Source organism: Pseudomonas sp. ANT_H4, assembly GCF_008369295.1.
In the GTDB taxonomy this organism is placed as follows: domain Bacteria; phylum Pseudomonadota; class Gammaproteobacteria; order Pseudomonadales; family Pseudomonadaceae; genus Aquipseudomonas.
Map to the genome: position 1 here is coordinate 1 of NZ_VOBG01000010.1, position 114,927 is coordinate 114,927.

General features: G+C 57.9%; 99 protein-coding genes and 10 pseudogenes (1 of these 109 only partly in view). 57 read left to right on the forward strand and 52 right to left on the reverse strand.

The window, feature by feature from the left end:
• The first annotated feature begins 113 nt into the window (after positions 1–113).
• Genes FQ182_RS14625 through FQ182_RS14640 form a run of 4 tightly spaced genes read left to right on the forward strand, consistent with a single transcriptional unit; the run spans position 114 to position 5,141 of the window.
• Positions 114–1,271 carry a site-specific integrase gene (locus tag FQ182_RS14625; protein ID WP_149414028.1) on the forward strand — a complete coding sequence of 386 codons (1,158 nt, stop codon included), beginning with the start codon at positions 114–116 and terminating at the stop codon, positions 1,269–1,271.
• Between the two features lie 10 nt (positions 1,272–1,281).
• A complete protein-coding gene (locus tag FQ182_RS14630) occupies positions 1,282–2,898 on the forward strand; it encodes a hypothetical protein (protein WP_047299985.1) in 1,617 nt (538 codons plus the stop codon).
• Entirely contained in the window at positions 2,888–4,732 is a 1,845-nt protein-coding gene (locus FQ182_RS30310; protein WP_230679663.1) for a site-specific integrase, read from the forward strand. Before FQ182_RS14630 ends, FQ182_RS30310 begins: the two co-directional genes overlap by 11 nt.
• Positions 4,725–5,141 (forward strand): TetR family transcriptional regulator, encoded by a 417-nt coding sequence (locus tag FQ182_RS14640; protein ID WP_170934336.1) that lies wholly within the window; start codon positions 4,725–4,727, stop codon positions 5,139–5,141. Before FQ182_RS30310 ends, FQ182_RS14640 begins: the two co-directional genes overlap by 8 nt.
• A gap of 10 nt (positions 5,142–5,151) precedes the next feature.
• Here the strand turns inward: FQ182_RS14640 and FQ182_RS30935 are convergent.
• Both FQ182_RS30935 and FQ182_RS14650 read right to left on the reverse strand, forming a co-directional pair.
• Positions 5,152–5,232: pseudogene (locus FQ182_RS30935) on the reverse strand (DUF4113 domain-containing protein); the annotation flags it as partial.
• Positions 5,233–5,308: 76 nt separating this feature from the next.
• Positions 5,309–5,869, reverse strand: a complete 561-nt coding sequence (locus tag FQ182_RS14650) for a hypothetical protein (protein ID WP_045633889.1) — start codon at positions 5,867–5,869, stop codon at positions 5,309–5,311.
• 154 nt (positions 5,870–6,023) lie between these two features.
• Between FQ182_RS14650 and FQ182_RS14655 the strand changes: the two genes are divergently transcribed.
• Together FQ182_RS14655 and FQ182_RS14665 are read left to right on the forward strand one after the other, a co-directional pair.
• Entirely contained in the window at positions 6,024–6,914 is an 891-nt protein-coding gene (locus FQ182_RS14655; protein WP_052906047.1) for a cation transporter, read from the forward strand.
• A 464-nt stretch (positions 6,915–7,378) separates the two neighbouring features.
• Positions 7,379–8,542: pseudogene (locus FQ182_RS14665) on the forward strand (DUF4113 domain-containing protein); the annotation flags it as partial.
• Between the two features lie 39 nt (positions 8,543–8,581).
• Here FQ182_RS14665 and FQ182_RS14670 read toward each other — a convergent pair.
• Positions 8,582–8,791: pseudogene (locus tag FQ182_RS14670) on the reverse strand (hypothetical protein).
• A gap of 499 nt (positions 8,792–9,290) precedes the next feature.
• Here FQ182_RS14670 and FQ182_RS14675 point away from each other — a divergent pair.
• The 3 genes from FQ182_RS14675 (at position 9,291) to FQ182_RS14690 (ending at position 13,129) form a co-directional block, all read left to right on the forward strand.
• Positions 9,291–10,421, forward strand: coding sequence for an alkene reductase (locus FQ182_RS14675; protein WP_149414069.1), 1,131 nt, complete (start codon positions 9,291–9,293; stop codon positions 10,419–10,421).
• A gap of 178 nt (positions 10,422–10,599) precedes the next feature.
• Complete coding sequence (locus FQ182_RS14680; protein WP_149414029.1) at positions 10,600–11,550, forward strand: LysR family transcriptional regulator; 951 nt, start codon at positions 10,600–10,602, stop codon at positions 11,548–11,550.
• A 907-nt stretch (positions 11,551–12,457) separates the two neighbouring features.
• The gene (locus FQ182_RS14690) at positions 12,458–13,129 is read left to right on the forward strand and encodes a DUF3313 domain-containing protein (protein WP_149414031.1); all 672 of its coding nucleotides are present in this window, start codon (positions 12,458–12,460) and stop codon (positions 13,127–13,129) included.
• Between the two features lie 271 nt (positions 13,130–13,400).
• Here the strand turns inward: FQ182_RS14690 and FQ182_RS14695 are convergent, their stop codons facing one another.
• The 4 genes and pseudogenes from FQ182_RS14695 to FQ182_RS14705 all read right to left on the reverse strand — a co-directional run bounded on the left by FQ182_RS14695 (position 13,401) and on the right by FQ182_RS14705 (position 16,030).
• Entirely contained in the window at positions 13,401–14,801 is a 1,401-nt protein-coding gene (locus tag FQ182_RS14695) for a DUF1254 domain-containing protein (protein ID WP_149414032.1), read from the reverse strand.
• Between the two features lie 64 nt (positions 14,802–14,865).
• Entirely contained in the window at positions 14,866–15,057 is a 192-nt protein-coding gene (locus FQ182_RS29805; protein ID WP_178114458.1) for a hypothetical protein, read from the reverse strand.
• 9 nt (positions 15,058–15,066) lie between these two features.
• Positions 15,067–15,434 (reverse strand): annotated as a pseudogene (locus FQ182_RS14700) (hypothetical protein).
• Positions 15,435–15,670: 236 nt separating this feature from the next.
• On the reverse strand, positions 15,671–16,030 hold the full coding sequence (locus FQ182_RS14705) for a response regulator (protein ID WP_149414033.1): 360 nt from the start codon (positions 16,028–16,030) through the stop codon (positions 15,671–15,673).
• A 242-nt stretch (positions 16,031–16,272) separates the two neighbouring features.
• On the opposite strand from FQ182_RS14705, the pseudogene FQ182_RS14710 reads away from it, so the two are divergent.
• Positions 16,273–17,388: pseudogene (locus FQ182_RS14710) on the forward strand (transposase).
• Positions 17,389–17,431: 43 nt separating this feature from the next.
• Here FQ182_RS14710 and FQ182_RS14715 read toward each other — a convergent pair.
• A complete protein-coding gene (locus FQ182_RS14715; protein WP_149414034.1) occupies positions 17,432–18,082 on the reverse strand; it encodes a two component system response regulator in 651 nt (216 codons plus the stop codon).
• Between the two features lie 957 nt (positions 18,083–19,039).
• Between FQ182_RS14715 and FQ182_RS14720 the strand changes: the two genes are divergently transcribed.
• Positions 19,040–19,411 (forward strand): TcdA/TcdB catalytic glycosyltransferase domain-containing protein, encoded by a 372-nt coding sequence (locus tag FQ182_RS14720; RefSeq protein WP_149414035.1) that lies wholly within the window; start codon positions 19,040–19,042, stop codon positions 19,409–19,411.
• Here FQ182_RS14720 and FQ182_RS14725 read toward each other — a convergent pair.
• Positions 19,395–20,123, reverse strand: a complete 729-nt coding sequence (locus FQ182_RS14725; protein ID WP_149414036.1) for an AraC family transcriptional regulator — start codon at positions 20,121–20,123, stop codon at positions 19,395–19,397. The genes FQ182_RS14720 and FQ182_RS14725 overlap by 17 nt on opposite strands.
• Positions 20,124–20,302: 179 nt before the next feature.
• Positions 20,303–20,437, reverse strand: a pseudogene (locus tag FQ182_RS30315) (IS3 family transposase); the annotation flags it as partial.
• 268 nt (positions 20,438–20,705) lie between these two features.
• On the opposite strand from FQ182_RS30315, the gene FQ182_RS14735 reads away from it, so the two are divergent.
• The 5 genes from FQ182_RS14735 to FQ182_RS14755 all read left to right on the forward strand — a co-directional run bounded on the left by FQ182_RS14735 (position 20,706) and on the right by FQ182_RS14755 (position 27,261).
• Positions 20,706–24,200 (forward strand): response regulator, encoded by a 3,495-nt coding sequence (locus tag FQ182_RS14735; protein WP_149414037.1) that lies wholly within the window; start codon positions 20,706–20,708, stop codon positions 24,198–24,200.
• Positions 24,201–25,016 (forward strand): protein-glutamate O-methyltransferase CheR, encoded by an 816-nt coding sequence (locus FQ182_RS14740; RefSeq protein ID WP_149414038.1) that lies wholly within the window; start codon positions 24,201–24,203, stop codon positions 25,014–25,016.
• The gene (locus FQ182_RS14745; RefSeq protein WP_149414039.1) at positions 25,013–25,618 is read left to right on the forward strand and encodes a chemotaxis protein CheB; all 606 of its coding nucleotides are present in this window, start codon (positions 25,013–25,015) and stop codon (positions 25,616–25,618) included. Before FQ182_RS14740 ends, FQ182_RS14745 begins: the two co-directional genes overlap by 4 nt.
• Entirely contained in the window at positions 25,612–26,805 is a 1,194-nt protein-coding gene (locus FQ182_RS14750; protein ID WP_149414040.1) for a hybrid sensor histidine kinase/response regulator, read from the forward strand. The genes FQ182_RS14745 and FQ182_RS14750 overlap by 7 nt, the downstream gene beginning before the upstream one ends.
• Positions 26,806–26,883: 78 nt before the next feature.
• Positions 26,884–27,261 carry a response regulator gene (locus FQ182_RS14755; RefSeq protein ID WP_149414041.1) on the forward strand — a complete coding sequence of 126 codons (378 nt, stop codon included), beginning with the start codon at positions 26,884–26,886 and terminating at the stop codon, positions 27,259–27,261.
• Between the two features lie 68 nt (positions 27,262–27,329).
• Here the strand turns inward: FQ182_RS14755 and FQ182_RS14760 are convergent, their stop codons facing one another.
• The 3 genes from FQ182_RS14760 to FQ182_RS14770 all read right to left on the reverse strand — a co-directional run bounded on the left by FQ182_RS14760 (position 27,330) and on the right by FQ182_RS14770 (position 31,222).
• Positions 27,330–29,000 (reverse strand): response regulator, encoded by a 1,671-nt coding sequence (locus tag FQ182_RS14760; RefSeq protein WP_149414042.1) that lies wholly within the window; start codon positions 28,998–29,000, stop codon positions 27,330–27,332.
• Positions 29,001–29,194: 194 nt separating this feature from the next.
• Positions 29,195–30,253 carry a HEAT repeat domain-containing protein gene (locus FQ182_RS14765; RefSeq protein ID WP_149414043.1) on the reverse strand — a complete coding sequence of 353 codons (1,059 nt, stop codon included), beginning with the start codon at positions 30,251–30,253 and terminating at the stop codon, positions 29,195–29,197.
• Between the two features lie 75 nt (positions 30,254–30,328).
• A complete protein-coding gene (locus tag FQ182_RS14770) occupies positions 30,329–31,222 on the reverse strand; it encodes a bestrophin family protein (protein WP_149414044.1) in 894 nt (297 codons plus the stop codon).
• 237 nt (positions 31,223–31,459) lie between these two features.
• Between FQ182_RS14770 and FQ182_RS14775 the strand changes: the two genes are divergently transcribed.
• From FQ182_RS14775 to FQ182_RS14795, 5 genes are read left to right on the forward strand one after another with little or no spacing between them, the layout of a single operon-like run.
• Positions 31,460–33,124, forward strand: a complete 1,665-nt coding sequence (locus FQ182_RS14775; protein WP_149414045.1) for an AMP-binding protein — start codon at positions 31,460–31,462, stop codon at positions 33,122–33,124.
• Between the two features lie 22 nt (positions 33,125–33,146).
• On the forward strand, positions 33,147–33,914 hold the full coding sequence (locus tag FQ182_RS14780; RefSeq protein ID WP_149414046.1) for an SDR family NAD(P)-dependent oxidoreductase: 768 nt from the start codon (positions 33,147–33,149) through the stop codon (positions 33,912–33,914).
• A gap of 12 nt (positions 33,915–33,926) precedes the next feature.
• Positions 33,927–35,120: an acetyl-CoA C-acyltransferase gene (locus FQ182_RS14785; RefSeq protein ID WP_149414047.1), complete on the forward strand. Its 1,194-nt coding sequence runs from the start codon at positions 33,927–33,929 to the stop codon at positions 35,118–35,120.
• A gap of 23 nt (positions 35,121–35,143) precedes the next feature.
• Complete coding sequence (locus tag FQ182_RS14790) at positions 35,144–36,271, forward strand: acyl-CoA dehydrogenase (protein ID WP_149414048.1); 1,128 nt, start codon at positions 35,144–35,146, stop codon at positions 36,269–36,271.
• 14 nt (positions 36,272–36,285) lie between these two features.
• Positions 36,286–37,059, forward strand: coding sequence for an enoyl-CoA hydratase (locus tag FQ182_RS14795; RefSeq protein ID WP_149414049.1), 774 nt, complete (start codon positions 36,286–36,288; stop codon positions 37,057–37,059).
• Between the two features lie 63 nt (positions 37,060–37,122).
• Here the strand turns inward: FQ182_RS14795 and FQ182_RS14800 are convergent, their stop codons facing one another.
• On the reverse strand, positions 37,123–38,118 hold the full coding sequence (locus FQ182_RS14800; protein ID WP_149414050.1) for an aldo/keto reductase: 996 nt from the start codon (positions 38,116–38,118) through the stop codon (positions 37,123–37,125).
• 120 nt (positions 38,119–38,238) lie between these two features.
• Between FQ182_RS14800 and FQ182_RS14805 the strand changes: the two genes are divergently transcribed.
• Positions 38,239–39,156: a LysR family transcriptional regulator gene (locus FQ182_RS14805; protein ID WP_149414051.1), complete on the forward strand. Its 918-nt coding sequence runs from the start codon at positions 38,239–38,241 to the stop codon at positions 39,154–39,156.
• A 209-nt stretch (positions 39,157–39,365) separates the two neighbouring features.
• Positions 39,366–39,560, forward strand: coding sequence for a hypothetical protein (locus FQ182_RS14810; protein ID WP_149414052.1), 195 nt, complete (start codon positions 39,366–39,368; stop codon positions 39,558–39,560).
• Position 39,561: 1 nt separating this feature from the next.
• On the opposite strand, the gene FQ182_RS14815 is transcribed toward FQ182_RS14810, so the two are convergent.
• The gene (locus tag FQ182_RS14815; protein ID WP_149414053.1) at positions 39,562–39,945 is read right to left on the reverse strand and encodes a fe2+ zn2+ uptake regulation protein; all 384 of its coding nucleotides are present in this window, start codon (positions 39,943–39,945) and stop codon (positions 39,562–39,564) included.
• Between the two features lie 251 nt (positions 39,946–40,196).
• On the opposite strand from FQ182_RS14815, the gene FQ182_RS14820 reads away from it, so the two are divergent.
• Positions 40,197–42,509 carry an acylase gene (locus FQ182_RS14820; RefSeq protein WP_149414054.1) on the forward strand — a complete coding sequence of 771 codons (2,313 nt, stop codon included), beginning with the start codon at positions 40,197–40,199 and terminating at the stop codon, positions 42,507–42,509.
• A gap of 37 nt (positions 42,510–42,546) precedes the next feature.
• Here FQ182_RS14820 and FQ182_RS14825 read toward each other — a convergent pair whose 3' ends face one another.
• The 3 genes from FQ182_RS14825 to FQ182_RS14835 form a co-directional block, all read right to left on the reverse strand.
• Entirely contained in the window at positions 42,547–43,071 is a 525-nt protein-coding gene (locus FQ182_RS14825) for an AAA family ATPase (RefSeq protein ID WP_149414055.1), read from the reverse strand.
• Positions 43,068–43,631 carry a nicotinamide riboside transporter PnuC gene (gene pnuC, locus FQ182_RS14830; protein ID WP_149414056.1) on the reverse strand — a complete coding sequence of 188 codons (564 nt, stop codon included), beginning with the start codon at positions 43,629–43,631 and terminating at the stop codon, positions 43,068–43,070. The genes FQ182_RS14825 and pnuC overlap by 4 nt, the downstream gene beginning before the upstream one ends.
• A 286-nt stretch (positions 43,632–43,917) precedes the next feature.
• On the reverse strand, positions 43,918–45,552 hold the full coding sequence (locus FQ182_RS14835) for a methyl-accepting chemotaxis protein (RefSeq protein ID WP_149414070.1): 1,635 nt from the start codon (positions 45,550–45,552) through the stop codon (positions 43,918–43,920).
• Between the two features lie 252 nt (positions 45,553–45,804).
• On the opposite strand from FQ182_RS14835, the gene FQ182_RS14840 reads away from it, so the two are divergent.
• Both FQ182_RS14840 and FQ182_RS14845 read left to right on the forward strand, forming a co-directional pair.
• Complete coding sequence (locus FQ182_RS14840; protein ID WP_149414057.1) at positions 45,805–46,635, forward strand: undecaprenyl-diphosphate phosphatase; 831 nt, start codon at positions 45,805–45,807, stop codon at positions 46,633–46,635.
• Entirely contained in the window at positions 46,632–47,033 is a 402-nt protein-coding gene (locus FQ182_RS14845; protein ID WP_256666326.1) for a DUF1294 domain-containing protein, read from the forward strand. The genes FQ182_RS14840 and FQ182_RS14845 overlap by 4 nt, the downstream gene beginning before the upstream one ends.
• Here the strand turns inward: FQ182_RS14845 and FQ182_RS14850 are convergent.
• Positions 47,022–47,372 carry an MmcQ/YjbR family DNA-binding protein gene (locus FQ182_RS14850; protein ID WP_149414071.1) on the reverse strand — a complete coding sequence of 117 codons (351 nt, stop codon included), beginning with the start codon at positions 47,370–47,372 and terminating at the stop codon, positions 47,022–47,024. The genes FQ182_RS14845 and FQ182_RS14850 overlap by 12 nt on opposite strands.
• Before the next feature lie 11 nt (positions 47,373–47,383).
• Positions 47,384–48,292, reverse strand: coding sequence for a LysR substrate-binding domain-containing protein (locus FQ182_RS14855; RefSeq protein WP_149414059.1), 909 nt, complete (start codon positions 48,290–48,292; stop codon positions 47,384–47,386).
• Between the two features lie 125 nt (positions 48,293–48,417).
• On the opposite strand from FQ182_RS14855, the gene FQ182_RS14860 reads away from it, so the two are divergent.
• Positions 48,418–49,029 carry an FMN-dependent NADH-azoreductase gene (locus FQ182_RS14860; protein WP_149414060.1) on the forward strand — a complete coding sequence of 204 codons (612 nt, stop codon included), beginning with the start codon at positions 48,418–48,420 and terminating at the stop codon, positions 49,027–49,029.
• Positions 49,030–49,254: 225 nt separating this feature from the next.
• Positions 49,255–50,292, forward strand: a complete 1,038-nt coding sequence (locus tag FQ182_RS14865; RefSeq protein WP_149414061.1) for a dienelactone hydrolase — start codon at positions 49,255–49,257, stop codon at positions 50,290–50,292.
• Here FQ182_RS14865 and FQ182_RS14870 read toward each other — a convergent pair.
• From FQ182_RS14870 to FQ182_RS14880, 3 genes are all read right to left on the reverse strand, one after another.
• Positions 50,286–51,458, reverse strand: a complete 1,173-nt coding sequence (locus FQ182_RS14870) for an MFS transporter (protein ID WP_149414062.1) — start codon at positions 51,456–51,458, stop codon at positions 50,286–50,288. The two genes, FQ182_RS14865 and FQ182_RS14870, sit on opposite strands and share 7 nt — an antisense overlap.
• 177 nt (positions 51,459–51,635) lie before the next feature.
• Positions 51,636–53,225, reverse strand: coding sequence for an ABC-F family ATPase (locus FQ182_RS14875; RefSeq protein ID WP_149414063.1), 1,590 nt, complete (start codon positions 53,223–53,225; stop codon positions 51,636–51,638).
• A gap of 800 nt (positions 53,226–54,025) precedes the next feature.
• Positions 54,026–54,433 carry a TIGR03067 domain-containing protein gene (locus FQ182_RS14880; protein ID WP_149414064.1) on the reverse strand — a complete coding sequence of 136 codons (408 nt, stop codon included), beginning with the start codon at positions 54,431–54,433 and terminating at the stop codon, positions 54,026–54,028.
• Positions 54,434–54,817: 384 nt separating this feature from the next.
• Here FQ182_RS14880 and FQ182_RS14885 point away from each other — a divergent pair, with 384 nt between their 5' ends.
• The 4 genes from FQ182_RS14885 (at position 54,818) to FQ182_RS14900 (ending at position 58,996) form a co-directional block, all read left to right on the forward strand.
• Positions 54,818–56,161, forward strand: coding sequence for an LPS O-antigen chain length determinant protein WzzB (locus FQ182_RS14885; protein ID WP_149414065.1), 1,344 nt, complete (start codon positions 54,818–54,820; stop codon positions 56,159–56,161).
• A 307-nt stretch (positions 56,162–56,468) separates the two neighbouring features.
• Complete coding sequence (gene lpxO, locus FQ182_RS14890) at positions 56,469–57,368, forward strand: lipid A hydroxylase LpxO (RefSeq protein WP_149414072.1); 900 nt, start codon at positions 56,469–56,471, stop codon at positions 57,366–57,368.
• A gap of 119 nt (positions 57,369–57,487) precedes the next feature.
• Complete coding sequence (locus tag FQ182_RS14895) at positions 57,488–57,805, forward strand: hypothetical protein (protein ID WP_149414066.1); 318 nt, start codon at positions 57,488–57,490, stop codon at positions 57,803–57,805.
• A gap of 30 nt (positions 57,806–57,835) precedes the next feature.
• Positions 57,836–58,996, forward strand: coding sequence for a PQQ-dependent sugar dehydrogenase (locus FQ182_RS14900; RefSeq protein WP_149414067.1), 1,161 nt, complete (start codon positions 57,836–57,838; stop codon positions 58,994–58,996).
• 57 nt (positions 58,997–59,053) lie between these two features.
• Here the strand turns inward: FQ182_RS14900 and FQ182_RS14905 are convergent.
• A pseudogene (locus FQ182_RS14905) lies at positions 59,054–59,149 on the reverse strand (TetR family transcriptional regulator); the annotation flags it as partial.
• 68 nt (positions 59,150–59,217) lie between these two features.
• Here FQ182_RS14905 and pssA point away from each other — a divergent pair.
• Positions 59,218–60,561 (forward strand): CDP-diacylglycerol--serine O-phosphatidyltransferase, encoded by a 1,344-nt coding sequence (gene pssA, locus FQ182_RS14910; protein WP_149414073.1) that lies wholly within the window; start codon positions 59,218–59,220, stop codon positions 60,559–60,561.
• A gap of 3 nt (positions 60,562–60,564) precedes the next feature.
• On the opposite strand, the pseudogene FQ182_RS14915 reads toward pssA, so the two are convergent.
• The 11 genes and pseudogenes from FQ182_RS14915 to efeU all read right to left on the reverse strand — a co-directional run.
• Positions 60,565–60,777 (reverse strand): annotated as a pseudogene (locus FQ182_RS14915) (MFS transporter); the annotation flags it as partial.
• A 154-nt stretch (positions 60,778–60,931) separates the two neighbouring features.
• A complete protein-coding gene (locus FQ182_RS14925; protein ID WP_149494027.1) occupies positions 60,932–61,870 on the reverse strand; it encodes a hypothetical protein in 939 nt (312 codons plus the stop codon).
• Positions 61,867–62,802, reverse strand: a complete 936-nt coding sequence (locus FQ182_RS14930; RefSeq protein ID WP_149494028.1) for a hypothetical protein — start codon at positions 62,800–62,802, stop codon at positions 61,867–61,869. Before FQ182_RS14930 ends, FQ182_RS14925 begins: the two co-directional genes overlap by 4 nt.
• On the reverse strand, positions 62,799–63,722 hold the full coding sequence (locus tag FQ182_RS14935) for a hypothetical protein (RefSeq protein WP_149494029.1): 924 nt from the start codon (positions 63,720–63,722) through the stop codon (positions 62,799–62,801). The genes FQ182_RS14930 and FQ182_RS14935 overlap by 4 nt, the downstream gene beginning before the upstream one ends.
• Positions 63,719–66,991, reverse strand: coding sequence for a toxin VasX (locus FQ182_RS14940; protein WP_149413393.1), 3,273 nt, complete (start codon positions 66,989–66,991; stop codon positions 63,719–63,721). Before FQ182_RS14940 ends, FQ182_RS14935 begins: the two co-directional genes overlap by 4 nt.
• Positions 66,988–67,839, reverse strand: a complete 852-nt coding sequence (locus tag FQ182_RS14945; RefSeq protein ID WP_149494030.1) for a DUF4123 domain-containing protein — start codon at positions 67,837–67,839, stop codon at positions 66,988–66,990. Before FQ182_RS14945 ends, FQ182_RS14940 begins: the two co-directional genes overlap by 4 nt.
• Entirely contained in the window at positions 67,836–69,905 is a 2,070-nt protein-coding gene (gene tssI / locus FQ182_RS14950; protein ID WP_149413391.1) for a type VI secretion system tip protein TssI/VgrG, read from the reverse strand. The genes FQ182_RS14945 and tssI overlap by 4 nt, the downstream gene beginning before the upstream one ends.
• Before the next feature lie 453 nt (positions 69,906–70,358).
• Positions 70,359–71,177 carry an iron uptake system protein EfeO gene (gene efeO, locus FQ182_RS14955; protein ID WP_149413390.1) on the reverse strand — a complete coding sequence of 273 codons (819 nt, stop codon included), beginning with the start codon at positions 71,175–71,177 and terminating at the stop codon, positions 70,359–70,361.
• A 28-nt stretch (positions 71,178–71,205) separates the two neighbouring features.
• Positions 71,206–72,510: an iron uptake transporter deferrochelatase/peroxidase subunit gene (gene efeB / locus FQ182_RS14960; RefSeq protein ID WP_149413389.1), complete on the reverse strand. Its 1,305-nt coding sequence runs from the start codon at positions 72,508–72,510 to the stop codon at positions 71,206–71,208.
• A 13-nt stretch (positions 72,511–72,523) separates the two neighbouring features.
• Positions 72,524–73,726 carry an iron uptake system protein EfeO gene (efeO, locus tag FQ182_RS14965; protein ID WP_149413388.1) on the reverse strand — a complete coding sequence of 401 codons (1,203 nt, stop codon included), beginning with the start codon at positions 73,724–73,726 and terminating at the stop codon, positions 72,524–72,526.
• A gap of 10 nt (positions 73,727–73,736) precedes the next feature.
• The gene (gene efeU, locus FQ182_RS14970) at positions 73,737–74,585 is read right to left on the reverse strand and encodes an iron uptake transporter permease EfeU (protein ID WP_149413387.1); all 849 of its coding nucleotides are present in this window, start codon (positions 74,583–74,585) and stop codon (positions 73,737–73,739) included.
• Between the two features lie 167 nt (positions 74,586–74,752).
• Between efeU and FQ182_RS14975 the strand changes: the two genes are divergently transcribed.
• Together FQ182_RS14975 and FQ182_RS14980 are read left to right on the forward strand one after the other, a co-directional pair.
• A complete protein-coding gene (locus FQ182_RS14975) occupies positions 74,753–75,769 on the forward strand; it encodes an AraC family transcriptional regulator (protein ID WP_149413386.1) in 1,017 nt (338 codons plus the stop codon).
• Between the two features lie 117 nt (positions 75,770–75,886).
• A complete protein-coding gene (locus FQ182_RS14980; protein WP_149413385.1) occupies positions 75,887–76,270 on the forward strand; it encodes a hypothetical protein in 384 nt (127 codons plus the stop codon).
• Positions 76,271–76,421: 151 nt separating this feature from the next.
• On the opposite strand, the gene FQ182_RS14985 is transcribed toward FQ182_RS14980, so the two are convergent.
• From FQ182_RS14985 to mexE, 3 genes are read right to left on the reverse strand one after another with little or no spacing between them, the layout of a single operon-like run.
• Positions 76,422–77,837 carry an efflux transporter outer membrane subunit gene (locus FQ182_RS14985; protein WP_149413384.1) on the reverse strand — a complete coding sequence of 472 codons (1,416 nt, stop codon included), beginning with the start codon at positions 77,835–77,837 and terminating at the stop codon, positions 76,422–76,424.
• Complete coding sequence (locus FQ182_RS14990; RefSeq protein ID WP_149413383.1) at positions 77,834–81,013, reverse strand: efflux RND transporter permease subunit; 3,180 nt, start codon at positions 81,011–81,013, stop codon at positions 77,834–77,836. Before FQ182_RS14990 ends, FQ182_RS14985 begins: the two co-directional genes overlap by 4 nt.
• 15 nt (positions 81,014–81,028) lie before the next feature.
• A complete protein-coding gene (mexE, locus tag FQ182_RS14995; protein ID WP_149413382.1) occupies positions 81,029–82,273 on the reverse strand; it encodes a multidrug efflux RND transporter periplasmic adaptor subunit MexE in 1,245 nt (414 codons plus the stop codon).
• Positions 82,274–82,640: 367 nt separating this feature from the next.
• Here mexE and FQ182_RS15000 point away from each other — a divergent pair, with 367 nt between their 5' ends.
• From FQ182_RS15000 to FQ182_RS15045, 10 genes are all read left to right on the forward strand, one after another.
• Positions 82,641–82,934, forward strand: a complete 294-nt coding sequence (locus tag FQ182_RS15000; RefSeq protein WP_133102602.1) for a metal-sensing transcriptional repressor — start codon at positions 82,641–82,643, stop codon at positions 82,932–82,934.
• A gap of 7 nt (positions 82,935–82,941) precedes the next feature.
• The gene (locus FQ182_RS15005; protein ID WP_149413381.1) at positions 82,942–83,811 is read left to right on the forward strand and encodes a nickel/cobalt efflux protein RcnA; all 870 of its coding nucleotides are present in this window, start codon (positions 82,942–82,944) and stop codon (positions 83,809–83,811) included.
• A gap of 377 nt (positions 83,812–84,188) precedes the next feature.
• A complete protein-coding gene (gene catA, locus FQ182_RS15010) occupies positions 84,189–85,094 on the forward strand; it encodes a catechol 1,2-dioxygenase (RefSeq protein WP_149413380.1) in 906 nt (301 codons plus the stop codon).
• 67 nt (positions 85,095–85,161) lie between these two features.
• Positions 85,162–86,109, forward strand: a complete 948-nt coding sequence (locus FQ182_RS15015) for an AraC family transcriptional regulator (RefSeq protein ID WP_149413379.1) — start codon at positions 85,162–85,164, stop codon at positions 86,107–86,109.
• A gap of 107 nt (positions 86,110–86,216) precedes the next feature.
• Positions 86,217–87,593 (forward strand): Rieske 2Fe-2S domain-containing protein, encoded by a 1,377-nt coding sequence (locus FQ182_RS15020; RefSeq protein ID WP_149413378.1) that lies wholly within the window; start codon positions 86,217–86,219, stop codon positions 87,591–87,593.
• Positions 87,590–88,078, forward strand: coding sequence for a benzoate 1,2-dioxygenase small subunit (benB, locus tag FQ182_RS15025; protein ID WP_149413377.1), 489 nt, complete (start codon positions 87,590–87,592; stop codon positions 88,076–88,078). Before FQ182_RS15020 ends, benB begins: the two co-directional genes overlap by 4 nt.
• Before the next feature lie 10 nt (positions 88,079–88,088).
• Entirely contained in the window at positions 88,089–89,111 is a 1,023-nt protein-coding gene (benC, locus tag FQ182_RS15030; protein WP_149413376.1) for a benzoate 1,2-dioxygenase electron transfer component BenC, read from the forward strand.
• A 10-nt stretch (positions 89,112–89,121) separates the two neighbouring features.
• Complete coding sequence (locus tag FQ182_RS15035) at positions 89,122–89,883, forward strand: 1,6-dihydroxycyclohexa-2,4-diene-1-carboxylate dehydrogenase (protein ID WP_149413375.1); 762 nt, start codon at positions 89,122–89,124, stop codon at positions 89,881–89,883.
• A 55-nt stretch (positions 89,884–89,938) separates the two neighbouring features.
• The gene (locus FQ182_RS15040; protein WP_149413374.1) at positions 89,939–91,273 is read left to right on the forward strand and encodes an MFS transporter; all 1,335 of its coding nucleotides are present in this window, start codon (positions 89,939–89,941) and stop codon (positions 91,271–91,273) included.
• A gap of 39 nt (positions 91,274–91,312) precedes the next feature.
• Positions 91,313–92,560, forward strand: a complete 1,248-nt coding sequence (locus FQ182_RS15045; protein ID WP_149413373.1) for an OprD family porin — start codon at positions 91,313–91,315, stop codon at positions 92,558–92,560.
• On the opposite strand, the gene FQ182_RS15050 is transcribed toward FQ182_RS15045, so the two are convergent.
• Entirely contained in the window at positions 92,557–92,781 is a 225-nt protein-coding gene (locus FQ182_RS15050; RefSeq protein WP_149413372.1) for a DUF2790 domain-containing protein, read from the reverse strand. The two genes, FQ182_RS15045 and FQ182_RS15050, sit on opposite strands and share 4 nt — an antisense overlap.
• Positions 92,782–92,891: 110 nt before the next feature.
• Here FQ182_RS15050 and FQ182_RS15055 point away from each other — a divergent pair, with 110 nt between their 5' ends.
• On the forward strand, positions 92,892–93,827 hold the full coding sequence (locus tag FQ182_RS15055) for a LysR family transcriptional regulator (protein ID WP_149413371.1): 936 nt from the start codon (positions 92,892–92,894) through the stop codon (positions 93,825–93,827).
• A gap of 98 nt (positions 93,828–93,925) precedes the next feature.
• Here FQ182_RS15055 and FQ182_RS15060 read toward each other — a convergent pair whose 3' ends face one another.
• Genes FQ182_RS15060 through FQ182_RS15085 form a run of 6 tightly spaced genes read right to left on the reverse strand, consistent with a single transcriptional unit; the run spans position 93,926 to position 98,435 of the window.
• Positions 93,926–94,465 carry an XRE family transcriptional regulator gene (locus FQ182_RS15060; RefSeq protein WP_256666219.1) on the reverse strand — a complete coding sequence of 180 codons (540 nt, stop codon included), beginning with the start codon at positions 94,463–94,465 and terminating at the stop codon, positions 93,926–93,928.
• A complete protein-coding gene (locus FQ182_RS15065) occupies positions 94,449–94,754 on the reverse strand; it encodes a helix-turn-helix transcriptional regulator (RefSeq protein WP_256666218.1) in 306 nt (101 codons plus the stop codon). The genes FQ182_RS15060 and FQ182_RS15065 overlap by 17 nt, the downstream gene beginning before the upstream one ends.
• Before the next feature lie 26 nt (positions 94,755–94,780).
• Positions 94,781–95,764 carry an LLM class flavin-dependent oxidoreductase gene (locus tag FQ182_RS15070; protein WP_149413369.1) on the reverse strand — a complete coding sequence of 328 codons (984 nt, stop codon included), beginning with the start codon at positions 95,762–95,764 and terminating at the stop codon, positions 94,781–94,783.
• A gap of 35 nt (positions 95,765–95,799) precedes the next feature.
• Positions 95,800–96,606 (reverse strand): sugar phosphate isomerase/epimerase, encoded by an 807-nt coding sequence (locus FQ182_RS15075; protein ID WP_149413368.1) that lies wholly within the window; start codon positions 96,604–96,606, stop codon positions 95,800–95,802.
• Positions 96,607–96,621: 15 nt separating this feature from the next.
• Positions 96,622–97,422 (reverse strand): sugar phosphate isomerase/epimerase, encoded by an 801-nt coding sequence (locus tag FQ182_RS15080; RefSeq protein ID WP_149413367.1) that lies wholly within the window; start codon positions 97,420–97,422, stop codon positions 96,622–96,624.
• A complete protein-coding gene (locus FQ182_RS15085) occupies positions 97,419–98,435 on the reverse strand; it encodes an LLM class oxidoreductase (protein WP_149413366.1) in 1,017 nt (338 codons plus the stop codon). Before FQ182_RS15085 ends, FQ182_RS15080 begins: the two co-directional genes overlap by 4 nt.
• 158 nt (positions 98,436–98,593) lie before the next feature.
• Here FQ182_RS15085 and FQ182_RS15090 point away from each other — a divergent pair, with 158 nt between their 5' ends.
• Entirely contained in the window at positions 98,594–99,475 is an 882-nt protein-coding gene (locus FQ182_RS15090) for a LysR family transcriptional regulator (RefSeq protein ID WP_149413365.1), read from the forward strand.
• Positions 99,476–99,635: 160 nt separating this feature from the next.
• A pseudogene (locus FQ182_RS15095) lies at positions 99,636–99,869 on the forward strand (SDR family oxidoreductase); the annotation flags it as partial.
• A gap of 7 nt (positions 99,870–99,876) precedes the next feature.
• Here FQ182_RS15095 and FQ182_RS15100 read toward each other — a convergent pair.
• From FQ182_RS15100 to FQ182_RS15115, 4 genes are all read right to left on the reverse strand, one after another.
• Positions 99,877–101,001: an MFS transporter gene (locus FQ182_RS15100; protein ID WP_306108726.1), complete on the reverse strand. Its 1,125-nt coding sequence runs from the start codon at positions 100,999–101,001 to the stop codon at positions 99,877–99,879.
• Between the two features lie 326 nt (positions 101,002–101,327).
• Positions 101,328–101,942: a nitroreductase family protein gene (locus FQ182_RS15105; RefSeq protein ID WP_149413364.1), complete on the reverse strand. Its 615-nt coding sequence runs from the start codon at positions 101,940–101,942 to the stop codon at positions 101,328–101,330.
• A 70-nt stretch (positions 101,943–102,012) separates the two neighbouring features.
• Positions 102,013–102,366, reverse strand: coding sequence for a putative quinol monooxygenase (locus FQ182_RS15110; protein ID WP_149413398.1), 354 nt, complete (start codon positions 102,364–102,366; stop codon positions 102,013–102,015).
• Positions 102,367–102,453: 87 nt separating this feature from the next.
• Positions 102,454–102,651 (reverse strand): 4-oxalocrotonate tautomerase family protein, encoded by a 198-nt coding sequence (locus FQ182_RS15115; RefSeq protein WP_003445639.1) that lies wholly within the window; start codon positions 102,649–102,651, stop codon positions 102,454–102,456.
• Positions 102,652–102,801: 150 nt separating this feature from the next.
• On the opposite strand from FQ182_RS15115, the gene FQ182_RS15120 reads away from it, so the two are divergent.
• Positions 102,802–103,704, forward strand: coding sequence for a LysR family transcriptional regulator (locus tag FQ182_RS15120; protein WP_149413363.1), 903 nt, complete (start codon positions 102,802–102,804; stop codon positions 103,702–103,704).
• A 15-nt stretch (positions 103,705–103,719) separates the two neighbouring features.
• Here FQ182_RS15120 and FQ182_RS15125 read toward each other — a convergent pair whose 3' ends face one another.
• Positions 103,720–104,619, reverse strand: a complete 900-nt coding sequence (locus FQ182_RS15125) for a LysR family transcriptional regulator (protein ID WP_149413397.1) — start codon at positions 104,617–104,619, stop codon at positions 103,720–103,722.
• A 142-nt stretch (positions 104,620–104,761) separates the two neighbouring features.
• Between FQ182_RS15125 and salA the strand changes: the two genes are divergently transcribed.
• The 6 genes and pseudogenes from salA to FQ182_RS15155 form a co-directional block, all read left to right on the forward strand.
• Entirely contained in the window at positions 104,762–106,045 is a 1,284-nt protein-coding gene (gene salA, locus FQ182_RS15130) for a salicylate 1-monooxygenase (RefSeq protein ID WP_149413362.1), read from the forward strand.
• Positions 106,046–106,114: 69 nt separating this feature from the next.
• On the forward strand, positions 106,115–107,053 hold the full coding sequence (gene catA / locus FQ182_RS15135; protein WP_149413361.1) for a catechol 1,2-dioxygenase: 939 nt from the start codon (positions 106,115–106,117) through the stop codon (positions 107,051–107,053).
• A gap of 41 nt (positions 107,054–107,094) precedes the next feature.
• Positions 107,095–108,243 (forward strand): NAD(P)-dependent alcohol dehydrogenase, encoded by a 1,149-nt coding sequence (locus tag FQ182_RS15140; RefSeq protein WP_149413360.1) that lies wholly within the window; start codon positions 107,095–107,097, stop codon positions 108,241–108,243.
• A gap of 29 nt (positions 108,244–108,272) precedes the next feature.
• Positions 108,273–109,724 (forward strand): aldehyde dehydrogenase, encoded by a 1,452-nt coding sequence (locus tag FQ182_RS15145; RefSeq protein WP_149413359.1) that lies wholly within the window; start codon positions 108,273–108,275, stop codon positions 109,722–109,724.
• A 121-nt stretch (positions 109,725–109,845) separates the two neighbouring features.
• Positions 109,846–110,769: a transporter gene (locus tag FQ182_RS15150; RefSeq protein ID WP_149413358.1), complete on the forward strand. Its 924-nt coding sequence runs from the start codon at positions 109,846–109,848 to the stop codon at positions 110,767–110,769.
• Positions 110,770–110,787: 18 nt separating this feature from the next.
• A pseudogene (locus FQ182_RS15155) lies at positions 110,788–111,117 on the forward strand (cytochrome b); the annotation flags it as partial.
• A gap of 24 nt (positions 111,118–111,141) precedes the next feature.
• Here FQ182_RS15155 and FQ182_RS29810 read toward each other — a convergent pair.
• Both FQ182_RS29810 and FQ182_RS15160 read right to left on the reverse strand, forming a co-directional pair.
• On the reverse strand, positions 111,142–111,315 hold the full coding sequence (locus FQ182_RS29810) for a hypothetical protein (protein WP_178114457.1): 174 nt from the start codon (positions 111,313–111,315) through the stop codon (positions 111,142–111,144).
• A gap of 115 nt (positions 111,316–111,430) precedes the next feature.
• Positions 111,431–112,345, reverse strand: a complete 915-nt coding sequence (locus tag FQ182_RS15160; RefSeq protein ID WP_149413356.1) for a LysR family transcriptional regulator — start codon at positions 112,343–112,345, stop codon at positions 111,431–111,433.
• Positions 112,346–112,593: 248 nt separating this feature from the next.
• On the opposite strand from FQ182_RS15160, the gene FQ182_RS15165 reads away from it, so the two are divergent.
• Both FQ182_RS15165 and pgm read left to right on the forward strand, forming a co-directional pair.
• Entirely contained in the window at positions 112,594–113,616 is a 1,023-nt protein-coding gene (locus FQ182_RS15165) for a zinc-dependent alcohol dehydrogenase family protein (protein ID WP_149413355.1), read from the forward strand.
• A gap of 311 nt (positions 113,617–113,927) precedes the next feature.
• Positions 113,928–114,927 carry the 5' portion of a phosphoglucomutase (alpha-D-glucose-1,6-bisphosphate-dependent) gene (pgm, locus tag FQ182_RS15170; RefSeq protein WP_149413354.1) on the forward strand. It continues 647 nt past the right edge of the window, so only the first 1,000 of its 1,647 coding nucleotides appear in the window; it begins with the start codon at positions 113,928–113,930; the stop codon falls past the right edge of the window.

A 114,927-nucleotide genomic window follows, 5' to 3' on the forward strand; every position in this document is an offset into this window, starting at 1 on the left:
AACGATCTGAAGGGTGCCAACTGTTAGCTAATCCATTACAGTCCGCCCCCCCTGATCGAGGTTTGTCCCGGCTCTTGATGGGAGATCACTAATAGGGGCTTGAAGGCTGTGGAATGAGGTTAGTGCTCGCGACAAAAGACCTGACGGTAGCCGGTCGATCCTTCAAAGGTTTCCCGCTCTTGGTTGGTTCAGATGGCTGGCCTGTGGAACCGGCTCAATCATTCCTATGGCACATCCTAGTCGAGTCAGGTGAGGCACTCAGTGTTCTGACGTGGGAGGCCTATGGTCGCCGTCTGTTCGACTACTTCGCCTTCCTGGAGGCTAATGGCCTGGCCTGGAATGAGGAGAGTCAGGCAGATGGCCTGAGCGTCCTGTCGCGATATAGAGACTGGTCGAGCGGTGAGCTGGAGCTAGATCCCAGCACACTGAATAAGCGACTGAACCTAATTGTGAGGTTCTACCAATGGGCCAAGCAGCGTGATCTGATCGCAGTTCTACCCTTTGGCGAGCGAAGGGTCAGAGCGACTCCGCACTCTGGCTTTCTCAGTCACGTAGCGCGTCCTAACGCCGCGAGTACCAAACCCTCAGTGATGGTGCGAGAGCGTAAGCGATTGACCAAATTCCTGACCAGAGATCAGGCAAAGGTTTGCCTCGCCCTTGATGCAGATCCGAGTCACCGGATCTTGTTCCATCTAATGGTTCGTACTGGCCTTCGCTCCTGCGAGGCTCGCACTTTCCCTCTCAAGTACATCTTTAATCCTCGGCTGAAGAAGGGCCTACGTCCTGGGCAAATGATCAGCGTGGCTCTTGAACCATCGGACATGCATCTCAAGTACAACCGTCCGAGGACAATTGACGTGCCTTGGTCGCTGATGGAGGAAATGTGGTCGTACACGCTTCATAAGCGCGAAGTACGGAAAGCGACCGGCAACGGACGCACCACGGCCTTGGTGCTGACCAAGGAGGGGCGGCAATACGCGAAAGACTCTATCGTCGACGTGATGAAAGCGTATGAGCGCAAGTGCGGCTTTTATGTTAGGGCCCATATGCTTCGCCATACCTATGGAACTTATACCCTTCTTGCATTGCGAAAAAGCCGAGATTTTAAAGGCGAGCCGTTACTCTATGTCCGAGACAGAATGGGGCACTCCGACATTAAAACAACAATGGTGTATCTGCATCTAATTAATCAGCTAGAGGCTCAGTCTGTTCTTGCCCATGAGGATGAGATAGACATGATGTTTATGGCCGGCTCTACTCCAAGCGCCTGAGGTACTACTGTTGGCCCGAAAGAAAAGCTATAAGGCCGAGATGCATTCGGTCACTAAAGGATTCGAGACCGTAGAGAATGAGCTTGTAATCGATCTCCCGAAAAATCCTCGGAATGTAACTAAAATTGATCACACTCAGTACATTGGGCTTGGCTTTGACGCATGGGCCATTCAGAGCACTCATGTAATCAGGGCGCTGGTCAATGGAGGGAACTTCTCTCTGGCTACTCTTGTAGGGTACTCCAGCTATGGCCTTCGATATTTCATGGCCTTCTTGAAAAGCGGAGCGATTGATTCACCACCGTCATCCCCCAACAGTCTAACTAGACGGCATCTTGATCGATATGTTTCTTGGTTGAAGCTAAAATATCCAAACGGGTCGACTGCAAAGAACTATTACACTTCACTGAGGTCATTGATCATCAGTCTAATTGAATACGGATTCATTGAGACAGACAAAGATAATTTTCTTCCAGTTGTTCCTTTCCCGAATAACGCGAAATCCACCAATGACGCGAAGCCGCTCAGCCTCTCGGAAATGCAGGGTCTTATAACTGCACTAAAATCAGACTTAATAGCTATTCATAAGGGGTTATTCCCTGGGAATGACGCTGAAGCAATGACGGTCTTGTTACTGATTACAGCCGCCAGATCTGGCATTAACACTACGCCGCTCCTAGAAATGTCTAGAGATGCGCTCCAGCCACACCCATTCATCCCTAATCTTCGACTTTTGAACACCGTAAAAAGACGCGGAAAGGGTGCTCAGAGCAAAACCATTCGACAGACGGGACTGCATGACGAATACAACTCAATTCCTTTAGATGGGGTTGCTGTTGTAAATAAGGCTTTGTCAATTTCTGAACCACTGGTTGGGTTTGCACCTGAGAATATTAAGTCGCATGTTTGGCTATATAGATCCGGACAGAATGGGCATGGTCATAAGATAGTCGCGCTTGCTTCCAGCACGTTATTTCAATCAACGAAGAGTATTTGTGCGCGACACTCTTTGAAGGATGATCAGGGCAAGCCGCTGATCGTTAATCTCAGTCGTCTTCGAAAGACTATGGAAAGTAGGCTTTGGAAGCTCAGCGGCGGCGACCTACTGGAAGTGTCCGCCGTGATGGGCCAGTCCCCTAGCGTCGCTGATAACCATTATTTGAAGATAAATGACGAGATCAGGGTTGAGGGAGCGATCTTCGTCGGATCGGCTTTCACCGATCAGCTGCGTGGCATCAATGTCACACCGACACCCCCAGGAGGCTGTAAAGATAGCCTCTATGGAAGCCTGGCGCCCAAAGATGGTGTCACCCATTGTTCCGAGTTCATTCATTGCTTGACATGTCCTAGTTACGCAATTGTCGGTACTCTTGATGACTTGTATCGACTGTTCAGCTATCAGCAGTTTCTGCGCGCGGAGATGGAGTATTTTTTAACGGATGAGTGGGCGGGATGGCGCAAACGCCAAGGCGATTTCATCAGGCTCATTGACGAGTTTACGTCGAGAAAATTTAATATTGAACTGATCGAGGCGGCTAAAGCCAAAGCGAAAATGTCCCCTCATCCGTTCTGGGGATGCAAGATTGAGTTTATGCGGAAAATTCGAGGGGGCGATCTTGTCGGCTAATAGGAACTCCAAGGCAGCTCTCAAGGCCTATGATGTACTGTTCGCGCAACCTGTAACAGCCTCGGGCCTAAGCAAGGCTGAGCGAGATGCGATAGTTGTTAGTGCGATTGTTAATGATCATGGCGAAACTTTTGTATTAAGCAGATTTGGTGATGCTCGGTGGGATCTTCGGCCATTCTTTGATCAATCTAACGTAAGCGAGGGGCACAAGTATGTCAGTTGGGACTTTAATCTCCCACCTGAGATGATTGATGACTGCAAGGCAGTCGCGTATGCATGGTTCAAGAGAGGGCTCCCAGGGTCAAAGCCACCTGTCGCCAGGGGGATCACAACTCTCGTCAGCGCCAGCGTAATTCCGTTCATTCGTTGGCTTAGTGGCTTGGGAATTGAACGGTTTTCCGATGTTCGGCCTATACATATCAGCAATTACATACATCATTGCAAGTCAGAATCATTGAGGCCGATGCCTCTTTATTCCAGGCTGCGGATAATTGATTTTTTATGGATTTTCTCTGTCGAAACCATTTCCCCTCTTCAGTATTTTCCATGGGGAGAGTCGTCCCTGTGGCGAGTTAGCGGAATTGGAGAAACAAGGGGCAGTTCAGCTGCTAATAAGAACACCGGTAGGACGGATATAATTCCACCAGACGATCAGGCGAAGATATTTAATTACTGCGAGCAGGTCGTCCATGAGGCGAAAGAAGATTTGATGGTCACCGGCATTGGCACCTTTACTCGCCGCAGCTCCAAAATGATTAATTGTCGTGATGCTGTCTTATACATCGCGTCAATTACCAGCGGCATGCGTAACGAAGAAGTCATCGGAATTGAAGTCGGTGCATGGCGAAAAGAGGTGGTGGATGGTGTTACTTACTGCTGGGTAATCACGACCGAGCATAAAACAGGAAAGGGGCGAGTCGAATATCTTGTCCCTGAGCTTACGCTGGATGCGTTAAATCTCTTTGCCATGTGCTCAACCCCAATGAGAAGAGAGCTTGAGGCGGAGTTGAGCGACCTTGAACTGTCGCCCAACTCAACTGACTCCGCTGATCTTTTGCTTCGATTGGAGAAGGCCAGAAAAGACTCGAAGAGACTGTTCCTCTGCTTGAATGGAAGCGGCAACAAAACCGAGCGTGTTGGACACATCGAAGTGCTCAGCGCCGCAGGTTCCAATGAGGCCTTCAAGCGGCTCGCAAAAGCCGCTGGAAGTGATTGGCCATTGCGGACTCACCAGTGCCGTCGCACCTATGCCCGGTGCTTTGTAGAGTCTCGTATGGGGCGTGCTTCGCTTGTATTCCTCAAGTGGCAGTTCAAACACAGCAGTATGAGCATGACTCAGCTCTATGCCTCCAACCCCCTTCAGGATCTCACGTTGTTCGATGAGATCCTCCAGCAGATGACCGAATTCAAAATCGACCTGATTGAATCTTGGCTCGACGATCAGCCATTGGCCGGAGGCGCAGGAGAGAGGATCGTTGAGTTGCGGGCTATTCCGGTCAAGAACAGGGCCGCTCTACTGGCCCAAACTGCGCCTCATGCGAATATTCGGGCGACTGGCCATGGCTGGTGCATTGCCACAGAGCGCGGATGCGGAGGTGCGGGCTTATACGAGGCGACACGGTGCCCTGGGTGCAAGCATTCGGTAATTGATGAGACATTCGCCGGCACTTGGCATGCTATCTACTCGCAACAGCGGGAGCTGATGAAAATTGAGGATGCAGGCCCAGCAGTAAGACAGCGTGCCGAGCGTGATTTGAAAGTCGCGCTCGATGTTATCAACAGCCTAGGCATATCCCCCCATGACGACGAGCAAGAAGGGGCTGTGAATGACTAAGCAAGCGACGGAGCCTCGCTCCACTGGACGATCTCGGCCAAAGACAACCGATGCACTCGACAAGGTCATCGATGGCATGGTCGAGGGCAACCAAAAGCTCAGCATCTCCTCAGTTGCCAGGGCCGCAGGAGTAACGCCGGGCCTTATCCATAACACCTACCCTGCGGTGGCGGAACGTATTCGCAACCTTATGGGCAAGTCGGTGCGCGCCCAGCGTGACTCCAAGCATCAAGCACTGATGAAGGAGAAAGAACTGAACAAGGCGCTCCGGGCGGAGAACAGCCTGCTTCTTGAGGAGTTAGCCAGGCTCGCGTCGGTGAACCAGCGCCTCATGATTGAGCTGGCCCAGTTGGATGGCGTTGCCCAAGGTAAGGTAGTTACGCTAGCACCGAAGCCTGGGGCTAAGTAGCCCCAGGGGCTTATTTCACCATCCGTAGCTGATCGATCCTGGTTGTATAGCTGGGGCTCAGCACCTCGTGCTTCATGTTCCACTCCGGGGTAACTGCTGCCGCATCGGTGGGGGCCTGCCTAACTCATGGTGGAATAGGATGCCCCCCGTGGCGTCGACGTGAGGGCTTAGCGAGGCGGTGTGCCCATGTGTTGCTGATGCTGCATCATCTGATCCATCATCATTTGCTGCATGCCCATGTACCTATCCATCATGTATTGATGCTGCTTCATCTGCTCAGGCGTCATCTGGGAGTAGTGGCTGCCCATTTGATCCCAGCCCATCATGTGACCACCTCCCATCATCTGACCGTCACCCATCATGTGGCCACCTCCCATCATCTGACCGTTACCCATCATATGGCCACCCATCATGCCCCCTCCGCAGCACCCCATCATTCCGCCGCCACGCATTCCGTTCATCATGTGCATTCCTTGCTGCATCATGGTTTGGTGCTCTTGCATCAGTTTCTGACGCTGTGCAGGGTCGCTAGCTTTCTGGATTTGGCTCATTTGCTCCTGCATTTTCTTGAGATTTTCTTGTGCCTTCGCCATCTCTTGGTCGAATTGCTCAACGCTTATCGGTTGCTGTTGGGCCGATTTAGCAGCGGTTGAGTCCTGCTGCGCGGAGGCTAATGCGGGGAAAAGCGCTGCCGCCAAAGCGACGGCGGCGAGTTGGGATGCTTTCATCTTCTACTCCTTGCAGCGGGTGATTGATCGAGGGTGAATCACTACTTTCCAATATAGACCTCAATTTTTGGCATAGCCTGACTGGGATCAATGGTTGACCCTGTACCTGCTACAGGGTGTATTTAGGCTGCCTACTTGTTAGGAGGTGAACGGGATGAGTGGTGACAAAGCTTGTGGTTGTGCGAATAGCGTTGCACCGTCGAATGAGGTGTCCACCCGAAGCAATGGGGCTGCGTGGGTCAGTGAGTTTTCTGTACCCAAGATGGACTGTCCCTCTGAAGAACGCATGATTCGCTTGGCTTTGGAGGGACTGGAAGGTATCGAGTCGTTATCCTTCGATCTCAGTCAACGGCGCGTTCACGTCTATCACTCGGGGGCGATAGATCTGCACGCTAACAAGCTCGATTCCTTGGGCCTTGGCTCGACCCTGATAGGTACGCGGGCTTGCGCACCAAGCGAGGTCGCGGAGAGAGGGAAAGCTGACGCCCAGGAGGCTCTAGACGAGTCCAGAGTGCTTAAAGCTTTGTTGGGTATCAACGCTCTTATGTTTGTAGCCGAGTTGGTTCTTGGGGTTATTGCTGAGTCCACAGGGTTGATTGCGGATTCACTGGATATGTTCGCCGATGCCGCTGTTTATGGCCTTGCCTTCTATGCCGCTGGACGGAGCAAGGGTCTACAGCTTAAGGCCGCACATCTGTCGGGCTTTCTACAAATAGCGCTCGCGTTAGGCGTTTTATTGGAAGTTGTGCGCAGATTTATTTTCGGCAGCGAACCTGAGTCATTGTTGATGATGGGGGTTGGCCTGGTCGCCCTTGTGGCCAATGTTGGCTGTTTGCTCTTGATATCAAAACACCGGAATGGTGGCGCTCACATGCGAGCAAGCTGGATATTCTCAGCAAACGATGTATTGGCCAACCTAGGGGTTATTGTTGCTGGCTTACTGGTTATGCTTACGGGTTCGCCTTATCCCGACCTTGCCATTGGTTTTGCTGTCGGGCTGCTTGTCCTCAACGGTGGTCGGCGAATTCTTGCCATGAAGGCTTGATGATCGTGCTCAAACCTCCGCCCATTAAGCAACGTGGAGGTTTAACCGGGAGGAAATTAATCTTTCTTTTTTCGATCTACCTAAAGGACGTGCTCACGCGCTTGCCAACCCTGAAAGCCAGCGCCTTGATCGAGCTGTTGCTGCACAGCTGGGCTCCCCGGCAGGGCGTGATGCCCCGTTCGCCTAGCTAGATGTATGCGTCCGGTTGATTTCTGTACGTCGGCACGATGGTGCCCACTTACCGTGAGCAAACGCTCTTTTCTGCCACCTCAATCAGATCGGCCTTGCCAGCTTGCGGGCGACTGTACGCATGACCTGCTGGGATGACGATGGTTGCGTTGGCGTTCGAACAGTGGTCGTGAAGGGTTTCAAGAGGCCTCGAAAAATTGAAAAATTGTTAGTCTTGTAAAATGCTTATAAAACAGTATGTTACAATCTACTAACTGTTAGAGTCATTCAGATACAACGACGGCTGCGTCATTGCCCGGAGCTACGATGCCAAGCCCTTTGTCAAAATGGGCGAGCCGTATTTCCAGATCAAGCACAAGCTAAAGCAGCACGGCATCGTAGCCTTTTCCTCGAACTATGCGCTGTACGGTGACTTGAGCGAGCGGGTTATGACGGTGATCGAAAGCATGGTTCCCGCAGTCGAGATCTACAGCATTGACGAGGCATTTGCTGACCTATCCGGTATCGATGGTCTGGACGCCCTGGGTCGGCAGATCCGCGCCAGGGTACTGCGCGACACCGGAATCCCCGTGGGCGTAGGGATCGCCACCACAAAGACCCTGGCCAAGCTGGCTAACCACACGGCAAAACGACTGCAGGCCCAGACCGGCGATGTGGTGAACATCACCGACACGGCCAAGCGCGATTGGGTGCTGCGCAATACCGACGTAGCCGAGGTGTGGGGTATCGGCCGGAAAATGAAACTCCATCTCGACGAGCTGGGCATCAAGTCCGCTATGGACCTGGCCAAGGCGGACCCGTGGACGCTGCGCAAGAAGTTCAGCATCGTGATTGAGAAGACCGCCCGGGAGTTAGCCGGCACGTCTTGCCTGGAGTTGGACGAGCCCGATCCGCCGAAGCAGGAGATCTGCTGCAGTCGGATGTTCGGTAAGCGACAGACCGAGTTGCCGCCGATCAAAGAGGCGGTGGCCACCTACATGATGCGAGCCTCAGAAAAGCTTCGGGCCCAGGGATCTCTGTGCAAGAAGGTCCGTGTCTGCATCCGTACAGGTATGTTCAATCCGCAAGAGGCCAAGTATGCAAACGGGGTGGTGGTCGACCTCCCGTACCCCACCGATGACGTGCGCCTGCTGACAAAGGCGGCCGTTGATGCAGTCGACCACATCTTCCGGCCAGGCTTCAAATACAGCAAGGCCGAGGTGATGCTGCTCAACCTGTGCCAGCCAGGCGAATACACCGACGATCTATTCGCGGTGTCGCAGCAAGTGGAAGCCTCCAGGGTGATGGCGGTGCTGGATCAGATCAATGGACGATGGGGGCGGGGAACGCTTCGCTCGGCCAGCGTGCCGACGAACCCTGACTGGGGGATGCGCCGGGAGATGATGAGCCAGAGCTACACGACAAGGCTTGATCAGCTTTGGTCAGTGGCTTGTAAGTAGTGTCAGAGATCGCTCGGTCGCGCGCGGAGATTCCGACGATCACTCGGGTGTCATGAGGACAGCTAGGGTCAGCTTGATGAACTCTTCGTTCTGGTCGATGGTTTCCAGGGCGCCGCGCACGTTCTCGGCCACCTCGGCGCCGCCGTGTTGCTCCACCCAATTGGTCAGTTCCATGATGGCGGCTTAGAGTGCGAGTTGGTTTTCGTTGAGCTTTGAAAGCAGGGAAGGGAGTAGATCTGAGTTCGGCATCGGCGTTCCTCGGTGGAGTGAACAGCGTAGCAGTTTAATTGCGTGAGCCAAGCCAGCGCTTGAATGTCCGCTTTCGACCCATAGCTGCCCTTCGCTGAGGGCAGATTAGGGGTGGTTTCAGCCGGTCGTGGTTATGGAGTAAGTGACCAAGCCTCGCTAGATATTTGGCAGATCGCCTGAACCGCTAACTCGACTGCAGGGTGCTCGCGATCCTGTAACCACGTCAGAACCAATTGCTCCCTGGCCAGGCGCACAGAACATTCGGGCCCCATATGAGCGGAAGTAGTATCTAGGTCTGATGAGTAACCAACCACGCATGCGTTGCTAAAAAAGCAAAAGTCATTTGCGATTTGAGCGGATTGTTGCTCATCGAGTCCTAAGTTAGCATCGATCCATCGCTGCAACTCATCAGACTTTTGGCGTGAGTTCAAGACAGTCTTCATCGTTTACCTGTCGCTCAGCTGATCGTCGTCCCACTCGATCAAAGATGGAAACTCCAATGTCGAAACTCTTCGAAGAATTCCGCATGGGCGACACCACGCTCAAAAATCGTATCATCATGGCGCCTTTAACCCGCTCTCGCGCACCCAATGATGCCGCCGATGAGCGAGTGGCGTTGTACTACGCGCAACGCGCCACCGCAGGCTTGATTGTCAGCGAGGGCACGCCGATATCTCGTGAAGGTCAAGGCTACCTCTTCAATCCCGGCATCTTTACCCCTGAGCAAATCGCTGGATGGCGCCTCACCACCAACTCGGTGCATGCCGTGGGTGGCAAGATGTTTGCGCAAATCTGGCATGTGGGTCGTGTTTCGCATCCATCGATTCAGGATGGCGGGAAACTGCCGGTGAGCGCCACGTCGAAGCAAGCGGTTGGCGCGACAGCTTTCGGCTACGACGCTGACGGCAAGCCGGCGTTGGTAGAGCCACCGGCGCCGCGCCAGCTCACAACGGCCGAGGTTTCGCGGATCGTCGGTGAGTTCGCGCAGGCGGCCGAAAATGCGATCAAGGCAGGTTTTGATGGCGTAGAAATTCATGGTGCCAATGGCTATCTGTTCGAGCAGTTCATGAATCCGCTGGTCAATGATCGAACCGATCAGTACTCCGCCGATCAGTTGGAAAATCGTCTGCGCTTCACCCTGGAAGTCATTGACGCCGTGGTTGGGCGGATTGGCGCGGGCCGTGTGGGTATCCGTATTTCGCCGTATGGTCAACTGTTCGATATGCCGTTATATGAGCAAATCGATGAAACCTACACCGCGCTTGCCACAGAGATTGGCGCTCGGCAACTGGCCTATGTTCATGTCATGGATCAGTCCGGATTTCCTGCCCCGGGTACCGAGGGTGGCGGTGGCGGCCCGAAAGCGACCTTTCTCAATTTGCTGTCGACCATGAAATCAAAGTTGCCTGACACGGCGCTCATTTTGGCTGGCGGTATGTCGCGCGAACGTGCGCAAGACCTGATCAATGACGGCATCATCGACCTTGCCGCATTTGGCACCGCTTACATCAGCAACCCTGATCTGGTGGCGCGCCTGGAGAACAACTGGCCTCTGACCGAAGCCAAGCGCGAAACCTTCTACGGCGGCGGGGCCGAAGGATATGTCGATTACGCGCCTCATCGAGGGTAAGCAGTCGCGACCTGGCAAGGTTCCACTTCCTGAGATATTGGCAGCCGTCACCGGTATTTGGTGCGGCTGCTTTTTCATGTCTGATGCAAACAGGTCTGAGAGGCGGGTCCGAGAGGACAATCAGGAGCCATTCTGTTTTAGTACAGATCCACTGCGCCTTCTGTTGGAGATTTCCCCTATGCACCTCAAAGCGCACCGGTACTTTGTCATGGTTGCCGTGACCGGCAGCTTCTCGGCGACGGCGCGACACTTTCGCGTTCCTGCGTCCTCCGTTTCACGCTTCATCGCGGCGCTGGAACGGGAGGTGGGCCAGCAGCTACTGTATCGGAATACTCGCGCAGTCAAGCTGACGGAAGCGGGCGAGCGCTATTACGTGCAGATCCGCGAAGTGTTGGAGTTGTTGGATGCCGCCGATGAGGAAGTCACCGGCAAGGGGGGCGAGATTCGTGGCCTTGTTCGGATCAACGCGCCGGTTGCGTTCGGCAGCCTGCATATCGTGAAGCTGTTGAATGGTCTGTATGACAAGTATCCGCAATTGACTGTTGAACTGACGGTCACCGATGCCTTTATTGACCCGGTTCAGGAGGGCGCAGACATCATATTTCGGGTGGGGCACTTGGAAGATTCCGGATTGATTGGCCGGAAAATTTGCGACCAACAATACGTTCTATGCGCTAGCGCAGAGTACATAGAGAAGTACGGCAAACCCGCTTCGCCAGAGGATCTGCAGAACCATGCGTGTCTGGTCTACAAGGGAACCGATGGGGCGCAGCGCTGGTATTTTAGAAAGCCGGCCAGCGACAAGGTGAAAATCATCGAGGTACATGGCCCGCTCAGAAGCAACAATGGGCAGGTACTGGTAGAGGCGGCGCTCGCGGGACGGGGAATTGTGTTCTTTCCTTCCTGGCTCTTCTGTAGAGAGAGTTTTATAAACAAGCAGCTCATTCAGCTTTTGCCCGATTGGGAGGGGGCGGTTGAGCAGACGCCAAGTCAGATACATTTAATTTCCCCCGAGAATCGACTCCGCTCTCAGAAGGTTCGCGTGGTGTGGGACTACTTCATCAGTGCGATTGGCGTTCCTCCCTATTGGGAGGATCTCAGTGGGTCACGAACTGACTGTGAAGTATGAAAATGCGAAGGTCCGCTGTTGGCCGAAATCAGCCAGTAATCGTCAGGCTGCTTGCTGATTGTTTGTGTTCGGTCGGCAGGACGCCGGGGGAGGACTGGGCCAATTTCTGGGCCAGTGATGAATTTCAAAAGCGGGTAGATGCGGAGCGTGATGGGGGATCGATGAGTAAAACCAGGGACTTGGCAAGGATGCCAGCCCCACTTTAATAGGCCAACCCCTCGGCGCCGTACGGAACAGACTCAGAAAAACTGCATTAGTGCGGAGCAGATTTTTCTCATGAAACAAGCTATTCGGCGTTATCTGATATGGTTTTTTAGTTTTTACCTGAATCTGTAACCTGCTGAGCTGCAAGTGCATAGTCGCCTCCCCCAACCCACACCTCGCTTAGATAGCACCGCTGCTCGTGGATCAGGGCCAAAACCGATGCGACCCAGGCGCAGCCTCGCTAAAGCTTGACCGTGAACTTCGTATCTACGAGGGTTCTGCTTTTAAATTCCGCGAGCCCGCACTTTTTTGATGTTCACTTCAGGGCAGGATTGGCGGGGTTGAGTTTTTCCAGCTTTGCATCACCGCCTGGGCCTTGGGCTCCTGACCGTTTTCCAGGTAGTACTGGATCAACGACAACCGGGCATTGCGGTTTATTGCTGCAACGGTGCTATGCCGAAGGTGCAGGCCACCTTGAAGTCGGCCAGCACCGTCTCGGACGTGGCCTCCTGCATCGCCAATTGATGGCGCGAGCCTTGTCAGTCCTTGACCTGGGCGGTATGCAGCCCTGACGCAGGCCATCGGTCTGTCAAATCTGCGCTGTGGAATATCCCGTAGCCGTGAATGGAAAACGGGTTATTTCGCCAGAGTTGGCTATACCTACAGCTCAGTGTTCAGACGATGACTGTCAAGGAGTTGTGCCATGAAGCTAGGGCTAATGATCAGCACACTATGCATCGCCTTGATCGGGGTGGTGGGTTGTGCCAGTAAGGTTACGCAACCGGACGAGTACTCCGGATTTCTCCAGGACTACGGCAAGCTGCAAGAAGCCAAGTCACCATCGGGCGTGGAGGTGATGCGCTGGGTCGATCCCAAGTTGAATCTGCGCCGCTACACCGCCGTGTATATCGAACCCACCCAGTTTTACCCGCAACCCCAGGCCACCACCAAGATCCCCCAGGCAACCCTGAACGGCATCAATGCTTACTATAACGAGGCCCTCAAGCGTGAACTGAGTAAATCATTGCCGCTGGCCAACGGCCCCGGCCCTGCAATCATTATAGTGCGCGCGGCGATCACCGCCGTCAGCAGCAAGGCCGAAGGCCTCAAGCCCTACGAACTGATCCCTATCGCGTTGGTGGCAGCGGCGGTGAACACGGCATCAGGCGGGCGCGACGAGGAAACCACCCTGGGCACCGAAGCGGTGTTCCTTGATGGCGATACCAACCAGGTGGTGGCGCAAGTGGTGCGCAAAGGCACCGGTAAGGAATTGGAAAATGATGCCCAAGTGATGAAGCCCGAAGATGTGAAGAATGTGATTGATGGCTGGGCGTCGGATATGCACCAGTCGTATCTCAAACTCAAGGGCAAGTGATCGCTATCTACACATCTCTTGAGGTTGCTGATAACTGAGGGGGCAGGTTCGGTTCTGAGTACATATCCGTTGTTGCGGTAAGGGTGTAACACTATGCAGCCCTGACCAAAATAGCGGATATGTACCCAGCCCAGCCTATGCCTGCAGCCCCAGAGGGGGCAAGCCCGCTCGCCACAGTAGGCCAGGCAGAAGTTGGTCAATCGCCGGTAAACCAGCGGTAATACCATGGCTCTACTTCTTGTTTCGGCCTGACGTCAGGGATGTGCGGGTGTTACTTCATCGGGGTCAGCAGTGGCAGCTTCCACTGGCGGCTACCCACCTCAGGCTTGGGCAGGTAAATGCGCAGCACGGTGTAAAATGGACCGGGTGGTGCGGGCAACCAGTTGCTTTGTTCGGCTTTCGGCGGCTCGTGATGTTGCACCATCAGCGTCAGGCCGCCGTCGGCATCAAGCTTGAGGCCGGGCAACATCCGCGAATTGATCAGGTAGCGCTTCTTGTGGTTGGGCACCAGCAGTTTGCTCTTGCCGTCGTACATCGTCAGCGACCAGAAGGCATCGGTCGGCGGCAATTGGTCCTTGGCAAAGTGCAGGGTGTAGCTGCGCTTGGCACCGTTGGCGGGTTTGCCTTCGCTGTCGACGAAGTAGCCCATGTACGCCGCTTCATTGGTGGAGTTACCGAAAATCCCCATGTCGGCACCGGCGTAGCGGTACAGGTAATTGTTTTTCAGGTGGTCGCGGCTGCCGAACAGATCACCGCTGAACACTTGGTGGCTGTCTACCTTGTCTTTCTTGAAGGTGGCGAACTCAGCCTTGCCGTCGGCGATCCCGTCTTCCAGGGCCTTGCGCTGTTCGGCGCTCAGTTGGGCGACCTTGAACGGTGCCCCAGGGGCGATGCCGATTTTGGCGAAGCGCACCAGGGTGTCTTTTTCACTGTCCTGGGGCGCGGCGAAGGCCAGCATGAAGTTGAGGTAGCGAAACAGCTGCGGACTGTCGCTCATGTTGGGGGTGGGTTTGGGCCATTGGATTTTCGCCGTCTTGGCCGGGGCCGGTTGTTTCACGTAGCTGCTCAGGGACTGGACCTTGTAACCGGCCTGGATCTGCTTGACCTTGCCCAGGTCCTTGTCGTCGAACAGTTGAGTGCGGTACAGCGCGTAGGCGATGTTGCTTTCGCTATACACCACCCGGTCGATGTCCACCGGCTGCTGACCTTTCCAGCTCGGGCCGGCAATCATGTAGTGCCCGCCGTTGTTGCCGGTACTGCGGGTGCCCAGATAGGCGAAGTTCTGCGTGTAGAGATCGATCAACTGCACCGAGTAATAGCGGTTTTCGTCGATTTTCGGCAGGGTCAGCACCACGGGCTCACGGCGTAAATCCAGCCAGACGAAGGAGTAGGGCGTGTCCGAATTGGGGGTGACGAACGCGGTGTCCTTGGGCGTGAAAACCTGGGCGGTGTTGCCGATGTGGTTGAACGGCGCCTTGAAGTTGGCACCACTCTTGTCCACCGCTTGGGTGTAGAGGGTTTTGTACATTTCTACCACCGGGAAGCCGTACAGATACGCTTCCTTGGCGATGGCCCGGGCTTCGCTGGGTGTGGCCGTGAAATCGGCCCAGGCGCTGGCGCTCATGAGTATCGAGAGGCTCGCCAACAGCAGGCGGGTCGGTTTTCCAATCATGTTGTTGCGTCCTTACTGGGCTCTTTATTAAAGAGCCGGGGTGATGTCGTCGGGTTTCCAGCTGTTATCGAGGTAGGCCTGGGTGGGCGCAGACAGTCGTAAATAGCTGAACCAGGTTGCCCGGCAGAGTTTGCACCCAGTTATTCTGGAAGTCTTTTGCGATGCGGGTGTCGAGCCCCTGGGCCTGTACACCCACACCACAACTGGCCGACAGGGCCAACAGGCTGAATCCGGCATTGCGAATCAAGGCATGCATATCACGTCCTTATTTTCCGAAGGTCACGTTGATCCCGGCAAACAGGGTGAACTGTGGCAAGCCATTACCTTTGCGGGCAACGGTCCACTGGGGTTTGACGAAAGTGTTGAAAGTATTGCCGCCGGCTTTCCAGGCCTTGTCGGCACCGAAACCTATGGGGATGTAATGGGCAGCGTACCGCGCATCAGCAGATCGTTGGTGTGGGCGTTGCTGTCGTACAGCTTCGGGGTGTAATAGTCCTGCAGGTTGGCGTCCTGCGCGAGGTTGAGTGGGTTGTTGCTCTTGTTGGCGGTGTCGGCGTTATCGGCTTGGGCAGAAAGCGCAGGCAGCAGTAAGGCAACTAACATCACTGTTAGGGCACGTGGTGACCTGATCATGGGAATTCCCCCAATTCCTTGGCGTAAACCCGATGGCAGAGCTATGAGCGATGCCAGGATGTCCTTGTTTGGTTAAAGCTTGTAGGACATGTCGATTGAAATTAGCAGCAATATTCAGACACGCTAGCCAATCGAAAGAATTAGTTGGTTTGTGCGGCGCGAATCACGGATTTTGCGATGAGCGCGAGGGTTTCGAAGTGCCGCCCGTGCGGGGCGACATTTGAGGGAAGAGGCATTCAAGCCAGGATGGACTTCACCTTGTCCCGCAACTGGTCGATGGAAAATGGCTTGCCAATCACCTGCATGCCTGCCGGCACATCAATGCTTTCGGCATAGCCGCTGGCAAACAATATGGGCAGGGTGGGACGCAATTCACGGGCCTTGCCGGCCAGTTCCTGGCCATTCATATCCGGCAAGCCGACGTCGGTCATCATCAGGTCGATCACCTGTTCGGACTTTTTGATAATCATCAGGGCAGTTGCGGCATCTGCGGCTTCAAGCACCAGGTACCCCAGCTCTTCGAGGACATCGACGATCAACATGCGCACGATGGCGTCGTCTTCGACTACAAGGATGGTAGAGGCAGCGGCGGACATAGTGAAGGTTCCCGAGAAGTGGAGGTACAGGTCTTGATGGGTTGAAAAGACCATTCTCTAGTGAGTAGCGTCAATCCCGGCAAGCTCCCGAGGTAGCGTAGGCATTGTGACGATATTGGGTAGGAATGTCCCGCTTGGTTGGTCAGGAGCAGCCGATAGGGATCAAGGTTCATATGTCAGGATAGTTGTCGCCTCTCCGGTTTTTCCTAAAAAAGCATATCGGGGGCGGAAAGAGACTGGTCGTGCCGTACTATTCACCTGAACGCAGAGCCGCATTACTCAAGATGCTGCTTCCCCCACTGAACCTGTCGATGGCCGAGGTTTCCCGGCGCGAAGGGGTCAGCGAAATGTCTTTGTCCAACTGGCGCAAGCAGCTCAGTTCTGAAGGAAGTGCAGTGTCCGAAAACAAGCAATCGGCTCAGAACTGGTCAGCCGAAACCAAGTTTGCTGTCGTCCTTGAAGCGTCCGGTTTGTCCGAGATCGACCTGGGCGAGTATTGCCGCCGCAAAGGCCTTTACCCCGAGCAAATCACTGCCTGGCGACAAGCCTTCATCACCGGCCAGAAGTCGGAAAAGGCCCAGCAAAAAGAAGATCGGGAGCAGTCTCGCAAAGATAAGAAACGCATCCAGGAACTGGAGCGCGAACTGCGCCGCAAAGACAAGGCGCTCGCTGAAACAGCGGCGTTGTTGGTGCTGCGAAAAAAGCTCAACGACTACTGGGGGAGCGACAACGAGGACAATTGACGTCTTTGCCGCAGCGGCAGTTACTCGTTGACTGGCTGAGCCAAGCGGTCGCGTCGGGAGCCAGAAAAATCAGAGCCTGTCGGGAAATCGGTCTATCGCTTCGGACCTTGCAGCGGTGGACTGAAACAAACGCTATCCAGGCCGATGCCCGAACGACTGTCACACGACCAACGCCGCGTAATGCGCTGAGTGAGGTCGAGCGACAGGCTATTGTGACGCTGGTGCTGCACTCGGACAACGGCGCGCCGATGAAATCGGTGACGCTGTTGAGCAAAATGTATGAACTGGGCACTACGCCTTCGCGGGGACGACCGCGGGTCAGCAACGACAATCCGTACTCGGAGTCGCTGTTTAGAGCACTGCAATACTGCCCGCAATGGCCGCAGGATGGTTTTGCCAGTTTGGACGCCGCACGCGCTTGGGTGAGGGATCTCATGCGCTGGTACAACACCGAGCACTGGACCATCACGTCTTGCCCGGGGACATGAGCTGTACGAACGAGCCAAAGAGAAAAAGCCTGAGTGGTGGTCGGGTCGAACACGTAACTGGGAGCCTATCGGCACCGTGCTGTTGAACCCGGATCGAGAGCAACAGGTTGAGAAAAGAGCGGCATAGTTAGACGGCTGATGCGACAACCACCTTGAAAAACGCCGCCCCTTCAGTGGATACCCAGGCGGCACGCCCAATTGACCAGATCCGCGATGTTATGCGCATCGAGTTTGCGCATGAGATTCAGGCGGTGGGTTTCGACTGTCTTGATGGTGATCGACAGCTTTTCGGCGATATCCCGGTTACGGTCACCTTCGGCAATCAGCTTGAGTATCTGGCGTTCCCGGGTAGTCATGTTCGTCAACCCGCCGACATTGGGGGCGCTGGTCACGTGCGCCAGACTGAGCGCCGGATCGAGGAAAACCTGACCGGCGATGGCTGCTTGCAGGCCGGCCAACAGTATCTGCTGGGAGCTCTTCTTCAGTATGTAGGCCTGCGCGCCCGCGGCCAACGCATCGCGGGCACGGTGCTCGGACGCATCGGCGGTGACCACCACGATAATCAGCTCGGGACGGCGGCGTTTCAACTGGCGAATTACATCGATTCCATCCATTCCGGGCAAGCCCAGGTCGAGCAGCACCGCGTCAGGGTTGAGCTGCTGGCAAGCCGCATAGACGTTCAGGCCGTCGACGACTTCGCCGACGACTTCATAGGCAGGCATCGCCGAAAGCAGGGTTTTGATGCCGGAGATCAGCAGATAATGATCTTCGACGATCAGCATTCGTTGTGGTGCGGACTTGGGTTGCAGGTAGGACAGCATGATCAAAAGCCTGACTTTTTTAGGGAATGAGGCGCGAAGGCTATAGAGTTCAGGTGATTGCCGGATTCAGATTTTTCCCAATACTGACAAAGTCGTGCAATTCCTTCCATCGATATCCCTATGAAGTTTTCATCTTCTCTGGCTGCGCTTGAAACCATTCGTGTGCTTTCGCGAAAGGGACAGCGTTGGCATATGACACCTGTCCGGTGTCCCGGAGTGCTACGGGGAATACCCGCTGGCGTGTTGGTTCGCAACCCATGACGAGTCGCACCCGGTGTCTACACGAGACGTGTATCGTGGGGCGTCTGGCCACGGTGACCGAAGTGCTCGATGCCTTCAATCGCAAGGGTCCCCCACGCTTGCTGGCGGCTTTTCAAAGCATTCCGGGAATGGTCTCAGCCAATCGGTACTTACCCTCATCGATTGTCGGCATTGGCGACAATGTGGATTCCCTCTATGTCCAACTGGACAACGGCATGCGCTTGGTCGCTTGTCGATGGCCTTATTCAAGGATCAAGAGCTGATATCGCTGCCGCTGGAACTATGAATAACCGGATTGAAAAAGGACTATCACTCTCATGCGCAAAACATCAGAGGTTTGCGGTGAAAACCGGTACAAAACCGATAAAGTCGTAAGTTGTCGTGGGTCAATGTGGTGACACTGATACTTGCCGCGCAAGCGCATAAGAACTTGTGGCTTTGATCCTGTGATCTGAAAAGTTCAGCCCTGATTGATCGCTACTTATTAATTTTTAATGTGTGCCTGCTCGGTACTTATGCATGTTTTTTTGCATGTTTATCTTGTTGCCAAGGAGTCTCTATGCATATCCAGAATTCCCATGTCGCGTCACAACAGTCTGCGTCGTCAACTTCCGGTATTGAAGCTGCTCAGGCCCCAAGACCTTTGCCGAAGTTTATCCAAAGAGTGCATTCAAGACAGTTCCGTCCAATATTCGTATGGTTTGGGTTGGCTCTCAACCTGGTGAGAGCCAGGATAAATACCTGAGGCAATGGGCGGATAAAAAACCGGGCAGTACGATCATGTTATGGGTGGACTCTCAACAATTTGACGCTTACTCCACCAACAAGACCGCCCGACAAGAGGCCGAGAAGGTATTTCCGGACTATCAGGCCGAGAAGCCATTGCGAGGCTTGTTCAGCCAGCTCAAGACCACACGGGATAACACTGATGCACTCCTGAACCTGGGAGCACAAAAGCAAGCACTGAGTGAACTGAACAACGAGCTGTCAGCCAAGGGTAATGAGTCCTGGAAAGAAAAACGGAGGGTCAGTTTTGCATCGGTACTGACAGTTATCCCGCATGGCTGATGGCTGGGATGAGAGCTGCCTGGGCACGCAGGCGAAATTGGGTGGGGTTACAGAGGTAACGCTTGCGAAAGCTCTCGGTGAAATGCCCGTGATTGGAGAAGCCGCATTCAAGGGCAATGTCCAGTACACGCATCGGGGTGGACAGCAGCAGTTCACGGGCCCGGGTCAGTCGGCGTTCCTGGAGCCAGCGCTTGGCAGAAAGGCCGTATTTCTCCTGGAACAACAGATTGAACTTGCGTAGTGGCATGTTGAACTCCAGTGCATAGCGCGCAACCGACCACTGGTTCAGGGCGTGTGTTTCGATGAACTCGAAGAACGGTTCGTCTCCAGTCATGATGTGTTGCAGCAGTGCGGTGAAATAGCGCCGGTCCACGCCCAGGCAATAGATATAGGCAAAGCGCAGCAATGTATTGGGGGTTCCCTTGGCCAACAGTTCGAGCACGCTGATCACATCATCCTGCGCCTTCACCATTCTGATGGGCGCACGCCAAAACAGGGTGCCATGGGTGACGCCGAGCAAATCCACGACATCGGCGTACAGGTGCTTGAAGTCGGCGGGGTAGAAATCGAAGTACTGAAGGTCGCTGTTTACACTGCAGGGCGCCGTTTCGCGGCTCGCCACGACAATAGAGTTTGGCGGTATGAGTTGCACTGTGCCGTCAACCTGTACCTTGCCGCCGTACTTTCCGAATAGAAATCGTACTGCCTGCATCGGTCCTCCCTTCCTGAATCACTGTCTGAGTGAACTCCATGGTCACGCGGGTGCTGAAAAATATGCATCGGGTGATTACCTGAAAGATAAGACGTGGGCGCGATCATTTTCATCAGTAACCGACTAAATATGTAAGCCGATGGCGCTTCGGTGAAAATTAGAATGTTTGAGGGGAACTCAGAAGAGTCAATGCCGTTGCTCTGCGGGCTGCGTACTGGGGTAGTCACCGGCTGCAAACCGATCTGTCGAGCAAACAGGCGCGTCTGTTCGGCGGTGTAGGCCGAGCCGTTATTGCTTAGCCATTGCACCGGTGACGGCAGAAGCGGGTTTGTCGAATCAGTCGCTTAAGCTGCTCATGAATACATATGACATTGGGTGGGGGTGGCCGCCGCCGTGGTTCCAGATTCAGGTACCTTCCCGTGTAAGGAATAAAGTCAATGACCGGGTGTGACAGTCGCCATTACTTCTCGGTTTTTCAACAGCCTAGGTAGTATTTGTACTCGACTGCGGCAGAAAAATAGCGTTCAAGCGCGACTTTGGGGCAAACTCCTTGTTTTTCTGCACTTTGGCCAAGGCATGCCCATGATTCCTGCGTCGTCAGTCGATGAGAAAAGTTTCCGCAAGCTTCTGAGCCGTAACGTGGCACTGCCACTGAGCGTTGGCGTGCTCAGTGCGGTATTTTTCGTTTGCCTGATCACTTACTTGTTGTCGGTGATTCAATGGGTCGGGCACACGGACCGGGTGATCAACAATCTCAATGAGACTTCGAAGCTGACCATCGACCTGGAAACCGGAATGCGCGGCTTCCTGATCACCGGCGACGAGCATTTCCTCGACCCTTATGAGGTCGCCAAGCCGCGGATCATTTCCGACCTGCGCGGGTTGCAGGAGTTGGTGGCCGACAATCCGCAACAGTTTGACCGTCTCAAGCGCCTGGAGTCCTTGCAGGTGGAATGGAACGGCTACGCCCAGGCAATGATCAGCCTGCGTCGCGAGAACGGTGATTACCGGGCGGCGGTCCAGGCCGGCCGGGGCAAGCGCCTGACTGACGAGATTCGCAAGGAATACGACCAAGCGGTGGCCATGGAGCAACAGCTGCGGATCAGCCGTAATGAAGACGTCACCCGTATCACGGTGATGAGCGTTACCCTCTATCTGCTGCTTGTGCTCGGGCTCAGTGGTTTTCTGGCGTACATTGGTAGAAAAAATCTCTTAGCACTTTCAGAGAGTTACAGCACAAGTCTCGCGTCACAACAGAAGATAGCCAAGCGCCTGGAACAGCAAGCCTGGCTACGCAACGGCCAGACCGAACTGGCAGAGCAGGTGCTGGGGCAACTGACCCTGGACCTGCTGGGCCGCAACATCCTGCAGTTCTTTGCCCAATACATGGGCACGGTGGTCGCTGCACTGTATGTACGTGAAGAACACGGCGGTCTGAAGCGGGTGGCCACCTATGGTTTCTCTCGTGAACAGGAACAGCAGGAACAGTCGATCTACAGTAATGAGGGCATCGTTGGCCAGTCTGCCCAACAGGGCCGGTTGATTCGTCTGGATGACGTGCCGGTGGACTACTTCAAGGTCAGTTCGGGCCTGGGGGAGGGCGTGACGCGCAGTGTGCTGGTGGTGCCTACCAGCGACGATGATCGTGTTAACGGTGTGATCGAACTGGGCTTTCTGCGTCCCCTCGACGAGCGCGATGTCGAGTTGCTGGAGCTGATTGCCGGCAACATCGGCACTTCTATCGAAGCCGCGCGTTATCGCCAGCGTTTGCAGGAAGTGCTGGCCGAGACCCAGCAGCTCAACGAAGAGCTGCAAGTGCAACAGGAAGAACTCAAGACGGCGAACGAAGAGTTGGAAGAGCAGTCGCGCATCCTCAAGGAGTCCCAGGCTCACCTGGAAACCCAGCAGGCCGAGCTTGAACAAACCAATGAACAACTGGCCGAGCAGACCCAGACCCTAGCCGACCAGCGCGATGCCATGGACCGCAAAAACGGTGAACTCAAACTGGCCCAGACTGAACTGCAAGAGCGCGCCGACGAGTTGCAGCGCTCCAGCAAGTACAAGTCCGAATTCCTCGCCAACATGTCCCACGAGTTGCGCACACCGCTCAACAGTTCGTTGATCCTGGCCAAGTTGCTGGCCGAGAACCCCCAGGAAAACCTCAGCGCCGAGCAGGTCAAGTTTGCCGAGTCGATTTATTCGGCCGGTAATGACTTGCTCAACCTGATCAACGACATCCTCGATATATCCAAGGTCGAGGCCGGTAAGCTGGAAGTGCGCCCGGAAAACACCAGTGTGGCGCGCCTGGTGGATGGCTTGCGCGGGATGTTCGAGCCGCTGGCGGCCGACCGCAAGCTGGCCTTCCAGGTGGAGGTGCAGGAAGGCGCACCGCTGATGCTGTTCACCGATTGCCAGCGACTGGAGCAAATTCTCAAGAACCTGCTGTCCAATGCGGTCAAGTTCACCGAGCACGGTCAGGTCAGCCTGACGGCGTCGCGTGCGCCAGGGGAGGGCATAGCCTTCACTGTGCGGGACTCGGGGATCGGCATCGCCCCGGATCAGCAGGAAAGCATCTTCGAAGCCTTCCGCCAGGCCGACGGCACCACCAATCGCCGTTACGGCGGCACCGGGCTGGGGCTGTCGATTTCCCGGGACCTGGCGACCTTGCTGGGCGGGTATATCAGCGTCACCAGCGAGCCGGGCCAGGGCAGTATCTTTACTCTGGTGCTGCCGGAACAGTATGTCGAGCGCGACGAAGACACCCCGGTCGTCGAGCAGCCTCGGGCTGTTGCCGCCCCAGTGCCGGCAAACATCTTGGTCTCGCCGCTGCCGATAGCCCAAGAGGTGGTGATTGCGCGCTTTGCCGATGACCGCGACAAGGCCCCCTTTGCTACCCGCTGCATCCTGGTGGTGGAAGATGAGCCGAACTTTGCGGGCATCCTCTTCGACCTGGCCCATGAGTTGGGTTACCAGTGCCTGGTAGCCCACGGTGCGGACGAAGGTTACAACCTGGCCGAACAATTCATTCCCGACGCGATCCTGCTGGACATGCGCCTGCCGGACCATTCCGGGCTAACTGTGCTGCAACGTCTCAAGGAGCACGCAGGGACCCGGCACATTCCGGTGCACGTGATTTCCGTGGAAGACCGCGTGGAAGCCGCGATGCACATGGGCGCCATCGGTTATGCGGTCAAACCGACCACCCGCGAAGAACTCAAGGATGTGTTCGCCCGCCTGGAAGCCAAGCTGACCCAGAAGGTCAAACGTATCCTGCTGGTGGAAGACGACGACCTGCAGCGCGACAGTATTGCCCGCCTGATCGGCGACGATGATATTGAGATCACCGCCGTAGGCTTCGCCCAGGAAGCTTTGGACCTGCTGCGCACCAACATCTACGACTGCATGATCATCGATTTGAAGCTACCAGACATGCTCGGCAACGAGCTGCTCAAACGCATGTCCACCGAGGATATCTGTTCGTTCCCGCCGGTGATTATCTACACCGGGCGCAACCTGACCCGTGATGAAGAGGCGGAACTGCGCAAGTATTCACGCTCGATCATCATCAAAGGCGCTCGCTCACCTGAACGTTTGCTGGACGAGGTGACACTTTTTCTGCACAAAGTCGAATCCCAGTTGTCCCATGAACGCCAGAAGATGCTCAAGACGGCCCGCAGCCGCGACAAGGTTTTCGAGGGACGCAAGGTGCTGTTGGTGGACGACGATGTACGCAATATCTTCGCCCTCACCAGCGCCCTGGAACATAAGGGCGCGATTGTCGTCATTGGCCGTAACGGCCGTGAGGCGATCGAAAAACTCAATGAAATCGATGACATTGACCTGGTTCTGATGGACGTGATGATGCCGGAGATGGACGGCTACGAGGCCACCGCGCTGATCCGCCAGGACCCGCGCTGGCGCAAGCTGCCGATCATCGCGGTGACGGCCAAGGCCATGAAGGATGATCAGGAGCGCTGCCTGGCGGCAGGCTCCAACGATTACCTGGCCAAGCCCATCGACCTTGATCGACTGTTTTCGTTGATCCGTGTGTGGCTACCGAAGATGGAACGCATTTAATTGGAACGAAACACTGACATCGAACTGCGTCTGTTGATTGAGGCGATTTACCTCAAGTACAGCTATGACTTTCGTGACTACTCCGGCGCCTCGGTCAAGCGCCGCGTCGCCCATGCCTTGCGCCAGTTCGACTGCAAGACCATTTCGGCCTTGCAGGAACGGGTGTTGCACGACCCTACGGCGTTCATGCAGTTGCTGCAATTTCTGACCATTCCCGTCAGCGAGATGTTTCGCGACCCTTCGCACTTTCTGGCGATTCGCCAGGAAGTGGTGCCGCTGCTCAAGACCTACCCGTCGATCAAGATATGGATCGCCGGTTGCAGCACCGGCGAAGAGGTGTACTCCATGGCGATCCTTCTGCGGGAAGAGGGCTTGTTGGAGCGCACGATTATCTACGCCACCGATATCAACCCCAGCTCCCTGGAAAAAGCCAAGCAAGGAATTTTCTCCCTGGAAAATATCCGTGCCTACACCCATAACTATCAGCAGGCCGGTGGAAAACGTTCGTTTGCCGACTATTACACGGCGGCTTACGATTACGCGATCTTCGACAAAAGCCTGCGAGAGAACGTTACCTTCGCCGATCACAGCCTGGCGACCGATAGCGTATTTTCTGAAACGCAGTTAATTTCATGTCGTAACGTACTGATTTATTTCAATAAAAAATTGCAGGATAGGGCGTTTGGATTGTTTCATGAGTCGCTGTGCCATCGTGGCTTCCTGGTGCTGGGCAGCAAGGAAACCCTGGACTTTTCCAGCTACAGCAAACAGTTCGAACCCCTGGTCAAACCAGAACGGATCTACCGAAAATCATGAATGAAGCCGCTACAGGCCAGTTGTACGCGCCCGGTATCGAAGCCATTGTCATAGGGGCATCCGCAGGCGGCGTCGAGGCGCTGTTGAATATTTTCGGCGCCTTGCCAAAGGGCTTCGGCCTGCCAATCATTGCCGTCCTGCATTTGCCCGACGAGCGTTACAGCCTGCTGGCGGAAGTCTTTGCCCGCCGCCTGCCGATACCGGTCAGGGAAGCGCGCGACAAGGAGCTGATCGAGGCCGGCACTTTGTATTTTGCTGGCCCCGGTTATCATTTGTCGGTGGAGCATGACCGCAGTCTGTCATTGAGCCAGGAGGACCGTGTGCACTACTCGCGCCCAGCCATTGATTACTTGTTTGAGTCGGCCGCCGATGCCTATGGCACGGGCCTGCTGGCGATACTGCTCACCGGCGCCAACCAGGACGGCGCCCAAGGCCTGGCCCACGTCAAGCAATACGGCGGCACCACTGTGGTCCAGGACCCAACGGAGGCGCGGGCGGCGGTCATGCCCCTAGCGGCCCTGGCGTTGCATATTCCCGACCATGTTCTTACCTTGAGCCGTATCGGCGCCTTGTTGGCTTCCCTGGAATCATCCCCATGCTAAGTACTATCCAGGCCAAACTGCTGATCGTCGACGATCTGCCGGAAAACCTGCTGGCCCTCGAAGCGCTGATCAAGCGTGAGGATCGCCAAGTCTACAAGGCGCTGAGCGCCGACGAGGCCCTGTCGCTGTTGCTCGAACACGAGTTCGCCATGGCCATTCTCGACGTGCAGATGCCCGGCATGAACGGCTTTGAACTGGCCGAACTGATGCGCGGCACGGAGAAGACCAAGAACATCCCCATCGTATTTGTCAGTGCCGCAGGTCGCGAGTTGAACTATGCCTTCAAGGGCTACGAGAGCGGTGCGGTAGATTTCCTGCACAAGCCGCTGGATATCCATGCGGTCAAGAGCAAGGTCAATGTCTTCGTCGACCTGTATCGCCAGAGTAAGGCCATGAAGCAGCAGGTCGAAGCCCTGGAGCAGAGCCGCCACGAGCAGGAAGCCTTGCTTACGCGTTTGCAGGCCACCCAGGCGCAGCTTGAGCAAGCGGTGCGCATGCGCGATGACTTTATGTCGATCGTCGCCCACGAAGTACGCACGCCCCTCAATGGGCTGATTCTGGAAACCCAGTTGCGCAAGATGCACCTGGCCCGGGACAACGCTGCGGCCTTTACGCTGGACAAGATGCACGCCATGGTCGATCGCGATGAGCGACAGATCCAGAGCCTGATCCGCTTGATCGAAGACATGCTCGATGTGTCGCGTATTCGCACCGGCAAGCTGTCGATTCGCCCCGGGCGCTTTGACCTCGCGCAACTGGTGCGCAACCTGCTGGAGAACTTTGCCCCGCAAGTGACGGCAGCCGAGTCCTCGGTGCAATTGGACGCGCCGCTGCCGGTGGAAGGCAACTGGGATGAGTTCCGCATTGAGCAGGTAGTGTCCAACCTGTTGACTAACGCCTTGCGTTACGGCGCCAAGAGTCCGATGGGCGTAAGGGTGTACACCGAGCATGGCGAAGCCCGGGTCGAGGTACGTGATCGCGGGATCGGTATCAGCGAAGACAATCAGAAGCGAATTTTTCAGCAGTTCGAGCGGGTTTCCGTCAGCCATGCGGCGGCAGGGCTGGGTCTGGGGCTGTTTATTTCCGAGCAGATCGTCGCGGCTCATGGTGGGACGATTGAAGTCGAGAGCCGGATAGGTGAGGGTGCGTTGTTCCGCGTGTGCCTGCCCCTTGAGGCCGGTACGTGAAATCAATCGCATATTCGACGCAACCTCTGCGTGACCCTATGGTCGTATCAGCAGCAATTGACCGGACAAAGGCTTCCCATGAGTGAAGATGCACAAGACGTTGTACTGATCGTCGAAGATGACGAGTCAATAATGTTCGTATTGGGCGAGTACCTATCGGGCCAGGGGTATCGGGTTTTAAAGGCGGTCGATGGCGAGCAGGCCTTCGAAATCCTCGCCACCAAGCCACACCTGGACTTGATGGTCACCGACTATCGCCTTCCTGGTGGCATTTCCGGGGTGCAGATCGCTGAACCTGCCATGAAGTTGCGGCCGGAATTGAAAGTCATCTTTATCAGTGGTTATCCGCAGGAAATCCTGGACTGCAACAGTCCGATCACCCGCAATGCGCCGATCCTGGCCAAGCCGTTTGATCTGGATACGTTGCAGGAACATATCCAGCGGTTGCTGGCTTAAAGTTGGCTAATCCTGCCTGGAGGTGAGGAGGATTTTGTCACCTGTGGGCAGCGAAGCTCCGACCAGCATCACGCCCGCATCATCTCCCGCACTTTCGCTGTCAAAAAATCAAACGTAAACGGCTTGGTGATTAACTGCATCCCCGGGTCCAGGAACCCACCACGGACCGCCGCATGTTCGGCATACCCCGTGATAAATAACACCTTCAAGTCCGGTCTGATCTGCCGCCCGATTTCCGCCAGTTGCCTGCCGTTCATGCCCGGCAGGCCAACGTCGCTGATCAGCAGGTCAATCCGTTGGCTGGATTCGATAATCGGCATGGCACTGTCGGCATCGCCAGCTTCTACAAAGCCATAGCCCAGCTCACTCAGCACGGCGCTGACCAGCACCCGCACGGCCGGGTCGTCTTCGACGATCAGCACCGTCTCGCCCGCGTTGGCGAAAGGCAGCAAGACGGGGTTAATCGGTTCTTCAATGGTCATTTCGCCGACAAAACGCGGCAGGAACAGGCTGACCGTGGTGCCTTCGCCCACGTTGCTGTGGATCATCACATGGCCGTGGGACTGCCGCGCAAAGCCATAGATCATCGACAGCCCCAACCCGGTGCCCTGGCCGATCGGCTTGGTGGTAAAGAAGGGGTCGAATACCCGGCTGATGACACTTTCCGGGGTGCCGCAGCCGGTGTCGCTGACGCTCAGCTCCACATAATCACCAGGCGTGAGCGTGCCATAGGCGGCAGTAAAGACGTTGTCGAGGTGCCGATTGCTGGTTTCCACTACCAGCCGTCCACCGTAGGGCATGGCATCCCGGGCGTTGATGGCCAGGTTGAGCAGGGCGCTTTCCAATTGATTGGGGTCGGCTTCGGCGGTCCATGGTTGCTCGCTCAAGCGCATGTCGAGGACGATGTTTTCGTTGAGGCTACGTTGCAGCAACTCGCCCATGGACGTCACCAGGTGGTTGATCTCCACCGGTTTGGAATCCAGCGACTGACGACGGGAAAACGCCAGCAGGCGGTGGGTCAGGCCTGCGGCACGGTTGGCGGAGGTGACGCCCAGGTCGATCAGGCTGTTGAGGTCTTCAGTGCGGCCCCGAGCCAGCCGCCTTCGCAGTAGCTCCAGGCTGCCGATGATCCCGGTGAGCATGTTGTTGAAGTCGTGGGCGATGCCGCCAGTCAATTGGCCGACGGCTTCCATTTTTTGTGATTGGCGAAGGGCTTCTTCGTTGTTGCGCAACTGCGCCGTGCGGTCCTCGACCTGTTGTTCGAGGGTCTCCAGGGTGCGCTGCAGGCGTAGCTCACTCTGGCTCAGGTCAATCAGGCGGTCGCGGGCTTCATACTGGCGGCGCCGACTGCGCAGGGCGGTGCTCACCAGGCTGATCAACGTGACCGGATGAAAGGGCCGCTCCAGCAGGGTGATGTTGCCCAGCCGGGTACTCAGGTGTGACGAAGCGTTTTGCTCGGTGCCCCGGTGACGGGTCAACAACACAATGGGCAGGTCGGACCAGGCTGGCTGTTGGTGCAAGTAGTTGAGTAATGGCTCCAGGTCAACGCCTCGCAAGGCTTCGGCGGCGATGACCAACAATCCGGCACCCTGTTCCAGTTCGTCGCAAAGCACCTGTAAATGGGCGGCGATGACGCCGCTGAACCCCGCTTCGTTGAGCATCTTCAGCGCCAGTGAGCTATCGCGTCCCAACGCCGCGAGGATGATCGCGCGCTCGGAGATGGCTGGCAGATAACTCACGAGCGCTCATCCTTGAGCAAGGGAATGCCAGTCGCCGCTTTTGCTGTGAACAGCTCTTTGGATGTAGACAAGGCGTGCCCTCGGGCCACGTACAAGTGGAGTACACGCCCGTTTGGGCGCGCCATAATCACTTGACCGTGGCGCCGTGTGGCGGTTCAACGTTTTGTGCCAATTGCAACTTCTTGGCGTGAGGCCTACAGGCCTTGCGCCAATGCAGGGTCGTCCGGATTCTGTTGTTCAAGCTGTGCCAGCAACACCTGGACGTTCTGCAACTGGCCACTTTCCTTCCAGTATTTGACCAGCAGCACCCGCGCCTTGCGGTTGGCGGGATGGCGCTGGACGATCTCTTCCAATTGGCGCTGGGCGGCTTCCAGTTCCTGCTGGGCATGCAGGGTGGTGGCCAGGTCATAGCGATAATCCTGATGGTCTGGTTCCAGCTCCACCGCTTTGGACAGGCCGAGCAGGGCGTACTCGCGCTCGCCGTGGTGCAATAACCACATGCCCAAGGCGTGTTGCAGATAGGGCGATTCGGGGTGGGCCTGCAGTTGTTTGGCCAACAGTTGGCGGGAGTCGTCGACCTTGCCCTGCTTATCCCACAGCTCGATTTGTGCGACCACTGCCTGCAGGTTGTCCGGTTCCAGGCGCAGGGCCTGTTCCAGCGCATTTTGCGCGTCGGACAGCAGGGCGCTGTGAATGTACAGGCGCGCCAGCTGAATCCAGACTTCAGGCGTTTCGGGTTGGCTCTTTAGCGCTTTTACATATTCATCCAGCACCTGCTGCAAGGGTCCGAAGTAAAGGCCCAAGGCGTCCGGTGAAAGGCCCAGCAAGGCGTTGGCGGCGGCAAAGCGCACGCTCTGCTCCTGATCATCGAGCAGCGGGCCGAGCAGCAGCGTGCGTTGGCCGCTGGGCACCAGGCCGACAATGCTGCTGATCGCCGCCTGGCGTACCAGTGGCGACTCGTTGGCCAGGTCCTTGTCCGCAAGTTTCAGGGCCTGGGGGCTGGGGTAGTTGGGGAGTTCGGCATGCAGGGAGGCGCGGCGCACATCGGTCAAGTCCGTCCGGCCCAACTGTTGATACAACACCCGCGCAGCGCCCGGCTCGCCGTTATGGGCTTGCTTGAGGGCCTTGGAATAACCATGGGTGATGGCCGCGGGGACGGCTACGGTGGTGCTGCGGGAGAAATACCAGGTGATCAGCACAATAAACAACAGGGCGCACAGACCGATGATCGAGTAACGGCGTGACTTTGACATGCAGGCGTCCAAGAGCTGGGCAGCTATTACAAAGCCACCAGCTTCGGCCAGACACCGACGGGTGTCAAACCGGCGTCACGTCAGCACGTAGTCCACCGGCTCCAGGGCTGGAGGCAGTGACGTTTCGCCAAGGGCTGCGAGGATCTCCCGTTCCAGGGTGCGTACGATCGCATTGCAGGGCAGGTCGTTTTCGTCGAAGCCGAACGGGTCTTCCAGATCGTCGCCGATTTCGTCCAGGCCAAAGAAGGTGTAGCTGACGATGGCGGTGAAAATCGGCGCCATCCAGCCCAGGGGTTCGGCCATGGCAAACGGCAGCAGAATGCAGAACAGGTAGATGGTGCGATGCAGCAATAGGGTGTAGGGAAACGGCAGCGGTGTGCTTTTGATCCGCTCGCACGCGGCCTGGACTTGGCTGAGGCCCACTAGGCGGGTTTCCAGCTGGGTGTAGCGCCAATCGCTGATACAGCCCTGTTCAGCCAAACCTGAGCAACGGGCACCGAGGGCTTGCAGAACGCTGTCGGGCAGATTGGGGTGGTTTGAGTCAATGGTGATCCACGGTTTGATAGCGCGGGCCTCGTCTTCCAGGCGCAAGCGGGCAACCAGGCCGTGGGCAAAGCCGCACAGGCCGCGCAGTATACCTTCGCGTTCGGCGCAGTTATTGAAGACCTGGGTTTCCCGGATCAGCGAACGGACCTCGATGATCATCTGCCCCAATTGCTTGCGGCCTTCCCACCATCGGTCGTAACAGGCGTTATTGCGAAAACTCATGAAAATCGACAGGGACAGCCCCAGCAGGGTGAACGGCGTGGCGTTGACCTTGGAGAAATACGCCGGGTGCAGCGCCTCCACCAGCACGATCACTGACGCCAACAGCGTCACCAGCAGGCTGCGCAAGGCGATGCGGTTGGCAATCGAGCCCTTGAGGGAAAACAGAATGCCGAACAGGTTGGGTTTGAGGCGAACGATCATCGAGGAGCTCTGGGTGGCGCAGGCCCTCAGACTAGAAGCTGACGGACAGGGCGTCCAATCGCTTGTGCCGACCGGGTGATCAGCGCGCTCTATGAACGCCGCCATTGGCCAAACCAGTCAGCCATGTTGAAAGCTTTGACTATTGTCCATTGAGCGCTCTGGAGCGACTATTTCCCCTGTCTAACCCCTCAAAAGCACGCCCCCTCAAAAAAACAAAAGACACAGGGATTTGCCACGATGCGCGATTATTTGGCTGCTACCACCGAGTTCAACTACCAGCAAACCGTCGAGGCCGCGCTGGCCGGTCACCTGCAAGGGCTTAATGCCTGCATCGAATGTTGCGACCGGCACGCGCTGCCGGGCCGTATTGCGTTGTTTTGGGAGGGCAAGGACGGCCGCAGCGCCACGTTGACCTTTACCGAACTGCAGGACCAGGCGGCACGTTTCGCCAACTTCCTGCTGGCCCAGGGCGTCAAGCGCGGTGACAAGGTCGCCGGGCTCTTGCCGCGCACCGCTGAATTGCTGGTGACGGTGCTCGCCACCTGGCGCATTGGCGCGGTCTATCAGCCGCTGTTCACCGCTTTCGGCCCCAAGGCCATCGAACACCGCCTGAGCAGTTCCGGCGCGGCGCTGGTAGTCACCGACGCAGTCAACCGTCCCAAGCTCAACGAGGTAGAGACTTGCCCGATCATCGTCACTGTGACGGGTGCCAAGGGTGAGGGCATTGTTCGTGGTGATTTCAGCTTCTGGGCAGAGTTGCCCAACTACTCCAATGTCTGCGAGCCGGTACTGTTGGGCGCCGATGATCCGTTTCTGCTGATGTTCACCTCTGGCACCACCGGCCCGTCGAAAGCGTTGGCAGTGCCGCTCAAGGCGATTGTCGCGTTCCAGAGCTACACCCGCGACGCGGTGGACTTGCGCCCCGAAGACGCGTTCTGGAACGTCGCCGATCCGGGCTGGGCCTACGGCATTTATTTTGGCGTTACCGGGCCGTTGTCCATGGGCCATCCGATCACTTTCTACGATGGCCCATTCACCCTGGAAAGCACCTGCCGGGTCATCAACAAATACGGCATCACCAACCTCACCGGTTCACCCACGGCCTATCGTCTGCTGATCGCCGGCGGCGAGCAGTTCGCCCGTTCGATCAAGGGCAAGCTGCGCATTGTCAGCAGTGCTGGCGAACCGTTGAACCCAGAAGTGATCCGCTGGTTTGCCGACAACCTGGGCGTCACCATTCATGACCACTACGGCCAGACCGAGTTGGGCATGGTGCTGTGCAACCACCACGGCCTGGATCACCCAGTGCACGTCGGCTCCGCCGGTTTTGCCTCGCCGGGCCACCGTATCGTGGTGCTCGATGACAACCATCAGGAACTGGCGGCCGGCCAGCCGGGGATTCTGGCCATCGACCGCGATCAGTCGCCGATGTGCTGGTTTGCCGGCTATGAAGGGGGCAAGACCAAGGCATTTGTTGGCCAGTACTATCTCAGCGGCGACACCGTGGAGTTGAACCCCGATGGCAGCATCAGCTTTGTCGGTCGCAGCGATGACGTGATCACCACCTCCGGCTACCGGGTCGGCCCGTTTGACGTGGAAAGCGCGCTGATCGAACACCCGGCAGTGATCGAAGCCGCAGTGGTCGGCAAGCCGGATGCGCAACGCACCGAACTGGTCAAGGCCTTCGTGGTGATCAGTGCCCAGTACCGCCCCGACCCGGAGTTGGCCGAAGAGCTGCGCCAACACGTGCGCAAGCGCCTGGCTGCGCACTCGTACCCACGGGAAATCGAATTTGTCAGCGAACTGCCGAAGACGCCGAGCGGCAAGCTGCAGCGCTTTATTTTGCGTAATCAGGAAATCGCCAAGGTCCAGGCGGCACAAGCGGCCGTAACCACGGCGTAATCTCATTTTCAAGGAAACAATGATGCAGATTGAGAACAAGGTTTTTCTGGTCAGCGGCGGGGCTTCGGGCCTCGGCGCGGCCACCGCGCAAATGTTGGTGGCGGCGGGTGCCAAGGTGATGCTGGTAGATTTGAACGCCGAGGCCGTGGCGGCTCAGGCCAGCAAGCTGGGCGATCAGGCCCGCAGCGTGGTGGCCGACATCAGTCAGGAAGCGGCTGCCGAAGCGGCGGTGCAGGCCACGGTTGCGGCATTTGGCGGCTTGCACGGGCTGGTCAACTGCGCGGGCGTGGTGCGCGGTGAGAAAATCCTTGGCAAGAACGGGCCGCATGCCTTGGCCAGTTTTGCCCAGGTGATCAACGTTAACCTGATTGGCAGCTTCAACCTGTTGCGCCTCGCGGCAGCGGCCATTGCTGAAACCGAGGCCAATGCTGACGGCGAACGCGGGGTGATCATCAACACCGCTTCGGTGGCGGCCTTTGACGGCCAGGTCGGCCAGGCGGCCTATGCTGCGTCCAAGGGTGCGATTGCCAGCCTGACCCTACCTGCCGCACGGGAGTTGGCGCGCTTTGGCATTCGGGTGATGACGATTGCACCGGGCATCTTCGAAACCCCGATGATGGCTGGCATGACGCCTGAAGTGCGCGACTCGTTGGCGGCCGGCGTACCGTTTCCGCCACGCCTGGGCAAGCCCTGCGAGTACGCCGCGTTGGTGCGGCATATCATTGAAAACAGCATGCTCAACGGCGAGGTGATCCGTCTTGACGGTGCCTTGCGCATGGCGGCCAAGTAAGGAGGATTTGTCATGACTCAGAATCACGATCCAATCGTTATAGTCAGTGCCGTGCGCACCCCAATGGGTGGCTTCCAGGGCGACCTCAAGGGCCTGACTGCGCCACAACTGGGCGCTGCCGCGATTCGCGCCGCTGTCGAGCGCGCCGGTATCGCCAGCGATGGGGTGGATGAAGTGCTGTTTGGTTGCGTGCTCCCGGCGGGTTTGGGCCAGGCCCCGGCACGCCAGGCGGCCCTGGGCGCGGGCCTGGATAAATCGACCCGCTGCACCACCCTCAACAAGATGTGCGGCTCGGGCATGGAAGCGACCATCCTCGCCCATGATTCGCTGCTGGCGGGCAGCGTCGACGTGATCATCGCCGGTGGCATGGAAAGCATGTCCAACGCCCCGTACCTGCTGGACCGCGCCCGTAGCGGTTACCGCATGGGCCACGGCCGGGTGCTCGACCATATGTTCCTCGACGGCCTGGAAGACGCCTACGACAAGGGCCGCCTGATGGGCTCCTTTGCCGAAGACTGCGCCGAGCACCACGGCTTTACCCGTGAAGCCCAGGACGCCTTCGCCATTGCCTCCCTGACCCGTGCCCAGCAGGCGATCAGCACCGGTAGCTTTGCCGCCGAAATCGTCCCGGTGCAGGTTACCGTCGGCAAGGAACAGAAAACTATCACTGACGACGAACAGCCGCCCAAGGCCAAGCCGGGAAAGATCGCCACCCTGAAACCGGCGTTCCGCGAAGGCGGTACGGTGACGGCAGCCAACTCCAGCTCGATTTCCGACGGCGCCGCTGCACTGCTGCTGATGCGTCAATCCGAAGCGCAAAAACGCGGGCTCAAGCCCTTGGCTGTGATCCACGGTCACGCGGCGTTCGCCGATGAGCCCGGTCTGTTTCCGGTGGCGCCAGTGGGCGCGATTCGCAAGCTGATGAGCAAGACCGGCTGGAGCCTGGGTGACGTGGATTTGTTTGAAATCAACGAAGCCTTTGCCGTGGTCAGCCTGGTGACGATGAGCAAACTGGAAATTCCCCACGACAAGGTCAATATCCACGGCGGCGCCTGCGCACTGGGGCATCCGATTGGTGCGTCCGGCGCGAGGATTCTGGTGACGTTGCTCTCGGCATTGCGCCAGAAGGGCCTCAAGCGCGGCGTTGCCGCGATCTGCATCGGCGGCGGTGAAGCCACGGCCATGGCCGTTGAATGCCTGTATTAAGCTTTTTATTTTAGAGGCTGTTTATGCTCCCCAATGACGAACAACTGCAAATCAGCGAAGCCGCCCGGCAATTTGCCCAGGAACGGCTGAAACCGTTCGCCGCCGAGTGGGACCGCGAGCATCGCTTTCCCAAGGAGGCTATTGCTGAAATGGCCGAACTGGGCTTTTTCGGCATGCTGGTCCCGGAGCAGTGGGGCGGTTGCGATACTGGCTACCTGGCCTACGCCATGGCCCTGGAAGAAGTCGCCGCCGGCGATGGTGCCTGCTCGACCATCATGAGCGTGCATAACTCTGTGGGCTGCGTGCCGATCCTCAAGTTCGGCAACGATCAGCAGAAAGAGCAATTCCTCACGCCCCTGGCCAGCGGCGCCATGCTCGGCGCCTTTGCCCTGACCGAGCCCCAGGCCGGCTCCGACGCCAGTAGCCTGAAAACTCGTGCCCGCCTTGAGGGTGATCACTACGTGCTCAACGGTTGCAAACAGTTCATCACGTCGGGGCAAAACGCCGGGGTCGTGATTGTGTTTGCGGTGACCGATCCCAAGGCCGGCAAGCGCGGCATCAGCGCCTTTATCGTGCCCACCGATTCGCCCGGTTATAAAGTGGCGCGGGTTGAAGACAAGCTTGGCCAGCATGCATCCGACACCTGCCAGATCCTTTTTGAGGACGTAAAAGTACCGGTGGCCAACCGTCTGGGTGAGGAGGGCGAAGGCTACAAGATTGCCCTGGCCAACCTGGAAGGCGGCCGTGTCGGTATTGCCTCGCAATCGGTGGGCATGGCCCGTGCTGCGTTTGAGGCAGCCCGTGACTACGCTCGTGAACGCGAGAGTTTTGGCAAAACCTTGATCGAGCATCAGGCGGTGGCCTTCCGCCTGGCGGACATGGCCACCCAGATCGCCGTCGCACGGCAGATGGTGCATTACGCCGCGGCCCTGCGCGACAGCGGCCGGCCTGCACTGTTGGAGGCATCCATGGCCAAGCTGTTTGCTTCGGAAATGGCTGAGAAGGTCTGTTCGGCGGCCTTGCAAACCCTGGGCGGTTACGGTTACCTGAGCGACTTCCCCCTGGAGCGGATCTACCGCGATGTGCGGGTCTGCCAGATTTATGAAGGCACCAGCGATATTCAACGCATGGTCATTTCACGCAACCTTTGAAGAGGAACTGACGGATGAGCTACGAAACCATTTTGCTGGAGGTTCAGGGCCGCGTTGGGCTGATTACCCTTAATCGCCCGCAAGCGCTGAACGCCTTGAACGCACAACTGGTCAGTGAGGTGAACCAGGCGCTGGACAGTCTGGAAGCCAACCCCGAGATCGGTTGTATCGTGCTGACCGGCTCGAAAAAAGCCTTTGCCGCCGGCGCCGATATCAAGGAAATGGCTGAGCTGACCTACCCGCAGATCTACCTGGACGACCTGTTCAGCGACAGCGACCGAGTAGCCAATCGTCGCAAGCCGATCATTGCCGCAGTCAACGGTTTTGCCTTGGGTGGCGGCTGCGAACTGGCGCTGATGTGCGACTTCATCCTGGCAGGTGACAACGCAAGGTTCGGCCAGCCGGAAGTCAACCTCGGCGTGCTGCCGGGCATGGGCGGCACCCAGCGCCTGACCCGTGCGGTGGGCAAGGCCAAGGCCATGGAAATGTGCCTGACCGGGCGTTTCATCGATGCGGTGGAGGCGGAGCGTTGTGGCATCGTTGCGCGGATCGTACCGGCGGATGAGTTGCTGGAGGAGGCGCTCAAAGTCGCCGCGCTGATCGCCAGTAAATCGCTGCCCATCAGCATGATGGTCAAGGAAAGCGTCAACCGCGCGTTTGAGGTCAGTTTGTCGGAAGGCGTGCGTTTTGAGCGGCGGGTATTCCATGCCGCGTTTGCCACTCAGGATCAGAAGGAAGGGATGGCGGCGTTTGTGGCCAAGCGCGCGCCAGAGTTCAAGGATAAGTAACGGTCGCTTACTGATTGTTCCCACGGGTGTGGGAACAATCAAAAAAACATCGCGAGCAAGTGCCTACTTATTCAGCATCTGCATCACCTCTTGCGGATAGCGCAACCCAGCCGTGGCATTGGCTGGAAATATTGCCTCCAGCGCCGCCAACTCGGCGGGGCTGAGTTTGACTTCCAGCGCGGCGACATTTTCTTCCAGGTATTTACGCTGCTTGGTCCCTGGAATCGGAATCAGATAATCCCCCTGCGCCAACACCCAAGCCAACGCCAGCTGTCCGGCAGTGACGCCTTTGTCCAGCGCCAGTGCCTGTACCTGTTCCACCAGCAGCAGGTTTTTCGCAAAGTTCTCACCCTGGAATCGTGGGCTGAACCGACGGTAATCATCCGCCGCAAAATCATCCGCGCTCTTCAGTGCTCCGGTGAGAAAGCCACGCCCCAGTGGGCTATAGGGCACAAATGCAACCCCCAATCGCTGGCAAGCCGCCAGGCACCCGTTGTCTTCCTGATCCCGGCTCCACAGCGAATATTCGCTTTGCAGGGCGCTGATGGGATGGACCTTGTGGGCCCGCTCCAGCGTGGCGGCAGACGCTTCACTCAAGCCCAGGTAACGCACCTTGCCCTGATGCACCAGTTCAGCCATGGCGCCGACGGTCTCTTCGATAGCGACATCGGGGTCGATGCGATGTTGGTAATACAAATCCAACGTCTCGACGCCCAGGCGTTTCAAGGTGCCTTCGATCGAGTCGCGAATGTACTGCGGTCGGCCATTGACCCCACGCAGCGTCGGGTTCGCCGGGTCGCGGACGATGCCGAACTTGCTTGCCAAAAATACCTGGTTGCGCTTGCCGGCGATGGCCTTGCCAATCAGCGTTTCATTGGTATGCGGGCCGTACATATCGGCGGTGTCCAGCAGGTTGATGCCCAGCTCCAGGGCGCGATGCAGTGTGGCGGTGGCCTCCCGGCTATCGATACCGGTGGTGTAGAAATCCGTCATACCCATGCAGCCGAGGCCGATAGCGCTGACGTGTGGGCCGTTTTTGCCGAGTGGACGCGTAAGCATGGGTAACGCTCCTTCAATGACTAAGGAACCCATTGTTGTCCTCGACAAAAACAAGATAAACCGGCTAAAAGCATTATCACTATTGGTAAATTCTAAATAATCCGTGAAGGGAGTCAGGATTTGGACCGTTTTAATGCCATGCGGGTGTTCACGCGGATCGTTGAATTGGGTGGGTTCGCCAAGGCGGCCGACAGCCTGCACCTGTCTCGCGCTTCGGTGACGATCTTGGTCAAGCAGTTGGAAGCCCATTTGGGCGTGCAATTGCTGCAACGCACCACGCGTCAGGTCCATCCGACCCTGGATGGCGCGGCCTATTACCAACGCTGCGTGCGTTTGTTGGCCGATCTTGAAGAGACTGAAGCAGTGTTTTCCACCCGCCGGAAAAATCCGCGAGGCACGCTGCGTATCGATATGCCCGCAGCGGTGGGACGCTCTATCGTGATTCCGGCCTTGCCGGAGTTCACCGCACGCTACCCGCTGATCGACCTGGAAATCGGCTTGAATGATCGCCCCGTGGACTTGATTCGCGAAGGTGTGGATTGCGTGCTGCGCGGCGGCCTGTCTTTGGATGATTCACTGGTGGCCAGGCCGCTGGCGATGATGGACCAGTTGACCTGCGCCAGCGCTGGCTACCTGCAGATGATGGGAGTACCGCAAGACCTCAATGATTTGGCCAACCACCAAATGATTGAATACTTCTCCAGCACCACCGGTAAACGTTATGGCCTGGAGTTCCAGTGCGGGGACGATATTCGCCTGGTGGACTTGCCCAAGAAACTGGCGGTCAACAGCGCCGATGGCTACCTGGCCGCCTGCGAGGCCGGTTATGGCCTGGTTCAGGCGCCGTACTATCACGTCGCCCGGCAGTTGGAGCAGGGCACGCTCGTAGAGGTACTGGCCGATGTGTTGCCACCCAGGCTCCCTCTGGCGGCGCTCTATCCGCCACACCGCCAGTTATCCCAGCGGGTGCGGGTGTTTGTCGACTGGCTGGTAGAGCTTTGCGCCCGTCCGGGCAGCGGGTTACAGCGTTACCCTTGAGGAGTGGTGCATGAGGGTAAAGCAATCAGGCCAAGACCCGGGAACGAGCCTGGCTTTCACAGGTTCAATCAGGCGCAAGGCAAGCCAAAGTTTTTCATCGCCTGTAACATGCGACCTCGCCAGCCCTGGTCCATCCCCGCAACCGGGTATGTGCTTGGCATGGCTGGCGATACAAAGTGGATACATATTTTCAGGTTCAGGAACCCGTCATGACCCAGAAGCAACGCTTGAAATACTCGATTCTGATTTCCCTGGTCGTCCTTGGGACGATGTTTGGCCTGTCCTATTTGCAGAACAACGGGACCATCAGCGAAAAAACGTTCCAGTACATCGCCATTGCCGTGGCAGTGATCGTGGTAGTGGTCAACGGCGTGATGCGCCGCAAGGTCAAGCCCAACGCCTGATTCAGGCGTTATTGGCAGCCAGCACTTTGGCAGCCTGTTCATGCAGGCTGTAGCTCTTGTCGGCGTTGAGGGTGATCACGCCCTCGCTGCATAGACGCTTGAGCACTTCGCGCACACTGAGAAAGGACAAGGGGATGCCCAGTTCCAGCAAGTGGCTGTGGACACCCCGCACACCCAGCGAGCGGCCGTTATCGGCGGCCGTGAGCAGGGCGTCGATGACCTTCAGGCGAATCAGGCTGGTGCGCAGGCCAAAACACTTGAGTAAGTGTCGGATGCGTTGGTTGCCTTGATGTTCGGGTGACTTGCCGAATACTTGGGTGCCCGAGCCGAAAGCCGCATTGTGTGCCATTGAATGTCCGTCCGTGGGCAGGTGCGAGTTGTACATGCAAAAACTCCTTATCAGAGCCTGATCAGGAAAATGATGGCGCTCTTAGTAATAAGACGTATGAGAAGCGCAAATCATGAAGCGGGCGATGTGTAAATTTCGTCGGTATCAGTTCTGTCACATTTCCACGCCAACGAATTAACGCCTGCGCTCGCTAAATTATTCCCCGCTATTACGTCTTTATGGGTGGGCCGGTATTGGTGAGATTGTCCTGCCCGGGACGGTTAATTTGGGTTGAATATGGAGTCTGCGTGATTATTTCCAACGGGTTGTCCAAGGTGTGCGTGGCAGGTGTGTTTCTTGGCTTGAGCCTTTCGGTATCAGCCCGGCAGGCAGGCGAGGCAACGGCCGATATCCGCCGTACCAGTTTTGGTATCCCCCATATCCGCGCCAGCGATGAGCGCGGGTTGGGATACGGTATTGGTTACGCGTACGCCCAGGACAACCTGTGCCTGTTGGCCAACGAAGTGGTGACGGTAAACGGTGAACGCGCCAAATATTTCGGCGCCGAAAAGTCCACCCTGGAAGAGCGCAACAACCTTACCAGCGACGTGTTTTTCACCTGGCTCAATACACCCCAGGCGGTCGCGGCATTCTGGAAAGTGCAGCCCCCGCAGATGCAGCAGCGCATCGAAGGCTATGTGGCGGGATACAACCGTTACCTGAAAGAACGTCGCGCCGAGGGTTTGTCGGCGCAGTGCCAGGGCGCTTGGGTACGGTCGATTACCCCGCAGGATCTGGTCAAGCTGACCCGTCGCCTGTTGGTAGAAGGCGGTGTTGGGCAATTCGCCGAAGCCCTGGTGGGTGCCGCACCACCCCAGAGCAACGCCGGTGTGCAGAACGACACTCCTGCGTTTGAGATCGCTGCGGCGAACCAGCAGCGCTTTACGCTGGATCGCGGCAGCAACGCCGTGGCGGTCGGCGGGGAACGTTCATTCAATGGTCGCGGCATGTTGCTGGCCAATCCGCATTTCCCGTGGATCGGTGGTATGCGCTTCTATCAAATGCACCTGACCATTCCCGGTCAGTTGGACGTGATGGGCGCCGCCTTGCCGGGGTTGCCGGTGATCAATATCGGCTTCAACCAGCATGTGGCCTGGACTCACACCGTCGACACATCCAAGCATTTCACCCTCTACCGCTTGACCCTGGACCCGAAGGATTCGACCCGCTACCTGCTGGACGGCAAGTCGGTGCCGATGGAGAAAACCAGGGTGACGGTGCAGGTCAAGGAAGCGGATGGCAGCACCAAGGCGCAATCCCACACGGTCTACAGCTCGCAATTCGGTCCGGTGGTGCAATGGCCGGGGAAACTGGACTGGGACGGGCAATACGCCTTCAGCCTGCGGGATGCCAACCTGGGCAACGACCGCGTGCTGGCGCAGTGGTACGCGATGAACCGCGCCGGTAGCCTCAAGGAACTGCAAGCCTCAGTGCACACCTTGCAAGGCATCCCGTGGGTCAACACCCTGGCGGCGGATGATCAGGGGCAGAGCCTGTACATGAATCTGTCGGTGGTGCCCAACGTGAGTGCGCAAAAGCTGGCGCAATGCAGCGATCCCCGCGCCGGTTTGCAGTTGATCGTGCTTGATGGCGCCCACAGCGCTTGTGCCTGGGACATCGACCCGCGTGCCGCCCAGGCCGGTATTTTTCCGGCGGATCAGTTGCCGCAGCTGGAGCGTAGGGACTATGTACAGCACTCCAATGATTCGGCGTGGATGGCCAACCCCAAGTCCCCGTTGAGCGGTTTTTCGCCGGTGATCAGCCAGGAGCAGATTGCCCTGGGGCCGCGCTCGCGCTTTGCCTTACAGCGCTTGCAGGCGCTGGACAAACACCCAATTAGCGCAGCCTCCCTGGAAAACATGGTGATGGACAATCAGGTCTACCTGGCCAGCCAAGTGATGCCCGACCTGCTGAAATTCTGTGGCGAAAGCCTGGGCGCAGATGCGCCAGCCCTGAAACCGGTCTGCGCAAGCCTGAAAAACTGGGACCAGCGCGCCAACCTGGACAGTGGGCTGGGGCTGATGCATTTCATCAATGTGATGGACCAGATGCAGCAAGTGCCTGAACGGTGGCGCGTCGATTTTGACCCGCAGCAACCGCAAACTACGCCGCGCGGCCTGGCGATTGAGCGGGCGTCGGTGGCCAAGGCGTTGCGTGAAGCGATGCTGGCATCGGTCGCTGAAGTTACCAGGCTTGGGCTGAGCGAGAGCAGTCGTTGGGGCGATATCCAGGTGTCTGGCACCACGCCGATCCACGGTGGGCCGCAAGAATTGGGGGTGTATAACGCGATGCAGAGCGTACCCAGGGACGACGGCAAGCGTGAGGTGGTCAGCGGCAGCAGTTACTTGCAGGTCGTCACCTTCGACGACAAGGGGCCGCAGGCCCAGGGCGTGCTGGCGTTCTCGTTGTCCAGCGACCCGGCCTCAACGTATTCGAAGGACCAGACCCAGGCGTTTTCCGAGAAGAAACTCAGCCCGCTACCCTTTACCGAGCAGCAGATTGCAGCGGACCCGCAGTATCAGGTGCGGGTGATCAGCGAGAAGGATGAGGTAGGGCGATAGAGCGTACCGACCCGGTGATCGTGCATGGAAGGGGTATTCACTCTCGAAGCAGTTGCGCCACTGCCGCGAAAGCCTTGTTGCGACGTTCATCCCAATCGCCGCGAATCACCGCAAATGGCTGTTGATGCAGTTCCAGCCACCGCTGGCTGGCCTGGAAGAAAGCCTGGCGATCTGCCAGTTTCGGTTGGCAGCGCTGCCCGTCATCGGCCCAGCCGACATCTTCCGGGGACAGCAGCAAATGCAGGTCATAGTGGCGAGCCAGAAGCTCGCGGTCGAGCCATTCCGGGTAGTCGCCGAACAGCGTCTGGCTCCACAGTTTGTTGGTCAGCAGGTGGGTGTCGAGGATCAATAACGCTGGCTGTTCAGCGCGGGCCGTATCTTCCCAGGCCAGTTGGCCGCGGGCGATTTCAGGGATATCCGCCAAGGTGGTATCGCGCTGAAAGTGATCGATGAAGTACCGAACAAATTCTCCCACCAATACCCCGCCGAAATGCGCTTTCAACTGCTCGGCCAACCAGCTTTTACCGCTGGATTCGGGACCTGCCATGACCACCACTTTCATGTGCGCAACGCCGGCTCAGCCCGCCATTCCCGCCAACCCTGCATGGCGATCACGGTGAACAAGGCGTAAAGGGCCGCCGTGAGGTACAGGCCCTTATAGAGAAACAACCCGACAAAAATCACGTCGACGGCAATCCACAGCGGCCAGCATTGCACACGTTTCTGCGCCATCCACATTTGCGCCACCAGGCTGAAACCGGTCAAGGCTGCGTCTAGCCAGGGTTGTGCGGCATCGGTCCAATGCGCCATGGCGGCGCCCAGCAACAGGCTGCCTACCGCGCCAATCGTCAGGTGCAGGAGGATCGGTTGGGCGCCAAGGCTGGTCACCTGACGACCCTGTTTAGCCTCGCCGGCCCGTGTCCATTGCCACCAGCCGTAGAGCTGCAGGCCGGCGTAGATCACCTGCAGCAGCATGTCCGAATACAGCTTTACCTCGAAAAAAACCCAGGTGTAGAGCAATACCATCACCAGGCCGATGGGCCAGCACCAGGGGTTCTGCTTGACTGTCAACCAGACGGCGATCACCCCCAGGGCGGCGGCAAACAGTTCAAGCCCGGACATGGGGATTCCTTGGGATATTCGAAGAGGGGGGCGATTGTAACCACAGGTGGGCTTGGCGCAAAGGTATGCAGGGAGGTGCACGTTGCGGCAAAGCGGGCCTGTTGTGGCAAAGGGGCTTGTTGTGGCAAAGCTGGCTTGTTGTGGCGAGCGGGCTTGCCCGCGTTGGAGTGCGCAGCACTCCCTGGCCGGTTGCTGTGATCTATCAGAAAGACCGCAGTGATTGGTTTTTGGGCTGCTACGCAGCCCAACGCGGGCAAGCCCGCTCGCCACAGGGGAGGCAACCTTCCTAGACCTTGAACTGGCGCAGCAACCCGTTTAACTCCTCGCTCAAGCCCTTCAAGTGCGTACTGGCAACACTCGATTGCTGCGCCGCCAGTGCCGTACTGTGAGAAAGCCCAGCGGCCTGGGTGACGTTCTGGTTGATGTCTTCCACCACATGGGCCTGTTGCAGGGTGGCGCTGGCAATCGAGGCGTTCAGGCCATTGAGGTTGCGCAGGGCCTGGCCGATGGCAGTCAGGCTGGCACCGGCCTGGCCGGCTTGTTCGATGGTCAGTTGTGATGCCTGGTGGCTGTCGCTGATCACCTGGACCGCCGCTTCGGAATGGCCTTGCAGGCGCTCGATCATGCTCTGGATTTCTGCTGTGGATTTTTGTGTGCGCTGGGCCAGCAGGCGCACTTCGTCGGCGACCACGGCAAAACCACGGCCTTGTTCACCCGCGCGGGCCGCTTCGATGGCGGCGTTGAGGGCCAGCAGGTTGGTCTGGTCGGCGATGGAGCGGATCACCTCCAGTACGCCGCCAATCTGGGTGCTTTCCGAGGACAGGGTCCGGATCACTTCGACCGCCTGGCTGATGGTGTTGGACAGTGCATCAATCTGCTGCAGGCTGCCGTCGATGTTGACCTGGCCTTGTTCGGCCTGGACCTGGGCATCGCGCATTTCGCTGGCGGCATGCTCGGCATTCTTGGCCACGTCCTGCACGCCATAGGTCACTTCATTGATGGCAGTGGCCACCAGCTCCATCTGCTGGGACTGTTGCTGGCTGCGGTCATGGGCGGCGCTGGCATTGCTGCCCAGCTCTGAGGACGACTGGCCCAAGGCATTGGCGCAGGTCTGCAATTGGCTGACCACCTGGCGCAGCTTGGTGGTGAAGCTATTGAAGTGCCGGGACAGTTGGGTGACTTCGTCCTGGCCGTGGGTGTCCAGACTGCGGGTCAGGTCGCTTTCGCCGCTGGCGATATTGGCCATGGCGTTCACTGCTTCCTGGAGCGGCCTCACGATGCTGCGGGCGATCAGCGACACCAGCAGGGCCATGATCAGGGCAATGCCCAGGCCGATGATCGAGGTCTTCCACACCTGGCCCTGAAACTGGGCTTGCACGTCATCCACGTAGACGCCTGAACCGATGATCCAGCCCCACGGCTGGAACAACTGGATATAGGAGGTTTTTGCCACTGGGTCAGCCGCGCCGGGTTTTGGCCAGCGGTAGTTGACCATGCCGGCGCCCTTGGCCTTGGCCAGGCTGACAAACTCGTTGAACACGGCAAAGCCGTCCGGATCACGAATGGCCGACAGGTTCTGGCCATCCAGCTTCGGGTTGGCCGGGTGCATCACCATCATTGGCGTCAGGTCGTTGATCCAGAAATAGTCGTCATGGTCGTAACGCAGGCCACGTACCACGCTCAAGGCTTGTTTTTGCGCCGCGTCTCGGGTCAAGACGCCGGTGGTTTCAAGGGTGTGGTAATACGTAAGTATCCCGTTGGTGGTTTCCACCACATGCTGGGTCTGTTGGCTCTTGGCCTGATACAGATCGTCATGGATCTGCTTGAGCATCAGCAAACCCAGGGTCAGCAGCATTAACACGGCGACTATCAGGATCAGCCAGAGGCGCCGGCTGATCGACATATTGCGCAAGCTGTTCATAGTCATGTCACTCCGTGTTCTTATAATTGTTGGCGCAGTAATCGACTGCCCAAGCGATAACGCGAAGCGAAATTCGGGCTTGTCTGATAGGCTTTCGGCCCGGAATCAAAAAACCTGAGTCCTGCTGATTTTTCACAGAATTTTTGCAGTTCGGCCTTGATCCTGCGCGCTGCGATTTTAGCGTGCTCATCGTTAGTGAACGTCTAGAAAATATCAACGAGGCATGCGGTCGCATGACCTTATGGGGGAATAATGGATCTTTGGACTGCCGTACAGGCATTGATACTTGGAGTTGTCGAAGGACTGACGGAGTTTTTGCCGATCTCCAGTACCGGTCACCAGATTATCGTCGCCGACTTGCTCAACTTCGGTGGCGAACGGGCCATGGCGTTCAACATCATCATCCAGCTCGGCGCCATCCTCGCGGTGGTCTGGGAGTTCCGGCGCAAGATCCTCGATGTGGTCATCGGCTTGCCGATCCAGCGCAATGCCCAGCGTTTCACCATCAACCTGTTGATCGCCTTTATGCCGGCAGTGGTGTTGGGGGTGATTTTTGCCGACCTGATCCACGAGTACCTGTTCAATCCGATCACCGTGGCCACCGCGCTGGTGGTGGGCGGCATCATCATGTTGTGGGCTGAACGCCGGCAGCATGAAATCCATGCCGAAAGTGTCGACGACATCACCTGGAAAGACGCTTTGAAAGTCGGTCTTGCCCAGTGCCTGGCAATGATTCCGGGAACTTCACGTTCCGGCTCGACCATCATTGGCGGCCTGCTGTTTGGCCTGTCACGCAAGACCGCCACCGAGTTCTCGTTCTTTCTGGCAATGCCGACCATGGTTGGCGCGGCGGTGTACTCGGGCTACAAGTACCGTGACCTGTTCCAGCCGGATGACCTGCCGGTGTTCGCCATTGGTTTTGTCACCTCGTTCATCTTCGCGATGATCGCGGTCAAGGGTTTGCTAAAGTTCATCGCCAGCCACAGTTACGCGGCGTTTGCCTGGTATCGCATTGCCTTCGGCCTGTTGATCCTGGCGACCTGGCAGTTCGGCTGGATTGATTGGGCGGCGGCCAAAGCTTGAACACCCTGAATAACAACGGCATTCAACATCCGCGCTTCAAGGCCTTGGTGTTTGTGCTGTTGTGTGCCGTGCCGCTGTTTGGCTCGGCATCGCTTGGGTATCGCGGTGTTTCGCTGATCCCGCTGGTGGCCTATGGCGCGGTCAGCCTGGTCACGTTTTTCCTGTACTGGAGCGACAAGCGCAAGGCCCGCAGCGACAGCTGGCGTACCCCGGAAAAATTCCTCCATACCCTGGAACTGGCTGGCGGTTGGCCAGGTGCGCTGATTGCCCAGCAGGTGTTTCGCCACAAGACGCGCAAGGTGTCTTATCAAGTGGTGTTCTGGTTGATCGTCTTGCTGCACCAAGTGTTCTGGATCGATCAACTGTTCCTGGGTGGCATGTTGCGATCAGTGTTCTAGCAACAGCCCAACCTGCGTGCGCTTGGGCAGCTTGCTGACCACCAGTTGGTGGGAGCGCTGCAACAAACCACGCAGCTCCTCGCCGCCCAACGGGTAGGGTGTTTCCATGATGATCCATTGCGCCCGTGCCAAGTAAGGCGCCGGGTGAATCCCAGGGCGGTCCACATGGCCGAGGAATAGCTCTTTGTCGACCTTGAACGCGAGAGACTCGCCCCGCAGGTTCTGCAACGCAAACATCTTGTTTCCGGCAATCGAAAACACCCGCACGCCGCCCCACTTGTAATCCTCTCGCGCACCGGGCAAGCCCAGGCAAAAGCGTGCGACATCTTCTTCAGTCATTTTCTTCGCGCTCATAGCTGTCGCTCTCCACAACCTTTGAAGGCATGATCCAAGTAGTCGATCCAGGCGCGCACTGCCGGCGACACACCGCGTCGATGCGGGTAAACAGCTTGCAGCCAGCCGCCGGGCAGTGACCATTGCGGCAACAGTTGCACAAGCTGGCCGCTTTCCAGTTCCTGCTCGCAATACATCATGGGTAACACGGTAAAACCCAGGCCGGCGAGGGTGCTGGCCTTGCGCACGACAAAGTCATCGATGCCTAGCCGCGCTTCCATCACCAAATCGCAACGGTTGCCATCGGGATCGAGCATACGCAGGTGGACCATGCGGTCAGCTTCCAGCGCGCCGAGCACCGGCAGCTGCTTGAGGTCTTCCAGTGTCTTGATCTGGCGGTTGCGCACAAAGTCGGGGCTGGCGACCATTACGGCCTGTGCCTGGCGCAGACGGCGGGTCACCAGCAACGGGTCTTCATCCCCCAAGTCCCGCACTCGCAGGGCGACGTCGATACCTTCGGCCACCAGGTCGACGCGACGATTGATCAGCATCATTTCCAGCTGCACCAGCGGATACGTCGCGAGGAATTCGGCCACTACCGTGGGCAGGATTTCGTGGGCCAGGCCTACCGGGCAACTCACCCGCAGGCGGCCCCGAGGCTCACTGGACATGCTGGCGACGGCTTCGTCGGCCATTTCCGCTTCCAGTAGCATCGCCTGGCAGTGCACCAGATAGCGTTCGCCGACGGCGGTCAGGGTCAACTGGCGGGTGGTGCGTTGCAACAAGCGCGCGCCAAGGCGTTCTTCCAGCTCGGCGATGCGCCGGGAGAGCCGTGATTTCGGGATACCCAGCAAGCGTCCTGCGGCCGCGAAGCCACCGGCTTCCACCACCTTGGCGAAATAATAGAGGTCATTGAGATCTTGCATGGCGCGCCTATTGTCCTGTCAGTGGGACGAACTATCGCATTTTAACCCGCTAATCGGCTATTGGATTCATCTGTAGGATTGTCAGCACTTGATCGCCCCGTGCGATCCTCACTTGGAGATCCCACATGAAACTCTTGCATATCGATTCCAGCATCCTGGGCGACAACTCGGTGTCCCGTCAGTTGAGCGCCGGCGTGGTCAAGGCCTGGCAAGCCGCCGAGCCAGGTATTGAAGTGACCTACCGCGACCTGGCCAGCGATGCCATCAGCCATTTCTCTGGCGTCACCCTGGGTGCTCTGGGCACCGCCGCTGAATTGCGTGATGCCGTGCAAAAACACGAAGCCGACCTGAGCGCATCGACCTTGGCTGAGTTTCTCGCCGCCGACGCCGTGGTATTGGCCGCACCGATGTACAACTTCACCATCCCGACCCAGTTGAAAGCCTGGATCGACCGTATCGCCGTTGCCGGCCAGACCTTCCGCTACACCGAAGCCGGCCCTGAAGGCCTGTGCGGCAACAAGAAGGTGATCATCGTTTCCACCGCAGGCGGCCTGCACGTCGGCCAGCCTACTGGCGTGGCTCACGAAGACTACCTGAAAGTGCTGCTGGGCTTCCTCGGTATCACCGACATCGAGTTCGTCCGTGCCCACGGGCTTGCTTACGGTGACGAAGTGCGTGGCAAGGCGCTGAACGATGCCAATATGCTGATCAGCGAGCAATTGTTCGTCGCTGCGTAAGACTTGTGTAAATTTCACCGCGGCTCGATATCAATCTGAATCGAGCCGTCTAAACTCTGTATTCTGGTGGCCTGAAAGCGGCCGGAGTACGGAGTTTTTTGTTTTATCCGGGCGTATTTGGCTCAGGTTATGCAATCCAAGGTCATATCACCCGAGCCTGAGTGCAATGATCATGGGTTTTTTTAATCGACACGCAGGCGTCACGCAACAAAGGTGGACATCCCCATGATGCGTCTTTGTGCAGTCTTGCTTCTTTCTTTGTTCGGTGGCCTCGTTTCAGTGCAGGCCGCGCCAGCACCGCACCCCCACTGGAGTGTGGGCTATCACCGCATGAGCTTTCTCGATCCGCTGGATTTACAGCCGATGAGCGCTATAGCCTTTTACCCGTCCACCGGCCAGGAACAGACCAGCCAAGTGGGCGCCTATCGCATCGCCGCCACGCAAGACTCCAAGATTGCCATTGGCCGCTTCCCGATGTTGATGCTTTCCCATGGCAACACCGGCACACCGCTGGCCCTGCATGATTTGGCCACGTCCCTGGCGCGCAAGGGCTTTGTGGTGGTGGCGGTGTTGCACCCCGGTGACAACTACAAGGATCACAGTCGCCTGGGCACCTTGAGCAATCTGTTTGGACGGCCGATCCAGATTTCCGAAGCGATCACCGCAACCCTGGGCGATTCGATGCTGTCGCCCTTCGTCAACGTCGACCAAGTAGGAGTAATCGGCTATTCGGCAGGTGGTGAGACGGCGCTGATCCTGGCGGGTGCCAAACCTGATTTTGACCGGCTGCGGCGCTATTGCCAGCAACGTCCCGAAGACCGTGACGCCTGCACCACCAAGGGCGAGCTGATTGTTGATCGCGATGACTTGCAGCCCCAGGCCGACTCTCGTATCCACGCTTTGATGCTGATGGCGCCGCTGAGCTTGATGTTTGGCCGTCATACCCTGGCCCACGTGCATGTCCCGGTGCTGCTCTACAGCGGCGACGGCGATAAGCTGGTGGCGGTGGACAAGAATGCAGCCGCCCTGGCGCGCAAGCTGCCGGAACCGCCGGACTTCAAGTTGCTGGCCGGGGCAGGGCACTTCATCTTCATGGCGCCCTGTGATGAGGACCAACTGGCGGCCATGCCGACCGTGTGCACCGATGCCGATGGTGTCGATCGTGAAGGCATTCACCGCAACCTGATCTCCGAGGCCGGACGTTTTTTCAGCCACACCCTCGGGCAATCCAGCCGTGCCGGCATGCAGACGGCGGATCAGTAAGCACGGCGCTTGAGCAGCAAGGTCAGGCCCAGGCCGGTGACCGAGAGTAGGGCGGCAAAGAAGAAAATCCACGAATACCCCAGGTTCAACGCCACCGCGCCCATCAGCGGCCCGGCAATCGCCAGCGCCAGATCGAAGAACACTGCATAGGCACTCAAGCCTGCGCCGCGACTACTGCTGGGCACCTGCTTGATCGCCTCGACACCCAGCGCCGGATACACCAGCGATAGGCCAAAACCGGTCAGCCCAGCGCCAATCAGCGCGACGCCGGTGGACGGTGCCAGCCAGAGCAGCACCAGGCCCACGGTTTCGAGGGTCATGCACGCAATCGCTGCGGTAAACCCGCCGAAGCGGCTGATGCTGGAGATGAACAGCAGCCGGGAAACGATGAAGCAAATACCAAATACTGTCAGGCACCACGCGGCGCCGGTCCAGCCACGGCTCAGGTAGTACAGGGTGATGAACGTGGTCAGGGTGCCGTAGCCAATCGATGCCAGGCATAGGCTGGCGCCGAAAGGGGCAATGCGCCCAAACACTGCCCAGAACGGCAAGCGCTCCCCGCGTACCACCGGTACCGACGGTTTGCTGCGGATCAGCAGCAGGCCCAAGGCCGCCAGTGCGAACAGGGCCGGTCCTAGACTGGTGTAGCCGTATTGGGCAACCATCACCACCCCCAGCGGTGCGCCAATGGCAATGGCGCCGTAGGAAGCGATCCCGTTCCAGGAAATCGAGCGTGCGGTGTGTTCGGCGCCGACCTGGCCCATGCACCAACTGATGGTACCAACACCGATCAAGCCTTGGGCCACACCCAGCAACAGTCGGCCGACGATCAGGATGCTCAGGCTCAACAGTGGTGTGCCGTCCAGTAGCGTGGCGATCCACGTCAGCACGCCGCTGATCAGAATGCCGCTCAAACCCAGCACAATCGCCCGTTTGGTTCCGACAGTGTCTGACATGCGCCCGGCCATGGGCCGACTGAGCAGCGTCGCCAAGTATTGCGAACCGATGGTCACTCCGGCGATCACGGCGCTGAAGCCCAGTTGCTCGTGAACATAACCGGGGATCACTGCAATAGGCAGGCCGATGCAGATGAAGGCGATGAAGGTGTAGAACACAATGGAGACGATCTGCAGGGTGATCGACAGTGAGCTGGGGGAGGCGGGCATGGGAGCTCATTCGCGGGCAGGCGGTGAGCGCATCATGGCGTGGGTGTAGAAGAAAAGGAAGCTGGCTAACTAATTTGTGCTGTACTTGAGGGCCTCGACGCAGCCCCGGACAGAAATGCAAAAGCCCCGTCACAGTGGACAGGGCTTTTTCTTGCAGCTAAGAGCTAATCGCTGCCCTTAAAACACCACACCCTGGCTACGCAGGTAATCGTCATAGGTGCCGCTGAAGTCGATCACGCCACTTGGGCTCAGCTCGATGATGCGGGTGGCCAGGGACGAAACGAACTCACGGTCGTGGCTGACGAAGATCAGCGTGCCCGGATAGTTTTCCAGCGCCAGGTTCAGCGCTTCAATGGATTCCATATCCAAGTGGTTGGTCGGTTCGTCCATGATCAGCACGTTAGGCTTTTGCAGGATCAGCTTGCCGAACAGCATGCGACCTTGTTCACCACCGGAGATGACCTTGACCGACTTGAGGATATCGTCGTTGGAAAACAGCATGCGGCCCAGGGTGCCGCGAACTACTTGTTCGCCTTCCTTGGTCCAGCGGCCCATCCAGTCGAACAGGTTGGATTCATCTTCGAAGTCCGAAGCGTGGTCCTGGGCGTAGTAGCCGATTTCTGCCGCATCGGTCCACTTCACGCTACCGGCATCCGGGCTCAGCTCATTGACCAGGGTACGCAGCAGGGTGGTCTTGCCGATACCGTTCGGGCCAATGATCGCCACGCGCTCGCCGGCTTCAACGTTGAAGCTGAAGTCTTTGAACAGTGGCTTGCCATCAAAGCCCTTGGCCATGCGTTCGACGATGACCGCCTGGCGATGGAGCTTTTTGGTCTGCTCGAAGCGGATGAATGGACTGACCCGGCTCGACGGTTTGACTTCGGCCAGGTGGATCTTGTCGATCTGCTTGGCACGGGAGCTGGCTTGCTTGGATTTTGAGGCGTTGGCCGAGAAGCGGCTAACAAATGATTGCAGCTCGTTGATCTGAGCTTTCTTCTTGGCGTTGTCCGACAGCAGTTGCTCGCGCGATTGGGTCGCGACGGTCATGTACTCGTCATAGTTGCCTGGGAACAGGCGCAGCTCACCGTAGTCCAGGTCGGCCATGTGGGTGCAGACGCTGTTCAGGAAGTGACGGTCGTGAGAGATGATGATCATCAGGCTCGAGCGTTGGGTCAGGATATTTTCCAGCCAGCGGATGGTGTTGATGTCCAGGTGGTTGGTGGGCTCGTCGAGCAGCAGTACTTCCGGATCGGAAAACAGTGCCTGGGCCAACAGAACGCGCAATTTCCAGCCTGGAGATACTTCACTCATCGGGCCGTTGTGCTGCTCGATGCCGATACCCAGGCCCAGCAGCAGTTCACCGGCGCGGGATTCGGCGGTGTAGCCGTCCATCTCGGCGAACTCGGTTTCCAGCTCGGCGACGGCCATGCCGTCTGCCTCGGTCATTTCCGGCAGCGAATAGATGCGGTCGCGCTCAGCCTTGACCTTCCACAGCTCCTCGTGGCCCATGATCACGGTGTCAAGCACGGTGAATTCTTCATAGGCGAACTGGTCCTGGCGCAGTTTACCCAGGCGCACGTTCGGCTCCAGCATGACCTGGCCACCCGACGGCTCCAGATCGTCACCGAGAATTTTCATGAAGGTCGACTTGCCGCAACCGTTGGCCCCGATCAGGCCATAACGGTTGCCAGCGGCGAACTTGACCGAAACGTTCTCGAAGAGCGGCTTGGCGCCGAACTGCATGGTGATGTTAGCTGTGGAGATCAATTACTTTACCTATCAATGGGTTGCGACAGCGCTGATGGCGCCTGGACCATTCCTGGGGCATTCCGGGACTGGACCAGTCTGAGCATGAGCTTGGGCCAGCGGGCATACGTCGACAGCGACATCAAGGCATGAAGCCCCGTCGCTGAGCAGAATATATGGGTGCATGTTGGAATTTGGCGCGCATTGTCGCATATGTGGGGCGTGAGTTGTATGGCGGGGTGGAGTGGATGTTGAGGGCAGTTGTCTTCCCAGGAGTTTTGCCCTGTCAGGCGAATGCAGCGAAGGTCAATCCTGTGGTCTGGTCCTTGAAGGCAAAACAGCGGAGCTTGCGGATAGATATCTCATTAAGTTCGACGAAAACCCCTACAAAGTCAGCGTAATTGCATCAATAAGTGTCAGAAAGCCAGATTTTTTTTTCAGTTTCGTATTGATGACAGTTGAACATCTCAAGGGCCTCGCTTATTTTGCGTTTGTTCGCCCTACAGTGATGGCTCTTTACCGGTTCAGGGATGGCGAGGCTTTCGGTGTAGGGCGAACCTCTTCATGTCGCAATGACAGAAAACACCCTATAAGCGTCAGATGCAGATGCAGATGCAGATGCAGATGCAGATGCAGATGCAGATGCAGATGCAGATGCAATGGAAATGCACCTCCGGATGCGCCCTGCCGGGCGCACCCAAAAAAAAGCCCGCTGGGGGGCGGGCCAAGGGATTCACTTGAGGAGTAGATTTCACCCTATAGCGGTAAAGGTGAATAGTTTGTGAAAGCGATGTCGCAAGAACGAATACCCCATACCCTCACTATTTACGTACAAAGGTGCGCATGGTTTGCCCCCGCTCGGTGCTGAAGCACGTTGGCCTTGGCATGCCCTCATCGGCGGCAATAAACACAAAGTGATCCCCATCCAATCGATAACTCGCCAGCAATTGCTTGCCCGCATCGGCGCCCATTGAATCCACCCAGATGATGGTCTTGGGCGTCGTACTGGCGTCGAGGGTAAAGCTGCCTGCCAGTAACACCTCGCCGCCAAGGGTAACGACCCGAAATTGATCGCCACTGATGGTGGTCAGGGCGCCGGGAGCGCTGTGTTCATCTACCGGGTTGATCACGCCGCTGTCTTCCAGTGCGGTCTGTTCCCATTCTCCCTGGAGAGCCAATTGGTCATGGTGGCTGGCGCCGTGGAAAGGCTGGTTTGAGGGGGATGACATGCAAAATTCCTTTTTTGATGAGCCGTTAGTAGCGGGAGCAGTTCGACAGCGATGAAGCGAATTTTTGAGAATGCGCTCATAAATGAGTGCCAGTTGGGGTTTTCCCTTTTACTGGCGGACATTTAACGCGTTTTTGACATACGCTAAGCATAATGCCCCGTTGCTTGTCGTCTACGCTCATGAATCTCAGGCATGACATTCGTATGCCTGAAAGGAAAAAATCTTCACGGGCCTGGAATCTTTTCTACGACGGGAGGGTCGGATGCCCCGTCGGCGCGACTGCGTATGTCTGGTGTTCAGGGCGTTGTCCCTGTGTTTTCAGTCAGTTATTAAGATCTAGCGTGTTTTGGATGTTGAATGTCCATTTTTTAGGGTGTAACAATTTTGAATAAAACTCCCCAGCTCCAAACCCATGCTGCATCGGACGAAATTGATTTGTTTGAACTGTTTCACTCTATTTGGCGGCAAAAGAAACTGGTTATTGGCTGTACGCTTTTCGCGGGGCTTGTGGGAGTTGGTTACGCACTATTGGCGCCGCGGGAATATCAGGTCAGCAGCGTTCTGCGCCCGGCGGCGATCAACGAGTTGGACGCGCTAAACCGTTCTGAAGTCTATAAGTTGCCGCCTGCGGATGCGCTGGCCAAAGTGGGTACGCAACTGGATTCCTACGAGGCTCGCTTGAGCTTTTTCAAGGCTAACCAAGCCTTGTTCAAGGAGTTTCAGCGGCCGGGGCAGAGCCTTGAGCAGAGTTTCGAGGCGTTTAATCGCGACTCTATCAAGCTGATTTTGCCTGATCCGAAAAAATCCGACTCCCTGAGCAGCTATATCCGCCTGGAGTTGCAGTACCCCACTGATATTGACGGGGTTGCGATTCTCAACGGGTTTGTCGACTACGCAGTTGCCGCTGAGCGTGAGCAAGTCGGAGCCGATCTTAAAGTGATCGTCAACAACCGCCTCACTGAACTCAAAGGCAAGATTGACGCCGCTCGCTCCAATTACGAAACCGACAAGGCGTCGAAAATCGCCAAGTTGCTGGAGGGCGACAAGCTCAAGCGGGCGCAGCTGGAAGACGAACTCGGCGCATTGCGTCTGCAGATGAAAATGGAACGCTCCAATCGCCTGGCGGAGCTGGCCGAGGCGATCTCGATTGCCAAGTCCATGGGCATCAAAAGCCCGACGACGCCGTCGTCCATGGCTGATGCGGGGCGCAGTGGCTCAAGTCAGGTCATGCGTACCGAGGTCAATAATCAGCGGATTCCGCTGTACTTCATGGGTACCGATGCCCTTGAGGCCGAACGCACCGCGTTGCAACAACGCACCAGCGACGACTTCACCAACAGCCGCGTTGCCGAAATTGGCAAGGAGCTGCAATTGCTGGAGGTCAACCGCCAGGTTGAGGTGCTGAATAAACGTGGGAATGAAGATATCTTCCTGCAGGATGTTGAGCCCTTGCGTGCCGAAGTGGCGCGCTTACGAAGCCTGAACATCGATATGAGCAGCTTGAAACTGGTGACGATCGACCGTCGCGCCCAAGAGCCGCTAAGCCCGATCAAGCCGAAGAAAATCCTGGTGGTGGCCCTGAGCCTGGTGGCCGGCTTGGTGCTGGGGATCATGGTTGCACTGATTCGTCATTTCATCCTGATGCGCCGGGAAGCGGTACCGTACTCGCCGTTGGATGATCATCGTTTTTCCCGCCGTGAGCGCAAGGATGATGAGCCTCTGAGCTGATCAACTCTCGCCGCCCACTGGGTCGGCGTGAAGATCCCGGGCTGCCTCGCAGCCCGGCGCGATACCGGCTAGCTCACCTTCGAGCTACCGTCGATCACAGTTGCTGGGCACCGTTTCACAATTCATAGTTAACCTTTGGTTACAGTCTATGGCTAAAATAACAGCCAATGGCCATGGTCAGGATTGTCACAGAGCCTGCCACATTGCCTGTTTGCCGAATTGTGTTTTCAGGAGCTGCTTATTTAATCCTCGGCCGTCGTGGGCACGCAGGAGCAGCCGGTTCTCTTCTGACGTGTGACGAATGCCCTTGAAACTCATCATTGTTGCTCTCTACGTTGTCTCCATTGCGTATGTACACCTGCGTGGCCGGGTGCGACATAAACTTGGCCGCCAATTAAGCGATCACTCGACCTTCCTGGCTCCGATTAATTGTTTTCTCTACCTGTTCTCCAAATTGCCCAGCCGGCCCTATCTGTCGCCCAGTGACTTTCCTGACCTGAGCCCGCTTCAGGAGCATTGGGAAGAAATTCGCCAGGAAGGCCAGAACCTGATGCGGGCAGGGGAGATCAAGCGCTCGGACCAATACGACGACGTGGGTTTCAACTCGTTCTTCAAGTCGGGCTGGAAGCGTTTCTATCTGAAGTGGTATGGCGACAGCCATCCGTCGGCCATGAAGTTGTGCCCGCGCACTACCGAGTTGGTGCAAGGCATCAGTTCGATCAAGGCAGCGATGTTTGCCGAGTTGCCACCGGGCTCCAAGCTAGTGCGCCATCGAGACCCGTATGCGGGTTCCTATCGCTACCATTTAGGCCTCGATACGCCCAACGACCCGGGCTGCTACATCGACGTTGACGGTGAAAGCTACTACTGGCGTGACGGTGAGCCGGTGATGTTCGACGAGACCTACATCCACTATGCGCAAAACACCACGCAACAGAACCGCATCATTTTGTTCTGCGATATCGAACGGCCGATGAAATACCGCTGGGCTGCAGCGTTCAACCGTTGGTTCAGTCGCAATGTCATGGCGGCTGCCGGTTCGCCCAATGAAGCCGGTGATAAGACCGGTGGTTTGAACCGTGCCTTTACTCGGCTGTACAAGATCCGCTTGCGGGGCAAAGAGCTGAAAAAGCGTAATCGCACCCGCTATTACCTGGAAAAGTGGGCGATCTTTGCCGGTCTGGCAGCGATTTTTCTTCTGGTCTGAGATCGCGTGTCGGAAAAGTCGTGTTACACCTAAAGAGAAACTATTTAGTTACCAAAGCCGAACCCTGGGCGTAGCGTGTTATCGAACGCAGGTATTCCTCGCCACAGAGAGGCTTTGTCATGAACACCCATGTGCGCAACCTTGCAGTACTGGCTTTGGGCCTCGCGCTGACCTCGCTGGTACAGGCGCAAAATCTGCCTGGCAACAACAATCCCTACAACAGCCCCATTCATCGGGCCAATCCCAACAGCATGCAGGGCACCCAGCCCAATTCCCCCGCCATTCGTGGAACCAACGTCACTCCGGTGCCTCGGCCACCGACCCTGAAAAATGGCGGGATCGGTAACCGTTATCCGCAGCGCGATGCCGCGCCCACTCGTCCTGCAACCCAACCGCAGGCGCCGACCCGTGACGCCAATGGCAATCGCCAGCCTTGAGTGTGTGAACCGAACAAGGAAACCCACGGTATGTTTCTACGCAAAACCCTTTTAGTGACATTCTGCGCCAGCGCCTTGCTGCCCCTGGTGCTTCCTGTTTACGCTGCCGATACCCAGCAGTTCCCCAGCGAGCAGGGCAGTGTCACGGCCACCCCAATTGTCAAAGGCCTGGACCATCCGTGGGCGGTGGCGTTCCTGCCGGATAAGCAGGGTTTCCTGGTCACCGAACGGCCCGGCCACCTGCGTTTTATCAGCCCAGACGGCAAGTTGTCGGCGCCCTTGAGTGGTGTGCCGCAAGTATGGGCCAAAGGGCAGGGCGGTTTGCTGGATGTGGTGCTGTCGCCTGACTTCAAGCAGGATCGGATGGTCTACCTGTCCTATGCCGAAGGCGGCGGCAAGGGTGGCACCGCTGGCACTGCTGTAGGGCGCGGGCGCCTGGCCGACGACCTGAGTGGTTTGAAGGACTTCCAGGTCATCCTTCGCCAGGAACCCAAGCTGTCCACCGGCAATCACTTCGGTTCGCGGCTAGTATTTGATCGCGATGGCTATCTGTTCGTAACCCTTGGGGAAAACAACGACCGTCCTACGGCCCAGGACCTGGACAAGTTGCAGGGCAAGGTCGTACGAATCTTCCCCGACGGGCGTGTGCCAGACGATAACCCGTTTGTTGGCCAGGAAGGTGCCAGGCCCGAAATCTGGTCCTATGGGCAGCGTAATCCTCAAGGCGCCGCCCTTAATCCGTGGAGCGGCACGCTGTGGGAAAACGAGCACGGCCCTCGCGGCGGTGATGAAATCAACATCATCGAGCGGGGCAAGAACTACGGTTGGCCATTGGCGACCCATGGCATCAACTATTCCTTGCTGCCCATTCCCGAAGCCAAGGGCAAGACAGCCGAAGGCACCGTCGCGCCTCATCATGTGTGGGAGAAATCACCGGCCATCAGCGGCATGGCGTTCTATGACGCCGACCGTTTCAAGGCCTGGCAGCACAATCTGTTTATCGGCACATTGGCCAGCCAGGAGTTGATTCGCTTGCAGTTCGATGGCGACAAGGTGGTGCATGAAGAACGCTTGCTGGGGGATTTGAAAGCGCGCATACGGGATGTGCGGCAGGGGCCGGATGGCTTTTTGTATGTCCTGACGGATGAGAATGACGGTGTGCTGTATCGGGTTGGACTGAACCAGGATTGAGCCGCAAGCCGCAAGCCGCAAGCTTGAAGCTTGCGGCCCCGCAATCCCGTGTTCATCAGCGGCGCTGACCCACTCACCCTTGTTGGCAAAGTAGCGATAGATACTTTTCCTGGATATGCCGGCGTTTTTCACCAGAAGTTCCATGCCCGCGGATGGGCAGACCTTAGCCCCCCCATGGTGTAAGCTCGTGGACTATTCGGATGCGACCTATTGCGAGCCCTATGCCGTCGTTCTTCAAACGCTCCCTGTTGCCCAAGCTGCGTGGTTTTCCCCTCACTACCGACGCCATCGAGGTGCTGTCCGGTGCCGCCGAGTTTCGCCGGTGCCTGCTGGAAAAAATCGCCCAGGCCACCCAGCGCATCTACATCGTTGCGTTGTACCTGCAACAGGATGAGGCCGGCCAGGAAGTATTCGACGCCCTGCATGCCGCCAAGGCTGCCCGGCCCGAGCTGGATATCGTGTTGGTGGTCGACTGGTTGCGGGCGCAGCGCGGTTTGATCGGTGCCGGCAAGCAACCGGGCAACAGCGCCTGGTACCAGGCCATGACCCAGTCCCACGAAAGCCAAGTGCCGGTATACGGCGTACCGGTGCAAACCCGTGAACTGTTTGGCGTGTTGCACCTCAAGGGCTTTGTGATCGATGACAGCGTGCTGTACAGCGGTGCCAGCCTCAACAATGTGTACCTGCACAAGTTCGACAAGTACCGCTTCGATCGCTATCACCTGATTCACAACAAGGCCCTGGCCGATTCGATGCAGCATCTGGTAGAGCACGGGCTGATTGCGTCAAAAGCTGTGCACCGCCTGGACCTGCCGGACTTGCCCAGCACCCGCAGCTTACGCAATGACATTGGCGACTTGCGCAGCCGCTTGAAACACGCGACCTATGACACCACTACCGGCGCCGTGCCAAACGGCAACCTGTCAGTCAGCCCGCTGCTTGGCGTTGGCAAGAACAACCCCCTGAGCCGGGTGATCTGCGAGCTGATTGCCAGTGCTCAGCATCAACTGACTATCTGCACCCCGTATTTCAACCTGCCCCTGGCGGTAACTCGGGAAATCAACCGCGCCCTGGCCCGTGGGGTAAAGATCGACATCATCGTTGGCGACAAAACCGCCAACGACTTCTACATCCCGCCGAGCGAGCCGTTCAAGGTAATTGCCGCGCTGCCGTACCTCTATGAAATCAGCCTGCGGCGTTTTGCCAAGCGCCATCATCGGATGATCGATACTGGCCAACTGAATCTGCACCTGTGGCACGACGGCGATAACACCTATCACCTCAAGGGCATGTGGATCGACCAGCGCTACACCTTGCTCACCGGCAATAACCTCAACCCACGGGCATTCCGTCTGGATCTGGAAAATGCTTTGCTGATCGATGATCCACGGGGCGAATGGCTGGTGCCACGTCGTACTGAGTTGACGGAAATTTTCCGGCACACCTCGCGAATCGAGCGCTACCAGCAACTGCAGACCCTGGTGGAGTACCCGGAGGCTGTCAGCAAGTTTCTGCGTCGGGTCAGCCGGATACGGATTGAGCGATTGTTGTATCGGATACTGTAGGGCTCAGGCCGGTTGCCGTGCAGCCGGCCAGCAGGCAATGAGCAACAGCAACGCCGCAGCCACCAAATACGGCAAACGCGGCTCGATGGCATAGATCAACGTCCCGGCCAACGGCCCGACTACGACTCCAAACCCTTGGGCTGCCCCCACCGAACCCGCCGTAGCCCCTTGCTCCGAAGCGTCCACTGCGTTGGCCGCCAGTGCGGCGAAGGACGGATGCTGTAGTTTCCGATGTCGAGGAACACCTCGTTCTTTCGCCAAATGGTGTTGAGCACATCCGAGGGTTTTTCACCGGTGGGAATGGGCAACGGCGCCAAGTAGTCATTGCGCGAAAACAGCCGTTTTTTCGTGGTGCCTGCCGGTGGCGTACTCATGCCGACTTCCTGATCACGGCCAATTCCGCCTCACGCGTGGCGATGGCTACTTCCAACTCAGGGGATCGCTCGGCCCACTGCTCGGGGGGCAGTGGTTTGGACCATTCGATGATGTCGGGATAGGGCAGGTCGGGTGGCGGGTTCAGTTTCCAGCGTTCAAGCACATCTATCAGTAGCGTATTGAAAATAAAAATCCCGCAGAAGCCTTCCCACAAAGCGGTTATAAACCAGCCTCTCAACTTCGCAGCCTTGATAAGGTCGTCGAGGTAGGTAGCCCATATTCCTTTAGATCTGTCGAAGCGTGCCGTCTGATCTTCAACAGCGTCCGGCCCAATCTCCATGTAGCTACGCATGCACTCCCACAACGCCATGGCCGTGGTGCCGCCACCACAGTTAAACCCGAACCAAAAATGCTTGTTATCCTCCTTGGCCTGCGGGTCAGGATTCTCAAAGCCAATGATCAATAAGCCCATCGTAGCTTTACCCGCCTGACTCACCGACGACTGCTGCGTGGCCGCCGCCGTCACGCTTTCCCAGGGGACAATCCAGTACTCGCCATCCTCTCGTGGCACACACACCTCGCGGCGTTGCCGATTAAAGCGCACCGGCAATGGCACATCGCGAAATAGGCCCTGAATTAGAAAAAGCGTGGGAATCCCAATGATGAAGGTAGTCATGATCGCAAATATGTGCATATCGTCATGATCATTTCTGAACAGATATCCCATGAATGCAAACAGCATCACCATCGGCCATAGCACCATCACTGCCGAGCCGATGCTGTAGTTTCCGATGTCGAGAAACACCTCGTTCTTGCGCCAAATGGTGTTGAGCACATCCGAGGGTTTTTCCCCGGTGGGGATGGGCAACGGCGCCAAGTAGTCATTGCGCGAAAACAGCCGTTTTTTTGTGGTGCCTGCCGGTGGCGTACTCATGCCGACTTCCTGATCACGGCCAATTCCGCCTCACGCGTGGCGATGGCTACTTCCAACTCAGGGGATCGCTCGGCCCACTGCTCGGGCGGCAGCGGTTTGGACCATTCGATGATGTCGGGATAGGGCAGGTCTGGCGGCGGGTACAGCTTTTTCCTTTGCAGATAGGTAGCGAGAGGAGCATTGAAAATAAATACGCCGAATACTCCTTCCCACAATAGTGTTAGAAACCAGCCGCGCTTTTTGGCCTTGTCGTTCATGTAATCGATGTAGTAACGCAGATTTGCACCTGAATTGAGCGCTGCGGCTTCCGGGGCAGCCTCAGGCCCAATCTCCATGTAGCTACGCATACACTCCCACAACGCCATGGCCGTGGTGCCGCCGCCACAGTTAAACCCGAACCAAAAATGCTTGTTATCCTCCTTGGCCTGCGGGTCAGGATTGTCAAAGCCAATGATCAATAAGCCCATCGTAGCTTTACCTGCCTGACTCACCGACGACTGCTGCGTGGCCGCCGCCGTCACGCTTTCCCAGGGGACAATCCAGTACTCGCCATCCTCTCGTGGCACACACACTTCGCGGCGTTGTCGATTAAAACGCACCGGTAAAGGCACATCGCGAAATAGGCCCTGAATTAAAAAAAGCGTGGGAATCCCAATGATGATTCCGCCTCCGACAAGAGTAAACACACTGAGATCGGGGGCAATATTTCTAAACGCAAAGGCCAGCCCCAAAAACAGCATTACCATCGGCCACAGCACCATCACCGCCGAGCCGATACTGTAGTTACCAATGTCGAGAAACACCTCGTTCTTGCGCCAAATGGTGCTGAGCACATCCGAGGGTTTTTCACCGGTGGGAATGGGCAACGGCGCCAAGTAGTCATTGCGCGAAAACAGCCGTTTTTTTGTGGTGCCTGCTGGTGGCGTACTCATGCCGACTTCCTGATCACGGCCAATTCCGCCTCACGCGTGGCGATGGCTACTTCCAACTCAGGGGATCGCTCGGCCCACTGCTCGGGCGGCAGCGGTTTGGACCATTCGATGATGTCGGGATATGGCAGTTCCGGTGGCGGGTTCAGTTTCCAGCGTTCAAGCACATCTATCAGTAGCGTGTTAAAAATAAAAATCCCGCAGAAGCCTTCCCACAAAGCGGTTATAAACCAGCCTCTCAACTTCGCAGCCTTGATAAGGTCGTCCAGGTAGGTAGCCCATATTCCTTTAGATCTGTCGAAGCGTGCCGTCTGATCTTCAACAGCGTCCGGCCCAATCTCCATGTAGCTACGCATGCACTCCCACAACGCCATGGCCGTGGTGCCGCCACCACAGTTAAATCCGAACCAAAAATGCTTGTTATCCTCCTTGGCCTGCGGATCAGGATTCTCAAAGCCAATGATCAATAAGCCCATCGTAGCTTTACCCGCCTGACTCACCGACGACTGCTGCGTGGCCGCCGCCGTCACGCTTTCCCATGGGACAATCCAGTACTCGCCATCCTCTCGTGGCACGCACACCTCACGGCGTTGCCGATTAAAGCGCACCGGTAAAGGCACATCGCGAAATAGGCCCTGAATTAAAAAAAGCGTGGGAATCCCAATGATGATTAACGCTCCGCCCCACATTAGAGGGTCAGGAGTGATGTAACTCATTAATAAAAACAGCATCGCCATCGGCCATAGCACCATCACTGCCGAGCCGATGCTGTAGTTTCCGATGTCGAGAAACACCTCGTTCTTGCGCCAAATGGTGTTGAGCACATCCGAGGGTTTTTCACCGGTGGGAATGGGCAACGGCGCCAAGTAGTCATTGCGCGAAAACAGCCGTTTTTTTGTGGTGCCTGCCGGTGGCGTACTCATGCGCGGTCCTTGGGTTGCAGGTAAGTAGAGCCTGAACGCTCACTGTCGAGCGGGTAGCTTGGCACACGATCCAGTTCCGGTGTCGGATCAGCCCGCAGGGCGATCACACCTCCGTTGTCACTCAGGGTAAAGGCCACGCCGCGTTCACCGCCGATAAAGTTGCGGGCGCCCAGCAGCGCGGTCAATGGCGTGCGATACCGCAAGCGCAGGGAGATCGTGCGGGGTGGGGTGCTAAGGACACCTTGTACTGAACTGAAGGGGCCGCTCAGGCGTAAACCTTGGCCTTCGTTAGCGGGTATCCAGCAACAGGTACTGCCGGGCAGCCAGTGAGGTGCCATATCCCGCCAAGGGCGAGGCGGTTGGTAGTTGTTGGTCGGGCTGTTTTTGATCAAGTCGCGGTAGCGCTGGGTATCCACCGGATCACCGATCAGGCTCAGTTCCAGGTAGGCGCTGCTGGGCTCGGCCCCAGGCAAGTCAATCGTCAAGCTATTGATGGCACTTACGGAAGTCAGCCCGGAAGGAGCACTTGAACTGCCCATTACCGAGCTGCTCTCCATGCTCACTCGTGGGGTATACAGGATGCCGTACAGTTGGTTGAGTTCGTCTAGTTGGGCCTTGGCTGCGATAGGATCTAAATTCCCTGCTCGGGCTTTTGACCAGCAGCAGAAGTTGAGGAAATTTTGCAGTGGGGTTTGCTGAAAGAACCAAGTGATCAGGTACAGCACGCCCAGCGCGAACATGATCCAGTTGAGCGGGCCCATGCATAGCGAGTAGCGCATGATCGCCGCCTCCACTTCCACCAGTCCAGCTAAGGTTCTCATCGTGTAGGTAGCCCCCAACAGAGCCTGACTACCATAAGCCGCTATTTGCCCACCAACGACCGCCTTGCGCATCTGGAACCAAGGATCGATATGCGTCTGGCTGCTTTCCAGCTGAAGTTGCAGTGATTTGTATTCGTTTAGGGCCGCGCTAAATGACAATCCACCAATCACCCCACCAAACAGGGTGAGGGTTGGGGCCGCTGCGGAGCGAATCAGAAATCGATCCTTCCCCAACCCCTGCCGCACCTGATTATCAATTACCGCCGTCAGCGCGGCGGCGGCATACAACGACGCTGACACCGTATCGTTGAGGCGCTGACTGTCCATCCCCTCCACGGCTGCGGCCTGACTCAAGTAGTTACTCGCATTGAGCGTGTTCAGCAGCAAGGCCGCCAGCGGCACCACTCCACCGCTATTGGTCACAAAGGAAGAGTTCACGATGCCTGACACGCGTCCGACGCCTATGGCTTCCCCCGTGGTGCGGGCCCATTGGGTCAGCCCTTCCGCTTGTTGGCCCAGTAATCTCCAGACTTGAGTGCCTCCCTCGCTCACAGACTGTAAACGGGCCTCGCTGCCCAGGCGAGCAGCAACGAAGACTCCTAGCCAGGCACTGCTGAAGGTTTTATCGCCTTTGAGCAACAGCAACGACGCAGCCAGACGGTTGACCAGCACGCTCCATGCGCCATGGGCGTCTCGGGCCATGCTCGCAAGGTCGTCCAGAATCGGCGCGGCCAGTGGCACAAGTGCCTGATGGGTAGCCGCGATATTCTCAGAGGCCAGTGCGGCCATCAGCTCGCCCAGGCGAGTGCTGTTGTTAATGCCCGCATCGAGCGAGGGCGTCCAGGCACGGAAAAGTTGTGTCAGTGCGCCGCCATCGGCGGCTCGCACGTAGTCGGCGTATTGTTCCGCACCCTGGGCACGAATGCATTGGGCGGTCAGGCAACCGGTGGCCAGTTCGGTTAACCAGTGCCGAGTGTCCAGGTCATAGTAATCGACAAACCAGGTGCCGCTGGCGGACCGTTTGAGGTAAACGTCCCGGTCCGCAAACAGTGTCTGATGGCGTTGTTCGACATGCTGGAAATGCGCTGGCGCGGTGGTATCGAGCCAGGTGTTCATCGCTGTCAGATCGATATACTTGCCGACCTTGGCACTGAGGAAATCGTTGTCGAGGTTGGCCTGCTTTTCAGCACGGTATTCACGCACCACGTATTCCGCTTCGTTGTACAAATCGGCCGGAATAAAAGCCTGTACGGGCGCAACGATACTGGCAATTCGCGCATCACGGGCGGAGGCTTCGCTCGCGCTCGGCTGACCGCCGTATTGACGGGCATGGGTTTCATCCTTGAGCGCATCATCCAACTGGTGCTGAGCATCCAGCATGACCTTACCCTGCTCAGGCGTAAGGTTGATGTCACGGCTCTTGTAGCGATAGCTGAGAGTGCCCGCCAGTTCAGCCCCATCTTCGCTGACTAGACTGCGAATAAACCCACCGATGCTTAGGCGCAGGTTGTTATCACCGATCCACTGTTCGTGTCGCGCCTCCACCGACTCTTGCTCATGGTTGATATCACGCAGTACGCCCAGGTCGTCATCCAGGCAGGCAAAGACAGGAAACAACCCATTGGCCTGCGCCTTGGCAGTGCTCAGCCAATCCTGAGTGCTCTGACCCTCCCACCGTTCGGCACTCCACTCGCCCGGTGGCTCATCACTGGCCTCGGGGTGTTGGGCGATGACAATCTCGCGCTCACGTGAACGGTGCATGGCCTCGGTGTACGCGTTGATATTGGGCGTGGTCGGGGCTTTCATCGCGGTCGCGCCCAGTGCATCCGTATCATCACCGCCCCGTTGTTGGTCAGCCTTCATCGACCGGGCATAGGTGACCGGGATGAGTTCGGCCATGACCTGATCGGCTTTGACCAGCGGTGGGCAATGAGGCGCCTGTAGCTCGTTGGCCACCGTGCGCAAGGCAACGTGACGCATGTGCGCACTGCGTTTGGAGCTGCTGTCACTCAGCGCCTTGCAGTGTTCTGGATTCAGTGGGAACTCGCTATAGAGCATCCAGGCGTCATAGATTTTCTTCAGGGCCAGACCTGTCAGGGTGCCATCCAGCACGACGGTGGCATCGGCTTCCAGCGCTTGTTCACTCAGCAAACCATTCGGCCCGATGGCATAGCGCTTGAGAGGCCCCTGGTCCTGCCACAGATAAAGAAAACCTCCCCGCAGGCGGCGTGCCGCCATAGCGTGGCTCTGGGTAGCCACGCCGGGCACGCAGCAAGGATGGGCGGCTTTTTCTTCCGCCAGGGCATACCGCACGGGCACTACGAATATGTCGGGTTGGTGGGCTGGGCAGGGCGTAATTGAACTGTTGATATCTTCGTGGGGCATCGCCTTGGCGGCCCGGTTAGCCTGAGCCAACCGATCAACCATGGCCAGTTTTTCAGCACTCATGCGGATAGTTCCTTATCGGTGAGCTGCTGGCGCTCTAGTTCAGCACTCAGGTTGTCCAGACGTTGTTCAGGTAAAATCCCAGGCTCGGTGAGAATCTGTCGGTAAACGGCATGGCCGGGAGCGTCAGGAAAGTCATTGCCTAGTAAGGCGTGAAAGCTGGCCCAGCGAGTGACTTCATCGGCGGCACCGTAGCCTTGCCGTTCAGCGCTGAGCTGACAGGTCGTGACCCACTGCTGCTGTGCGGCGTGATCCAATCCTTGCAGGCACTGAGGGAAGTGCTGCTGACAATGCTCGATCAACTGCTGGGCAAGACGCTGCCGCTTGGCTTCGCTCAAGTGATCCAGTTGTTCTGGGGTCAGGCATAACCAAGGCTTTTCCGTATACTGCGCGATGGGCTGCTCAGGGTTTTCCTGACGAATAAATCCGGAGCTATGAGCCAATTTCGGCAGCAAAATAAGTCGGATTGGCCCCATCAATCGATCACGCGCCTGGGGCTCCAGACCAGTCAGCCACAAACGCGTGATACGGGGGTCGTAGTAACGAAAAAGGACCCTGGCATCGCCCTCGACGCGGGCGTGAATCAGGCTGCGCAGGTGCTGAAATACAACGTCTTCACCGGCCTCTGATTCCAGCCAGATACCCGCCGTTGCACTCCACTCCAGTGCAAAGATGTGGGCCAACGGGCTGCTGGGGGAAACCGGCACCAGTATCGGGCCGATATCCGCCAGCTTGCTGTAGGCAGTGTGCTGATACAGCGACTGAAACTTAGTGTTTTTCCCCTGATCCAGCAGGCGCTCGGACAGGTTGTCGATCTGAGCACCATCCAGCAGTAAATAAGCCTGATTCATGCATTCAACTCCGCTAGTTTTTGACACACCGCACAGACCGGTGCGGCATGACGTGCGGCCTGAATCAACGCAGACGTTTGCGTGGCCAGTGACGGAGCAACCAACACCTCGGCGACCTCCGGTATGACCGAAAGGGCCTGCTGTGCAGGAACCCCCGCCATAGGTGCACCACCCTGGACGATGGGCACGCTGCTGAAAATCCCCCCAGGGGTGATAACGATGTGGTGACCTCCTGCGCTGAGCGTTAGGCTCATGCCGGCATCTACTACCACATTGGTGGCTGTGACGTGAGCGTGTGCCCCGGCCTGAATCACCAGCGTACCGTCTGCCGTAGTGCTGCTATTGCCGGTGATGGAGATCAGTTCGTTACCACCGATCACCGTGTTACGCAGACCTTGGGTAGTGTGTAGCTCGTCGCCACTGATCAGGCTGGAGCTGTTGTTATCGACCTGCTCAAAGCGGTCATGATTGATCAGGCTGTGACTGTCACGAGTAATTTGCTCGCGGCGGTCGTTACCGATCTTGGTGTCGCTGTCGTTGAGGATCACCTGTTCGATGTCACGCTGAGCACGCAGGTAGATCAGCTCCCGCCCAGCGCGGTCTTCAATCGACAATTCGTTGTAACCACCGCTGTCCGGCGAGCTATGGCTACGCAGGACCGTTTTGGTTTTATTCGCGGGCAAGGGGTACGGCACTGGCATGACCTTGTTAGGTACGCACCCCGTAATCAACGGATTGTCAGGATTACCTTCCAGGTAGGTCACCACCACTTCCATACCGATACGGGGAATGGTCACCGAACCGAAACTTTCTCCGGCCCAGCTGGATGACACCCGTAGCCAGCAACTGCTCTTGTCGCTACCCAGTTCAGCGCGATCCCAATGGAACTCGACCTTCACGCGGCCATACTCGTCGCAGAAAATCTCTTCCCCTTCCGGACCAGTGACACGGGCGGTCTGGCTGACCAACACCGATCTGCGCGAGACCAGCGGAGGACGGTAGAACACGTCCCAGGGAATCGCGCTGAAGCTGTTGCGGTAACCTTGGGTAAAGCCGTCTTCGGGTTTAACGTCGCTGGTGATCGCCTCCTCAAGTGACTGAGGTTGCTTGCCTGAGTGAGTCACATTGAGCAACAACCACAACTCATTGCACGGCTGACGCGGATGTTCGATCAGGTTGAAGAAGTGGCCACTGCGCAGGATTGGCTGGTCGCTTTTACCCTCGGCCAACTGGTAGTCGGTACGGTGCCGCTCCAGGGCCTGCCGGGCAATTTGTTTGCCGAGCTTTTCATTTTCATGCAGCACCGGGTAACGGTAGTCTTCGAGAGCCGGAGTGAACTCGGCAGTGAATTGGCTTTCCAGCAACTGGCTTGGGCGTTTTAAATCATAGCCCCGGCGGGTGGTTGTGCTGGTTCGGGTGCTAAAACGCATCGAGAACTGGCTGACGACCGGGTGATCCGCGGCCAGGCCAGAGCCTTGCTGATACGGTGTTTCGCCCAGTTTGGGAAAGTAGGTCTGATCGTCGGTGAACACCAACTGGTGGCCACCCTCGCTGTGCTGATGGTGCCAGGAAATCCCGTCCTCGCTGCACAGCCTTTGGACGTACTCGTAGTCGGATTCACCGTACTGAGTGCAGTATTCGCGTTCAGGGCTGGTGCTGACATGGAAAGTATACGCATCGGCCAGGATGCCATGTCCATTGAGTACCTTGGCGATAATTTGCGGCACCGTCAGACGCTGAAAAATCCGTTGGTTATGGCTGAACTGCAAATAGTGCAGCGCCGGCACCAGGGTCAGGTGATAACGCGTCAGGCGCTTACCCGCTTCACCCACGAACACATCTTCGATGCGCCCATGAATCCCTTCGCCGTTCAGGCCAAACTGGAGAAAAGCCGGCTGGCTGAGCAGGCTTTCTAGATCGAAATCAGGGGACTCACTGACCAGTTCAATCTGGATCGCATACAAGCTGCTGATGGCTTCAGTGCCGTAAAAAGCTAGAACTTTGAAGTTGTTGCGAACAGAGGGAATCACTAACGCGAAGTGCGCAGTATTAGCAGGCGCGAACATGCGCTTATCCTTAAGCTGAGAGAGGACGAAAAACGCGATGCCCCGGCCATACCGAACCTGAACACACTTAAACCTCCCAGCATGCTAACAAGGTGCCAAATGATTCTATGTAGGAAACGTCCTAAAATTCGCTCGAACTTTCACTATCGGAATGTTCGTCGTTTCTGCGGACTAGTCCAATTAGACATCCATCCAGCGAGAATTGGCACCAGACGAATAGTTATCAAAAAGGCTGAATCATCTTTTTTTGAGTTTCGGCTTGGCACCGAAAGTGGCTCGCTGCTGACTTCAGCGTAAGCGACAGACATCCGTGAGTGAGGGCAGCCGTGAAACGGTATAGATAAAACGGGTCAACGCACAGGGAGATTAACGTGCGTGATGTCATTTTACAGGGGCATAAATGCAATCGCGGGCAGTGGTCGCCCGCGATCATGACAGCTCAGTGAGTTGAAATCAGTTCAAGCCCAGTTTGCCCCGCAAGGTCGACAGGTCTTCCGCCAGGGTATTGACCGGTCCCACCAGCGCCTTGCGGTCGTTTTCCTTGACCTTGTCGTAGGTCTCAAAGCCGCCATCGGCGGTTTTGTATTTGGCCAGGATCTTGTCGACGGTGGCGAAGTTCTTGTCGACCTTGGCCAGGAAGGCCTTGTCCTGTTTCTCGATTTGCCCACGGAATAGGTCGACGATTTTTTTCGCGCCGTCGATGTTGCCCTGAAAGTCATACAGGTCGGTGTGGCTGTAGCGGTCTTCTTCACCGGAGATCTTGGTGGCGGCGACTTCTTCGAGCAGTGCGGCGGCGCCGCCGACGACTTTTTCCGGTGGGAAGGTCAGGCCGGCGACGCGGGTCTGCAGGTCTTTGACGTCCTTGTTCAAGCCGTCAGTCAGCGCATCCAGGCCTTGGGTGGTGTTCTCGGAGAACAGTGTGTATTCGATGCGATGGAAACCGGTGAAGTCATCGGCCTTCACGCCTTTTTCGTGGTCGTCGACCCGCGAATCGATGGCAGCGTCGAGGTCGCTGAACAGCTCGGCGATCGGCTCGATGGACTCATAGTGAACGCGGGTTGGCGCATAGAGCTTCTTGGCCGTGGCCAGGTCGCCTTTCTTGACGGCGTCGGTGAACGCCTGGGTCTGGGTGACCAGTTCATCGATCTTGTCAGTGACGTAGATTTTGTAGTCCGAGACCGGGGCCACCAGGTCCAGCGGTGCCGTAGCGGCAAAGGCCGCCGGCGCAGAGAGGGTCAACAACAACGACAATGCCAGGGACGACTTTTTCATGGAAAGATTTTCCGCTGTGGGGTTGGTTTCAAGTGTTGGCAGTGGTTTGAGGATGCGTGGCAGCCAGCAGCGTGCGACCGATGAAGTCCTGCGGCCCGGTGGCCCCCGGCAAGGTGAAGAAATAACCGCCACCTACCGGTTTCAGGTATTCCTCCAGAGGCTCGCCGTTAAGCCTTGTTTGCACGCTGATAAAGCCTTTCTCCAGGTCAGCCTGGTAGCAGATAAACAACAGCCCCATGTCCAGCTGACCATTTTTGTTGACGCCGTTGGAGTAGTTGAACGGTCGACGCAGGATCAGGTTGGCCTGAGTCTTGTGGGTGCGCGGGTTGGCCAGGCGGATATGGGCATCTAGCTTGGTCAACTTGCCTTCGGGGTCCTTGGTGTAATCGGGCACCTGGGTTTCGGTGTGGCCGTCCATAGGCGCGCCGCTGGGCTTGATCCGGCCGATGATGCTTTCTTGCTCCTGCAGGGGCGTGCGGTCCCAGCGCTCGACGAAGTTGCGGATGATCCGTACCGCCTGGTAGCTGCCATTGGCGGCCCAGGCCGGTTCGTCACTGTCCGGCTGGACCCAGACAATCTGGTCCATGGTTTTGTTGTCGTTGGAGTTGGGGTTGGCCGAACCATCACGAAAACCGAGGAAGTTGCGCGCACTCTGCGCCGGCTCGCCTGGGCGGGCAGGGGCCTGGGACGGCACGCTGCCTTCCTGCTTCCAGCGCACCAGCAGCAGGTCTGGCAGGTTTTTCACGATGTCACGCAGGGCGTGAATATTGGTGTCGGGGGTGTTGGAGCTGAACTGCAGGCTCAGGTCTCCGTGGCACTGGGCGGGTTCCAGGGCGTCGTTGGGGAAACCGACCATGCGGCTCAGGCGCTTGGGCTTGGCGCTGGCCAGTGCGAAGCGCTCATCAAACAGCGACTCGCCGACGGACACGGTGATGGTCAGGTTGTCCGGCGTTACCACGGGGCCGAGAATCCCGGAGTCGGTGGGCGGCAGTTTCGGGTCGACTTGCGGCACGGTGCCGCCGGTCATCAGGAAGCTGATGCGCTCGTTCAGCGTGCGCAGCAACCGTTCGAGATCTTCACGATCGCTGGCCAGTACATCAAAGGACACCAGCATGCCGCAGGCCGGGCGCGGGGTGACGATGCCTGTTTGATGCTGGCCATGAAAATCGTGACGGTCCTGGGTCTTTTCACTGCTCGGCGCGGTGGTGACTTGTGCCGCGCTGGCGGCCATCGCCGGGCAACTGAGGCTGCTGCCGGCAATTGCCGCGCCTGTGGCAGCCATGCCTAGCAAGACACGACGACGCTGGGCTGAAAATTGTTCTGAATCACTCATGCTTTCAGTCATCTCACTGCAGGCCAGAAAGGCCAAGGGCGGGGTCGATTCCATCGAGTGCAACGGCCAGAGCCTTGGCCTTATCGGCGATCTGCTTGCGCTGATCGACGGTGACGCTGTCGTAAGTGCTGTAGCTATTACCGACTTTCAAACTACTGAGCTGGGCGTCGAGGGCGTTGATGGCACTGTCGATGCCCGGCAGCAGGTTGGCAGCCGACTTGGTCAGCAGTGGACGCATCAGGTCCACTACCTTGCGCGTGGCCTCCAGGTTGGCGGCAAAACCATTGAGGTCGATATGGCTGTAGCGCTCTTCCTCACCGCTGACTGCACGCACATCCGCCAGGCTATTGAGGTTGCGCACCAGGATGCTCACCAGTTGTTCCGGTGGCAGCGATTGGGCGAGTAACTGTTGCTTGAGGCGGGTGACGTCGGTCAGCAGGCGCTGGGCAATCGGTGTCAGACCGTCGAGGTTGCGCTGCTGGAACAGGCCGTACTCAAGGCGGTGGAAGCCGCTGAAGGCCGGGTCCTGCTCACGCTTTTCAAAGTAATCGGCGCGGGCGTTGATGACGTTGTCCAGCTCCGCCAGGCGTTGTGAGGCCAGGGCGAGACGCTGATAAGCCTCACGTGCCGGCACGTAAAACGCCCGGGCCTGGCTCAGGTCGCCGGCTGCGATAGCCTGCTCAAGTGCGGTGACCGCCTTGATCAGCGCGCCGCCCTGGCTGCTCAGGTACACGCGAAACTCCGACAGTGGGCCAATAAACGCCACCATTGATGGCTTGGCCTTTGCCTGTGCGTCCGACTCGGCGGTCGGCGTCACATGCAGGGTGCCGCGTGGGTTGCTCAGCAGGCCGCAGGTGATGACGTAGTCGCCGGGCGCCAGGTTCGCGTTGATCACCTGGCTCAGGCCGGGGGTGATATTTTCGCGTTCTTCGACCACCAGCACGCCGTCGAGAATTTCCCATTCCACCGCCCGGTCCGAGCGGTTGATGATGCGAAAACTCGCGTGGCCCGCCGGTACGGTCAGGGCATTGGGCTCGCAACTGTGGGCGTGAATGGTCACGGCGATTTCATCGTGGTTGGTCTGGCGCTTGGCGGCGGCCATTTTCGAGGCGTAGTAGAACAGGCCTCCGGCGGCGATCATCACGATCACCGAGCCGGCCACCGCCCAGCGCAGGGCACGGGGAGGCGAAGCCGATTGAGGGGATTGGCTGGACAAGAGACGGTCCTTACTGGCTGGAAACGGAAGAGGTATTGCGGTCGGTTGGTTTGCTGGGCGCCGCCGGCAGGAAGAACATCACCAAGGCCACCACTAGGTAAATCAGGTAGGCGCCGAGGGTGCTGATGGTGGGGGCATCCTGATAACCAAACATCCCCGCCAGTACCGAACCCAGCGGGCCATCCATCGGCAGCGTGGCGCTGAAATCGAACAGCACGGTTTGCAGGCGGTTCCAGGCGCCGGCTTCGTGCAGGGCTTGTACCGAGTTGGCCAGGATGCCAGCGGCCACCACCAGTATGAATAAGCCGGTCCAGCGAAAGAACGCGCCAAGATTCAGGCGCATGCTGCCCGAATAGATCAGGAATCCGACGATGATCGCCAGGATCAGGCCGAGCAGGGCACCCATGGGCGCGGCCGGGCCTTCGCTTTGTTGGAACACCGCCAGCAGGAAGAACACGGTTTCCAGGCCTTCACGGGCCACGGCGAAAAACACCATGGCGATCAGCGCCGTGACCTGGTGTTTGGAACCGGCCAGGGCGTGATCCAGGGATTGGTGCAGGGAATGCTTGATGGAGCGCGCTACCTTGCGCATCCAGAACACCATGGAACTGAGAATGCCAACGGCCACCAGGCCGACAATGCCTTCGAACAGCTCTTGCTGTTTTTGCGGGAACTCCGCGCTGACCAGTTCCAGGCCCCCGCCTACCAGCAGCGCCAGGGCTGCGGCGAGAAATACACCGATCCACACCGCAGGCATCCATTGGCCGCGGCCGGTCTGTTTCAGGTAACTGGCGATGATGCCAACGATCAATGCCGCTTCAATCCCTTCGCGCAGCATGATTAGAAATGGAACGAGCATTCAGCACCGAAGCGTAATTAGATAGGAGGCTAAGTTGTATCATAATGATACTCATTACTAAACGGGAAAGCTTGCTATTTGCTGAACGGCAGCTGAACGGTGGTGACGAAGCGCAACCCCCACTATGATGCGCGACATCTTCTGCACAACCGGTCATCACACTTCCCATGTCGGAAAAAGACACCATCTCTATCCATCTGGTCCGCGAAGCGTTGTTGCAGAGCTGCGCGCCGGGTGCTGCTACCCATGAAGTGCTGAACAAGGTCGGGATTGCCCCGGCGCTGCTGGCACAACCGGGTGCCCGCGTTCCGGCGACGGCTTATGCGCGGCTGTGGCGTTTGCTGGCGCGGCGACGGGATGACGAGTTTTTCGGCATGGACCCGCGCAAGCTCAGGTCCGGCAGCCTGGCGTTTTTCTGTCGTGCCTCCATGGCGCAACCGACCCTGGCCGCCGGCCTGGAAACCGGCCTGGGTTTTCTCTCATTGATGCTTGAACACATGCCTGCGCAATTGGTGCACCAGCAAAGCCTGGCAGAAATAGTTCTGCTGGAGCCCGAACCTGAGCCCAAGCGGGCGTTTACCTATTTCGCCTACTGGATGATCGTCCACGGTGTCGCCTGCTGGCTTGCCGGTCGGCGCATTCCGATTCTTGCCATTGAGCTGCGTTGTTCGCAACCGGCCTTTTGTGGCGACTATCAGGTGATGTTTTCCGACAACCTGCGCTTTGACCGGCCACGCACCCGGATGATTTTTTCCGCCGATTGCCTCGACCTGCCGATCAAACGCAGCCCGGAAGAACTCAAGCGGTTCCTGGCGCAGGCGCCAGCCAACATCCTGGTTAAGTACCGAGACCCCGACAGCCTGGCTACCCGGATCAAGAATGACCTGCGCCAGATGCCGCCCCAGGACTGGCCGGAGACCGAGAGCCTGGCCAACACCTTGTGCATGTCGGCCTCGACACTGCGCCGTCGCCTGGCGGAAGAAGGCCTGACCTACCAAGGGCTCAAGGACAGTGTGCGCAAGGAGCTGGCTGTTATCTGGTTGGCCGAGCCTCATATCAGCTTCGCCGAGATTGCCAGCCGCCTGGGCTTTGCCGATACCAGTTCGTTCTACAAGGCCTTTCGCAAGTGGTCGGGCTCCAATCCTGGGCATTACCGCAGCCTGATCCTCAACGAGGTCAGTTGAAGCGTTTTCGTACATACGCTGATCGTCAAGCGGGGGCTTGCTTGAGATTTTCCCTATAGGGGCCAACGGCGCCATCCTTAAGCTGGCTGCACTTTTTCCATGTTGAAGAGTGCCGCAATGCCACTGGACCCTTTACAAGCCAACGCTTCATCTTCATATGAGGATACGCGGCGACATCCGCTGAGCACCCCACAGAAACTCAAGGGTTTTCTTGTGCAGGTGATCAGTGCCAGCTTCGGGCATACGCCGGGGCATGTTCCCAAGGCTTCACTGCAAAAGGCCTGGGCCGCTGAAGAAAAGCGGGCCTGCCTGGAACGTCGCTATTGGCCACTGGACCAGGCGGACACTTATCGGACAACCGTGAATGCGACGGGCGCTATCTTCAGTGCGGCCGATGCCGTGCAAGGTCTTGTTAATGAGCAATCGGTACGGTGCCCGGATTTGGTCGAAGATCAGTGGGGAATGTATGAAGATGACGTTAGAAGGGCCAAAAAACATTGATGTTTTGCTACCACTTTTTTCGTGCACGCGTGATCCGCGCCGATGAAACGCCGGTGCAGGTGCTTACTTAGGGCGCAAAAAAAGCCCCGTGACCGAATGGGGCACGGGGCTAAAAATTGGCTGGATGCGACCAACCAAAGGAGCTCTTTACTCAGCGAATGCTGGCGACCGTGGTGTCCGGCTGCCAACCACCGCCCAGCGCCTTGTAGATCGCGACGATGCCGCGATACAGGTCGACTTCGGCTTGGGCCTGGGAGTCTTCGGCGGCCAGGCGTTCACGCTGGGCGTCCAGCAGCACCAGGAAGTCCACGGTGCCTTCGCGGTAGCGAATGTCGGCCAAATCCGCGGCGGCGCGGCTGGACTCACTCTGACGAATCAACGAAACCAGGCGCTGCTGGCGCTTGCCGTAATCGCTGAAGGCGTTTTCCGACTCTTCCAGGGCCAGCAGCACTTGTTGCTCATAGGTCGCCAGGGCGCCATCGGCTTGGGCATCCGCCCCGCGCAAACGGGCGCGCACGCTGCCCAGGTCAAAGGCCGCCCAGGTAATGCTCGGGCCCAGCGCCCAGGCATTGGCCGCTGACGAGCCGATCTGCGATCCACGGCCGGCGGTAAAGCCCAGGAAGCCGCTGAGGCTGACCCGAGGGAACAAGTCGGCCTTGGCCACGCCGATCCGCGCGGTAGCGGCGGCCAGCTTGCGTTCGGCGCTGAGAATGTCCGGACGCCGCTGCAGCAGTTGCCCCGGATCGCCAATCGGCAAGGCCTTGGCAATCGCCGGCAGGCTGGCCGGGCTCAGGTCTACGCTCAGTTTGTCTGGACGCTGGCCGAGGAGGGTGGCGATGCGGTTACGCTCGCGCACTTGTTCGGCCTGCAGTTGCGGCACGCTGGCCTCAACGGCGGCCAAGCGCGCATCGGCACGCACCACGTCGAGCTGATCGCCGACACCGGCGTCCCGCAGGCTTTCGGTGATGGTGCGCGAATCCTGCTGGTTCTTCAGGTTGGCCAGGGCGATTTTCTCGCGCAGTTGCGCGCCCCGCAGTTGACCGTAGGCGTCCACCAGTTCGGCAATCATGGTGACTTGCAGTTGATAGAGGTCGGCTTCGGCGGCCTGCTGATCGGCATCGCTGGCTTGAAGGTTGCGCTGGATGCGGCCGAACAGATCCAGTTCCCAGGCCATGTCCAGGCCCAGGTCGTAGCGTTCACTGTTAACGCGCTGGGTGGTTTGGCCAGGAATCTGCCCCTTGGCCAAATCGCTGCTGACGCGGTTGGTGATCGTCGGCATGGCGTCGTTGCTGGCGTCATCACGAATCGCACGGGCTGCCCGCAGACGGGCAAACGCTACGCGCAGATCACGGTTGCCGCTCAGGGACTGGGTCACCAGTTGGTTGAGGGTCGGGTCCTCGAACTGCTGCCACCAGATCCCTTCGAAACGTGCGTGGTCGTATTGTTTAGCGTCGGTGGCGGCCGTGATATTGGCCGCGTCCAGGCTCTGGGTTTTATAGTCAGGGCCCACGGCACAGGCGCTCAGCGCCAGTACCAGCAAGCTCGGCAGGAAGACTTTCACGCTCATTGCTGTGTCTCCAGCTTCAAGGCCTTGGCCGCTTTGCGGGCTTCGCCGCGCTCGACAAAGCGCCGGATCAATACGAAGAACACGGGCGTCAGCAACAGGCCGAAGAAGGTCACGCCGATCATCCCGGAGAACACCGCCACACCCATGGCATGACGCATCTCGGCACCGGCACCGCTGGAGAACACCAGGGGCACCACGCCCATGATGAAGGCGAACGAGGTCATCAGGATCGGCCGCAGACGCAGGCGGCAAGCTTCCAGCACCGCAGCGAGCGGATCGAGGCCTTCCTCCTGTTTATCCTTGGCAAATTCGACGATTAGAATCGCGTTTTTACAGGCAAGCCCCACCAGTACGATCAAGCCGATCTGGGTAAATATGTTGTTGTCGCCGCCGGAGAGAATCACACCGGTGATGGCCGACAGCAGGGTCATCGGTACGATTAGAATCACCGCCAGTGGCAGGCTCCAGCTTTCGTATTGAGCGGCCAGTACCAGGAACGCCAGCAGTACGCAAAGCGGGAACACGAACAGCGCAGTATTGCCCGAGAGAATCTGCTGATACGTCAGGTCAGTCCACTCGTAGGTCATGCCGTTGGGCAGTTCCTCTTTCAACAGTTTCTCAATCGCGATCTGGGCCTGGCCCGAGCTGTAGCCGGGTGCGGCGTTGCCGTTGATTTCAGCCGTGATGAAGCCGTTGTAGTGCATCACGCGGTCCGGGCCCGAGGTGTCGCTGACCTTGATAAAGGTCGCCAGGGGAATCATCTCGCCTTTGTTGTTGCGCACTTTCAGTTGGCCGATCTGCTCTTCGTTGAGACGGAACTGCTGCTCAGCCTGCACGTTGACCTGATAGGTACGGCCAAAGCGGTTGAAGTCGTTGGCATACAGCGAACCCAGGTAGATCTGCAGGGTGTCGAAGATGTCGCTGATTGCCACGCCGTGGGTCTTGGCCTTTTCTCGGTCGATAGCGGCATCGACTTGCGGCACGTTGACGGTGTAGCTGGTGAACAGCCCGGCCAGTTCCGGTGTGGTCTGGCTCTTGGTGATGATGTTCTGCACTTCTTTGTACAGCTCTTCATAGCCCAGGTTGCCACGGTCTTCGACTTGCAGGCGGAACCCGCCGATGGTGCCCAGGCCCTGTACCGGCGGCGGTGGGAAGATCGCCATGTAGGCTTCCTGGATGTCGCTGTACTTGCCATTCAACGCGCCAGCAATTGCACCGGCGGACATGCTTGCATCCTTGCGCTCATCGAACGGCTTCAAGGTCACGAAGACGATGCCGCTGTTGGAACTGTTGGTGAAACCATTGATCGACAGGCCAGGGAACGCCACGGCGCTTTCCACGCCTGGCTGTTTCAGGGCGATGTCGGACATGCGCTTGATCACGTCTTCGGTGCGGTCCAGGCTGGAGGCGTCCGGCAACTGGGCGAAGGCCACTAGGTATTGCTTGTCCTGAGCCGGGACAAAGCCAGTCGGGGTGTGGGCAAAACCGAACCAGGTCAGCACCATGAGACCGGCATACAGGAACAACGCAATGCCGCTGCCACGGATAACCCGGCCCACGGTGCGGACGTAGCCACCGCTTGCGCGGTCGAAGAAACGGTTGAAAGGACGGAACAGCCAGCTCCCGAAGAGCCCGTCTAGGATTTTCGAGAAGCGATCTTTCGGTGCGTCATGGCTGCGCAGCAACACGGCCGCCAGGGCTGGGGACAAGGTCAGCGAGTTAAAGGCTGAGATCACTGTCGAGATGGCAATGGTCAAGGCGAACTGCTTATAGAACTGCCCGGTCAAACCGCTGATAAAGGCCGCCGGGATAAACACCGCGCACAGCACCAGTGCCGTGGCGATAATCGGGCCGGTCACTTCACGCATGGCGCGCTTGGTGGCCTCCACTGGGCTAAGCCCCAGGCCGATGTTTCGCTCGACGTTCTCCACCACCACGATGGCGTCGTCCACCACGATACCAATGGCCAATACCAACCCGAATAGCGACAGCGCGTTGAGGGAGAAGCCAAACAGGTGCATGACCGCAAAGGTACCGATCAAGGATACCGGCACCGCCACCAGCGGGATGATCGAAGCGCGCCAGGTCTGCAGGAACAGGATCACCACCAGCACCACAAGGATCAGCGCTTCGAACAGGGTGTGAACCACGGCCTCGATGGAGCCACGCACAAAGATGGTTGGGTCATAGACGATGCTGAAGTCCATGCCTTCGGGGAAGCTTTGTTTAAGCTGCGCCATCTTGTCGCGCACTTCGTTGGAGATCTCGATAGCGTTGGAGCCCGGTCGCTGGAAGATCGGGATCGCCACCGCCGGTTGGTTATTGAGCAACGAACGCAGAGCGTATTGGCTGGAACCCAGCTCCACACGTGCAATGTCTTTCAAACGGGTGATTTCACCGTTATCGCCTGCGCGAATGATGATGTTCTCGAACTCTTCCTCAGTAACCAGGCGGCCCTGAGTGTTGACCGACAACTGGAAGCTGGTGGCATTCGGCGCAGGCGGCGTGCCCAGGGCACCGGCGGCCACTTGACGGTTCTGCTCGCGGATCGCGGTGACCACATCGGTGGCCGTCAAATTACGCGAAGCGGTCTTGTTCGGATCGAGCCATACCCGCAGGGAGTAGTCGCCCATGCCGAACAATTGCACGTCACCGACACCGCCCAGGCGCGCCAACTCATCCTTGATATTGAGCAAGGCGTAGTTTGACAGGTAGAGCATGTCGTAGCGCTTGTCCGGGGAGGTCAAGTGCACAACCATGGTCAGGTCGGGGGAAGCCTTGTCCACGGTGATACCGATCCGGGTCACTTCTTCGGGCAGCTTGGGCTGGGTCCGGGTGACGCGGTTCTGGACCTGGACCTGGGCATTATCCAGGTCGGTGCCGAGGGCGAAGGTGATGGTCAGGGTAATCTTGCCGTCGGCCGTCGACTGCGAGGACATGTACAGCATGTTCTCGACGCCGGTAATGGCTTGCTCCAGCGGCGCGGCAACGGTTTCACCGATGACTTTCGGGTTGGCGCCCGGGAAGTTGGCGCGTACCACTACGGTCGGCGGCACCACTTCGGGGTATTCACTGATCGGCAATTGGAACAGTGAAATCGACCCGGCGATCAAGATCAACAGCGAGAGCACCGCTGCGAAGATCGGCCGCGAAATGAAGAACTGGGAAAAATTCATCTTGAGTGTTATCCCTTAACCGCGTGGAGTCGCGACGCTTGCGAGCTTGGGCGCGGATTTATCCGGCGTCACTTGCTCCAGGTTGCTGGCTTCAAGCGCTTGTCGTTGTTGTGCCAATGCGGCGAGGGTTTCCTTGCTGGCCATCGGGATGGTTTGCGGGGCGACCGGCGATCCCGGGCGAACCCGCTGCAGGCCCTTGACGATAATGGTGTCGTCCTTGTTCAGGCCGCTGCGCACGATGCGCAAGCCTTCGATCTTCGGGCCCAATTCCACGGCGCGGTACGAGGACTTGTTGTCGGCATCCATCACCAGCACGAACTTCTTGCCAAGGTCGGTACCGACTGCTTCGTCGTTGATCAGCACGGCAGAGTAGGTGCCGCTGCCCACCAGTTTCAGGCGTGCGTACAGGCCTGGGGTGAAGCGCCCGTCGGTGTTATCAAAGACTGCTCGACCCCGAATGGTGCCGGTCGCCGGGTTGACCTGGTTGTCGACAAAGTTCATCTGGCCCAGATGCGGGTTGCCGTCTTCATTGGACAGGCCCAGGTATACCGGGGTGGTGGCGCCACGGCGGCCCTGGCGGGCCAGCTCGGTGTACTTGAGGTACACGCGTTCATCGGCGTCGAAGTAGGCGTAGACCTTGTCGGTAGACACCACGCTGGTAAGCGAAGTGACATCAGCGGTCACCAGGTTACCGGCAGTGATGTCGGCACGGCTGACACGGCCGCTGATGGGCGAGGTGACGCGGGTGAAGCTAAGGTTCAGCTTGGCCAGGTCCAGTTGCGCCTGAATGCCAGCGACAGCAGCGCGGGCTTCCTGGGCAGCGGAGGTACGGGAGTCGGCAAGTTCGGCGGAAATCGCGTTGCTCTGACGCAGGCGCTCGCCGCGCTGGGCTTCGTTATCGCTGCGGCTTGCTGCAGCGCGGGTTTGTTGCAACTGGGCTTCAAGGCGGCGGACTTCGGCCTGGAACGGACGTGGGTCGATTTGGAACAGCAACTCGCCTTTCTTGACCAAGGCACCTTCGGTGAAGGCGACCTGATCAATCTGGCCGGAAACCCGAGGACGAATCTGCACGGTTTCCGGCGCTTCCAGGCGACCGGTGAACTCGTCCCATTCGTTGACGGGCTGTTCAAGCACCTTGGCAACGCTGACTTTACTGGCTGGCATGGCGGCCGCTTGGTCAGGGGTCTTGCCGCATGCGCTTATCACCATCACGGCCATAATGGCTAGGGGATAGCGCAAATGTTTGAGTGACTGTTCCATGAGGGGCATCCGCCAATGTATTTGAGATGGGCGGATCATGCTCGGCGATGTGCTCTCTCACGAATCGAATGAAACAAAGGTAACTATCATTCGGAATGATATAAGCGCGAACCAAGCCCTCTAGAATGGGGCTTTCGTTAGGTAGCTATCAATAGTATTGATGACAAAGGACTGTTGCGAGGAATGCAAAGACGCGGCAAGCGAAAAGGGCGCTCCATCAAGAAAATCGGCGAACGAGGAGATGAGTAGCGCAGCGCATCACCTGCAGGGTCTGTCGACGGGTTTTCATCAATGCAATACGTTTGACCATATCCCCCTGGGGGGGATAGGATGCCGGCGTAATTCATTGAGGCCTGAGGCCTAAACCATGAGCGAGCACGAGCACAATCACCGCCACATCCACCAGAGCCACGAGGCGATCATCAAGCGCCTCAAACGGGCGGACGGTCACCTGCGCAGCATCATCACCATGATTGAAGACGGTCGTGAGTGCGTCGACATTGCTCAGCAGCTGCATGCTGTAGAGAAAGCGGTGTGCCAGGCCAAGCGAACGCTCATCCAGGATCACATTGATCACTGTCTGGAGGATACCGTCTCGGCCCTGAATAATGGCGAGCGTGGTCCGTTAGAAGCCTTCAAGCAAATTACCAAGTACCTCTAGGTCTGACATGCCTAACTTCGCTGAAGTCTTGCAGCAGGGTGGCTCGCACGCCTGGCTGTACTTTCCGAGCGCAATTCTGCTCGGTGCTCTGCATGGGCTGGAACCAGGCCATTCAAAAACCATGATGGCGGCCTTCATCGTGGCCATCCGTGGCTCGGTAAAGCAGGCCGTTTTATTGGGCCTGGCCGCTACGCTGTCGCACACTGCCGTGGTTTGGTTGGTTGCCATCGGCGGTATGTACCTGGGCAAAGGCCTGGATGCTCAAACTACTGAACCTTACTTCCAGCTCGCGTCTTCTGCACTGATCATCGCGATTGCGCTTTGGATGCTGTGGCGTACTTGGCGCGGTGAGCAGATGTTCAAGTTCGAGCAAGGTGATGATCATCATCACGGCGAGCATGCCGGTCACTCCCATGATGACGACCTAGAATGCCAGGAACATCATCACGGGCACGCCCATGGCGAACGGGAAGGCTTGGAGCTGTCGATTGATGGTTATCAGGATGCGCATGAGCGTGCCCATGCCACCGATATCCGCAAGCGTTTCGCCAACCGTGAAGTCACGACGGGACAGATCATCATGTTTGGCTTGACGGGTGGGCTCATTCCTTGCCCCGCGGCCATTACCGTTCTGCTGCTCTGCCTTCAGGTCAAGGAAGTCACCTTGGGTGGCGTGCTCGTCCTGTGCTTCAGCATTGGTCTGGCACTCACCCTGGTAACCGTCGGCGCCGCAGCAGCTATTGGCGCCAGGCAGGCCTCCAACCGCTGGCCCTGGATGGGCGCCGTTGCTCGTCGCGCCCCTTATCTGTCCAGCGCGCTGATTATCGGCGTCGGTCTCTATGTGGGCATCCATGGCTGGATTGGCCTGAACGCTTAGGGCGACTCTTGAGTGTTTGCCAAGGGCGCCGGGAGTAGCGTAAATGACGAAGTTTCACGATACCTCCAGGGTATCAAGTGAGACCTAATCAATATTGGACGGCCTGCGCCCTCAGCGTCAATCTCTGCTGAAGAACAACTATTATGCAGGCTGAGCGTCTCATGGTCGCTGTCACCATCGAACGCTTCGATACCCAGATTGTCGACCTCCCGACGATCCGCTCGCACAGATGGCATGACCGTTAAGCGTCCTACTGACATGCCGGTAAGTAAGGCCAGTAAACTCAAGGCGATGAAAAGAAACGGGCCTGTGCCTACACCCTGTCTTCGGCAGCTCTTGCCATCAACAAAAACAAGATAATGATGAGGACCACAGCCATGACTATCCGTATTTCGCAAACTGCTGAAGTGCAGCAGTTCTTCGAAGGGGCATCCGGCTTCGACCAAGCCGCTGGCAGCCAGCGCATGAAGAGCGTGGTACACCGAGTGTTGAACGACGCGATCAAGGTCATCGAAGACCTGCAAGTCACTCCTGAAGAATTCTGGAAGGCCGTCAACTATCTCAATGACTTGGGCAGCCGCCAGGAAGCCGGCTTGCTCGTCGCAGGCCTTGGGCTTGAGCATTACCTCGACTTGCTGATGGATGCAGAGGATGAGCAGGCCGGGCATGTCGGTGGCACACCACGCACCATCGAGGGGCCTCTGTATGTCGCCGGTGCGCCGTTGTCCGAGCACTACTCCCGCCTGGATGATGGTCAGGACGCTGGCACTGTCCTGTATATGCGCGGCCAGGTTCGCGACACCGATGGCGAGCCGTTGGCCAACGCCATTGTCGATGTGTGGCACGCCAATACCGGCGGCACCTACTCGTACTTCGATCCTTCGCAGTCGGAGTTCAACCTGCGTCGCCGCATCCAGACTGATGCTGAAGGGTGCTACCGCTTCCAAAGCATCGTGCCGTCCGGCTATGGCTGCCCACCGAATGGCCCGACGCAACAGTTGCTCGATCAACTGGGTCGTCATGGTCAGCGTCCGGCGCATATTCACTTTTTTATCTCGGCGCTCGGCCATCGTCACCTCACCACCCAGATCAACCTGGCCGGGGACAAGTATCTGCATGATGACTTTGCCTATGCCACTCGTGACGAGTTGATCGCCGATATTCATTTCAGCGACGATACCAATGGCCGGCGTGCCGATATCGATTTTGACTTTGTATTGCAGCCAACCGCTGCGGCCAAGGACGAGAATCGTCATGAACGGGTGCGGGCGTTGGAGGCTTGATACCCCAACAGGACTTGTTGCCTGCGGGGGCGTTTTGGCGTCAGCCTAGGGCCAAAGAGGCGCAACCATGACCGTGCTATTGAGTGAGTGCAGCCAGATTTTTGATCGTGCAGATGCCTATGCTGTGTCGGATTACGTCAACCAGCATGTGGGCAGCCACTGTATCCTCCTGCCACCCAGGGGGCGCCCACAGGCGAGCATCAGCCACCGGACCTTTTCCAGCCTGGATTTGTGCCGCATCAGCTACGGCGCTCCGGTGCGGGTAACCTCAGTGGCGCTGGAAACGATTTACCACCTGCAGATTCTGCTGCGCGGTCACTGCCGCTCCACCTCCCGTGGCGAAGAGCAGATTTTAGGACCGGGTGAAATCCTGCTGATCAATCCGGATGACCCGGTGGACCTGACCTATTCTGCCGACTGCGAAAAATTCATCATCAAGTTGCCCGTGCGCCTGCTGGAAAACGCCTGCCTTGAGCAGCACTGGACGCTGCCGCAACAGGGCATCCGTTTCGCGGCGGCTCGCCACGTGCTCAGCGAGATGGGCGGATTCCTGCCATTGCTGGGGTTAATCTGCCAAGAGGCCGAAAATGCCGCAGAGCCCGAAGTGCAGGGCCTGTATGAGCGCATTGTGGCGAATAAACTGCTGGCATTACTGGCCAGTAACGTCTTGCGTGTGATTCCCCGGCCGGATCAACGCGGCGGCTTCGAAGCTGTGCGCCAGTTTATCGAGGAGCACCTGACCGAGGATGTCAGCGTCGAACAACTGATGGCCATCGCCAGGGTCAGCGAGCGTTCGCTGTATACCTTGTTCGAACGCCAGGTCGGCCTATCGCCGCGTGACTATATGCGTCAACGCAAGCTGGAGCGGGTGCATGCCATGTTGCAACTGGCCACGGCTCGCAGCGTGACGGAAGTGGCGCTGGATCACGGTTTCCTGCATTTGGGACGTTTCTCCGAGTCCTATCGCAAACGCTTTGGCGAGCTGCCTTCGCAGACCTGGAAGCGGCAACGATAAACCGGTTGCGCCAGGCGGATAGCGATTTGCAGTCAGCGGATATTGAAGGGTAAGACGAGTACATAAGGTGGGGGGGCCTGATACAAGAACAACGGAGGGCCTACCCCATGATCAGCACACTCGACCGACTTGCCCGACAACTGCGCGAATCCGTCCAGGAAGATCCCGCTACCGGGGTTTTCCGCTGCCGCCGCGACATCTTCACCGACCCTGACCTATTCGCCCTGGAGATGAAGCACATTTTTGAAGCGGGTTGGGTCTACCTGGCACATGAAAGCCAGGTGCCAGAGATCAATGACTACTTCACCACCTGGATTGGCCGCCAGCCAGTGGTCATCACCCGCGACAAACAAGGTGCGCTGCACGGCCTAGTCAACGCCTGTGCACACCGCGGTGCGATGTTGTGCCGCCGCAAACAAGGCAATAAGGGCTCATTTACCTGCTCATTCCACGGCTGGACGTTCAGCAACACCGGCAAGCTGCTCAAGGTGAAGGACGCCAAGACCGGCGCCTATCCCGATAGTTTCGACTGTGACGGCTCCCATGATCTCAAGCGCCTTGGCCGCTTCGAAAACTATCGGGGCTTCCTGTTTGGCAGCCTGAGTGAAACGGTTGCGGAGCTGAGCGATTACCTGGGTGAAACCCGGGTGATTATCGACCAAATGGTCGATCAGGCACCGTTGGGCCTGGAAGTGCTGCGCGGCAGTTCGTCGTATGTCTACGACGGCAACTGGAAGTTGCAGATCGAGAACGGCGCCGATGGTTATCACGTCAGCTCCGTACACTGGAATTACTCGGCGACCATGGGCCGGCGCAACTACGAAGCCGAAGGCACGCGCACCGTCGACGCCAATGGCTGGTCGAAAAGCCTGGGCGGCGTGTATGCCTTCGAACACGGGCATATCCTGCTGTGGACGCACCTGCTCAACCCCGAAGTACGCCCGGTGCATGCTCACCGTGAAGCGCTGGCCGAACGCCTGGGCCAGGAACGCGCCGACTTTATCGTCGATCAAACCCGCAACCTGTGCCTCTACCCCAATGTTTACTTGATGGACCAGTTCTCCACGCAGATCCGTGTCGTACGGCCGATCGCGGTCGACAAGACCGAGGTGACGATTTATTGCATGGCGCCCAAGGGCGAAAGTGCCCAGGAGCGCACCACGCGCATCCGTCAGTACGAAGACTTCTTCAACGTCAGCGGCATGGGTACACCCGATGACCTTGAAGAGTTCCGCGCCTGCCAGACCGGCTACCAGGGCGCGACCACCTTATGGAATGACCTCAGCCGCGGCGCGAAACAGTGGGTCGAAGGCGCGGATGAGAATGCCAAGGCCATGGGCATGCACCCGCAACTCAGCGGCGTGAAAACCGAAGACGAAGGGCTGTTCGTACGCCAGCACGCGCATTGGGCACAAAGCCTTCAGCGCGCGATCAAGTTGGAGCAGCAAGGCTTGATCGCTACCGACAAGGAGGTGCTGTCATGAGCATTTCCCGTGACCGCCTGCTGGACTTTCTGTACCGCGAAGCGCGCCTGCTGGATGACCGCCAGTGGGACGAGTGGCTGGAGTGCTACTCACCCAAGGTCGAGTACTGGATGCCTGCGTGGGACGACCACGACACCCTGGTAGAAGACCCGCAGAGCGAAATCTCGCTGATTTACTACCCCAACCGTGACGGCCTGGAAGACCGCGTATTTCGCATTAAGACCGAGCGTTCCAGCGCCAGCACACCGGAGCCGCGTACCGCACACCTGATCACCAACCTCGAAGTACTGGCCGACGACGGTCAGCACGTGGAGCTGCGTTTCAACTGGCAAACCCTCAGCCATCGCTACAAGACCACGGATACGTATTTCGGCACCTCGTTCTATCGCCTGGATATCAGCGCCGAACAGCCGCTGATTACGCGCAAGAAGGTCGTGCTGAAAAACGATTACATCCATCAGGTCATCGATATCTACCACATCTGAGGACACACCCATGACGTACTCCATTGCCCTGAACTTCGAGGACGGGGTCACCCGATTCATCGACTGCAAGGTGGGTGAAAAGGTCCTCGACGCCGCCTTCCGCCAACGTATCAATCTGCCGATGGATTGTTCGGACGGTGTGTGCGGCACCTGCAAATGCCGGTGTGAAACTGGCGCCTATGACTTGGGTGACGACTACATAGAAGACGCCCTGAGCAAGGACGAAGCCGAGGAGCGCCAAGTTCTGACCTGCCAGATGGTGCCGCAATCCGATTGCGTGATTGCGGTGCCGGTGTCATCCAGTGCCTGCAAAACGGGTACGGCGCAATTTGCCGCTACGGTCGCGAGCATTACCCGCCATGCTGATGCTGCCCTGGAGGTCAGTTTCGAACTGGATCAGGCGCCGGTATTTCTCCCTGGTCAGTACGTCAATATTGGCGTACCCGGCAGCGGGCAGACACGCTCCTATTCCTTCAGTAGCCGCCCCGGCGACAAGCGCGCCAGCTTCCTGATCAAGCATGTGCCTGGCGGGTTGATGAGTGGCTGGCTGGCGCGCGCCCAGCCCGGCGACGCCGTACCGATGACCGGGCCACTGGGCAGTTTCTATCTGCGTGAAGTTGTCCGGCCATTGCTATTCCTGGCGGGCGGTACTGGTCTGGCGCCGTTCTTGTCGATGCTGGAAGTGCTGGCCGAGCGAAAGGAAACCCGACCGGTAACGCTGATCTATGGCGTGACACGGGATCAGGACCTGGTGATGGTCGAGGTTCTGGAAGCCTTCGCCAAACGCTTGCCCAGCTTCAGTTTTGTCACCTGCGTGGCCGATCCACAGACCGCTCACCCGCAGCAGGGCTATGTCACACAGCACATGGCCAAAGAGCTGCTGAACGACGGCGAGGTTGATGTTTACCTCTGTGGGCCGCCACCGATGGTCGATGCTGTGCGCCAGCACTTCAAGAGCCAGGGTGTAACCCCGGCCAGCTTCCACTACGAGAAGTTCACGCCCAACGCCATCGTCACTGGCGATGCCGCCTGAGGAAACCATCATGAGTCCACGTTTCAACACCAAGGTTGCGCTGGTTACCGGCGCAGCCCAGGGCATCGGCCGGCGTGTCGCCGAGCGTTTGCTGGAGGAGGGCGCCTGGCTGATCGCGGTCGACCGCTCGGAACTTGTGCATGAATTGCAGCATGAGCGGGCGCTGATCCTCACCGCCGACCTTGAACAGCACGCCGAATGTGCGCGTGTCATGGCCGCCGCCAAGGCGCGTTTCGGGCGTATCGATATTCTGGTCAACAATGTTGGCGGGACAATCTGGGCCAAGCCCTTCGAACACTACGGCGAAAATGAAATCGAAGCCGAAGTGCGTCGCTCACTGTTCCCGACGCTGTGGTGCTGCCATTGCGTGTTGCCCTACATGCTGGAGCAGGGCAGTGGCGCCATCGTCAATGTCTCCTCCGTCGCCACGCGCGGGGTCAATCGCGTGCCTTACGGCGCGGCCAAGGGCGGCGTCAACGCCCTGACTGCCTGCCTGGCCCTGGAGACCGCCGGCAGCGGCATTCGGATCAACGCCACCGCACCGGGCGGCACCGAAGCGCCACCGCGTCGGATCCCGCGCAACAGCCAGCCCCAAAGCGACCAGGAGCGCGTCTGGTACCAGCAGATCGTCGACCAGACCCTCGATAGCAGCCCGATGAAGCGTTACGGCAGCATCGACGAACAAGCGGGTGCCATTCTGTTTCTCGCCTCCGATGAGGCCTCTTACATCACGGGCGTCACCTTGCCAGTAGGAGGCGGCGACCTCGGCTGACCCACCGCAGTACCTGCAGACACTGACTCACAACAACAATAATGAGAGCACTGCCATGCGTACCCATGACGTCCATTCGATTATCGATAACGCCCGTTTCAGCCGCTTCCACTGGCTGGTAATGGGCTTGTGTGCCTTGCTGTTGATCTTTGACGGCTATGACTTGTTTATCTACGGCGTGGTCCTGCCGGTGATCATGAAGGAATGGGGGTTGTCGCCCCTGCAGGCCGGCGCGCTGGGTAGTTATGCGCTGTTCGGCATGATGTTTGGTGCGTTGGCTTTCGGCAGCCTGGCGGACCGGATTGGCCGCAAAAAAGGCATCGCCATCTGCTTCACGTTGTTCAGCGTTGCCACCGTGGTTAACGGTTTCGCCAGCAGCCCGACCGAGTTCGGTATCTGCCGGTTTATCGCCGGGCTGGGCTGTGGCGGGCTGATGCCCAATGCGGTCGCGTTGATGAACGAATACGCACCGAAGAAGATCCGCAGCACCCTGGTGGCATTGATGTTCAGCGGTTATTCACTGGGTGGCATGCTCTCGGCGGGCGTTGGAATTTACATGCTGCCGCGCTATGGCTGGGAATCGATGTTCTTCGTCGCCACGGTGCCGCTTTTGCTGCTGCCCATGATTGTTTACTGGTTGCCTGAATCCATCGGCTTTCTGATCCGTCAAGGCCGGCTGGAACAGGCACGGGCTCTGCTCAAGCGCCTGTCACCCGAAACCCGTATCGAGGCCGAAGACCAGTTGCAGATCAGCGCCGGGAAGGGCAAAGGCGCCTCGGTGCTGGAGCTGTTTCGCCATGGCCTGGCGGTACGCACCGCGTCGATCTGGGTCGCGTTTTTCTGCTGTCTGCTGATGGTCTACGCCTTGAGTTCGTGGTTGCCCAAGCTGATGGCCGGTGCCGGTTACAGCCTGGGGTCGAGCCTGTCATTCCTGTTGGCGCTGAATTTCGGCGGCATGGCCGGGGCAATTCTCGGCGGTTGGCTGGGTGATCGGCTGAACCTGGTGAAAGTCATGATCGGCTTCTTCATCTGCGCCGCGGTGTCCATCAGTTTGTTGGGCATCAACAGCCCGATGCCGGTCCTGTACCTGCTGATCTTCGTCGCGGGCGCTACCACCATTGGCACGCAAATCCTGCTGTACGCCGGGGCCGCGCAACTCTATGGGCTGTCCATTCGCTCCACCGGCCTGGGTTGGGCGTCGGGCATCGGGCGCAACGGCGCCATCGTCGGGCCGCTGCTGGGCGGTGCGCTGATGGGCATCGAGTTGCCCCTGCAACTCAACTTTATGGCCTTTGCGATTCCCGGCGCCATCGCTGCGCTGGCGATGACCACATACGCCCTGAATGAGCGTCGCGCCAGTGCTGATTTGATCACCGCTCGGGCGCTGTAACTTTCCAAACCGTCGATAACAATAACTAAGAGCAACGACATGAATACACAACGTATCTGGCTGTCCCTGTTGGGCATGCCCCTTGCGGCGACGGCGGCTGAGGGCGGTTTTTTCGAGGGATCTACGGCCACCTTGCAGGCCCGCAACTATTACTTCAGCCGCGACTTCTCGGACATCGTCGGCGCCAGTAAGCAGTCGAAGGCGCAGGAGTGGGGCCAGGGTTTTATCCTGACCTACAAATCCGGCTACACCCCAGGCCCCTTAGGTTTCGGCCTGGATGCACTGGGCACCCTGGGCCTCAAGCTCGACAGTAGCCCGGACCGGGTCAATACCGGTTTGCTCCCGGTCAAGGGCGATGGCCGTGCCGCCGACGATTACAGCCGTTTGGGCCTGACCTTCAAGGCCCGGTTTTCCAAGACCGAATTGAAGGTCGGTGAGTTGCAACCCAACCTGCCGGTGCTGGCCTTCAGCGATATTCGCCTGCTACCGCCGAGTTACCAGGGGGTGAATGTCAGCTCCAGCGAGTTCGCTGGCCTGACGCTACAGGCCGGACACTTGACCACCACCAGCCTGCGCAACGAAGCCGGTGACGAGAAGATGATCGGCATGCTCGGCCATGTGCCGCAGCGCGGCGCTGAAAGTGATGCATTCAACTACGTCGGTGGCGACTACGCCTTCAACACCAACCGCACCAGCTTCAGCTACTGGCATGGCCAACTGAAAGACATCTACAGCCAGGATTTTGTCGGCCTCAAGCACAGCCAGCCGATGGGCGATTGGGTGCTTGGCGCCAACCTGGGTTATTACGATGCGCGAGAAGACGGCGATAAATTGCTCGGCAAGATCGACAACCAGGCGTTTTTCTCGCTGCTGTCAGCCAGGCATGGCGGCCACATTTTCTATGTCGGCTATCAAGCGATGTACGGCGACAGCGCCTTCCCGCGTGTGTTTGCCAACATCTCGCCGCTGGGCAACGAGGTACCCACTTATGAGTTCGCCTACACCGACGAGCGCTCCTGGCAGGCACGTTACGACTACGACTTCGTGGCGCTGGGGATTCCGGGGCTGACGACCACTGTGCGCTATATCACCGGTAACAACGTGACCACCGGCGCAAGTTACGAAGGTAAGGACCGCGAGCGCGACCTGGATATCGGCTATGTGGTGCAGAGCGGCTATTTGAGCGGCCTGGGCGTGCGGGTACGCAATGTCATGGCCCGTTCAAACTACCGCAGCGATATCGATGAGAACCGGCTGATCCTCAGTTACACCTGGAAGCTGCTTTAAACGCCGCCCTGGCAAGTGCCCATGACCTGGTAGTTGACGGTATGGCTGACGCCTTGGCTGTCGAGGTAAACCAGGGTCGCCGGTTCCACCTGGCAACTGCCGGGTACGAGTGTGATTGAAACGATGTGCTGGATATCTGGCGCCGGGCTTTCATTGCTGCCGGCCGCCATTGCGCCGGTAGCGATGAACAGTAGGACAAGGCTGAGAAATTTGATGTTCATGATGATTCCCTCTGTCAGTAGGGTTCATTTTAGTGATTGCAGCGCTGGGTTAAAGGCAGGAACAGGTAAATGACTCATACGTATCAGGTAGCAATAAAGGTGCAACGCTAATGGACCTTCTCAATGGCATGCAGGTCTTTGCGCGGGTTGTCGACAGTGGCAGTTTTGCTGCCGCTGCCGAGGTCCTGGAGGTGTCCGGCGCGCACGTATCCCGGTTGATATCCGACCTGGAGAAACATCTCCAGACCCGCCTTTTGCACCGCACCACCCGGCGTCTGAGCCTCACCGAATCAGGCGAGCGGTTCCTGCTGCGCTGTCGGGACATTCTTGAGGACGTCCGGGAGGCCACGGTTGAGGCCAGCGGGGCTCACCTCAACCCGCGCGGGCGTTTGCGGGTGCATTGCATGAGCGGGCTGGGCGTGCTGATAACGCCGTTGATCGCCCGTTACAGTGAGCATTACCCGCACGTTTCCATGGAGCTGACCCTCTCACAGCACAACCCGGACCCCCTTGAAGAAGGCCATGACGTGGTGATCTCCATCGCCCATTCGTTGCCGGATTCGGCCCTGGTCAGCCAGACGGTGGGGCAGCTATTCAGTGTGCCCTGTGCTGCGCCGAGGTACCTGGAGAAGCACGGAGTGCCCGAGCATCCTGGCCAACTGATGCAGCATCGACGCCTGCACCTGCAGGACTTTCAGGAAGATGCGTGGCTGTTCAAGGGCCCAGAGGGTGAAATTTCGGTTTCACCTGAGCAAACCTTCAGAACCAACGTTGCCGACGCGATGGTCAAGGCGACGCAGGAGGGCATGGGCATCAGCCTGTTGCCGTTTTTTAGCGCAAACCTGGCATTGCGCGAGGGCTCACTGGTGCGTCTGTTGCCCGGTTACCGGCTGCGCGAACGCACTATCTTCGCGGTGTACCCATCCCGGCGTTTTCTGGATGCCAAAGTGCGGACTTGGGTGGAGTTCTTGCAGGCGCAACTGCCTTCGTTGTTAGCCGAGCATGTCCGGGTGATTGAAAACCCTGAGTATTGGGCGCGTTGCTGATAACGCTGCTCAGAGGCTATCCGTCATCGGTGGTGAAAGGTGACGAACCGTACAGCTGCCGGTCCTGACTCGGTAGGATGCTCACCAGAATGGATGAGTTACTGGTGTATTTCTGTCACAGACATCGTAAACACCAGCTTGGACCTGCCGCCATTGGCGTAGGAGTGCGGAACGTCTGTTTTCGCCACAGCAGAACTGCCGGCAGGAATGAGCAGTTCTGTTTCCCCAACAACACATTTAAGTGTCCCTTTCTCCACATGGAATAGTTCAAGTGTGCCTTGAGGATGACCTTGAGACGAAAAAGACTCACCTGGAAACATTTCCCAGCGCCACAGCTCAATCACATTGGGCCCTCTCGTGCCTGCCAGAAGTCGAGCCGTCCCACCCAGATCCCCGGTCCATAGAGTAGGGATGTCCACGCCAGCGATAATGTGGGCAGAGGGGGCGTCAGTCACATTGACGATATCCGCAACCGAAAGACCCAACGCAGCAGCTATTTTGCAAAGGATGCCAATGCTTGGATTAGCCGTACATTTTTCGATTTCTACGACCATTCCCTTGCTCACACCTGAGCGACGAGACAGCTCATCAAGCGTGATTTTCTGAGTTTTTCGCGCCTGTTTAAGCGAAGTGCTCAAGAGTTGCTTCGTTGCGCTTGAACAAATGAAAGGGGCCCGCTTTTCGGACCTCAACCAAGGTCGCCTGCTTGAGTACCGCCAGATGCTGCGACACTGTCGATTGGGAGAGGCCGCAACGTTGCGTGATCTGTCCAACGCTGACGCCTAACTCTACCTCCCAGCTTTGCTGCGGGAAATACACCGACGGCGCCTTGAGCCACTTCAGGATTTCCCGTCTCAGTGGATGAACAATCGCGCGCATGGCGACATCGAAGTCAGGCGAGGGGCATTGCTGTTGTTTCTCGCACATGGCTTATCCAGTCGCTTTAGGTCGATTCAATCCAGCATGTCGGACAGAGATTCGGCGATCAATTGATAGGATCGGCAGCGAGCCTTGGCGTCATATATGCGCGCGTCAATGATGACTTCATCCACCTGGGTCGTTGTAATGAACTGGCGTAGCCAACTGCTGACCTCGTCCTGGTCACCCGTCGCCGTGCACAGCATCGCCTGATTGAGCGTGTGCCGATCAATGTTTGTAAGCGAGTCCATAAAGCCCTCCGTGGGGCGTGGCAACGGGCCTGCTTTCCCGGCGTACAAGTTGCACACCCATTGCCGGTGAGAGCTCGCGATGTAATCGGCCTCGGCCCGTGAAGGGGCCGCAAAGATATTGACGCCTGCGATCACATAGGGCTGCTTGAGCGCCTCTGACGGGCGGAAAGTAGTACGGTAGTGCGTAATCGCATCCATTAAGAAGCGCGGCGCGAAATGCGAGGCGAATGCGTAGGGCAGCCCCAGCTTTGCGGCAAGGTCTGCGCTGTTCATGCTCGAACCCAGGAGCCAGAGTGGTACGTCGTGGGTTCCGGGAATTGCCCGGACCGGCTGACGCCCGTTGTCCTCCAGGTAGTCCTGCAACTGTTGAATATCCTGCGCGAAGTCGCGTTCCGATGCGTCACCGCGCAGGGCGTGGATCGCCGCACCGGCTGAGCCCGGCGCTCTACCGATACCCAGGTCGATGCGACCAGGAAACAGGGTGTCCAACGTCCCGAACTGCTCGGCCACCATCAACGGGGAATGGTTGGGTAGCATGATGCCGCCGGAGCCCACCCGCAGGGTGCGGGTGGCCGCCGCCAGATGCTGGACGAGCAGGGTGGTTGCCGAGGAGGCTATGCCCGGCAGGTCGTGATGCTCGGCGACCCAGTAACGTTTGTAACCATGGGCTTCGACATGTCGCGCCAAGGCGACTGCATCATCCAGAGTGTCAGTGAAGGTTTTACCTTCGCCAATCATCATGAGGTCAAGTACAGAAAGGGCAGTCATTGCAGGCTCCTTTTTCATATCAGGTGGAGAGGGCGTTACAGCGATGAAAAGTCCGACCAATGTGGATGACGTACAAGGCGATGATCAATATCGCGAAGAGTCGCCAGGCAGCGTTGAAGTTTCAGGTAAATATCGCCCCCGTAGTCCCAGCCGAGCACGCCAATACTGCCTTTGTATCCGACGCTGTTCAGCGCCGCGACCACGGAAAAGTTGTCCAACTCTCCACGGTCAACTGGCTCCATCGTGGCCACGCCGCCCCAGCCCAGCTCACTGAGCGCGCTGCCTGAAAGTACGACTTGCATCAACCAGGGTTGCATGGCTTCAAGGCGCTGCTGAAGTTCGCCTTCCTGACTGGCGTACCAGTGATAGCCGTTGAACGATGCGCCCAGGTGCGGGTGAGCGAAGTATTCGCAGATCTGCACCACTTGAGCCGTGGTCTGGGTAACGTGATGAAGATGGGGATACAGGGCGATTCTCAAGCCGCGACGTTCTGCGATGGGCAGCACCGACTCGATGAACCGCATAATGGCCGAGCTGCCGTTGACCGAGGTCTGGACCGCCAGTTCGATGAGTTCCACCCCTTCGACGCTTTCGATGATTCGCCTTATGAGGTCATCATTGCGGCCTTCGTGCAGCACCAGGTACAAACCCTCAACGCGCAGGCCGTGCTGCTCGCCAACGCGCGGTAGCAGGCGCAGGTCGGTCAGCGGCGTGCCACCCCAGGCTGAAACTGTGAGGCCGTCGTAACCCAGTTCGGCGAGCATTTCGCACTGCGACTGGAAGGCGTAAACACCCATTGAAGAGTAAAAAAATGAATCGAGTGCATGGACGCGATGTGCCACGGTCTGTCTCCTCGCCTAGCGTGGCGTTGCGGTCAGTAGGGCCCATTCGGGGTGTGCGGCCAGACGTTGCTCCATGGAACGAAATGCCGTGGCTGAACGGCGCAGGTTGCCGTAAACGTCGCCACCCATGCTTTGCCATCCCAGCACGCCGACACGCCCGGTAAAGCTGCGGCGTTCAAGGGCGCCCAGCAGGACGAAATTATCCATCTCGCCTTCATCAAGCGGTTCGATGGTCGCCAGGCCGCCCCAACCCAATGGAGAGCGACGTGTGCCGGCAATGTTCACGTGTTGGAGCCAAGGCCACATCGCATCAAGGCGCTGTTCCAACGCTTGTTCTTCAGTGGCGTACCAGTGATAACCATTGAATACGATATTGAGCAGGGGATGGTTGAACTCCCGGCACAGTGCGACGGCTTCCGTGGTTGTTTGCATGCCGTAGCGTGCGTGCGGATAAAGGTTGATGTGCAGGCCTCTGCGCTCACAAATGGGCAGCAGGCGCTCAAGCATGCGACGGTCAAGATTTGTGACTTCATCACCTGAATGCAGCGCCAGTTCAATCGTGGTGCAGTCTTCAAGGCTCTCGAAAACCTGGGTCACGAACGCTTCGAGGCCCTTGCGGTAGATCAAGTAGACCGCGCCCACGTCCAGGCCCCAGGTCGGTTTGACTTGAGGAATCGACTTCAGGTCTTGGCTCCACGCAGACATCGTCAAGCCTTGGTAACCAAGGTCGGCAAGCATTTCGCACTGTGCGGCCAGGGGATAGGTGCCCATGGCGGTCTGGAAGATGAAATCCATATGGTGAAGGACGCGATTCATTGGACGGCCTGCATAGGTTGAGACTCGACGGGGAGGGCGATGCTTGGAAAATGCGGCAACACGTATTGAGCCAGTTCATCGATGACTTCAGGGGCAGGGCGGCGTTGAGGTTTGAAGTGCAGGGCGACATGACCTACCCCCTGATCCTGCTGGCGTTTCCAGTGCTCGATCAGCGCATTGCGCCCGGCGCGCAGTACGCGTCCCGCCTGCACGGGATGGTCCGGGTCGCGATCCAGATCAAACAACGTGCCGTAGCCGTAGGGTTTGTGCACGTCGTGGCCACAGACCGCACGCCATCGCTCGATCACCTGGGGAATCATCGCGGGGCTGGATGTGTAGGAAAGAATCCCGTCAGTGTGTTCACCGATCCATTCCAGCGACTGGCCCGCGTGGCCGACGATAAGGGTGGGTAAACGCGGCCCGACGGGTTTGGGGATCAGGTCAATTTCACCGTTCAACTGGCCGTAAAAACGCGACGTATGCTTGGCCCAATGACTTTGCGTGGTTGCACGGATGATGCCCAGTGCGTCACGGAAGCGTTCGGCACGATTGTCAAATTCAAGCCCGAAGGCCGGGTATTCGATCGGCCGGTCGCCGGTCGCCAGTCCCAGAATGAATCGCCCGCCCAGCAGTTGGTCCACGCTGGCAGCCTGCTTGGCAACAATCAGTGGATCGCGCAATGGCAGGACGATCCCCGCCGTGCCAATCGCAATTCGCGTGGTCACTGCAGCCAGGTAGCCTGCATAAACCAGAGGATCGAGGATCTGGCCGACGTCTCCGAAGTTGGGGTCATAAAACGGCACATCGCGCAGCCAGATCGCGGAGAATCCAGCTTCGTCTACGCGTTGAGCCATCTGCGCGTGATCCTGCAGGGTGGGGCCTGGGCTGTTGGGGTAGCTTTCCAGCGGGGCAATGAAACCGAAGGTCAAATGCCCTTGTTTAAATACACGGGCATAGCCAGGGTGTTGCTGAAGCTCCGGGGCGATTGCGCGTGCGCGAGGTTGGGAGGTCATCGGAATATGCTCGTAGTAGCGGATGGCGGTGACGTTGAAGGCGAGACGCGCGCCATAAAGTCACGATGGAGGAGACTATAGGCGGTATGATGTGAAAGAAAAATAGGATGAAACTCCAATCATTTGTGAAAATAACGCTCAAATAGATGAGGCTGTTCATGGATCATTTCGGCGCGCTGAGCGCATTCGTTCAGGCGGCGCATACCCGCAGTTTTACTGAGGCTGGGCGCAGGACCGGAGTGTCTTCCTCGGCTGTTGGCAAGGCGGTTGCGCGGCTGGAGGAAGAGTTGGGCGTGCGGCTGTTTCATCGTTCCACTCGCGCGATTACCCTAACGGCGGAGGGCAGTCTTTTTCTGGAGCGTTGCCAGCGAATTTTTGCGGAATATGAAGTTGCGAAGCGCGAGCTCACTCAGGCTGCTGGCAACCCCCAGGGCAAATTACGTCTCGGTTTGCCACAGCTGGGCATGCGGTTGATGCCTCATTTGATTGCGTTTCAGCAAGCGTATCCAGAAGTGGAGTTGGAGCTGGAGTTCAGTGACCGTTTGGTCAATGTGATCGAGGAGGGCTTCGATGCGGTGATGCGCATCGGTGAAGTCGACGACTCCCGACTGATGATGCGTAAGCTCAATGGCTACAGCCACCGGTTGGTCGCATCGCCAGATTATCTTTCGCGTCGAGGTGTCCCTTCGCGGCCGACAGACCTTTCGAACCATGCTTGCCTGCGATATCGCTATCCCACCAGCGGTAAGCTTGATCCCTGGCCGCTGGTGACGAAGAAAGGGCAAGACACGCTGGAGCTGGGGCAGTCAGCGACGTCCAACGCGATTGAAGCCTTGCTGGCAATGGCGGAGGCGGGGCAGGGTATCGCCTGCCTGCCCGACTTTTTTATCGAGGACGCCATCGGCGCAGGGCGTCTGGTGCCGGTGTTGGACCGGTACATCAGTGATCACCGCACGTTCAGCATCCTGTGGCCGTCCAGCCGACAGCCGCTGCCCAAGATAAAGGCGTTTGTCAGCTTCATGGCGTCACGCCTGACGTGAACCCCTGTCGTGCCCCAAACGCAGCTGCCGGCGCACTGGGTTCCCAGGTTGCCGGCAGCTGTTACGTGTGGCTCAATCAAGCATTGTTGGACGGCTTAGCCGCAAAGGCGCCTTCACCCAGCAATGCAACGACCAGTGCAGTCACACTCAGGTAGATCGGATATCTGATGGCGTCGCGGACATGATGAAGGGCGAAGTCGAACGCACCGGCAAAACCCTTGAGGCGGTGGTTGCCGAGTTTGTCATGCAGCATCGCCCAAGCTCGATCATCCAGCGCGCCGCCAGCGTAGAGGAAGTGGCCAACATGATTGTTTATGTCTGCTCCACGCAGGCATCGGCAACCACCGGCGCTTCGTTAAGAGTCGACGGTGGCGTGGTAGACGATATCGTCTGATAGGTCTTCAGGGCTGGCGTGACACGTACAGGTTCACCCCGATACACACCAGCAAAGCGAACGCAGAAAACAGCATTGCGTTCGCCATCCCTTGCGAGAATGACACTGCGTCATCATGCGCAATCAGTATTCCCGAGACCGCAACGCCCAACACACCGCCTAACTGCCTGGCTGAAGCCATCAACCCTGACGCGATCCCAGCATCGTGCTGGGACACAGACGACAGCATCGAATTGGTAATGGATGGCACCGACATTGCGCTGCCAATGCCTACCAGCATCAGCGCGCCATTAAGCAGCCACGGGGAGTCGAGCGCTGTGATTTGCGACAGTACGAGGAACCCGACGATCTGCACGCTAAAGCCCGTGGTGATGATGCGCGTGGCACTGAAGCGTTTGCCGAATCGTGATGAGAGCAGGGTTGATAGAGTCAACACCGCCGTCAAGGGTATGAATGACACGCCGGTTTTGAATGCATCAAAGTGCAGGAAGGTTTGAAAGTAAATACTGAACACGAACACTGCGCCGTAAAACGTCAGATTGATCGTAGCGCCGGCCAGCGCCATGCTGCCGAGCACCTTATTACTGGCAAGGCGTGCCGGTAGCATGGGATGTTTGACGCGACGCTCGATCACAACAAACGCTGCCGCACAGGCCAGCGCAACGGCCATGGCCGTCAGTGTCTCAGCGCTCCAGCCTTGCGCACTCGACTCGGTTAACCCATAGGTCAACGATGCAAGGCAGATGGCAATACTGGTTTGCCCCGCAATATCGATGTGTTTGTCGACCCTAGGGGACGCGGGCGCGTGTCGCAGGATTAGCGTGATAGCCAGCAGACCGATCGGAATATTCAGTAGAAAGACACTTCTCCATCCGAAGTACTCGATCATCAGCCCACCGATCACTGGCCCGGCGGCCAGAGCAATTCCGCCGCAGGCCCCCCAAAGCGCGACGGCGGATCGGCGTCGGTCCGGGTCTTGAAATGACACACGGATCAGCGTCAATGAGGTAGGTATCAGCAACGCGGCTCCGATGCCCTGGATGACACGCATCGTGATCAGGATACTCATGCTACTGGCAAGGCCGCAGCCGATGGAGGCGAGGGTAAATATCGAGAAACCCGCTGCGAACACGGACTTCGCTCCCCATTTGTCGCCCCATGCCTCCCCATAATCAGCAAGGCTGAGAACGGTAAGGCGTAACTGTTAATGACCCACTGCAGGCCGGTGAGGTCGGTATCGAAGGCAGCTTTAAGCGCACCCAGCCCGACGTTCACAACGCTGACGTCGAGTTGCACGACGAGAAAGCCCAAGCAGGCAGCAATTAAAATTGCGCGTAATGAAGCATTCGATTGAGTCATGGTATTCGTGTTTCACAGCCTGTAGCAGATCATGGTTGTGAGTCGATTGAGCGATGTCCTTGCATGCCTGGATTACCCAGGCATGCAAGGCGACAGGGCTTAAATGAACTGCAACACGTCGCTCACAGGTTTACGCGGCTTTTGTGGCCAGTTGGCCGAGCCAGGGTGGCCAACAGTGATCAACATCACGGGCACTTCTTCATCCGACAGGCCGAATTCCTTGGCCACTGCGGCCTGATCGAATCCAATCATTGGAGTTGAAACCAAACCTTGGCCCTTGGCGGCCAACATCAGGGTCATCGCGGCCAGTGAGCCGGAGCGGATGGCTTCGTCGCGCTGCAGTTGAGGGTTTAGCTGGTACATGCCTTGAGCCGCACCCACCCACATGTCGTAGATCGATTGGTCAATGATTCCGGCATCCAGTGTCGGCTTCAATGCAGCAGGCAGGGTTATGTGCGGGTTCAGGGTACCGCAGACAATAAAGGTCACGGCTGCATCCATGATCTTTTGCTGGCCGAATGCCAATGGCAACAAGCGCGCCTTGGCTTCGGGGCTGCGCACAGCCAGGAATTTCCAGTTTTGCAGGTTGAAAGCGGAGGGGGCGTGGGTGGCCAGGTTGACCAGCTCGGCGACCTGGGCGTCCGTCAATGAACGTTCAGTGTCGTAGCTGTTGGCGGAGATGCGGGACTTAATAACTTCAGCGATAGCGGACATGGTGATCTCTGTGCGGGATATGGATGCGCAGGACACGGTTGTCTCTCTTGAGCCTGCGCCTTGTTTGAACTTAGCGGCTGAAGCCGTCGAACGGGGTCATGTATACGGCGCCGAACGGGTCCAGACGCATGCGGATTTCAGCGTCAGGTGTGCCGTAGACCACCAGACTGGTAATGGTGCACAGCTCCAGGAAGCGCTGGCCGAAAGGCGCGAACGTGGTGTCTACGTGGCTCACCACGGCATCGGCGTTATAACGCTCAAGGATATGCACAGTGCTGTTGTCTTCATTGACGCTGTATTCGTAAACCAGTGTGCCCGGCTCGGCGCGAGTGGCGGCAACGATGGTGGCGATCAGTGCCTTGAATTCAGCGAACTCTGCGGGTTTGACCGCAAGGGAAAATAGGCAGGAAATATGGGGATGCATGGTGGTGGTCTCCGGCAGATGGATGACAAAAACCTGCACGCCAGCATCGCTGGATTAGGGCGATGCGTGCGGTACAGGTCGGGGGCGTCAGGACTTTTCGGGTGCTTCCCCGAACAGCTTGCCGGCGCCTGCCCAATCCGATGCGGCTACGTCTTCGAAAATCACGTAGATGTAATTGGCATCGGTACCGGTGTGTTTAACGATGCTTTCGGTGATATCGGCTGCAACAGCAGCTTTCTGCGCGTGTTCTTTACCTTCGAACCAGCTCACACGTACGACGGGCATGATGTATTCCTTCTAGGACATTGATCTGGGAGAGGTGCGCGAAGTGCACCGTTGCCTTACTGGAATCCATCGTACTGTTGAATTATGTGACGATAAACGGCCTTAAACTATAATCTAGGTAGATATAAACTCTACAATAGAGCGGTCGACATGGTACCTATCGATTCCTTCCAGGACGTAATCACCTTCGTAGTGGCTGCACGCTCATCCAGCTTTACCCAGGCGGCTGAACGGCTGGAGGTGTCGAAATCCGCCGTTGGCAAAGCCATCGCACGTCTAGAGGAACGTTTGGGCACGCAGTTGTTTCATCGCACTACCAGACGGATATCCCTGACTGCTGATGGCGAGGCATATTTCGTGGCATGCTCCATGGCCCTAGAGGAAATCGGCACCGCTGAAAGCGGATTGGGCCCCGGTGGTGGAGAGCCTTCCGGACGTTTGCGAGTTGATGTGCCGGTTGCTTTCGGCCGCAGGGTTGTCGCGCCCTTGTTGTTCGAGATCGCCAAAAAATACCCTGCGCTGCAATTGAGCCTGACGTTTTCCGATCACTTGGTGGACCCGTTCGAGGAAGGGATCGATTTGTTGGTACGGTTTGGCGAACTGCAGGACACCAGCGGCCTGGTGGCACGTCGCTTGACCCGCCAGCGCTGGGCCATCTGTGCCTCCCCTGATTACCTGGCGCGCTTCGGCACCCCCCAAACCCTGGAAGAGCTGGGCCAGCATCGTTGCATCGTCGGCCATCGACGCGGCCAACCGCTCGCATGGCGCGTGACACAGGCGGGGCAGACGGTGCGTTACGCGCCACCCTCAACTCATCAGATTGGCGATGGTGAGGTCATGATTCTTGCGGCGGTGGCAGGCGCCGGTTTATGCCAGATGCCACGCAGCCTGTTCCAGGACGATATAGAAGCGGGCAGGCTGGTAGAGGTGCTGCAAGCCTATGAACCTGAAGCGGTGGATGTGCATGCGGTCTGGCCGAAGGTGTCGCACCTGCGACCCAAGGTTCGGTATGTGGTCGATGAATTGGTCAAATTGTGCGCGCATTGGCAGTAAACGGCGTGCATGCACTTAATCGCTGAACAGATCAAACATCAGTTGTCGGAACCATTTGTTGGCGGGGTCCCGGTTGTACTTGCCATGCCAGAACAAGTTGATGGCGATTTCGGGCAAGGGTAACGGAACCGGCAGGGTGGTGAGGCCGAAGGGCTGCGCGCAGCTGTTGGCGAAACGTTCGGGGACTGTTGCGATCAGGTCGGTGTTCTGCAGGATATGCCCGACCGCGACAAAGTGCGGCACTTCCAGGCGAATCTCGCGTTGCAGGCCAGCACGCTGCATATGCGTGTCGATTTCTCCGTGGCCTGTACTGGCAGCCACGATCCTGACGTGCCCGAACTCACAGAAACGCTCGCGGGTCATTGGCTGTTGCGTCAGCGGATGGTCTTGTCTGCATAAGCATACATAGCGATGGTGAAACAGGCGCCGCTGGTAGAAGCCTGCTTGCAGGTCTGGCAGCAATCCGACGGCAAGATCCACCTCGCCACTGACCAGTCCTTCGGACAACTGAGTATTGCTTCGCAGCGTACTCACCGAAATTCCGGGGGCCAGTTTGAGCAGCGCGTCGACCAATCGCGGGACGAAATAAATTTCCCCGATATCGGTCATCGCTACCACGAAGCGTTTTTTGCTGGTCGCAGGATCGAACTCATCGTGGCGGTTGATTGCACCGTGCAGCAAACCGATTGCCTGGGATACCGGCTCAGCCAGTTGCGCGGCAAAAGGGGTAGGCTGCATGCCCTTGGGCGTGCGCACGAACAACTCATCGTTGAACGTGATGCGTAAACGCTTCAACGCGTTGCTGACAGCCGGTTGAGTCAGGCCAAGGCTATCAGCCGCCACTGAGACGCTTCGGTCTACCAGCAATTGGTTGAAGATCACCAAAAGGTTCAGGTCCAGCTCGCGCAGATTCATCTTGGATTCTCTCGGTCGGGCATGCGGGTTAAACCGTTTAGTATTCACGCTAGTGATAGTTTGTATGGAGGACAGGGCATTTATCAATGGTTTGTGAATAGTCATGATCGGGCTATTCCAAAAACAACCATAAGGCTTTCCCATGACTAGCCCTCATTCTGTCTTGCAAGTGGGCATCGTCGGCGGTGGTATCGCTGGCGTAGCCTTGGCACTTGATCTCTGCCGTCACCCGCATCTGGAAGTGACGTTATTTGAAGCCGCACCAGCCTTCGGTGAAGTCGGTGCCGGAGTATCGTTCGGTGCAAACGCCGTGCGTGCCATCGAAGGCCTAGGGATCGGCATACCCTATGAGCGCATTGCTGACCGTACCCCGCAACCCTGGCAAGACATCTGGTTTGAATGGCGCCGCGGCGTGGATGCCGGCTACCTCGGCGCCAGCGTCGCCGATGGCGTGGGTCAATCGTCCGTGCACCGCGCCGATTTCCTTGATGCGTTGGCGCAGCAATTACCAGACGGAGTTGCCCGTTTCGATAAGCGCGCCGTCAGCGTCCGTGAGACGGGAGAAAGGGTCCGCGTTCAATTCACCGATGGCACGGACTATGAATGTGACCTTCTGCTCGCTGCAGACGGTATCAAGTCATCTCTGCGCGACTATGTGCTCCAGGGGTTGGGCCTGCCTTTGGTCGCTCCTCGATTCAGTGGCACCTGCGCCTACCGCGGGATGATCGACAGTGAGCAACTGCGCGAGGCGTATCGCGCTGCTGGTGTCGATGAGCATCTGATCAATGTCCCGCAAATGTATCTGGGTCTCGACGCCCATATCCTCACGTTCCCGGTCAAGCAAGGCCGGTTGATCAACGTGGTGGCCTTCGTTTCCGATCGCTCCGAGCCCAACCCTGTGTGGCCACAAGACACTCCCTGGGTCAAAAGCACCAGCCAGGCGCAAATGCTGCAAGCTTTCGCGCACTGGGGCGATGCCGTGCGCGTATTACTCGAGTGCATCCCCGCGCCGACGTTGTGGGCACTTCATGAGCTGGATGAACTTGCAGGCTACACCCATGGTCGTGTCGGGCTGATCGGTGATGCGGCCCACGCCATGCTGCCCCATCAAGGCGCCGGGGCTGGCCAAGGACTTGAAGATGCCTGGCTACTTGCGCGCTTGCTGGGCGACCCGCGGGTACTTGAGAGCAATGCCCAAAACGTCTTGCAGGTGTATGACGAGATTCGGCGGCCCCGCGCCTGCCGTGTGCAACGAACGTCTTGGGAAGCGGGTGAGCTTTACGAATTCCGTGACCCTCAAGTCGAAGACCAGGAATCCCTGTTGTCGACCACCCTGGCCAGCCGTTTCGATTGGCTATGGAACCACGATATGCAATCGGACCTTGCGCAGGCCCGTACTCGGCTCGGTTGGGCTGAGGCTGTTTGACGTCCAGACGGCGCCAGCGCCATTGGCTGGCCCACTAAACCCACAATAAAAAAGACAGGTAAAAAAGCTATGAGCGTCAGCATTTCCAATACCCCCGGCATGCTTGAATTTTTCCGAGATGCAGCCGGGCTGAAAAACGCCGCCGGCAACCCACGAAACAAGCGCATCGTGCTGCGTATTCTGCAAGAGACCGCCAGGATCATCGAAGAGCTGGAGATTACTGATGATGAGTTCTGGGCAGGGGTTGAATACATCAATCGGCTCGGTAAAAGTAACGAAGCAGGGTTGCTTGCGGCAGGCCTAGGCGTTGAGCATTTCCTCGATCTGCTCAACGATACGAAGCAAGCCGAGGCAGGCCGTACCGGAGGCACACCGCGCACGATTGAAGGCCCCCTCTATGTCGCGGGTGCGCCTCTGCGCGAGGGTTTTGCGCGGATGGACGATGGCTCGGAAGACGGCGTTGCCACACCGTTTTTTGTTGAAGGGCAAATCCTGAATCTGCAAGGCCAGCCTATCGCCGGGGCTCTTGTCGACCTGTGGCAAGCGGATAGCAAAGGCAACTACTCGCACTTCGACAAAAGCCAGTCCGAATTCAACCTGCGCCGGCGCATCGTGACCGATGCTGACGGGCGTTATCGGGTCAGGAGCATCGTGCCTTCGGGCTACGGCTGCAATCCTCAAGGCCCGACACAGGAATGTCTTAACCACCTAGGGCGCCATGGCCAGCGTCCTGCGCATATCCACTTCTTCCTGTCGGCCCCCGGTTATGAGCACCTCACTACCCAAATCAACCTGTCCAACGACAAGTACCTCTGGGACGACTTTGCCTACGCCACGCGTGATGGGTTGATCGGCGAGGTGCAGTTCATCGATGACCAGGCGCTGGCCGCTGCCCATGATGTGCCAGGGCGTTTTGCACAAATGACTTTTGATTTTCAGTTGCGCCCGGCAACCAGCCTGGAAGCGCAGCAGCGCAGCAATCGCCCGCGTGCACTGCAAACCGCGTAAGTCGACGCAGTCAAACCTGAACGATTAGAGAGGATAAATAGATGTCCCAAAGCACCCTTGCCCCCATTGAAATCAAAGTTGCCGTATTGCGTGAAGCCGGGAGCAAACTCCAGCTTGAACGCGCAGAACTAGGCGTCCCGCGCGCTGATGAAGTGCGCGTGCGTATTGTCGCGACCGGTGTTTGCCACACTGACATGGTCGTGCGTGACCAGCTTTTTCCGACGCCGTTGCCGATCGTGCTGGGCCATGAAGGTTCGGGGGTTGTTGAGTCGGTAGGGGCTGCGGTGACAACCATCGCACCCGGTGATCACGTGGTCATGACCTACATGTCGTGCGGCTTGTGTCTGCCTTGCGAAACCGGGCACCCCGCGCACTGTTCCCACATGCACCCTCTGAACTTCGGCGGCGGACGGCTGGACGGCAGTACCTCGACCTGCAGCTGCGACAACGCGGCGCCGATACATGACCACTTCTTTGGCCAGTCTTCGTTCTCAACCTATGTGATCGCCAGCGAGCGTAGCGTGGTGAAAGTGTCGAAAAAGGCGCCGTTGGAATTGCTGGGCCCACTGGGGTGCGGCATTCAGACAGGGGCGGGGTCGGTGCTCAAGGCACTGAAAGTCGAGGCGGGCGCCAGCTTTGCTGCGTTTGGCGCTGGCGCCGTAGGCTTGGCGGCCGTAATGGCGGCCAAGGTGGCAGGCGCTACTACGATCATTGCCGTCGATGTGACGCCCAGTCGCTTGAGCCTTGCGCTTGAAGTCGGCGCGACTCACGTGATCAACAGCCGTGAAGAGGACCCGGTTCAACGCATTCGTGAAATCACCGGCGGCGGCGTGAACTACAGCCTTGAATGCTCCGGTCGTGCAGAAGTACTGCGCCAGGCCATCGACGCGCTTACAACCCTGGGCACCTGCGGAATCGTAGGGGCGACCAAAATGGGTACGGAAGTGGCGTTCAACATCAATGACGTGATGATCCCCGGCAAGCGAATCATGGGCATTGTCCAGGGCGACGTGGTCGCCAACGCGTTTATTCCCACGCTGGTCGACCTGCACCTGCAAGGCCGCTTCCCCTTCGACAAACTGTGCCGGTTTTACACCTTTGACCAGGTCAATGAAGCCATGGCCGACAGCGAAAGCGGCATCACCATCAAACCGATTCTGCGCATGCCGGCCGCGGCCGATCTGGCGTGATTCCTCAGGCTCACCCAAAGGACCTCTTAATGAATGTTCAACTCGTAATCGACAACGTCGCGCAAACGGCGTCTAACGGTAAGACCTATCAGCGTATCGATCCGATCAGCGGCAAGGTCGTCACTACGGGGGCCGCTTGCAGCGTGGACGATGCGCGGCGAGTTGCGGCTTCTTCGCAGCAAGCGTTCAAGACGTGGTCGAAGGTCGGCCCAACCGAGCGTCGCCGGCTGCTGCTGGCCGCGGCTGATGCGCTGGAAGGCAAGATGGAGCTGTTTTGCACCGTCATGGCCGAGGAAATCGGTGCGTCGCGTTTGTGGTCACAATTTAACGTGGGCGCTTCCGCCAACCTGTTGCGCGAAGCCGCTGCACTGACCACACAAATCAAAGGCGAAACACTGGCGACCGATAAACCGGGTACTTTATCCGTGACCCTGCGTCAGCCCGCCGGCACGGTGCTGAGCATCGCGCCGTGGAACGGTCCGGTAATCCTAGGCACTCGCTCCATTGCTTACCCGTTGGCCTGCGGTAACACGGTGATCTTTAAAGGTTCGGAGAACAGCCCCCGCACGCATGAACTGCTTGCCCAAGCCTTCTATGACGCAGGTTTCCCGCCGGGCGTGGTGAACTTCATCATCTCTGCCCCCGAAGATGCTGGCGCCGTCACCGAAGTGCTGATTGCCCACGACACGGTACGCCGGGTGAACTTTACCGGCTCGACCAACGTGGGCCGAATGATTGCCCAGACTTGCGCCAAACATCTCAAGCGTTGCTTGCTGGAACTGGGCGGCAAGGCGCCGTTTATTGTGTTGGAAGATGCCGATCTGGATGGCGCGGTCAATGCAGCGGTGTTCGGGGCTTTTCTGTACCAGGGGCAAATTTGCATGTCGACCGAGCGGTTTGTGGTCGATGAAGCGGTTGCCGACATTTTTGTCGCCAAGTTTGCAGAGCGTATTCGTGGCCTGGCGCAGGGCAGTCCTGTGACCAATCCAGCCAGTGTCGTAGGCCCGATGATTGCCCAAGGTTCGGTTCAACGCATTAATCAAATGCTTGATGATGCCATTGGCAAAGGCGCCTCGATTGTGGCCGGTGGGCTGGCGGAGCAGGCGCAGATGGCGCCTACGTTGGTCGATCGTGTGACGTCGGCCATGGAAATCTACGATGAGGAAACCTTCGGTCCCGTTACAACGGTGGTCCGTGTGAAAGGTGCCGAGCAGGCGTTGGAAGTCGCCAATGACACAGCATTCGGCCTGTCCTCGGCAATTTTCAGCCGTAACGTCAGCCTCGCCCTCGACCTAGCGAGCCGCCTGGACGCCGGTTGTGTGCATATCAACGGGGCCACCGTGCAAAACGAACCACAGGCACCTTATGGCGGCATGAAGAACAGTGGCTACGGCCGTTTTGACGGTAGTGCAGTCATTGAAGAATTCACCGAAGTGAAATGGGTCACGGTCGAGCCTTCCGACCAGCCTTATCCGTTCTAACGACAAAGCATTGAGGCCGGCTCCACGGAGCCGGCGGTTACTACTCTCGAATAGATCACGGCACTCCGGGTGTCGCGCCCGGTGCTGCCTGCGAATTTTCAACGCACACATGGTTGCCACAATGAATAATAAAAAAACCGTTGTCGCTGTAACTGTCCTGTCCAAAATGCCTGCTTTGACTGTTGGTTGCGCGCTGGCATTTTGTCTGCCCGCCGCCCAGGCTACCGAGGGTGGTGGATCGTCCTACCCGATGGGCGCCGACAATTACATGACCGGGGCCATGCCGCCGCCTGGTTTCTACGCGCAGATTTTTGCAGAACGTTATCGTGCTGATCGGCTCCTGGATAATCGGGGCAAGTCGGCGCTCGATGATTTTCACCTGAGCGCCGATGTAATTGCTCCGAGGCTGATCTGGGTGACCGAGCAAAAGGTCCTTGATGGCGACCTGGCGTTTCATCTCAACGTGCCCTTGGTCGACCTGCGGGTTGACGTGAACGGTCAGCATCAGAAGAAAACCGGCATGGGCGATATCATCTTCGGCCCGGCGCTCGGCTATCACTACAGTGATAAATTCCATGCGATCTACGCGCTGGATATCTTCGCCCCCACCGGCCGTTATGACCGCGGTGACCTAGCGAATATTGGCCGCAATTACTGGGCATTCGAGCCGATTGCCGCGTTCTCGTATGTCGATCCTGCCGGAGTGAATGCCGATATCAAGCTGATGTATGACTTCAACTTGCGCAATCGCGCAACGGACTATCGCTCAGGGCAGGAACTGCACGCTGACTACTCACTGGGTTGGGGCTTCGCGAATGGTTGGGTTGTGGGCGTCGGTGGCTATATATATCGACAGACCACCGATGATCATCAAGATGGCGTTCGCGTTGAGGGCAACCGCGGGCGTGCATTTGCCATCGGCCCGTCAGTCAAATACGCGAGCAATTCCGGCTGGTTCGTGACCGCGAAATGGCAAAAGGAAAGCGAAGTACGCAACCGTCCGGAAGGCGAAGCTTACTGGGTCAAGCTGACTATTCCTCTTTAGCGAAAAGTGGCTGGCAGCTCCTTGCCTGCCAGCATGAGCTCGCTGATGAAGCGCGGGGCGGCGTTGGGGCACGTGCTTCTGTATGCAATGGCCTTGATGGCGCTGCCTGTGTCCGGCTGGTATTGGAGTTCAGTGGCGGATAAAGCCATCCTCGTCGCTGGCTTGTTTGTTTTGCCGCCGTTGGTCGCACCCCATCCCGATCTCTATGATGTGGCCAAGCTCGTGCATACATGGACTGCTTGGTTTTGCGGTGCGCTCGTTGGCGCGCACTTGCTGGTGGCGCTCAAGCACCACTTTGTCGACAAAGACGAGATCCTCAAGGGCATGCTGCCCGCGTTGAAGCGCTGAATGCCGGGGAGCTGGCAACGGCACCTATCTGAAGGTTTTCTGCATCATGGAAACCACCAGCGCGAGACTTGCAGCCACAATGATTGCCCAGAAGTACTCCATGCTGGCAACAAGCGTTGCCTGCTGATGCAGGTTTTGGGCAAGCGTTGCCACTGAAATCTGATTGGTCGGGCCAGCCACATCGAATAGGCCAATCACTTAACACCTTCTTCCGCGGTAGTCTTGGCCAAGCGCAGGCTCTGCATTGGGACAATCATGCCACTAGCCCCCGAACGGGCCAGAAGCGTCAGATAAACAGCCTGTCCTACGACGCCTAAAGACTCTCAGGGTCGCCAAAGAACATCTGAATCCGCGACCGCAACCAACGCTCCCCAGGATCGTTATCCTGCGATCCCCGCCAAGCCATGTGCAGCTCAAACGTGCGCACCGGCAACGGCGGGTCCTCTGCCCGCAAGCCGCCAGCAGCGGTCAGGGCTTCGGCGGCGTAATCGGGCACCGTTGCCAGAATATCGGTACCTGCCAGCAGCGTACCGAGGCCGTTGAATTGCGGCACCGCCAGCACGACGTGGCGTTTGCGGTCGAGCTTCTCCAGCTCTTCATCGATAAACCCGCTCAGGTCGCCGGCAAATGACACCAGGGCATGGGGGCGGGCACAGAAATCATCCAGGCTCAGGGCGCCGGGCATGCTGTCGGCCCGCAGCAGCTTGGGCAGGCTGCGGCGCAGGATCTTGCGCTTGGCGTTGGCCGGAAGGTCGGTGGTGTAGCTGACTCCAATGGAGATTTCCCCGGAAGCCAGCAGGCCTGGCATCAAGATATAGTTGACGCGGCGCACCACCAGCACGATGCCCGGTGACTCGGCCCGCAGGCGTTTGAGCAGCATGGGCAGCAAGGCAAATTCCACATCGTCTGACAGACCTATGCGAAAAACCGCCGTGCTGGTGGCCGGATCAAACTCGGAGGCCCGGCTGACCGCCGTGGAAATCGAGTCCAGTGCCGGTGAGAGCAGGGCGAAAATTTCCACCGCCCGTGCCGATGGCTCCATGCTGCGCCCGGTGCGCACGAACAATGGATCATCGAACAGCCCGCGCAGGCGTGACAACGCAGCGCTGATGGCCGGCTGGCCGAGGAACAATTTCTCGGCGGCACGGGTCACACTGCGCTCATGCATCAAGGTTTCGAATACGATCAACAGGTTCAGGTCGACACGACGCAGGTCGTTACGGTTCATCTTGTGTCCCAGGCGGCGTCAGTAAACTTGACGAGGGCAGCCACATAAGAACAATGGCCGGCATGAATCTTACGGGGAAAGGCTGGTACTCTGCACCGGATAATTCAGTTTTCCTACGCAGTTTGAGGTGTTTTCCGCAGGTGCGGAATCAATGGCAGACATGTCGACTATTAATGGTGACCGGTGGCCTTGCCCCGAAAGCCCAGATAAAGTCCATGGCATTAGAGGTTACTTTGACGAGGTTTGCGATGTCCCGCACGATCCGCTTTCACAAGTTTGGTCCGGCCGAGGTGCTCAAGTGCGAAGAGCATGCAGCCACGTTGCCTGCACCGGGCGAAGTGCAGGTGCGTGTCGAGGCGATTGGCATCAGTTGGTACGACATACTCTGGCGCCAGAACCTGGCGCCCTCCCACGCTCGCCTGCCATCAGGCCTTGGCCATGAAATGGCCGGGGTGGTTGAGGCCGTAGGCGATGGCGTCGATGACCTGAAGGTGGGTGACAAAGTCGCCAGTTTTCCGGCCGAGAGCCCCAATGATTACCCTGTCTATGGCGAAGTGATCGTCTTGCCCCGTTCGGCCTTGACCCGTTACCCGGATGTCCTGAGCCCGGTGCAAGCCAGCGTGCATTACACACCGCTGTTGATTGCCTACTTTGCCTACATGGACCTGGCACGGGTCAAGCCTGGGCAATTTGTCCTGGTGACTGACGCCAGCCATTGCGCTGGCCCCTCGTTTGTTCAGTTGGGCAAAGCCTTGGGTGTGCGGGTAATCGCCGCGACCAAGACAGCTGAAGAACGTGAAAACCTGCTGTCCCTTGGCGCGGAAAAGGTCATCGTCACCGAAGAACAAGACCTGCTGATGCAGATCAACAAGCTGACCGACAATCGCGGCGTCGACGTGGTATTCGATGGCCTGGGTGGCCCGCAAATGTCGCTGCTTGGCGATGTACTGGCTCCGCGCGGCAGCCTGGTGCTCTATGGCTTGCAAGGTGGCAACCAGACGCCATTCCCGGCCTGTGCCGCGTTCCAGAAGAACATCCAGTTCTTTGTGCACTGCATCGGCAACTTCACCGGCAAGCCGGAGCTGGGGATCATCCAGGACCAGGTAGCGTTGCAACGGGCCCTGCGTGATATCAACCAACTCACCGCAGACGGTGTGCTGGTACCGCTCAAGACCCGAGTGTTCCCGTTCAACGAGTTTGTCGAAGCTCACCGCTACATGGATGAATGCCCATGCCGCGAGCGCGTTGCGTTGCAGGTCGAAGCTGTTTGAGCTGTAGAAATGTTCGTAAATGGACATTCCACCTGCGCTTCTGATGGGGCAAATACGCCATTTAGAAGGACTGGGCTTACGTTTGTGCTGAACACGTAAGCTCAGGTTTTACTCCTCCAAATCCCGCTCTTGCCGCCGCCCTTAATCTCAGTGAGCCAGCGGGCAGCCCTATATGGCGCACGCCCTCAAGCAGGAATAGATTGGGTAATCCTGAATCGCAATTTGATGTGGGATAGATACCGTCGCGCGGTGGTCGAACTCCCAGTAAACTGCATTTCTTTTCCGAATCTTTCTCTTTCAGAGGTTTTTGCATGACTCTCAGTCCTTTTGCGGGCAAACCGGCGCCAGCTCAGTTGCTGGTGGACATCCCGCGACTGGTAACGGCCTATTACACCGGCCAGCCTGATGCAGCGATCTCCACTCAGCGCGTGGCCTTTGGCACTTCCGGGCACCGGGGCAGTTCCTTCGACCTGAGTTTCAACGAATGGCATGTACTCGCCATCAGCCAGGCCATCTGCCTATATCGCGAGGCCCAGGGCATCAACGGCCCGCTGTTTGTCGGCCTGGACACCCATGCGCTGTCCACCCCTGCTGGTGCCAGCGCACTGCAAGTGCTGGCGGCCAATGGCGTCCACGTGATGCTTGCCGAAGGCGATGAGTACACGCCGACCCCGGCGATTTCCCACGCCATCATTTGCTACAACCGCGGCCGCACCACCGGCCTGGCGGACGGTATTGTCATCACCCCGTCCCACAACCCACCCCAAAGTGGCGGCTACAAATACAACCCACCCAACGGCGGTCCGGCCGATACCCACGTCACCAAGTGGATCGAAGCCAAGGCCAATGAACTGCTGGCCAACAAACTCGCCGGGGTCAAGCGCATCACCCACGCCCAGGCGCTGAAGGCTGACACCACCCACCGTCACGACTACCTCAACAGCTATGTCGCCGACCTGATCAACGTCATTGATATGGATGCTATCCGCAGCGCCGACTTGCGCCTGGGTGTCGATCCTCTGGGCGGAGCAGGGGTGCACTACTGGTCAGCGATTGCCGAGCACTACCGTTTGAATCTGAAGGTAGTGAACACTGAGGTCGACGCCACCTTCCGCTTCATGAGTGTCGACTGGGATGGCCAGATTCGCATGGACCCCTCGTCGAGCTACGCCATGCAAGGCTTGATCGGTCTCAAGGATCGTTTCGACGTGGCCTTCGCCTGCGATCCGGATCACGACCGCCACGGCATCGTCACGCCCTCCGGTGGCCTGTTGGCGCCGAACAACTACCTGGCGGTATCCATCGACTACC

Excerpts from the sequence above, each read along its gene's own strand:
- FQ182_RS14625 (WP_149414028.1), top strand. The coding sequence starts at position 114 with ATGAGGTTAGTGCTCGCGACAAAAGACCTGACGGTAGCCGGTCGATCC.
- FQ182_RS14640 (WP_170934336.1), top strand. The coding sequence starts at position 4,725 with ATGACTAAGCAAGCGACGGAGCCTCGCTCCACTGGACGATCTCGGCCA.
- FQ182_RS14650 (WP_045633889.1), bottom strand. The coding sequence starts at position 5,869 with ATGAAAGCATCCCAACTCGCCGCCGTCGCTTTGGCGGCAGCGCTTTTC.
- FQ182_RS14655 (WP_052906047.1), top strand. The coding sequence starts at position 6,024 with ATGAGTGGTGACAAAGCTTGTGGTTGTGCGAATAGCGTTGCACCGTCG.
- FQ182_RS14675 (WP_149414069.1), top strand. The coding sequence starts at position 9,291 with ATGTCGAAACTCTTCGAAGAATTCCGCATGGGCGACACCACGCTCAAA.
- FQ182_RS14680 (WP_149414029.1), top strand. The coding sequence starts at position 10,600 with ATGCACCTCAAAGCGCACCGGTACTTTGTCATGGTTGCCGTGACCGGC.
- FQ182_RS14690 (WP_149414031.1), top strand. The coding sequence starts at position 12,458 with ATGAAGCTAGGGCTAATGATCAGCACACTATGCATCGCCTTGATCGGG.
- FQ182_RS14695 (WP_149414032.1), bottom strand. The coding sequence starts at position 14,801 with ATGATTGGAAAACCGACCCGCCTGCTGTTGGCGAGCCTCTCGATACTC.
- FQ182_RS29805 (WP_178114458.1), bottom strand. The coding sequence starts at position 15,057 with ATGCATGCCTTGATTCGCAATGCCGGATTCAGCCTGTTGGCCCTGTCG.
- FQ182_RS14705 (WP_149414033.1), bottom strand. The coding sequence starts at position 16,030 with ATGTCCGCCGCTGCCTCTACCATCCTTGTAGTCGAAGACGACGCCATC.
- FQ182_RS14715 (WP_149414034.1), bottom strand. The coding sequence starts at position 18,082 with ATGCTGTCCTACCTGCAACCCAAGTCCGCACCACAACGAATGCTGATC.
- FQ182_RS14720 (WP_149414035.1), top strand. The coding sequence starts at position 19,040 with ATGGTTTGGGTTGGCTCTCAACCTGGTGAGAGCCAGGATAAATACCTG.
- FQ182_RS14725 (WP_149414036.1), bottom strand. The coding sequence starts at position 20,123 with ATGCAGGCAGTACGATTTCTATTCGGAAAGTACGGCGGCAAGGTACAG.
- FQ182_RS14735 (WP_149414037.1), top strand. The coding sequence starts at position 20,706 with ATGATTCCTGCGTCGTCAGTCGATGAGAAAAGTTTCCGCAAGCTTCTG.
- FQ182_RS14745 (WP_149414039.1), top strand. The coding sequence starts at position 25,013 with ATGAATGAAGCCGCTACAGGCCAGTTGTACGCGCCCGGTATCGAAGCC.
- FQ182_RS14750 (WP_149414040.1), top strand. The coding sequence starts at position 25,612 with ATGCTAAGTACTATCCAGGCCAAACTGCTGATCGTCGACGATCTGCCG.
- FQ182_RS14755 (WP_149414041.1), top strand. The coding sequence starts at position 26,884 with ATGAGTGAAGATGCACAAGACGTTGTACTGATCGTCGAAGATGACGAG.
- FQ182_RS14765 (WP_149414043.1), bottom strand. The coding sequence starts at position 30,253 with ATGTCAAAGTCACGCCGTTACTCGATCATCGGTCTGTGCGCCCTGTTG.
- FQ182_RS14770 (WP_149414044.1), bottom strand. The coding sequence starts at position 31,222 with ATGATCGTTCGCCTCAAACCCAACCTGTTCGGCATTCTGTTTTCCCTC.
- FQ182_RS14775 (WP_149414045.1), top strand. The coding sequence starts at position 31,460 with ATGCGCGATTATTTGGCTGCTACCACCGAGTTCAACTACCAGCAAACC.
- FQ182_RS14780 (WP_149414046.1), top strand. The coding sequence starts at position 33,147 with ATGCAGATTGAGAACAAGGTTTTTCTGGTCAGCGGCGGGGCTTCGGGC.
- FQ182_RS14785 (WP_149414047.1), top strand. The coding sequence starts at position 33,927 with ATGACTCAGAATCACGATCCAATCGTTATAGTCAGTGCCGTGCGCACC.
- FQ182_RS14790 (WP_149414048.1), top strand. The coding sequence starts at position 35,144 with ATGCTCCCCAATGACGAACAACTGCAAATCAGCGAAGCCGCCCGGCAA.
- FQ182_RS14795 (WP_149414049.1), top strand. The coding sequence starts at position 36,286 with ATGAGCTACGAAACCATTTTGCTGGAGGTTCAGGGCCGCGTTGGGCTG.
- FQ182_RS14800 (WP_149414050.1), bottom strand. The coding sequence starts at position 38,118 with ATGCTTACGCGTCCACTCGGCAAAAACGGCCCACACGTCAGCGCTATC.
- FQ182_RS14810 (WP_149414052.1), top strand. The coding sequence starts at position 39,366 with ATGACCCAGAAGCAACGCTTGAAATACTCGATTCTGATTTCCCTGGTC.
- FQ182_RS14815 (WP_149414053.1), bottom strand. The coding sequence starts at position 39,945 with ATGTACAACTCGCACCTGCCCACGGACGGACATTCAATGGCACACAAT.
- FQ182_RS14825 (WP_149414055.1), bottom strand. The coding sequence starts at position 43,071 with ATGAAAGTGGTGGTCATGGCAGGTCCCGAATCCAGCGGTAAAAGCTGG.
- pnuC (WP_149414056.1), bottom strand. The coding sequence starts at position 43,631 with ATGTCCGGGCTTGAACTGTTTGCCGCCGCCCTGGGGGTGATCGCCGTC.
- FQ182_RS14835 (WP_149414070.1), bottom strand. The coding sequence starts at position 45,552 with ATGAACAGCTTGCGCAATATGTCGATCAGCCGGCGCCTCTGGCTGATC.
- FQ182_RS14840 (WP_149414057.1), top strand. The coding sequence starts at position 45,805 with ATGGATCTTTGGACTGCCGTACAGGCATTGATACTTGGAGTTGTCGAA.
- FQ182_RS14850 (WP_149414071.1), bottom strand. The coding sequence starts at position 47,372 with ATGACTGAAGAAGATGTCGCACGCTTTTGCCTGGGCTTGCCCGGTGCG.
- FQ182_RS14855 (WP_149414059.1), bottom strand. The coding sequence starts at position 48,292 with ATGCAAGATCTCAATGACCTCTATTATTTCGCCAAGGTGGTGGAAGCC.
- FQ182_RS14860 (WP_149414060.1), top strand. The coding sequence starts at position 48,418 with ATGAAACTCTTGCATATCGATTCCAGCATCCTGGGCGACAACTCGGTG.
- FQ182_RS14865 (WP_149414061.1), top strand. The coding sequence starts at position 49,255 with ATGATGCGTCTTTGTGCAGTCTTGCTTCTTTCTTTGTTCGGTGGCCTC.
- FQ182_RS14870 (WP_149414062.1), bottom strand. The coding sequence starts at position 51,458 with ATGCCCGCCTCCCCCAGCTCACTGTCGATCACCCTGCAGATCGTCTCC.
- FQ182_RS14880 (WP_149414064.1), bottom strand. The coding sequence starts at position 54,433 with ATGTCATCCCCCTCAAACCAGCCTTTCCACGGCGCCAGCCACCATGAC.
- FQ182_RS14895 (WP_149414066.1), top strand. The coding sequence starts at position 57,488 with ATGAACACCCATGTGCGCAACCTTGCAGTACTGGCTTTGGGCCTCGCG.
- FQ182_RS14900 (WP_149414067.1), top strand. The coding sequence starts at position 57,836 with ATGTTTCTACGCAAAACCCTTTTAGTGACATTCTGCGCCAGCGCCTTG.
- pssA (WP_149414073.1), top strand. The coding sequence starts at position 59,218 with ATGCCGTCGTTCTTCAAACGCTCCCTGTTGCCCAAGCTGCGTGGTTTT.
- FQ182_RS14925 (WP_149494027.1), bottom strand. The coding sequence starts at position 61,870 with ATGAGTACGCCACCGGCAGGCACCACAAAAAAACGGCTGTTTTCGCGC.
- FQ182_RS14930 (WP_149494028.1), bottom strand. The coding sequence starts at position 62,802 with ATGAGTACGCCACCAGCAGGCACCACAAAAAAACGGCTGTTTTCGCGC.
- FQ182_RS14935 (WP_149494029.1), bottom strand. The coding sequence starts at position 63,722 with ATGAGTACGCCACCGGCAGGCACCACAAAAAAACGGCTGTTTTCGCGC.
- FQ182_RS14940 (WP_149413393.1), bottom strand. The coding sequence starts at position 66,991 with ATGAGTGCTGAAAAACTGGCCATGGTTGATCGGTTGGCTCAGGCTAAC.
- FQ182_RS14945 (WP_149494030.1), bottom strand. The coding sequence starts at position 67,839 with ATGAATCAGGCTTATTTACTGCTGGATGGTGCTCAGATCGACAACCTG.
- tssI (WP_149413391.1), bottom strand. The coding sequence starts at position 69,905 with ATGTTCGCGCCTGCTAATACTGCGCACTTCGCGTTAGTGATTCCCTCT.
- efeO (WP_149413390.1), bottom strand. The coding sequence starts at position 71,177 with ATGAAAAAGTCGTCCCTGGCATTGTCGTTGTTGTTGACCCTCTCTGCG.
- efeB (WP_149413389.1), bottom strand. The coding sequence starts at position 72,510 with ATGAGTGATTCAGAACAATTTTCAGCCCAGCGTCGTCGTGTCTTGCTA.
- efeU (WP_149413387.1), bottom strand. The coding sequence starts at position 74,585 with ATGCTCGTTCCATTTCTAATCATGCTGCGCGAAGGGATTGAAGCGGCA.
- FQ182_RS14975 (WP_149413386.1), top strand. The coding sequence starts at position 74,753 with ATGTCGGAAAAAGACACCATCTCTATCCATCTGGTCCGCGAAGCGTTG.
- FQ182_RS14980 (WP_149413385.1), top strand. The coding sequence starts at position 75,887 with ATGCCACTGGACCCTTTACAAGCCAACGCTTCATCTTCATATGAGGAT.
- FQ182_RS14985 (WP_149413384.1), bottom strand. The coding sequence starts at position 77,837 with ATGAGCGTGAAAGTCTTCCTGCCGAGCTTGCTGGTACTGGCGCTGAGC.
- FQ182_RS14990 (WP_149413383.1), bottom strand. The coding sequence starts at position 81,013 with ATGAATTTTTCCCAGTTCTTCATTTCGCGGCCGATCTTCGCAGCGGTG.
- mexE (WP_149413382.1), bottom strand. The coding sequence starts at position 82,273 with ATGGAACAGTCACTCAAACATTTGCGCTATCCCCTAGCCATTATGGCC.
- FQ182_RS15000 (WP_133102602.1), top strand. The coding sequence starts at position 82,641 with ATGAGCGAGCACGAGCACAATCACCGCCACATCCACCAGAGCCACGAG.
- FQ182_RS15005 (WP_149413381.1), top strand. The coding sequence starts at position 82,942 with ATGCCTAACTTCGCTGAAGTCTTGCAGCAGGGTGGCTCGCACGCCTGG.
- catA (WP_149413380.1), top strand. The coding sequence starts at position 84,189 with ATGACTATCCGTATTTCGCAAACTGCTGAAGTGCAGCAGTTCTTCGAA.
- FQ182_RS15015 (WP_149413379.1), top strand. The coding sequence starts at position 85,162 with ATGACCGTGCTATTGAGTGAGTGCAGCCAGATTTTTGATCGTGCAGAT.
- FQ182_RS15020 (WP_149413378.1), top strand. The coding sequence starts at position 86,217 with ATGATCAGCACACTCGACCGACTTGCCCGACAACTGCGCGAATCCGTC.
- benB (WP_149413377.1), top strand. The coding sequence starts at position 87,590 with ATGAGCATTTCCCGTGACCGCCTGCTGGACTTTCTGTACCGCGAAGCG.
- benC (WP_149413376.1), top strand. The coding sequence starts at position 88,089 with ATGACGTACTCCATTGCCCTGAACTTCGAGGACGGGGTCACCCGATTC.
- FQ182_RS15035 (WP_149413375.1), top strand. The coding sequence starts at position 89,122 with ATGAGTCCACGTTTCAACACCAAGGTTGCGCTGGTTACCGGCGCAGCC.
- FQ182_RS15040 (WP_149413374.1), top strand. The coding sequence starts at position 89,939 with ATGCGTACCCATGACGTCCATTCGATTATCGATAACGCCCGTTTCAGC.
- FQ182_RS15045 (WP_149413373.1), top strand. The coding sequence starts at position 91,313 with ATGAATACACAACGTATCTGGCTGTCCCTGTTGGGCATGCCCCTTGCG.
- FQ182_RS15050 (WP_149413372.1), bottom strand. The coding sequence starts at position 92,781 with ATGAACATCAAATTTCTCAGCCTTGTCCTACTGTTCATCGCTACCGGC.
- FQ182_RS15055 (WP_149413371.1), top strand. The coding sequence starts at position 92,892 with ATGGACCTTCTCAATGGCATGCAGGTCTTTGCGCGGGTTGTCGACAGT.
- FQ182_RS15065 (WP_256666218.1), bottom strand. The coding sequence starts at position 94,754 with ATGTGCGAGAAACAACAGCAATGCCCCTCGCCTGACTTCGATGTCGCC.
- FQ182_RS15070 (WP_149413369.1), bottom strand. The coding sequence starts at position 95,764 with ATGACTGCCCTTTCTGTACTTGACCTCATGATGATTGGCGAAGGTAAA.
- FQ182_RS15080 (WP_149413367.1), bottom strand. The coding sequence starts at position 97,422 with ATGAATCGCGTCCTTCACCATATGGATTTCATCTTCCAGACCGCCATG.
- FQ182_RS15085 (WP_149413366.1), bottom strand. The coding sequence starts at position 98,435 with ATGACCTCCCAACCTCGCGCACGCGCAATCGCCCCGGAGCTTCAGCAA.
- FQ182_RS15090 (WP_149413365.1), top strand. The coding sequence starts at position 98,594 with ATGGATCATTTCGGCGCGCTGAGCGCATTCGTTCAGGCGGCGCATACC.
- FQ182_RS15105 (WP_149413364.1), bottom strand. The coding sequence starts at position 101,942 with ATGTCCGCTATCGCTGAAGTTATTAAGTCCCGCATCTCCGCCAACAGC.
- FQ182_RS15110 (WP_149413398.1), bottom strand. The coding sequence starts at position 102,366 with ATGCATCCCCATATTTCCTGCCTATTTTCCCTTGCGGTCAAACCCGCA.
- FQ182_RS15115 (WP_003445639.1), bottom strand. The coding sequence starts at position 102,651 with ATGCCCGTCGTACGTGTGAGCTGGTTCGAAGGTAAAGAACACGCGCAG.
- FQ182_RS15120 (WP_149413363.1), top strand. The coding sequence starts at position 102,802 with ATGGTACCTATCGATTCCTTCCAGGACGTAATCACCTTCGTAGTGGCT.
- FQ182_RS15125 (WP_149413397.1), bottom strand. The coding sequence starts at position 104,619 with ATGAATCTGCGCGAGCTGGACCTGAACCTTTTGGTGATCTTCAACCAA.
- salA (WP_149413362.1), top strand. The coding sequence starts at position 104,762 with ATGACTAGCCCTCATTCTGTCTTGCAAGTGGGCATCGTCGGCGGTGGT.
- catA (WP_149413361.1), top strand. The coding sequence starts at position 106,115 with ATGAGCGTCAGCATTTCCAATACCCCCGGCATGCTTGAATTTTTCCGA.
- FQ182_RS15140 (WP_149413360.1), top strand. The coding sequence starts at position 107,095 with ATGTCCCAAAGCACCCTTGCCCCCATTGAAATCAAAGTTGCCGTATTG.
- FQ182_RS15145 (WP_149413359.1), top strand. The coding sequence starts at position 108,273 with ATGAATGTTCAACTCGTAATCGACAACGTCGCGCAAACGGCGTCTAAC.
- FQ182_RS15150 (WP_149413358.1), top strand. The coding sequence starts at position 109,846 with ATGAATAATAAAAAAACCGTTGTCGCTGTAACTGTCCTGTCCAAAATG.
- FQ182_RS15160 (WP_149413356.1), bottom strand. The coding sequence starts at position 112,345 with ATGAACCGTAACGACCTGCGTCGTGTCGACCTGAACCTGTTGATCGTA.
- FQ182_RS15165 (WP_149413355.1), top strand. The coding sequence starts at position 112,594 with ATGTCCCGCACGATCCGCTTTCACAAGTTTGGTCCGGCCGAGGTGCTC.